Below are 115,343 nucleotides of genomic sequence, written 5' to 3'. Positions count from 1 at the left end.
ACCTTTCAGTTGAACACCATTTACTAAAAATATAGAAACATGTATTTTATCTTTTCTAGCATTGTTTAAGAAAATATCTTGTAAATTGTTTACTGCTTTATTCATGAAATATAACCTCCAACTAATAATGTGTTATAACTATTATAAACCTAAGATTTTTTTATGTCACCAATAATTTTAGTAATTATTTCTTTATCATCCATAAAATCATCCTTATTTATAAAAATAGCCCTTGGATCTTTTCTAAACCATGTTAATTGTCTTTTAGCATAATTTCTACTTCCTTGTTTAATCATTTCTACAGCTTCTTCAAATGATATTTTATCATCTAAATAATATAATAGTTCCTTATAACCAATGCCTTTCATAGATTGCATATCTGCTATAAGTCCCATATTTTTCAAAGATTTTACTTCTTCTAAAAGACCTTTTTCAAGCATCATATCAACTCTCTTGTTTATTCTACAATAAAGTTTTTCTCTATCCATATTAAGAACATAATAATATATATTATACGGACTTTCATAAATATTATTCTGGTCTTCTTTAAAAGAACTAAATGGCTTATTCGTTATTTTATAAACTTCTAAAGCTCTTATAACTCTTTTTAAATTATTAAAATGGATTGAGTTAAAACTTTCTATATCAATATCATAAAGCATGTTATGAACATACTGATTTCCCTTTTCTTTAGCTAAATTATAAAGATATTCTCGATATTTTTCATCTTTTGAACTTTCTGTGAAATTCATATTGCATATTAAAGAATTTATATAAAGACCTGTACCTCCAACTAATATTGGTAACTTGCCTCTTGATTGGATATCCTCTATTTTTGCTTTTGCTAAATCCTTAAACTCAGATACACTAAATTCCTCTTTAGGTTCTAAAAAATCTATTAGATAGTGAGGAATTCCTTGCATTTCTTCTTTTGTTATTTTAGCAGAACCAATGTCCATATATTTGTAAATTTGCATTGAATCTGTTGAAATTATCTCTCCATTTAATTCCTTTGCTAGAGAAACTGATATGTCACTTTTTCCAACAGATGTAGGACCTGCAATTATTAAAAGATTGTTATTTTTTATAGTCATTTTTAAGTTTCTCCTTACAGTATTCTTTTAAATTTTTTATCCAAATCGTAACTTGTAAATTTTATAATGGTGGGTCTTCCATGAGGACAGTTAAATGGATCATCTAAATATCGTAAATCATCTATAAGTTTTTCCATTTCTAATACATTTAAGACATCATTTGCTTTAACAGCCGCTTTGCATGCAAGTGATGCTATTTTGTTAAATTTAACTTCAGTTGTCTTCCCTGAACCTAAATTTCTTAAATTATTAATTATAGATAAAAATAATTCTTTTGCATTTAATTTTCCTAGAAAATATGGAACTTCACTAATTCTTACTGAATCATCACCAAATTCCTCTGCCTTAAAACCTGCTTCTTTGAAGACTTCTTTATTTTCAATAAAATATGCAAAATCATCTAATGTAAGTTCTAAAAGTATTGGAAGTACCAATGGCTGAATTTCCACCTTAGCTTCTTCAATACTTTTCTTATATTTTTCAAAATAAACTTTTTCATGAGCTGCATGTTGGTCTATTAAGTACATAACCGAATCATATTCTGCTATTATATAAGTTTTATTAAATTGTCCTATTACTTTAAGTTTTGGAAATTTTGCTTTTTTAGTGAATATTGTATTTTGTTTTGATTCTTTGAGTTCATAGCTATCTCTAGATTTTGTATCATAAATTATGTTTTCCTTATCCTTATTAGTATCATATAAACTAATAGGTGAACATTCTTCCAAAGCATTATCAGTTAAAATAACATTTTCTAAATTTTCTTTTATTATATTTGAATTTTCAATGTTCTTTTCTAAATTTTGCTCATCACTAAAATAATCATCTTTTTTTACTGAATTATAATAACTTAAATCATTTGGTTGTTTATTTGTTTTTTCATAATTCGATTTTGAGATAATTTCTTTTAATGAATTTAATTTATCTATTTCACTATCTAAAGATAATTGGTTTACTTCAAACTTATTTATTTTAAAAGGTGTTTCTTCCTCTTCAACATTAAATTCACCTTCTATACTTTTTCTTAAAGCTGTATGTATAGCATCAAACACAGTCTTAAAAACAAATCTTTCATCTTTAAAACGTATTTCCGATTTTGTAGGGTGAATATTTACATCAATAAGTTCTGGATAAATTTCTATAAACATTATATAAAAAGGAAACTTATTTGTTACATTAAAGGATTTAAAGGCATTTTCAACAGCCACATTTATTGCTTTATTTTTAATATATCTTTTATTTACAAACATTATTTCATTATTTCTAGAACCTCTAGCTAAAGTTTCATTTCCTATATATCCATAGACTGATATTGTATCTTTGTGTTCTTCAAAATATGTTATATTTTCTGATGTTTTTTTATCATAAACACTCCTTATAGTATCTAACAAGTTACCATTTCCGTAAGTATTTACTGACTTTTTGTTGTTATTGAATAATTTAAAAGAAACATCTGGATTTGCTAAGGCTAATTTATTTACTAAATCTACAATTAAACTTCCCTCTCTTGTAGTTGTTTTTAAAAATTTCAATCTAGCTGGAATATTAAAAAATAAATCTCGAACTTCCATTTGCGTTCCTTTTGAAATTGGGGAATCTAAAAAACTAACTTCCTCTCCTGTGTTTAAAATCAACTCTTTTCCAATACTACATTCTTTGTACTTACTCTTTATATTAACTTTAGAGACAGAAGCAATACTTGGTAATGCTTCACCTCTAAATCCTAATGTATTTATAGAAAATATATCATCAACACAACTTATCTTGCTTGTTCCATGAGGTGTAAAAGCTTTTTTTAAATCTTCTATATGAATACCATATCCATCATCAATAACTCTTATAAGTTTTTGTCCACCTTCTTGTATTTCAATTGTTATATTTTTAGCCTCTGCATCTAATGAATTTTCTACAAGCTCCTTAACAACAGATACAGGTCTTTCAACAACTTCTCCTGCAGCAATTTTATTTGAGGTTTGTGCATCTAAAATATTTATTCTTGCCAAAATTTAAAACCTCCTTTTTAAATAAGTTTTTTAGCTTCCTTTATAAAATTATACAGTTTATTCATAGCTTCCATAGGATTTAAACTTAAAACATCAGTATCTGCAATTTCATTTAAAAAGCTATCTTTTGCAATAGAATTAAAATCTAATTGAAGTCCACCATCTATAAAATTGTCTTTTCTTTTTTTATGTTTTATTTCATGTTCTTTAACATCTGATTGTTGTTTATCATATAAAATAGAATCCTTCTCGCAAGAAACCTCTTTACTAATCTTATCTTCTATAATATCTGTTTTTAAATTATTTTTAGGAGAATTTGCTTCTAATGTTTTTAAAATCTCTTTTGCTCTATCTATAACAACATTTGGTATTCCAGCAAGTTTTGCAACTTCTATACCATAAGATTCATCAGCTCCGCCTGCAACTATCTTTCTTAAAAATATTATGGAATTTTCAACTTCTTTTACTTGAACTGAGTAGTTTTTAACACCACTTATTTTTCCCTCAAGGCTTGTAAGTTCATGATAGTGAGTTGCAAAAAGTGTTTTACATTTTAAATCATTATTTGAACATATATACTCTATAACAGACCATGCTATACTAAGCCCGTCATAAGTACTAGTACCTCGCCCTACTTCATCTAATAAAACTAAGCTGTTTCTTGTAGCATTTTTTAAAATATTAGAAACCTCCCACATCTCAACCATAAATGTACTTTTTCCACCTGCTAAATCATCAGATGCACCTATTCTTGTAAATATCTTATCAACAATACTTATATTACAACTAGAAGCTGGTACAAAACTTCCTATTTGACACATTAAAGTTATTATGGCAACTTGACGCATATAAGTTGATTTTCCCGCCATATTAGGTCCTGTTATTATTAAAAGTTGTTCATCATCTCTATTTATGAATGTATCATTTGAAACAAATTCGCCTTTTTCGATTACATTTTCAACAACAGGATGTCTTCCATCTTTAATTTCGATAAAACCTTTATCATTAAGATTTGGTTTAATATATCCATTTTCTAAAGCGACATACGCCAAATTACTTATACAATCTAAATTTGCTATAGTTTTAGCAGTTAATTTCAATCTATCTATTTGCTCTTCAACTCGATTTCTTATATCAACAAAAACATCATATTCAATAGAAACCAATTTTTCACTAGCACCTAATATTTTTTCTTCCATTTCTTTTAATTCTTGTGTTATATATCTCTCAGCATTAGATAATGTTTGTTTTCTTATATATCTCCCCTCAGGAATTAGATTGAAATTCGCTTTTGATATTTCTATATAATATCCAAATACTTTATTATAACCAACTTTTAAAGACTTTATACCCGTAACTTCTCTTTCATTAGCCTCCAAAGTTGATATCCAATTTTTCCCATTAGTTTTAGCCTCTCTAAGTTCATCTATAATTTCATTAAATCCATCCTTTATGATATCTCCATCTTTAATAGTTAAAGGAGGTTCATTTGAAATTGATTCCTCTAAAAGAGAGTAAATATCTCGAAGCTCATCTAAACTATTGTAATATTCATTTAAAAGCTTAGAATTAGTATCTTTTAAAATTGACTTAATATTTGGTATTTTTTCAATGGATGATTTTAAAACAATCAAGTCTTTAGCATTCACATTTTTATTTGAAATTTTTCCTAATATTCTTTCTATATCATAAATATCATCTAAAGCTTCCCTTAAATTATCATTTAAATAAATATTGCTAAAAAGTTCATAAACTCCGTCTAATCTCTCTTGAATTTTTTCTTTGTTTATAAGTGGTTCTTCAATCCATCTTCTTAAATTTCTACTACCCATAGATGTCTTTGTTTTATCTAAAACCCATAAAAGAGAACCTTTTTTAGTATTTTCTCTTAAATTTTCTGTAAGTTCTAAATTACGCCTAGTATTTAAATCTATAGTCATATAATCTTTAATATTATAAACTGTTATTTTATTTATGTTACTTAAACTTATCTTTTGAGTATCTAAAATATACTTAACAAGTGCTAAAGATGCTTTATAGGTAAGAGGGGTTAACTTATCTTTGTCTTCTTTAAATTGCATATCCAAAATAGAATTTTCATCATCTTTAAAATATGTTATCCCCTTTTTAGTAACTAAAGCTGGAACAGTAAATTTTATATCACGAATTAATTCTTCTTTTAAAGTTTCACAAATTATTATTTCTTTAGGAGTAAATTTAGATATCTCATCTAAAATTAGAGAATCACTAGTTAAAAAAGTTTCTGTAGTTAAAAATTCCCCTGTTGAAATATCAGTGACTGCTATTGAAAAATTATTATTTTCTTCATCTAAATATATAGACATTATATAATTATTTTTACTATCATCAATAAAAGAATCATCTATATAAGTTCCTGGCGTTATAATCTTTATAACATCTCTTTTAACTATTCCCTTAACACTTTTAGGATCCTCTACTTGTTCACAAATTGCAACCTTATATCCCTTAGAAATTAATCTTCCTATATAAGAATTAGCTGCATGAAATGGAATCCCACACATAGGAGCCCTGTTTTCTAACCCACAATCTCTACCTGTTAAAACAAGTTCTAATTCTCTTGATGCAATTTCTGCATCTTCAAAAAACATTTCATAAAAATCTCCAAGTCTAAAAAATAAGATACAATCTTTATAGTTTTCCTTTATCTCAAAATATTGCTTCATCATTGGAGTTAAACCCAATTTAAACCACCATCCTTATATATAAACAGCCTACGCTAAGCTTTTAAAATTCTACTATTTAAAAATTATACTACATTTACAGTTTAATAAAAAGTCATAGCGTTTAATGTATTTTTTATCTTTTTATTTTTACTAAAAAAACAAACACACTTAAGACTATGTAAGTGTGTTCTTTATATAAAAAATAATCTATAAATTATCCTCTAGGTGCATACATTATAATAGCACTTCCAATCAAAGCAATTATTCCACCTAATATATCAAATTTGTCAGGAACTATTTTTTCAACCTTCCATCCCCATAAAATTGAAAGTACAATAAAAATTCCTCCATAGGCTGCATAAATCTTCCCAAAACTATCCGTTTTAGGTTGAAATGTTGGTATTATTCCGTACAATATTAAAATAATCCCTCCCAAGATTGCAAACCAAAATGTTTTACCTTCTCTAAGCCAAAGCCAAATAAGATATCCACCTCCTATCTCAAATATTCCAGCTATTATAAAATAAATAATAGACTTTATAATTCCCATATGTACTACTCCTTAAAATTTTATTAGATCAATATAAAGTGTAAAATATATGTACTTTAAAATCAAATATAAGATTTTAATTTTTAACTAGTGTTATTTTTTAACACTAGTATGTTTCCTAATCAATTGTTTTTTCAAAAATCAAATCAAATTTCGTTGGTGAGCCAAATGTCGGGTCAAATTTTGTGGGTATTGCACTTATAAATCTCCACTCTTCTTTACTATAAGATTCTATAATTTCTCTATGATTAGCTTGTTTTATCATATTTTTACTGTTAGCTTCAACACAAAGGTACTTATACATTTTAAAAACCCCCCTAATTTTAAAATATAAATTATACTACTTTAAACAATCTTATTTACAATTATTATAACAACAATATATATATTTATTGTAAATTTTCAATTAATTTACCATTAACATTTTTTTAAATAAAATTTTTTATCACCACATTATTTAATGATATAATATAAAATAATGTATATTAATGGAGGTAAATTTCATGAATAAAAAATTAACAGAAGAAAACTTAAAAAAATTAAGAGATGAATTAGATTACAGAATGACAGTAAAGAGAGCTGAAATAGCAAAAGAAAAATTAATTGCAGCAGCTCACGGTGACAGGTCAGAAAATGCTGAATATAAGGCGGCTTGTGAAAATTATAGAGAAAATGATAACAGAATTCAGTACCTATTAAACATGATTTCAACTGCAATTATAGTTGATGATAATAGTTTAGATAAATCCTTTTTAGGCATAAACGGAAAAGCTAGAATTAAATTTATAGAAGATGATTTTGAAGATACCATCACTCTTGTAACTACCTTAGATGTAGATCTTGAAAACATGTGTATAAGTGTTGAATCTGATTTAGGTAAAGCTTTAAGTGGTAAGAAAGTTGGAGATATAGTTGAAGTTGATGCTCCAGGTGAAAAATATACTGTTGAAATCTTAGAAATACTATAATTTTTCACAGTAGTGTACTAATAAAAAATTATAAATATTTACTTATATCCTCGTTAGTGATAAGATATATGTAAAGACATATATCTTATCACTAACGAGAGGAAACACAAATGAAATTTTTTAAAAACTTTTCACCATTTCAAAAAATATTTTTTTTATTTTTTTATATTTGCAGTATAATAACTTTTTTTCTTCCTGCCTTTATTCCAGGAGGTAATTTATCTAGCGTAATAACTATTATAGGACTAATAGGTTTAGTTTGTACTCTCTCTGGAGTTCTTGTATCCATATATACCGCTAAAGCTCACATTATAGGATATATTTGGTGGATGATAAATGCTGTAACAACAGGGATTATTGGTCTTTATAATGATTTATATGGACAATTTATATTAAATATATTTATAACATTACCTCTTCTTATCTATGGGTTCATAGCTTGGAAAAAAAATATGGCTTTAAACAAATCTAAAGATATTATCATTAGAAAATTCAATTTAAAACAACTAATAATTGCACTTATATGTTCTATTATTATATGGATTGTTTACGGATTGTTTTTAACTTTTCTTCCTCAAATAGCTTATAACATATTTAATATACATATTTCAAAAGACCCTCAAATAATACTAGATTCATTTACATGTGTAATGACAATAATGGCTACATATTTAACAGGAAAAAGATTTATTGAGCAATGGATTTTCTGGATTGTATTTAATTCAATTTCTATAATAATGTTTATAATACAAAGTATTGGAGTTAGTATAACTAATCCTTCAATGTTGGTAGCAGATTTTTCTGATATACTATCTCTTCTTCAATACATTATTGGAGTAACTTATGGATATATTTTATGGAGAAAAATGATGAAAAAAGAACATGAATTAGATCATTGTGTAAATAAAACTACTACATAACAAATAAAAAAATAGTTACTATACAAATTAATTATAGTAACTATTTTTTTATTTAATTTGACAAAATTGTTAAAATCATTTCTGGTCCATTAAGTATTCTAACTGGCATACTTGAATTTCCAAGTCCTCTATTAACTATCATTATAGAATTATTTTTTATATAAAATCCTTCTTTGTATTTAGGTAAAAAGGAAATTTCAGGAGACAATAATCCTCCTACAAATGGTAATCTGATAGCTCCACCATGAACATGTCCAGAAAATATCAAATCGCTTCCCCAATTCGCATAAGCTTCAAAATTAAGCGGATTATGTGCTAAAAGAACATTAAATTCTTTCAAATTAGGTTTTCCTATAAGATTTTCTATAAACTCACTTTTAAGTTCAATCTTTTCATCTCTATCACTATTAAATCTTCTTCTATAAAACATCATAGGAAGAGTTAAACCATAAATATTAATTTTTTCATTACCTCTGTCTATTGATACCATTTCATTATCTAACAAACAAACACCTAAATTTTTTATTTTTTTTAAATAATCTTCAATCCATATTCTATCTGATAATTTAGATACTCTAAGAATGGTTTCATGATTTCCCAAAGAATAATATATCGGATATTTATTAACTAATTCATTACATAATTTATAAAATGATTCATTTACATCTAAACTTGTACTAAACATATCTCCAGTTGCAATTATTATATCAGGATTAATTTTATTAATTTTTTTTATAAGTCTAATATTGTTGTTTCCAAATTCTTTACAATGCAAATCAGATAATTGAAGTATTTTAAAATTCACAAAATTTTTCGGAACTTTATTTGATTTTACAACTATTTCACTTACCGATATTTGATAATTATCATAAGCTATGTACGTAGCAAGACCTAATGTTAACATACTAGTAAGCATTGAATAATTTTTAAGCTTCATATAAACTACATCCTCTCTATAATTATTCTATGATTAATCTTACTATATTATATTTTAAGACAAATTTCTATATTTAATTAATGTTAATTTTATTAAATATATATTTATTTAACCATTAATATTCAAGAAAGAAAAGATACACTTTCATTTTATTTATTTTTTCTCTCTAGTTCTAAAAGTTTTATCTTTATATCTAATCCTCCAGCATAACCAATTAATTTCCCATTACTTCCTATAACTCTGTGACATGGAATAAATATTGGCAATGGATTTTTATTATTCGCATTTCCAATTGCCCTTGAGGCGTTCTCATTTCCTATATTTTGTGCAATATCTTTATAACTACAAGTTTTTGCATAAGGAATATTTAAAAGAGCCTTCCATACTTTATTTTGAAAGCTAGTTCCATTTAATCTTAAGGCTAAATCAAATTTTTTTCGCTTTCCCTCAAAATATTCTTCTAATTGTTTTTTAGCCTTTTTTAATAATGGCGTTTCAAATTCTTGAATATCCTTAATATTTGTAATTTCTTGTTCTTTAAAACACAATTTTATAATAGCATTTTCCTCTTCTACTATTATAAGATTTCCAATAGGTGATTTATAATAAATCATATTTTTCATAATTAATTGCTCCTATAATTAAAATTTATTCAATAATAAATAAAAGAACTATACCAAAAGGATTAAAGCAATTTTAATCAAAATGCATTTATATTGTATAGTTCTAAACTTATGTATATTATATTTTTTATATTTATGTTTTATTTAAGTAAGAAATTTCCCATGAAAAACTGTATTATATATAAATAGTCCAAAAAATACAATTGCTAAACATATATAAAATACTATTAATATTTTTCTAACTGTTTTTCTGGTATCTACTCTTCTATTTAGAATAAGTAAGATAATCATCATTATACAAAATAAACATATTGCTAAATACCAAAGTCCCATTTGTTTTTTCCTTTCTTTATTATCACTGCTACAATTAACGTAAATATTCCAAATACCTACTATAATATTATATAATTAATCTTTATAAATTCAATGTAATTATATAAATCTGTCTATTTTATATTAATAATGTAATTGAGCCAAAAGTTCTAATTTCTGTTTTTCAAATTCATCTTCACTTAAAGCCTTCATTTCATAAAGTTCATTTAATGCTCTTAGTTTTACAGCTACTACCTTTTCATTTTCTGTAAGTTCATTACTAACATTATTCTTATTTTTTATTTCTAATATAATTCTACTGATTTTACCATAAATATTATTGGCCTCTGGCTTTGAAATAGCGATTTTTAATTTTTCATTAAAAGCTTCTATTGTTATTACACCATATATAAGTCCTATTTTAAGTGTAATATTGCTTAAATCTTCATATTTAAGTTCCTCAATCACTTTACTAACTAAATTTTTATGAGCCATAATTATTCTTTCATTCGTTAAAGCATATGTAAATCCACTATCATAATTTTTTAAGGGTTTATAATCATGAATTCCCATAAATGTAATTAATACATTTTCATTTTTATGCAACTGTTTTTCAATTATAGAAAAATTTTTTATTGCATTTGTTTTACTAATTCCACTTGAGAATCTATTATCTACACAATATTTATACATTTCTTCGGCTGTTTTCATTTCGTCCTCCAAATAAATTTTTTAATTATAGTCAATACTTTTGAAACTTTTTATTATAATTATACTACCGATTTTATAAAAAACCATTACATATATATATTAATCACAATAAATTCTCTTTGTTTAATCATATAACCTAATATTATTGAAACCATCTGTATAATTTTATAAAATATCTATAATTAATAAATAATTTTATATTTAAGGAGAATAAATAATGGATAATGCTTTTATTGAAGATATAAAAAATTATAAACCTTATAATATACAAGAAAAAAATGATAAAGAACTTATATTATTAGCTGTTAATAATTTTAATAATTTATTCATTAGAGAAAACCCCATACTGCATTTTACTTCATCTGGATATATAATTAACAAGACTCGTGATAAGGTCTTAATGATATATCATAAAATTTATAATTCTTGGGCATGGACAGGAGGTCACAATGATGGCGATACTAATTTTTTAAGAGTAGCTATAAAAGAAGCTCAAGAAGAAACAGGATTAAAAAACATAAACGTAATTTCTGATGATATATTTTCCATAGATGTATTAACTGTAAATGGTCATATAAAGAAAAATAAATTTGTCTCAGCACATCTTCATTTAAATATAACTTATCTTTTAGAAGCCTGTGAAAATGATGAACTTATCATAAATAAAGAAGAAACAAAAGGAGTTAAATGGATTCCCATTGCAGAACTTGACAAGTATTGTAGCGAAAAGCATATGATTGATAATGTCTATAGCAAACTTAATGATAAAATAAATAAACTTTAACAATATAAATGATATGATATAGGTAGAAGAGGAAGCATAAATTAGCTTCCTTATTTAAATTAATCCATCATCTTGCAATAAATTAAATAATGTCGGACTTAAATTAAAATTCTCCATTAATGATTTTACTTCATCTAAAGCTTTTTCTCTTTTTTCTTTCGATATTTTCGCCTTTGATGCTCTTATTAAAATATTTTTAGGTGAATGAGAAATATCAATAAATTCTAAAAGTTGAGTTTTATATCCTAGAACTTCTAAAAGATTAGCTCTAACTGAATCTGTCATAAGAGCAGCTACTCTCTCTTGTACTATTCCATATTTAGTTAATATAGATAATTTATCACTCTTTATTTGTTTATTAAATTCATGTTGGCAACAAGGAACTGAGAATATCATTTTAGTATCCCATTTAATAGCATTATATAAAGCATAATCTGTCGCTGTATCACAAGCATGAAGTGTTATGACCATATCAACTTTGTTATTAAATTTAAAACCATTTATATCTCCAAGCTCAAAATGAAGATTATTATAGTTATATCTCTTAGCTATCTCATTACATTTTTTAATAACATCTTCCTTAAGATCTAGTCCAATTATTTTAACATCTATATTTTTTATCTTAGTAAAATAATAATAAACTATAAAGGTTAAATAAGATTTACCACAACCAAAATCTAAAATTGTAAGTTTTTTTAAATCTTTATTTTTAACCTCATCATCTATAATTTCTATAAATCTATTTATCTGTTTGTATTTATCATATTTACTATTAATAACCTTTCCATCTTTAGTGAAAATACCTAAATCTATAAGCGGTTCTATAATCATTCCTTCCTTAAGAATATAATTTTTCTCCTTATTATGAGACTTTTTAACCAAAGATTTATTATCTGATTTTTTCTTATTTAAAAGAATTTTTCCTTTTTTAGATATCTTAATATCAAAAGTAAAATCTTCAGTCCAAACCCCTGCTTGTTTATAGTTTTCTTCTAAATAGAATAAAACTTGTTCTTTTAATTCATTAAATGTTATATTTTCATGAAAAACTTGTTTATCAGTATATTTTTCTATCTGATAAAATTCACCTTTTAAATTTTCCTTAAGAGAAAATTTTATTTTATTGTATTTAAAATCTTTATTTTTTTTATTACTTAAAACTATTTTTATAACTTTTGAAGAAGTTATTTCATCTATTATATTTTTTAATTCTTTCATTTATCTTTATCACCTTATCATTTATATTTTAACTATATTTATAATACATTAAATTATAAAAATAAACAAAACATCTTTATAAAATACCTTAAATGTTTTATCTAAACAAATGTAATATTAATATTACGCATTGTTAAATTTTTTTAACATTTATCTATTATAACGTTTTCAAAACCCTAAATGTTAACACAATATTTAAAATTATTCCAAAAAATACTTATTAGGCTATAAATACATTTTATAGTTATTGATATGATTATTTTCTTAGGTTAAAATTAACTTGTCAGTTTTATTAAAAGATTTTTTAATTAAGGGAGAAAATAAATGGATTCGAAAAGTTTAGATAAACAGAAACTTAAGGAATTTTGTAAACATGAAATTGTATTAATAGTATCAGTAGTACTAGCTATAGCTTCTTCATTTATAAACGGACCAAATTTTGGTTCTATTAGCTATAAAGATTTAATGTTGTTATTTGATCTTATGATTGTTGTTACAGCGTTAAAAGAGTTTAAGGTATTAGATTACATAGGAACAAAACTTCTACATAAGGATAATAGTTCAAGAAGAATTTATATTATAATGGTAACTTTAACATTCTTCAGTTCAATGCTTATTACTGATGATGTTGCTTTAATTACCTTTGTTCCACTTGCTTTAGTATTAGCTAAAAAAGCTAATTTTAATCCAGTAAAATTAGTAGTATTTCAAACAATGGCTGCAATTTTAGGATGTGCACTAACACCTATGGGAAGTTCGCAAAACCTTTACATTTTTACACATTTTGATTTGACTTCTGGAGAATTTTTTGCGGTTACACTACCAATGGCAATAGTAGCATTTATATTTTTGTTAGTTTTAGTATTGGTTCAAAAGAATAAAAAGTTAGATGTGGCTATTGAAGAAATTCATATAAAACATAAAAAGCTTACTATTTTATATTTTGTTTTATTTTTAGTTGTATTAGCTTCAGTATTTAAATTACTTAATTACGAATATGCTTTTATAATAATATTAGTAGTTACATTTTTTGTTAATAAAAAATTATTTAAGAGAGTTGATTATTCTTTACTAATAACATTTACTGGATTCTTTATATTTATAGGAAATGTTTCAGCAATACCTGCTGTTAAAACTTTAGTATCTGGGCTTTTAACAGATCCAATACATACATATTTTATATCACTAATACTTAGCCAATTTATTAGTAATGTTCCAGTTACACTACTTCTTTCACCATTTACACATGATTTTAAATCTATAGTATTAGGTGTAAATGCAGGAGGATTATTCTCATTAATAGGTTCTATGGCTAGTATAATTTCTTATAAATTTGTTATATCAGAAACAAAGACAAGTCCTATAACTTATATAAAAAAGTTTGCTTTTTATAGCTTAATTGCATTTTGTGTAATAATTCCAACAGCTATGGTTCTGATTATCTTTTTTTAGAATTTAAATATATAAAGAATGTGAATAGGAAGAAAATAAAATCTTTTCTTCCTATTTTTATAGTTTTTATTTACGAGTATTTTAAATAAAATACTAAATACAAAAACAAACCCAATAATTAAATTACTTAATTATTGGGTTTAAATTTTTAATTTAATATATTTTCATTATAATACTTTCTATTTAAAACAATTTTATTAGTATCTTTATTTAAAAACATAAATATTATTATCCCTAAAGAAAAAAATATAGTTAAACAAATACATATTAAAAGAGCTTTTTCTGTTTTATTTTTCATAACTTCCCCTTATAATTATATAATAATCAACATTAAAATTATATTTAATATTAAATTTAAAAGTATCCCAAATAAAACATAGTTCTTTTCTTTTTTCTGTTCATTGCTTATTTTATTTAAATTTTCTTCTATTTTTGAAATTCTATCACTTATTTCATCTATGTTTTCTAAAACTTCTATATTATTTCTTCTCTTTGTTTCTTTAGTATTAATTTCTAATATTTTATAATAATCTGATCCCATTATTTCTTTTTCTAATTCTAATAAATAATCTTCTGATGTTAAAGCCATTATATCATCTCCCAGTTTATTAATTCCCTTTATTTACCATTATACATAATTATATAATCATCTACAATAAAATATTAAAATATTTCTAATTTGCAAATTTTTTCATCTTTTTATAATAAAAATATCCAGAATATACACTAGGTATAATAATTAATAAACATGTTGTTAATGTAATGACCTGATTCATATTAAAATAAATTGATCCTATAATAGCAATTATTCCACTTGGAAAAGATACATATCCTAAAATTTTATGGGCTACTCTCCAAGTTTCCTCATCTCTTATAGTCCAAGGAAGCCTAAATCCTAAATATCTGTTAAAAGGAATTTTAGGAGCTAAATTTCCAAAAACTAAAATATATAATCCAACAACTACTCCAACTATTATATCAAGTTTCTTTTGAGGTATGGATTTAATAGGATTTAAAGTTATAATTAAAGCTACTAATGTTATTATACCTATATTAAATCTAGTAATTAATTTAATTGTAGCTACTTTAGGATTACTTTTAGAAAGTTTAAAAATTTTTTCAGTATTAATATCAAAAATAAATAATATCAAAATGGCTATGAAACCTACTATACAAGAAATTTTATTGCTATCTTGTATAGTTAATCCAAGAATAAACATAAAAGCTGAAAGCACTCCGAATATAATCCTTATTACTAAATCGAATTTTCTCATACATCATCCCCCTTACCTTTTGAAAATATATCAAGAAATCCTCCTAAAACTTGTTGTATTACAGATGTGTTAATTGAATAAATTATAAATTGTCCCTTTTTTTCCGCCGTTATAAGTTTAGCATTCTTTAATATATCTAAATGTTTTGATATTGCAGGTTTTGACATATTAAAATTATTTGCTATATCTCCCATAGACATATCACCCTTACTTAAAATCTTAAGAATTTCTCGTCTAGTTTCATCACTTAATGCCTTAAAAACTTTATTCATATCCTGCTGTCCTCTCTTTATATAAATATTTAACTAATTAGTTAAATATTTATATTTATTATATTATATATTTGTAAAAAAATCAATTATTTTACATTATATATTAACAATTAAATTTTTTTATCTTATTAATTTTTAAATTAAAATATATAATTAAAAATAGTTAACATTATCAAAATTTTTCATTAATAAAACTGTATATATACGAATCATTATATTTTCCATGATGAAACCTATATTTTCTAAGAATACCCTCTTTCAAAAATCCTGCCTTTTCAAGTATTTTTTGAGCAGCTATATTCTTCACATCTGTATCAGCTTCTACCCTTACAATTGGATAATTGCTAAATAAATATTTAATTATCATTTTCAAAATAGTAGTTCCTTTTCCTCTATTACAACTATTAGGAGTCAATACCATTCCTATCTTAACAATCCCCTCTCTGTAAAAACTAAGATATACTAGTCCTATTTTATGCTCTTCTTCTTTAATCATTAACACTTGAAACTCATCTGAACAAAATCCACTTTTATTATAATCTTGCTCTAATTCATTTAATGATTGGAATTTAAATTCTTGAAAGTCCCCCCTTATTTCTTGTGAGTTCCATCTGTAAATAGTTTTTAAATCATCTCTTTCAATTGTTCTTATACTTATATTTCCTTCCATAATCATACACATAACCCTCTTTCTATTTATTATTCTAACATACATATTCAAAATTTATTTATATAGAAAATATATAAGTTTTTCAATATTTTCTCCTATCGAATATAAAACAAAAATTTAACATATATTATTATGAATTTTATATATCATAAGGAGTATAAATTGATTATCGATATTGTTTTAATATATGGAACTGGACATGGAGGAGTTGAAAATGCTATTACACAAGTAGTTAAAGGATTAAAAAATAGAGGACATAGGGTTAGGGTATTCCAAAGCTATAAACCATTTTATGAAGAATGGATTAAAACATTAGATGAAATTTATTATTACGGAAATTCTAATGAATTTTACAATATTAAAGATTTTTATAATTATGCAATTAATTATAAAAACTTATTATTTAAACTTGGAAAGCCAGACATTGTACTAGCTACGCATTCCACATTATCTAGTTACTTATGTCATCTTGCACTTAAAGACAATATAAATATAATTCCTATTATATCTTGGATACATGGACCTTCATGGGTTTATGGATGGGAATGTTTACTAAACTACTGTGATGGTCATTTAGCTATAAGTTCCCTTGTAAAAAGAAGTATAGAAGATAATGTTAAAAATAATAATAACATTTTTTTAATAGGTAATCCTATTGAAAATAAAAATATATCAACTATTTCTAGACCATTAAATATTACTAAAATATTATATCTATCAAGATTAGATAAAGAAAAAGGTACTGATATTTTGTTTAAGGCATTAGCTAATGTAGATGCTCCTTTTGAATTAACTATTATAGGTGATGGAAGTTTGACCTTTGAACTTAAAGAATTAGCTAATACTTTAGGTATTTCTAAAAAGATTAAATGGCTTGGTTGGCAAGAAAATCCTTGGTCAAAAGTTTCTGAAGCCTCTTTTACAATAGTAGCATCACCTTCTGAGGGGTTTTCGTTATCTACTGCTGAATCACTTATGAGAGGAATTCCTGTTATTTCAACGAGGTGTGGAGGGCCTGAAGACATGATTATAGATGGTGTCAATGGCTATCTTTATGATGTTGATGATTATATAAATCTTTCAAAAATATTAAATAATATTATTAATAAGAAATATTCTCTTCCAAGTAGAGAAACATGCATTGAGTCTATACAAAAATATACTGTTGATAATGTTATTAATAATATCGAAAATATACTAAAAAAATATGTTGAAAATTTTAGTAGGTGATTTAAATGATTATAGATATTGTAACATATTATCTTGGTGGGAAAGGTGGTGCTGAAACTACCTTAACACTACTTAGTAATTCATTAAAAAAGAAAGGACATACTGTTAGAATTTTAATGGCATACCCTCCATTATTTAAAAAATGGTTAAATGCTTTAGATAATGTATATTATTATGGTTTAGGTGCAACAATTAATAATGGAAGTTATTTAGAATTTTCTACAAATTATAAAAAAATACTATCTTTAATTGGTAAACCTGATATATGTATAGCTTTTTATGATTGTATTCAAAATTATATATGTTATTATGCTCTTGAAGAAAATAATATTCTTTCAGTTCCTTTAGTATCTTTTTTGCATGATTCCATAAAGAATTTTTATAGCAAAGAATCTTTAGGATTTTCATTAGCTCATTTTGCTCTAAATAAAGAAATAGAATTAGATATTAAAAATCTACTCGGTAATAAAAGAATTTACTCAATTCAAAACTTAATTAATACTGATAATATATCTAATATTAATCTTTCTGAAAAAAACTTAGAAATATTATATATAGGACGTTTAGAATCTGAAAAAAACATTCCCTATCTTTTAAATTCATTGTCTAAATTAGATAATAATTTTTTGTTAAAAATAATTGGAGATGGTTCTCTTTTAGCTTTTCTAAAACAACAAGCTCTAGACTTAAAAATTTCTGAAAAAATATCATGGACTAATTGGCAAGAAAATCCTTGGACTAAAGTTTCTAAAGCTTCTATTTTAATCCTTCCTTCAAATGAGGATAAATGCCCTTTAGTATTACTTGAATCTCTAGCACATGGAATTCCTGTAATATGTACAAATTCAAAAATAAAAAATAAATTTATTACCCACGGAAAAAATGGTTGGTTTATAGATAGTAATGATGAGAATTCCTTTGTAAATTTGCTAAAGGATATAATAAACAATAAAATATCCCTACCTAGCAAAGAATACTGTAAAAAAACCGTAGAATCTCTTAATTTACAAAAAACAATATCTACAATAGAATCAGCTCTTTTAAGAGAAATAGATATTTTTAAAAGTAATAAAAACTAAAATTCCTTTAACTAAATATTTTACATGCAAAAGAAAAGCTAAAATAATTTTAGCTTTTCTTTTTTTATTTCTTTATGACTTTACTTAATTTATTTTTTCTTAATAACAACGTATATGATAAGTAAAATTAAAGTAATAATTGATATTACTAATGATATGTGTTGAAGTATACTACCTCCATATTTTACGTATATAGTACCATTTGTATAATCACTTAAATCAACTTTAACTATATTGTTTGAACCCTTCTCTACTATAAGATTATGTTCCTTTCCATTAACATCTAATGTAGCTTTATATCCTAAGTAATATATTAAAGGAAGTTCAAAGTAACTATCTTTAATGTTATTTCCATAAAACTGTATTTTTATATTAGTTCCATTCTTAATAAAAGAAAACTTAATATTTTTATTATTAGACGTTATAATATTTCCTCTTTCAGCAAGTTCTTTAATATTTGTATTAGCTGGTAAATATTCTCCATTCCCAACAGAATAATCAACTTGGTAATTTTCAGATATCATTTTATGACTTGCAACTTTTGCTGTATAATCAGCATAAATATTTACTGTAGATGCAAATATCGATAAAATTAAAACTATAATTAATGCAATTTTTCTACTATTATTTTTTTTAAATAATGAAAAAGCTATAATCCCAGAACTTACTGATAAAAATGCAGTAGCTGGAAGTAAAAGCCTCCAAGCAAATTGAATAGCACCTATTTGCTTGCAAATATGAGTTATGGTATTCCATGGGAACCATCCTATAACAGCTAAAAGACATATAATCCCCATAACTAAACATATATCTGAATATACAAAATACGAATTTTTATTCTTTCTTACCTTGAATCTAAGAATCGGCATAACTAATATTGCAATTCCAACTCCTGAAATTGCAGGAATTAAAAATTTATTAAATCTAAATGAAAATATTGCTGGTAAAAATCCTTCCACAGTTTGAGAAAGAGTAAATTGGGTTATTGTTTTTGTTGTTAATATAAACTTTTGACTTAATATTTGTTGAACTAACGGAAAAGTAAAATATGAAGTCAAAAGACATGCTACAACCCCTGCTAAAATAAAGTATAAAATTCTTATTTTTTCTTTTCTCATGTGAAAAAGTCCTATTAAAAATATCAAAATCGTAAATCCAGAAACTACTATTGAACTTATTTCGTGAGATAAAAATATAGCCGCTATTCCAAGACTTAATATATACCATTGTTTATAATTATCATAGATTATTTTATACATTCCAAGTATTACTAGTGGTAAAAATACAAATGCTAAGGTTTCCCCAAGATCAGCCCTAGTATAAGCGTCAATAGCCCTATAACTTGCTAAGGTATAAACTATCATAGATATAGTTGCTGCATATCTAGATTTTGATATTCCTTTAACACATATGTACATAAACAAAGCCGCAAATATAGTGCATAAAAGCAATAATATTTTGTAAGCGGTAACAACCTTCATTCCAAAACACACTAAGATTGCTGGAATATATAAAAATAAATCGGGGTAAAAAAGACCATTAGCATACCCATATCCATGAAAATATCCTGGATAAATTTTAACTGGAAAACTTCCAAGCTCAAGTCCATTTTTAATGCCAACTATACGTGACAGATGAAAGTATAAATCATCCCCTTTTGGTATACCAGGTATTAAGAGCCAAAATGTAAAATAGCCACATAAAAAAATAAAGAGTATTGCTATTATTATAGATACTCTTCTTTTTTTTTCTTTTTTATTCATATAATTTTTCCTTTCTTACACACATATAGTAATATAATTTTTATAGCTATTATATTTAACTAAAATTTATTGATTTTTTAACATTTTACTCCTTTTTTTTTATAAATTCAACAATAATTTAACAACTTGTTCATTTATTTAGACATTGCTTTAGCATATAATTAAACTTAAGCTATATCTAATAGATATAGCTTAAGAATATTAAAGTTATATTATAAAACATCTCTTACAGCTACAACTTCATAAATTGGTGATATTGTAACTCCATTTTGTGGATCCATAGCATCTAATATTTTTCCGTTTCCTATGTAAATTCCAACGTGATTTGGTCCTTCAGGACTTGGCATTTCAAATACTAAATCCCCTGGCTTAACATCACTTAATGATACTGGTGTACCACAATTTACTTGTTCAAATGTAGTTCTTGGAAGATCTATTCCAAAGTGAGCATATACATATTGTACAAATCCAGAACAGTCAAATCCTGTTGATGGACTATCTCCTCCCCATACATATGGATATCCTTCAAATTGCATTGCATAATTTATTATATCTTGTGCTGTTACTGTTGAAGTTGAACTTGATGTTGATGTTGAATTAGTTACTGAACTACTAGATGTTGTAGAAGAAGTACTTGAAGAACCAGTTATACTTATAAATTCTCCATAAGCATATCCTACTACTCCATTATATTCTACATTATACCATCCATTAGATTCACCTAATATTTTAACTTGAGTTCCTTCCGCAAGTGAACCTATTATAGTTGATGATAAATTCGGAGCTGTTCTAAAATTTAAACTATATCCTAAATTCAAATTAGAAACTACTCCATATTCAGAACTAGAAGTTGTTGTAGATGTAGTTGAAGTAGATGTAGAGCTATTAGTATTATTTGATGAATATACAGTAGCTGCTTCAGTAATAAATTGTTTATATACATATCCTGTATATCCACCTGCTTCTACTTTATACCAGTCCCCTGAAACCCCTTCTATAGTTACATTAGCACCATAGTCTAACGCAGTTATAATATTTCCATTCATATTTGGCTCATTTAACATATATAAACCAATTGGACTATTTACTATTCCTGTTGAAGTTTCGACTTTTGTATATGTATCACTTGTTGTTTTCGTAGTTTTCGTTGTTGTAGCCGTATTATTTGGAAGTGTCGAGGCAAAAGCTTGTGTACATCCTCCAAATAACACGTATGATGCAATTACTCCGCTTATAAATATTTTTTTCACAATAATCATCTCCTAAAATCAATAAATCAGGTTTTTATGTATAACAAAAAGAAAATTCAATTAACATATTAACTAAAATTTTATTTATCAAATCATCTTTATCATAACTTAATTTTTATTTATATACAAATAGATAACCATATTTATATTCAAATCTCATGTTATTTTTCGCCTTTTTTCTTTAAAATTCTCCATTTTTCTTATATTTTTTATTATTTTTTTTTAAAATATTCGCCCATCATATATTAAAAGTAATTTTTTTCAAAAAAAATGTTATTTTTTTGATTTTATGTATTTGTTTTAAACTAAAATTTACATTAATTTAAGTTTATATTTTTTTCTATTTTCTCTTTAAAATGGTTTGTCCAAAAAAGAAAGAGTGTCTATAAATTGACACTCTAACTCTAGAATTATTAAATGATTTTATTATAAAACATTTCTTACAGCTACAACACTATATAATTTAGAAATTGTAACTCCTTGTCCAACACCAGCAGCATCTATCATTTGACCATTACCAATGTAAATTCCAACATGATTTGGACCTTCAGAACTACCAAATTCAAATACTAAATCTCCTGGTTTAATATTATTTAATGATACTGGTGTACCACAATTTACTTGTTCAAATGTAGTTCTTGGAAGATTTATTCCAAAATGAGCATACACATATTGTACAAATCCAGAACAGTCAAATCCTGTTGATGGGCTACTTCCACCCCATACATATGGATATCCTTCAAATTGATAAGCATATGCTAATACTTGTTGAGCAGTAACACCTGTTGAACTACTTGTATCTTTGTTTATTGTCTTATTAGTTGAATTATTTGTATCTTTATTTGTAATTTTATTGGTTGAATTGCTTGTATCCTTATTTATTGTTTTACTTGCTGAGTTGCTTGTATCTTTATTTACTGTCTTATTTATTGAATTATTTGTATCTTTATTTGTGATTTTATTAGTTGAATTACTTGTATCCTTATTTATTGTTTTACTTGCCGAATTGCTTGTATCTTTGTTTATTGTTTTACTTGTTGAATTACTTGCATCCTTGTTTACTGTCTTGCTTATTAAGCTACTCGCATAATTATTTATTGTTTTATTTGTTAAACTACTTGTATGTGTATCTTTATTTACTGTTTTATTTATAGATATGTATTCTTGGTATATATATCCTGTTATTCCATCAACCTGTACTTTATACCATTGTCCTTGTTTACCTATAACTTTAACATTTTTTCCATTATGAAGAGTTGTTAAAACATCAGTATTTAATCCAGCACCTTGTCTTACATTAACTGCATAAGAAACATTAACAATGCTTCCATCTTCATTTAAACTTGTTAAAGGACTATCAGGATAATTATGTATTTCTTGTACATCTGAAGATTTTAAATAACCTACATCACCTGTTTCATGAATTGTAACTTTATAATAACCATTATCAATATTTCCATTATTTATTGTTGCCATTTCACCAACTGAAACATTTGAAAATACACTTCCTAATTGAGGATTTAATAATTTTAAAGAGCCTTCTTTACTTATTACACCTTGATTAGTGGCAATTCCTTGAGCTTTTATATTATTAACTTGAGGAGTAGTTGTAGTTTGCGCTGTATCTGTACCACTAGCTAAAACTACATTACTTACTATGCCAGAAGAGTAGTTTGCTCCTAATACTCCATATCCTCCAATTGTCATAGATGCAGCTAATATTATCGCTGTCATTTTAACTTTTTTCATTGATGCCCTCCTTAATATTTAACCATTAAATATGTTAATAGCCGCAATTTAAAATACTTGCACTTCTATAATAAATGAAATTTTATTTATATACAAATTGTGAATATGGTTTAATCTATCAAATTTTTTCATAAACTAGCTATTAACTTAATATTTTACTTGTCTTTCGATAATTTACCCTTTTTTCTTTAATATGCTTTATAATTCTTTGATTTAATTTTTTTAAATTGTAAATATTTTAAGTATTGTTAGTTTTTTTATTAATATCATTTACGAGTATTTTATTTTAGAATAGTTCTTAATAAAAAAAAGAATTCAATTTTGAACTCTTTTTTTTATTAAGAACTATTCTTCTTCTATTATTTCTTCTTTATCTGCTATAACTTCATCTTCGTCATTAGCTTCAACCACTTTATTTTTATTCATTTTATCATATACAATAGCTGCAACTAAAGCTGCTCCTGCAAGACCTACAAGTAAATTTCTCTTTATATGTTTTTTCTTTTTCATAAAAATCACGCCTCTCATATTTCTTTACATACTTATTATAACTTTTATTTCTAAAAAAAACTATACATTATATGTCTCTTCTATCCATTTTATTTTATCTATTTCCTCTAATACCTTATTTAAACACATTTGAGGATGTATAGTTGCTTCATCTGCAATTGTTATAATAGACATAGCCATTGAAAATTTTACTATATCAACTTCATCTAATTTATTCATATAACCATGACCAATACCAGCTACAAAAGAATCTCCTGCACCTGTAACATTTTTAACTATAACGTCTAATGCTTTAACTTTTCCGCATTTTTCTCCATCATTGTAAAATATTCCTTCAGAATCTAAACTTATGTATACTTTTTTTATACCTAAACTTAAAAAATAATTACTAGCTCTTATTAAATCTTCTGTATCCTTTATAGGAAATCCAGCTAAAATTTCAGCCTCATGTCTATTTGGCTTTATCGTATGAAAATCCTTAATCATATCTTTTACCCAAGTAGCTTTTTCAGCTGATACTGGATCTAATATAAAATTTGTTTCCTTCGAAAAATTTTTTAATATATAAGAAAGTATTTTAGGATTATCAGAATCCACTACAACATACTTAGCATTTTTTATTAATTCTTTTTTGCTATCTATAAACTCTTCAGTCATGGCATTTAAACTTTTCATATCAGAAATAGCAGATACCATTTCTCCATTTTCATCTAATATGGCAAGATATGTTGGCGTTGATGCCCCTTTGATTATCATAGAATCTTCCATATTATATCCAATTTCTCTCGAATGTTCTAATATACTTTTTCCACATTCATCATCTCCTAAAACCGATAAAAATTTTGTATTTATTCCAATTCTAGCACTATTTTCAGCAATATTTCTACAAACTCCTCCAAAAGACATTTTTATCTTCCCTGGTGTAGAATTATATGCTCTATAATTAGATGTACTAAATCCAAATATATCCATTATAGATGCTCCAAGAACTAATAAATAATCATTTTTCATTATAATATTTCCCCCTAAATTTTAAATTCCTATAAATTGATTATTTTCTTTATCATAAACATAATTAATTGATTTTAATCTTTCACTCAAACAATCCTTACTTATATCTAAATCATAACAAAGACTATCTAAATTTTCATAATAATCTCTTAATTTTAAATTTATTATGCTAAGTAATATAAAAGCATCCATAGTTTCATAATTTTCTAAATCCATTTTTTTATCTCCTTAATATTTTATTAAAATAATTATACAAAAAAATTACCAAAGGCACAAACTACCTGTTAATAAAATTTTCTATTTATTCGTCTATTAAAAATACCCTATGTAAAAATTTATTACATAGGGTATAAAAATGTATTTATTTTTTAGTTTCAGGAACTTCTTTTACTATATTTTTTTAGATGTCTTAAATCTTTTTGAATTCCATGATGATTGTTGATCTTTTTTCGCCATAATTCTTCTCTCTTTCTTATAGTAGAACATATTAAATTTTATTTAGTTTAATGATATTATGCGAAAATAATTTAATTCTTATTCTATTTAATTATTTTCCTTTATTTTACTAATTATTTTTTTTTCGACAAGTACTGATTTTGAAAAACCTTTTCTAAAATATCTTATTTGCTTATAATCAACTCCATTCATAGAAAAATCCAAAATATCTATTCTGTCTCCACTATATATAACAGGTTCCTTTTTTCCTTTTAAGTAGACTAAAACTTGCATAAAACTCCTCCATAATCTAAAATTACGTAACATTTGTGCTTGTTTATATATTATGCAATATTATATCATTAAAACAGAAATAATAAAAAGCATCTATACGTGCTAAAATATAAATGATTAATAATTTTTAATAAAAATTTTATATTATAATGAATAAATAACACTAAAATCAAATTGAAATATTGAAAAAATATATATTTATGAGAAAGTGAGGTAGCTACTTTTAAATAAAAAGTAGTAAAAAATAATGGCTAATTTACAAAAAATAAAAAATGGAAAAAGAACTTTTGCTATAACTCCTGATATTCCAGGAGGTTTTGTAACTCCTGAACAATTAGTAAAAATAGGAGAAGTAACTAAAAAATATAACGGTGCATTAAAAATAACATCAGGACAAAGAATCTTAATAACCAACTTAAACATGGAAGATATACCTAAAATTTGGGAAGAACTTGGTATGAAACCTGCTGTAATAAATCAAAATTCTATTAAAAATGTTGAAATGTGTCCAGCTGGATTTTGTAAAAGATCAAAATTTAATACAATAGGAACTGGCATGAAACTATATAACAAATATCAAAGAATGGATATGCCATGCAGAACAAAGATAGGGGTAGCTGGTTGTAAGGACGCTTGTGGAAGTGTTTATTGCAAAGATATTGGAGTTGTTGCAGATAAGACTGGATTTATAGTTTCTGTTGGTGGTTCTGGTGGATATAATCAAAGACTTGCAGATATAATAGCTGAAAATCTAACAGAGGCTCAAGCATTAGCTCTTGTAGATAAAATTGTTGAATTTTATAAAGCAAGCGCTCAGCCAGGTGAAAAACTTGGATTTTTTATAGATAGAATAGGAATTGAGGAATTCAAAACAAATGTTTTATAAAAATATTAGCTGTATCAAATATTTGATACAGCTAATATTTTTATTCATTTTTTAAGTCTTTAACTTCTTTTAAAGTAAGTCCAGTTTTACTAGCTATCACTTCATCATCTAAAACGTCAAAAAGATTTCTTGCAATATTTTTCCTTTCAGCCATTATTTCATCTTTATTCAACCCATCTTGTTTTAACTTTCCTACAGATTGTAAAAGTGATTCTTCTTCATAAAAATCCAAATAAGAATAATGTTTTCCATCAATATCAAAACCAATTATTGAATCTATTGCTACATTTTCTGCTGCTCTAAATATTGATTTATCAACATCTTTGAAATTTTCTTTGAAATTTTCAATAAAATCCTTTATTTCAAAACGCTTATTTCCTATCTTTTTAGCAGCCACCATACAAGCACAGTTTAACGGCCATATTCCAGAATTTTGAATCCATCTTTTTATATATCTTTCTTCTACATAATAAAGAGGTCTTATAAGTTCCATATCTTTAAAATTATTTGATTTAAGTTTTGGAAGCATTGTTTTGAAATTTCCAGCATATAAAATGTTTAGCATTGTAGTTTCTATTACATCATTAAAGTGATGTCCTAATGCTAACTTATTGCAACCAAGTTCTCTAGCCTTTGCATATAAAGATCCTCTTCTCATTCTTGCACACATATAACATGGATAATCTTTAGCTATCTTATCTACAACTTCAAATATTCCTGATTCATAAAGATGTATTGGTATATCTAAATAATTGCAATTATCTATTAAAAGCTCCTTTATATGTGGATGATATCCAGGATCCATAGCTATAAATTCTAATTCAAAATTTACTTGACCATGTTTTTTAAGCTCTTGAAAAAGTTTTGCCATAACTAAAGAATCTTTTCCTCCAGATATTGCAACCCCTATTTTGTCACCCTCTTCAACTAAGTTGTAGTTCTTAACAGCCTTTACAAATTTAGACCATATCTTTTTTCTATAAGTCTTAACTAAACTTCTTTCTATATCTAATAATGGCTTTCTTTCATTAAATGGTACTAATATTTCGCACCCTTCTCCTGCTATGCCACTCATTTACTATCACCTACCTCGTAAAATTACTCGTTTATTATATCAAGTTTATTTAAATTTGTCTTCACTTTACTTTTAATCATCTCAAGCCTATAATAGACATGTGTATTTCATAAAAATACATATATTAGTTTGATATTATTTATTATTATTCGTAATATTTGTATAAATATATTAATTTTTTTAAAATTTTATGGTATAATCTTATTCATTCAGACAAACTAAAACTATTAAGTATAAATTTTTAAGGAGGCTATATTTTATGAAAGCAATAATAACTGTAATAGGGAAAGATAGAGTCGGTATAATACATGATGTTTCCAAAATATTACTTGAAAAAAATATAAATATATTAGATATTTCTCAAACAATATTAAATGGCTGCTTTACAATGATGATGGTAGTTGAATTTACTGATGAAAATTCAGATTTATCTATTGTTAAAGAAAGTCTTGATGAATTAGCTAAAAAAACAGCTTTAGATATTAGAATACAACATGAAGACATTTTTAACGCAATGCATAGATTATAATTTTTAAGGAGAAATAAAAAAATGATAACACAAAATGAAGCATTAGAAACTATCAGCATGATAAAAGATCAAAATTTAGATGTTAGAACTATAACTTTAGGTTTATCACTTTTAGATTGCGCAAATTCTGACATAAAAACCTTAAGCAGTAATATATATGACAAAATAACTAAAACTGCTGAAAACCTTGTTAAAACCGGTGAAGATATAGAAAAAACTTATGGTATTCCAATAATAAATAAAAGAATATCTGTAACTCCTATATCCCTTGTAGCAGCGTCAACTAATGCATCTTCTTATGTTGAAATTGCAAAAGCTTTAGATAAAGCCGCTAAAACAGTTGGTGTAGATTTTATTGGAGGTTTTTCAGCTCTTGTACATAAGGGATTTACAAATAGTGATTTAACATTAATAAAATCTCTTCCTGAAGCATTAGCTACTACTGATATAGTTTGCTCATCTGTGAATATCGGTTCCACTAGATATGGAATAAATATGGACGCTGTAAAGATGCTAGGAGAAACTATAAAGACTACCGCTTCTATAACTCCTGAAGGATTTGGATGCGCAAAGCTTGTTGTATTTTGCAATGCAGTTGAAGATAATCCATTTATGGCAGGTGCATTCCATGGTGTTGGAGAAGCTGAAAAAGTTATAAATGTGGGAGTTAGTGGACCTGGAGTTGTTAAAAGGGCTTTAGAATCTGTAAAGGGTCAAAGCTTTGAACAAGTTGCAGAAACCATAAAGAAAACTTCATTTAAAGTTACAAGAATGGGTCAATTAGTTGCTAAAGAAGCATCAAAAAGACTTGATATACCTTTTGGTATAGTTGATTTATCACTTGCACCAACTCCTGCTGTTGGCGACTCTGTTGGTAGAGTTTTAGAGGAAATTGGACTTTCTCACTGTGGAACTCATGGAACAACAGCTGCACTTGCTCTTTTAAACGATGCTGTAAAAAAAGGTGGTCTTATGGCTTCATCTTATGTTGGTGGATTAAGTGGTGCATTTATTCCTGTTTCTGAAGATGAATGTATGATACAACAAACAAAAAATGGGTTCTTGACTTTAGAAAAGCTAGAGGCTATGACTTGTGTATGTTCAGTTGGACTTGATATGATTGCAATCCCTGGAAAAACCCCTGCTTCAACAATCTCTGGAATAATAGCTGATGAAGCTGCAATTGGTATGATAAACAATAAAACAACTGCTGTTAGAATAATACCTGTTCCAGGAAAAGACGTTGGAGATATGGTTGAATTTGGAGGTCTTTTAGGAAGTGCTCCTATTATGAGAACATCTCCTGGAGATTGTATAGACTTTGTAAATAGAGGCGGAAGAATACCTGCTCCTCTTCACTCATTAAAGAACTAATTTATTGTGTATTAACAAATAATGAGAAAACACACTTTGAAATTTTTAAAGTGTGTTTATTTTAATTACTTATTAAACTTTTCTAAAATCAATACTCCTCTAAAACAGATTTCTATTTTTATTTTTAGATATATTGACTTTTAAAACTCTATCTTTATATTTTCTCTTTCGCCTTTATCAGCCTCAAAAAATTCCTTTTTTGTCTTTCCAAAGATATTTGCAATTAAAATATTAGGAAATGTTATTATCTTTGTATTAAATTCTCTAACACAACCATTATAATACCTTCTAGCATTAGATAGCTCCCCCTCTATATTAGCTAATTCTCCTTGAAGACTAATAAAGTTATCATTTGCTTTTAGATTTGGATAATTTTCAGCTAATGCAAATATTGATGGTAATGCTTTTGAAATTATACTGTTTGCATTTGCAATTTCTCCTATATCCTTGCTATTTATAGCTAAGTTTCTAGCTTCAATGACCTTTGTAAGTGTTTCACTTTCATGTTTTGCATATCCCTTTACAGTAGAAACTAAATTAGGAATTAAATCATATCTCTTTTTTAGATATACATCTATTGTTGAATACCCTTCATCTACCTTTATTTCAGATTTTGCTATAGAGTTATAAATTGAAATCCCATATCCTATTATAATAACAACTATTGCTATAACTATAATTATTGCAGCCATAAAAATCCCCCCTAATTTAATTGTTTGTATAAAATCATTATAAATTTTCTTATATATAATTTGTAAGTTTTAGATGTTTTAAGAAAATTGCTGTAACCCTACCAAGAGCCACCGCCACCGCCTCCAACACTTCCTCCACCTACGCTTCCTCCTCCACCACCTGAGAAGTTACGTGACCTTTCTTGTTGTTGCTTCCTTACATAATCTTTATATTCGTTTGATATCTTATTTATATAATGCTTCGAAAAATCATTATATATAAATATATCTTCTGGATAACTTCCATAGTACCAAGTTGGATTTTCATATTTTAATCCCTTAAATTTATCTTGAAAAACCTTTGTAATTTTTAAACATATGGCATAAGGCAATACGTCATAATAATAATTTGGATTTTCTTTAATTAGCATTTCAAGTTCTTGTATTTTAGCCGTTTTTATAAACTCTTTATATCCTTCTGTTTCTCCATAAACTTTTGCACCCTCTACTGTATGAATATAAATACATGGAATCTCCTCTGATACAACAAATGAGAATGCAACTGCTATATAAACAGTTATTAAAGGTATAGAGCCAATTAAATTTTCACTAACAACTCCTAAACTAAAAGATGTATATATTAGAAATCCTACTATTCCTAAGGTTAGTAGAATATTTACTATATAATTTATCTTTTTAAGAAGTAATGATACTGGAAATATAATAAGAAAACTTATGGCACTTATTACAACTGAATATATTATTGAAAACTCTATATTATAAGAGACACTATAGCCATAAAACACCAAAGATAGAATTCCTAAAGGAATAGAGAATATATATATAAATAAGTTAAAATTAGTAGATAAATTTTCAATATAACTTCCCTTAAACATATTTTCCGTTCTACTAAGCTTAATAAAAGACTGCATAAAACTCATATTTCCTTGTTTAAAATCACTAGCTTTAACAATGCCATCATCATTTTTACTAAGATTAAATAGGTTTATAAAAAAATCATACTCATATCTATTTTGAAAATCTTCTTTTTTAACTTCTTTCACTCTTTTTAGTTCAAACTCCCCATTAATATTATGAATTTCTATAAATCCCTTATTTGCATAATAGAATATAATACTTGTAAGTTCTTCTGTAGTTAAATTTTTATTTGGATAAGCTATATAAGCTAAATCAATAGGATTAAATGATTTTGGTGGATAAAAAGCTATTACTTTTACACTATTTTCTTTGGCAAATTTCTTTTTTCTTCTATAAAATATAGATGATTTAATAGCTAAAATCATAGCTAAAGTGCCTATTATAATTGCTATTAGAGTAAATTTATTAAAAATCTTAGGTGATGTGAAATATCCACTTTCTAAGGATAACAAAACTGTAATTCCCTCTTTAGGCATAAGTCTATTAGTTGTTTCCCCCTTTATTGTATTATTATCCACACTAAAAGAAACTAACTTATTAGACCTTCCCCCATTTTCTCCACTAAAAAGTTTTACATCATCTTTATTAAAAGCTTTTGGCATATTTATTGAAAAATTAACCTTATCTATAGTTGTGTCCCATTCAGGACCTACAATATTATAAGATAGCTCGTCCAAACTCCCCTTATAAGCTATAGTATAACTTATAACATAAGTAGTGCTTCCATTTACAACTTTATCTGCATCACCTATTTTTATTATTTTGTCCTCTCCCTCATTTTCAATAGTGTAATCATATTTCTTACCATTTTCATCTGTAACAGAATTAACAGACAATACTGCTTTATTTAAAGGAATATTTCTAAAAATACCATGCCTATCTTCTAAGAAATCAACATTAATCTTTTCAACTACAGTAAAAACTCTATCTTCACTAACATCTATATTTATATCCATTGTACTTATAGTCATTCCAGTATCTAAAGCAAAAACTGTTTCAAAAGAAATTCCAATAATACAAAAAATACCAAGTAAAAATAAAGTGAAAAAGCCTCCTAACTTTCTTCTCACAAAAGCCCCCCTTTTTATTATAATTTTTATATGAATAATTTTACATTTATTTTGAATTAATGTAAATACTGGGATATAACTAAAAATTTAATTTATAATATGTATTATTTGCTTTAATATAAGCTATCTGTTATAATTCATTAGTAAAAGTATATATAAAAAATACATATTTTTTATATTTTTTTATATTAAGTTTGCAATATAATCTCTGAAAGGAATTGATATATACATGATAACAGTAAATAACGTAAGTTTAAGATATGGTTCTAGAAAACTATTTGAAGATGTTAACTTAAAATTTACTCCTGGAAACTGCTATGGAGTTATTGGTGCAAATGGTGCTGGTAAATCTACATTTTTAAAAATATTATCAGGAGATGTTGAACCAAACACAGGTGATGTTTCTTTAGCTCCAGACACAAGAATGTCAGTACTTAAACAAGACCATTTTGCTTATGACGATTGTGAAGTTTTAAAAACAGTTATAATGGGTAACCCAAGATTATTTCAAATCATGGAAGAAAAAGATGCCCTTTATGCTAAAGCCGACTTTACTGAAGAAGATGGGGTAAAGGCTGCTGAACTTGAGGGTGAATTTGCAGACCTTAATGGTTGGGAAGCTGAAGCTGAAGCTGCATCACTTCTTCAAGGTCTTGGAATTGGAACTGATCTTCAATACAAAACAGTTGGAGAACTTAAAGGTGATGAAAAGGTTAAAGTTTTATTAGCTCAAGCTTTATTTGGAAAACCTGGAGTTCTAATCCTAGATGAGCCTACAAACCACTTAGATGTTAAAGCTATTACTTGGCTTGAAAACTTCTTATCTACCTTTGAAGGAACAGTTATAGTTGTATCACATGATAGACATTTCTTAAATATGGTATGTACCCATATTTGCGATGTTGACTTTGGTAAAATCAAACTTTATGTTGGTAACTATGATTTCTGGTATGAATCAAGTCAATTAGCTCTTCAAATGGCTAAAGACCAAAATAAGAAAAAGGAAGAAAAAATTAAAGAACTTCAAAACTTTATCGCTAGATTCTCAGCTAATGCTTCTAAATCTAAACAAGCTACTTCTCGTAAAAAGCTTTTAGATAAAATCACTTTAGATGATATTCAACCATCTAGCAGAAGATATCCATTCGTTGGATTTAAACCTGAAAGAGAGGTTGGAAATGATATATTAGAAGTTAATGACTTATCTAAAACTATAGATGGCGTTAAAGTTTTAGATAATATAACATTTAGAGTAAATAGAGATAATAAAATTGCTTTTGTTGGTGATGAAATATCAATAACTACTTTATTTAAAATATTAAATGGAGAATTGGAACCTGATTCTGGAAGTTACAAATGGGGAATAACTACATCACAAGCATACTTCCCTAAGGATAACACAGAGTTCTTTGAAGGATGCGAATATTCATTAGTAGATTGGCTAAGACAATTTGCTGACAAAAAACCTGAAACTCAGTCTGAAAGTTATTTAAGAGGATTTCTTGGAAGAATGTTATTCTCAGGAGATGAAGCCTTAAAGAAAGCATCTGTTTTATCTGGAGGAGAAAAGGTTAGATGTATGTTATCTAGAATGATGCTTAGCTCAGCTAATGTTCTTATGCTAGACCAACCTACAAACCATTTAGATTTAGAATCAATTACAGCTGTAAACAATGGTCTTATAGACTTTAAGAGCATTATATTATTTGCTTGCCACGACCATCAATTTGTTCAAACAATAGCAAACAGAGTTATTGAATTAACACCTGAAGGAGTTAAATTTGATAAAGAATGTAGCTATGATGAATACTTAGAAAGTAAATAAGTTTATATAATAAAATACGGGATGGAAAATTTCATCCCGTATTTTATTAATTTAAAAGATTTAATATATCTTTTTTAGTTAAATTATTTAAATTTTTCTTCATTATGCTTTCATCTAAAATACTATCTATAATACTATTTTTATTGTCTTGAAGATTTATTATCTTTTCTTCAATAGATTCTTTACAAATAAGCTTTAAAACCTCTACATCCTTTTCTTGTCCAATTCTATAAGCTCTATCTGTTGCTTGATTTTCAACTGATGGATTCCACCAAGGATCAAAATGAATTACTAAATTTGCAGATGTTAAATTTAACCCAGTCCCTCCTGCTTTTAAAGATATTAAAAAAACTTTAGTATTTTCTCCTTCATTAAACTCCTTAACCCTTTTTAGTCTTTCTTTTGATGATATTTTGCCATCTATATAATTATACTTTATATCTAAATTTTGCAAATGAATTTTTATTAAATCTAAAGCTTTTGTAAACTGTGAAAATATCAGAATCTTTTTGTGTGCCTTTATATTATTTTGAACAATTTGAATTAAAATATCTATTTTTGAACTTCCCCCATTATAATCATTTATAACAAGGCTTGGATCTAAACAAAGAAGCCTTAATTTAGTTAAATGACTAAATAAATTTCCCTTATTATTTTTTATAGCCTCTTTAATTGTTTTAACAAAAGAGTTATAATAAAATTTCTGTTCACTTCCCATATTTATCATAATTCTCTTTTCTAATTTATCTGGAAGATCATCTAAAACATTCTCTTTTTCACGTCTCAATATAAAAGGACTTATTAAATTTTTTAGTTCTCTTAAACTTTGTTCTTCTTTAAATTTTTTATCAAACTCTTCTTTTGCATTTAAATAACCAGGCATTAAAAAATCGAAAATTGACCATAAATCTATTAATGTATTTTCAATTGGAGTTCCAGTCAACGCAAATCTAACCTTACTATTTATTTTTTTTACACATTGAGTTATTTGAGCATTTGGATTTTTTATAGCTTGTGCCTCGTCTATAATGAAATAATCAAAATATTCTTTTTTATAAAACTCATAATCTATTTTTAATGTTCCATAAGTTGTTAATAATACATCATAATCTTCATGGCTACTTAGTACTTTTTCTCGCCCTTTTATATCTCCATAAGCTACTTTTACTTTTAAACTTGGAGCAAAGTTTTTTAATTCATCAATCCAATTATATATCAAAGAAGTTGGTACAACTATAAGCGATTTTCTTTTGCATTCTTTTTCTAATAATAAAAAAGTTATTATTTGAATAGTTTTTCCAAGCCCCATATCATCTGCTAAAATTCCTCCAAAACCTAACTTAGCTATATTTTTAAGCCATTTAACCCCAAAAAGTTGATAAGGTCTAAGATTAGCATTTAACCCTTTAGGACCCTCTATATTATCTCTTTTTATAGATTCAAACTCGTCATACAGCTTGTTTAATATATCTTTCCCATCTATATCTATATCAAGTCCTTTTAATTTATTAAATAAATACATACTTTTATCTTTACTTATATATATTTGTCCTGTATTGTCATTATTTATATCAAGTATTATAGACATATTTAAAAAATCTTTAATATTTTTATCTGTTAAGTCTATAAAAGTGTTATTTCTAGTCTTATAAAAAGATTCATTGTTTTTGTAAGACTTAAATAAGTTTTCAAATTCAACACTATCTAAAAATGGAAAATCATACTTGAATAAAATTCCATTATTTTTTAATGACAAACTTCCTTTAATATCCTTAGAATTATAAAGCTTTAATTTATCAAAATCATTCAAAAATTCTATTACTCCAAATTCACTCAATAAATGCGCTCCTTCTTTCAAAAAGTAATATAAATCATGCTCATTGCCTATAAATAAAAACTTATCATCTTTTCTTATAAACTTTAATTTCTCTAAAGCTATAACAATTTTTCGCTCCTTTTCTTTATTTCTTAAGCAATTATTACGTTCAAAAAAATCAAACGTTTCTTGCCCATAACAAAGGGTTACATAGCAATACAAATTATCCAAATCTTTTTTTATAGAAAATTTAGTTTTTAACATATCTCCTAACGCTTTATATAAACTCTCTCCTAAATTTATATCGTTTGATATTTCTTTTAACAACTTTATGAGAGATTGATATATTTTTAAATCTTTTTCAAAAAGTATTACACCATTATCTTTTAATATCGTATAAAATTCTTTATATATAGTCTGCTCTTTTATATTTAAAAGATAAATATTTCTATCGTACAAAAATACATTGAAATCCTCATTAAGAGGTAAGGGAAGAATTTTTTTACTAGTTACTAATAATAAATTATCTTTTTCCTTAATTGTAAAACTCAAAGGCAAACTTTTTTTCATAATTTTACTTTTATATGTAATAAGATTTTTTGTAAAAGTTATATTCTTTTCATTTAAAATTTCTAAAAATCTATAAAGCATTGAAGGCAATAAATTTATATATTTTCCATTAAATAATTTAAACTCTCTACTTAGTATTCCATTTACTTTTTCGTCTAAATCTATAAACTCTTTAAGAAAATAAATAATATTGTAATCATTATTTGAAAATTTATGAATCTCAAAATTATATATTAAATTGCTATTTATTTTTAATTTTTTAAACTTTAAAATATGTTCTACAAATTCTTTTATATTGTTTATTGGGTATACACTTCTACCTTTTATTTTAAACTCAACTTGATAATAATTTGATTTTAAATTTTCTATTTCATTTATATAAACTTCTAAAGATAGCTTCTCTTTTTTCAAAAGAGCTTTTTCAAGTAAATTATTAAGATTTGTGCTTTTATATAATAAACTTTTTTCTGCACTTTTAGTCGGAGAAGTTTTAATCTTTTTTTCTGCTAATTCACGAAATTTATAAGTTGTTGCGACTAAATGTTCGCATAAAAAATTTTTCTTATACTTATAATTTTCCTTAAATTCTTCACAACTACACCTATTTTCTAAAATTTTTCTTTCATTTATATTAAATTTTATATGTGTATTATATAATTTTTCATTATCTTTGATAGTTGCATATATATGATAAATATTTTCAATCTTCTTTCCTTTAACATCTTTTATGACATTTTTATTAAATATTCTTTTTCCTTTTTCTAAATTTAAAGAGGAACTTGAATTTAGTATGTATTCTATTAAATCTCTAATATTCAAAATTACTTCTCCTTTCATTAACAATATTTTAAAACAAAAAAAAAGCAATGAAAATTCATTGCTTTTGGTGTACCTTTAGGGATTCGAACCCCAGGCCCACGCCTTAGAAGGGCGTTGCTCTATCCAGCTGAGCTAAAGATACATAACAAAATGGTGACCCGTAGGAGAATCGAACTCCTGATTCCACCGTGAGAGGGTGGCGTCTTAACCGCTTGACCAACAGGCCTTGTTGACTACGTTTATTATATTACTCCTATAAACGCATTTTGTCAACATATTTTTTTATTTTTTTAAACAATATTTAATAAATATTTGCGGAGCATACTCTGCTAGCTTAATTTTATAATAAATCTTTTTGCTATAACGAGGTGTTGTAGATTTACAGCTCTTAAAATAACCTTTAATTTTACTATCTTTTAAGAACCTAATAAGTTCTTGTCTATTGGTATTTTTAGCACATCCATATAATTGATACATTATGTGTTCAGGAATAAATTCATTTTTTATTATACATTCTAAAAAATCACTTAATGAATTCTTTTCTATAAACTCACAAAGATTTTCCATTGCATCTACAACAGTCATATTTTTCTTCATATCTCCATTATTAGTTAAAGAATTTTCTCTTTGATGATAAACTGATAACTGATTTTCTATACATTTTACTTTTTGCGCTTTATATAAACACTTAAATATAAAATTTAAATCTTCTGCTCCATAACAACCTACTAAATACTCTAAATTATTATTTAAAAGATAATTTCTATTGTAAACTATAGAGCCTGTCCAAAGTCTTAAATTATTATTCCTATAACAATGAAAAACATCTATACCATCTCTAATATCTTTATTAAAATCAAAATTTTGTTTTCTCATAACAATAGGAGTGTTATCTTTCCTTATCCTTTTATGATCAAAAATTATCATATCATAATTATCTTCTTTAGAGATGCCTTCAATAATTTCTACTAAATTATTCTCTATGTAATCATCAGAATCTAAAAATAAAATATATTTTCCCTTAGCCTCACTAATTCCTATATTTCTACAAAAACTTTGTCCTTTATGTGACGACTTAATGACCTTTCCCTTTAGTGTTTCTTTATCTAAATACTCTTTAGATATTTTACATGAATTATCATTTGAATCGTCATCTATTATAATAACCTCAAAGTTTTTAACACTTTGTTTTTTTAAAGACTCTAAACAAGACTTTATATACTTTTCACTATTATACATAGGGATTACTATACTTAAAAATATTTCATCATTATTTTCCATAATTTAAACTCCATTTCAATCCATAAGTAATAAAATAATAATTTTTAAACATTGATATATATTTTGTCATTTTTATACTTCAAAATATATAATATATTATAATTCATATATTATAATACTATAAAATTATAATATAACAAACATTTATAAACAAAAAATTTTGTTTTAAGGAAGTGAAACCTTTGAAGGGTTTTAAAGATATAACAATAGAGGATAAAAATCTTTTATCTAGCTATTTTAATAAAAGAACTTCTTTATCGTATGAATATTTATTTTCTTCCCTTTTCATGTGGAGAAATTCATTTAATATAAAATATTCTATAATAGACGGTGCTTTAATAATTTTAAGGCAAGAAGATAAAGGTAAGTACTTTATGCAACCTTTAGGATACACTAAAAGTTCTATAAATTCTATTATAAAAAAATTAAAAAATTTATCATTAAAAGAAGATAACTTTAATTTTTTATTTGGCGATGTAGAAGAAAATTTTAAGAATTATCTACAATTTGAATTTAAAAATAAAATAGAAATTTTTGAGGATATAAATGATTTTGAATATATTTATAAAACAAATGATTTAATAGAATTAAAAGGTTCTAAATATCATAAAAAAAGAAATCATTATAACACTTTTAAAAAATTATATAATTGCAAAATCAAAGAAATTTATTCTGATAAAATCAAAGATGATTGCTTAAAACTTTTAGATATTTGGAATAAAAATAGAAATTATTCTTTCACAAACTTTGATTTAGAAAGAAAAGCTATTTTAGAATGTTTTCATAATATGAATCATCTTGATTTAAAATCAATTGCCATTTATGATAATAGTAGTATCGTTGGATTCTCTATAGGCGATATTTTAAATAATACTGGAATAATTCATATAGAAAAGGCTAATAATGATTATAATGGGGTTTATTCCTTTTTAAATAGAGAATTCTTATTAAAAGATTTTTCAAAAACTACATTTATAAATAGACAAGAAGATTGTGGCAATTTAGGTCTTAGACAATCTAAAGAATCTTATTATCCTATAAAAAAATTAAAGAAATACTGGATAAAATTTAAATTTTAAGGAGTACAAATTTTGGCATCTGGGAAAACTCACGATAAAATAACTCTTATATTTTCACCATTAGTTGCAATAATATTTTTACTTTTAGACATAAGTTTTTTTGGTAAAAATGGAGCTATATTTTTAACTTTAATTGGCGTTGCCTCATATATATTTGGTGGATATATGTTTTCAGGAGATTTAGATATAAAAAGCAATGAATTTAAAAGATGGGGAAAAGTTAAATTTATTTGGATTCCCTATCAAAGATTTTTTAAACATCGAAGTATATTTAGCCATGGATTTATTTTAGGTCCTTTAATTAGAATACTGTATCTATATTCAATGTTTATTATAATTTTTTCACTACTTTATTCATTTTCTATTATTAAAATTTCTCCTCCAAGCATAATAAAAGAAAATATTAAATTCATTTTAAGTAATGATAAAATATTTTTAAATATTTTTTTAGCTCTATTTATTGGATCTGGGCTTCATACAATAACAGATATAATTACAACATCTTTCAAAAAAAAGACATCATCTAAAAAGAAAAATTATAAAAAGAAAAAAACAATAAAAAAATAAGAGCATTAAATGCTCTTATTTTTGATTAAACATGTCCATAAGATTTGCAAAAGGATTATTTATATTCTCACTAGCCTCTTTCTTCATCTTTTGCATTATTTTATTGACTTCTCTTTTATTAACCTTATCATTATTTTCAAATCTCTTCTTAAACTGTGATTCCTTTTCTCTAAAATTACAATTAGTTCCGGTACATACATATATCTTCGAATTTCCATGACCTCTAAGTTCTAACTTCTTTTTACACTCTGGACATCTAGCATTTGTAATGCGACTTACTACCTCTTTAAAACCGCAACTTCTATCTTGACATACATTCATTACCGTTCCATTTTTGCCCTTTACCTCTAATAAATATTTTCCGCAATTTGGACATTTATTCCCTGTCTTATTATCATGGATAAAATTTTCACTACTTTTTTTAATTTCTAAAACTAAATCCTTTGAATAATCTCTCATTGAATTTATAAATTCTTTAGAGCTTAATTTTCCTTTACTTATATCTTCTAAATCTTTTTCCCATTTAGCTGTTAAAAGAGGTGACTTTAAATCTCTTGGAACAAGCTGTATAAGCTGTTTTCCTTTAGATGTTGGATATATTTCTCTGCCTTTCTTCTCTATAACATAAGAATTAAACAGCTTATCTATTATATCTGCCCTTGTGGCAACAGTTCCAAGTCCACCTGTTTCACCTAATGTTTTAGCATACTCTCTACTATTAATATTTATATATTTTTGAGGATTTTCCATAGCCTTTAATAAAGTTCCTTCATTAAATCTGCTTGGCGCTTTTGTTTTTAGACAATTTAATTGTATATCTAAAACAGATATTTTATCTCCTTTATTTAATTTAGGTAAAATTTGATTGTCATCCTCTAAAGAATCTTCTAAATCATTTTTATCATAAACGACTTTCCATCCTTTATTTTTGACAACTTTTCCACTAGCCTTAAATCTTTCTCCGTCTATATCAACTATTATATCTGTTTGTATATATTCAAAAGGTTTTAACATAACACTTAAAAACCTTTTAACAACTAAATCATAAATATGCCTTTCTTCAGTATTTAAGTTTAATACATTAGCTTTCTCCTCAGTAGGTATTATAGCGTGATGGTCAGACACTTTTGAATCATCTACAAAATTCTTATTGGTATTTACTTTATTTTTTAATATTTCAGATGCTATAATTCTATAACTTCCTGTGTTTATAGCTTGTAATCTATCCTTTAGAGTTTCTACTATATCTTTTGATATATATCTTGAATCAGTTCTTGGATATGTTAAAGCTTTATGATTCTCATATAATCTTTGCATTATTGATAATGTTTGCTTAGCAGAATATCCCCATATTCTATTAGCATCTTTTTGAAGCTCCGTTAAATCATAAAGAAGCGGTGAAAATGTTTTTTTATGAGTTTCCTTTATATCTACTATAATTCCATCTTTTTTGTAAATTTTATTTTTTATTTTATTAGCAAATTCTTCATTAAAGATACTTTTATTATTATCCTTATTAATCCAATCTAAATAAAATCCATTAGCTTTTACTTTAATAGTGTAATATGGCTTTGGTTTAAAAGAATTTATTTCCTCTTCTCGTGAAACTATCATTGCAAGTGTTGGTGATTGAACTCTTCCAGCTGACAATTGAGCATTATACTTACAAGTTAAAGCACGAGTTGCATTAAGACCAACTAACCAATCAGCCTCTGCTCTACATAATGCAGCTTTATATAAATTATTATATCTTGAAGCATCTTTTAAATTTTTAAATCCTTCAATTATAGCCTTATCTGTTTGAGATGAAATCCAAAGTCTTTTCATTGGCTTTTTTACATTTGATTTTTCTATAATTAATCTTGCAACAAGTTCTCCCTCACGCCCTGCATCTGTAGCTATTACTATATCTGAAACCTTATCACTATTTAAAAGTTTTTTTACCTCATAAAATTGTTTAGATGTTTTTTTAAGAACAATAAACTTTGTAGTTTTAGGTATCATAGGAAGGTTTTCAAAACTCCAAGTTTTATATTTTTTATCATATTCCTCAGGATCTGCAAGACTTACTAAATGCCCTAAAGCCCAAGTTACTATATATCTTTCACCCTCTATGTAAGACCCTTTATTATTTTTACACTTTAGTACCCTAGCTATCTCTCTAGCCACACTAGGTTTTTCAGCTAAAATTAACGTTTTATTCATATTATCTACTTTTGACAATTTTTTATTAAATGTCAAATCCCTTTCTAAAATTTAATGATATTATATTACCTTCTAATAGGTCTCCTATTACGCTTATTTGTTATTTTCAGTAAATTCCTTAGATTATCAGTTATTTTATAATGCCTATCCCTTATATTATTAATTCTATTAAAATTTTTAAGATATAATACAGAACCCAATGCATTTATAGCATCTAAATAACCAGCATTTATTCTCTTTCTTTTAGCTTCCAAATCTAAATTTAAAACTCCATCTATTACTCCTTCATTTAGTTTAGTTGGACTAATCTCTATTATTATCGCATTTGGAAACTTCTTTTTATCTATGTACACACTTTTAGACAATGGGACAACTATTATAATATCACACCCAGCATCATAAACTGGCTTTATTGGTACATTATCAACCATACCACCATCTAAGTATCTCTTTCCATCAATTACAGAACTCTTATAGATAAGTGGAAGAGATGCAGAACCTAATATTATATTTTTAGCTACACTATCTTCATAATTATTTATTTTAAAATATTTAACATTAAAATCTGGCATTTCTGTACACGAAGCGTAACATGTAACCCCTCTAGCTTTAATCTTGTTAATATCTATATACTTATCTAAAAACTTCATAAATCCATCTGTTGAAACATCTCCATTTTCTATAACTCTACCCATGTTATATTTTTTTATATATTTCAACCCTTTAGCTCCTATGGCAAGCTGTATACCTTTTTTTATAAGTTCCATTTTATTTAAAGGGATTAATGTTTCCATGTCTACTTCATTCCACATTGCTTCAGCTTTTCTCAAGTCGTTTTGAGCAAAAAGAACTGCATTTATAGCACCTACTGAAGTTCCAGAAAAAATTTTTATATATTTATCTATACCAAATTGCTTTAGCGCTTTCCAAACTCCTAGTTGATAAGCTCCCTTTCCTCCACCACCTGCTAATACTAACCCTACTTTCATCTATTTACAACCCCCAAATCTTATCTTAAGTATACTTATATTATACATTAAATTTACCCCTTAATCTTATAAATTTTTTAATGATTATAATAAAAATAATTAAATCTTCATTGGTATAAAACTAAACTTATTAATATACTTTATAAATATTAATTAAATTTTTCTAAAACAAAACTGTTTTTTAATAGATTGTAAATAGATGAATCTAAATTTTTAACTGACTTAATATCTTGTCTTTTTTGTGAATAATATTTAAATTTAATATTGCAAATATTTTTTCTTCTTTGGAATGGATTTGCAATAGACCATATCTCTTCTGTACTACTTTTTCTTATATATAATTTTGTTCTACCAAAACCTTTATAACTTATATAAAACAATGTATCACTTACGCCAACTTCATTATTTTTTAAAACCAAAAACCTATTTAATACAACTATTGGTATAATTATTGAAACTAATATAAGATCATTAGAATACAAAAATGCTATAACCGATATTAAACTTGCAATAAAAACTGGCATATTGAAAAACCTCATTATATTTTTTTTGTCTGTCCTATATATATTCCCTTGAAAATAAAATTCAGGAATTATATGAATTAATATGTCATTTAAAAGATCCTCCCCACACATAGGAAATATAACCTCATCCTCTTTAACCTCGTCTCCATATCCAACTACAGAACATTTTATAGTATATAAATTAAAAATTTGACATAATATATTTTGTTCCACTTTCAATGCATGGATATTTTCAGTTGGAATAGAGTAATTTTTTCTATTAAAAAGACCATATTCAACTCTTAAATAATTTTTTTTTCTAAATATTATAAATTTATAATATTTGATTAAAGTTGCTAAAATTGAAAATACTAAAACCACTAAAAGCAATATTGTTATAACAAATAAAATAGATAATAATATAGCAAGGTATGTTCCTTTTAAATCTATATTTTCAGTTAAAAAGTCTATTAATATTTGTTTTATTTCACCTTGTATTTGCTTATTTATTTTACCAATCAAGTTTATAAAAGATATTAAAACACCAATTCCAAGTATTATATTACTCCTAAGCATTGACAATAAAATTAAATGCATTGCTGAAATTTTATATCCTAAATATTTATTTATATTTAAGCTATCTTTACTTATAATATTTTTTATTCTAAAACTTAAGTTATTGTACAAATAATTTAATTCCTTAACCTTTAATATCATATATATTTGATTGCCTTTACTTGAAGATAAATTATCAACCTTAAATTTTCTAAGTTTTAATATTTTATAAAACCAATTTCTCTCAAGTTCTATTAAAGATATATTTTGAATTGGAATTATTATTTCATTTTTAAAAAAAGTCCCTTCTCTATAAATAAGATCACTATTTGTAATGACTATTTTCGTATTTATCCATCGTAAAAAACTAAAAAAAAGCAATATAAGCAATATAATTATTAACGTTATTATCATATATCCTTCAAATTGCAACGTAATAAATATAATATATGGCCATACTTTCTTTAATATAGAAAAATATGTTATAAAAATCATAAACCAGTGATTTTTTTGCAAACACATATGCTACCTCATAAAACTATTATTCCTCGCCAAATTCCATATTTTTGTACATTCTTTATAATTTATAGATGGAATCGTTAATTTTCCTCTTGCTGTATATATCCTTATAGTCTTTATTCTTAAAATTCTTGAAATTGGATCTTGAATAAGATCAATATATTTTATTCTATTTATCGGAACACATACTATTTTTCTATAAATAACCCCATATCTTAATTCTATAAAATTTTCATCTGCATAATATGACCAGCTCAAATATTTAACTACTGGTAAGATAAAAACATAAATAACATAAAAAATACTATATATAAAAAATATATTAATTTTTTTTAAAAATAAAGTTTTATGAATATTTAAAATATCAAAAAACATTATATATAAAGCTATAAACAATAACGTCCTTAAAAACATCCATCTTAAAATAGATGTTTTGCTAAGTTGATATTTTTTCATAAAATTCCTTTCTATAAATTATACTTAATAAATTGTTAAATAATATAATAATTAGTTTATAATGACATAATAAAATTGTCAATTAAATAAATGCATAAAAAAACACAATATATTTATATTTTAAGTTTTCTTATATTACAATATATTGTGATAAAAATTTATTTATAATTATTTAATATTTATTTTAAAACTATCTTATTTAAAATTATATTTCTAAATAAGTTTATATATTAACGCTTCATAAGGTCTTAATACTATTTCATTTGGAATATTATTAGAATCTTTATAATTGCTTAAAATCAATTGACATTTATCATAATGTATATTTTGTGGAAGAATAAATTTTTCAATTTTATCATAAAAGTTTGCCACAACTAAGAATTTAATGCCATTTAATTCCCTAACATATGAATATATAGCTTTATGATTTATATCTATACAGTTATAAGTTCCATAAATTATTACATCATTTTCTTTTCTTAAATTTATTAAAGCTTTATAATGATAAAAAACAGAATCTTTGTCCCTTAATGCCTCATCCACATTTATATCCTTATAATTTTCATTTACTCTAATCCATGGAATACCTTTAGTGAATCCTCCATTTTGTTCCTTAGACCATTGCATAGGTGTTCTCGCATTATCTCTACTCTTTACATAGATTGAATTCATTATGTCATTTCTGTCATACCCCTTATCTATTCTTTCCTTATACATATTTAAAGTTTCTATATCTTTATAGTCCTCTATAGAATCAAATTTTACATTAGTCATACCTATTTCTTCACCTTGATATATATATGGAGTTCCTTTTTGCATATGAAGAATTGTAGCCAACATTTTAGCAGACAACTTTCTATATTCTCCTTTATCATTCCCCCATCTTGAAACTATACGTGGAAGGTCATGATTATTCCAAAACAAACTATTCCATCCACACCCTTCAAGTTCTGCTTGCCATTTAGAAAAAACTTTTTTTAATTCTACAAAATCTAAGTTAGCTAAATCCCATTTACTTTTTCCTTTTATCTCATCTAATCCTATATGTTCAAATTGAAATACCATGCTAAGTTCATCTCCATTAGGATTACTATACAGTTTAGCAATATCAGGAGTTACTCCCCATGTTTCTCCTACTGTTAATAAATTTTTATCTCCAAATGTTTCTCTATTCATTTCTTTTATAAGAGTGTGAAGCTTTGGTCCATTTCCTGTTATTTCTTTATCTATATCTTTTCCAATAAGGTCAATAACATCCATCCTAAAACCAGCAATCCCTTTGTTTATCCAAAAATTCATCATGTTATAAATTTCTTTTCTCATATTTGGGTTTTCCCAATTTAAATCAGGCTGCTTTTTGCTAAACAGATGTAAATAATATTCATTGCTTGTCTCATCTATTTCCCAAGCACTGCCTCCAAAACATGACTCTAATCCATTTGGAACATCTCCATCTAAAGGTTTTCTAAATATATAATAATCTCTATATTTGCTATCTTTATTTTTTATAGCTTCTTTAAACCATTTGTGCTCTGATGAAGTATGATTTACAACTAAATCCATAAGTATTTTGATATTTCTATTATTAGCCTCTTTTAATAGTCTATCCATATCTTCCATTGTTCCAAACTCATCCATAATATCGTAATAATCACTTATATCATACCCGTTATCATCATTAGGTGATTTATAAACAGGAGACAACCATATAACATCTATACCTAAATTTTTTAAATAATCTAATTTAGATATTATTCCATTTAAATCTCCTATGCCATCATTATTACTATCACAAAAACTTTTAGGATATATTTGATATACAACTGAATTATGCCACCACTTTTTTTTCACTACTTTTATACCACCTTTTATCATTTTATGTATATTATAACATAATTTACTTTTAATTATCTATGTTTTAACCCACTATTAATTTAAATATAAAGAAAATAATAGTTTATTATATTAAATTAATAAATTAAAACAAAAAAATAAAAGGTAAATTAATTTTACCTTTTATTTCAAAGAAAATATTTAAATACATTACTTCGTCCAGCTTAATATTCCCGTAATTCCTAAATCTTGTTTCTGTGGTTTTTCTTCTTCTCTTGATTCAACATTTAATGGAGTTACAACAAAAACCCCTTTTTCTATTTCTTGAAAATCACCTTCTAATGCATAACATGTACCGCTTACAAAATCTATTAATCTTTGAGCAATCTTAGTTGACAAACTTTTTGTGTTTATTAAAACTATTTGTTTATTTTTAAGGGCATCACATATTTCTGCAGCATCTTCATATGATGAAGGCTTTGCTATTTTTATTTTCATTTTACTATCAGAGTTATGAATATTTATCAAATTTGCAGAATGCTCTTCTTTATTTTTTTCTTCTTCTAATTTCTTTAACTCTTGTTTTATATCATAAGAATAATCTTCATGTCTTGTATGCTCTAAATCCATTCTTGAATCTTCTCCTATAACCTCTACATCGTCTTCATATTCTTCTTCAAAATTATCAAATCCCAAAAGTTCTTTCATCTTTACAAGCATAGCCATAAAATTTCCTCCTAAAGTTTATTATCACTTTAACTAACTTAACTCTATTATATAAATCTTACATTAAAATTCTTAAATTTTCATTAAATTATTTTCCATTAATAATATTTTTATATTTGATTAAATTGTACAATAAATTTTATATAAAATCCATATTTTTTATATATTTATTTAAATATTATTCATAAAGCAGAAAGTTTCCGCTAACACAATAATTAATTTATATTTCTTTAATATTATACAATACTATGAATTTTCATTCAATAAAATTAACCAATTCTAAAATTCATTGAGTTTATCTATTAACTTACACTCTATATAATCTTCCATTTCACTCATATATTGTTTATTTTCTAAAGCATTTTTTATAACATCAAAGTCATCTAAAATAGTGGATAAAACTACATTAGCCCAATTTTTTATAATTTCTCCTTTTGTGTTATCTTTATTATAATTAATTTCAATTGTTTTATCATCATAATAGAAAATTACATTTTCTACATTCTTATTTAGCATTAAAGCCTTAATTATTAAAAATTCATAATCTTTATTTTGGTTCAATATTTCTAAAAGTTTAGAATTTTTTAAAACCAATTTTCCCTCTTCATCCTTAACAATTTTTAAATTTATAATTTGATTTATTATATAATTTTTTAAATTAAACATATTAATCCTTTAATTATTTTATATTATTGATTGTAATAAAAGTATATAATAATTTTGTTAAGATAATTACTATTTTTTATATACTTAAAATAATTTTCACAATAAATTAATTTAAATTTATGATAAAAAATAACGAATCTTTATAGTAATTATTAGATTAATTTTAAAATTTTATAAAAAATATAGAAAAAAATTTAAATTCTAATTTAATTTTTAATTTTTTTTATTCAGTTTAACCAGTTTATTAAATATATGTATTTTAATTCATTTTAATTTTTAGGAAATTATGTTACAATTTTTTTAATATTAAATAAAAAAATATTATTATGTTAAATTAAAGTTACTAAATTAAGGTGCATAAAAAAGTAATATTTATTAGGGGGATTATGTCAAAATGAGTAATATTTCAAAATGTTCTATAATAATATATGATGATTTTAATAACATTCTTATTTGTAAAAAAGGTAAATTAAAAAATGAACACAACATTCCTTGGATTTTATTTGGAAAAGAATTAAAAGGCAAAGAAACTGAAGAAAAATGTATAACTAAAGCTGTTGATAAAGATTTAAAATGTAACATATTTAATTTACAACCTTTTAACCAATACGAACTAGAAAATGGAACTGTCTTACAATCTTATACAGGACATATAAAAGAACAACTAACTTGTCATAAAGATGTTATAAGAACTGAATGGATTTCAAAATCAGATGTAGAAGATTTGCAAATAGATTCACTTGATAAAAAAATTATAATTGATTTCTTTAACAAAATCTAAAAATTAATGCTAGCTAAAATTTAGCTAGCATTAATTTTATTCAACCTGAGTTAAAAGTCTATTCATAATATCTTTAAGTTTTCTTTTTCCTAATTCTTCATGACAAACCGCCATTATTAAATTTATAGCATTTAGTGATTCATCTAACTTATATGCTCTAATATCAAAATACGAATCATCTGGCATAAATTTTTTCAAATCTGCTCCAACTTCATCTGCCAAACACCATAATTCGTCTATAACTTCTTCTGTATTTAAATCTTTAAAATCGTTTTTTAGCATTTCTTTTAAGATATCAACATCTATTTTTAAATTAAAAGCTATTATATCTTCTCTTTTTGACCCTTTACTCATATCTTTTATAACTTTAAATTGAGAATTCATTTCTATTATTTCTTTAAAATCTTTACTATCTAAAACCCTATTTCCAAAAGCAATATACATAAAAAACCTCCAAAATAATTTTAGGGAAATCTAAAAGCAGACTTCCCTAAAACTTTAACCTAAAATACTCTTAACTATTGGGTTAACCTTTGATCTATCAAACTGTCCTGCTATTTTAGGCATTATTTCTTTCATTATTTTGCCCATATCACTCTTTGTATAGTTACCATTTGCTATGATTTCTTTTATCATAGAAGTAACCTCTTCTTCACTAAGCTGTGCTGGAAGATATGGTGTTAAAACTTCAATACCAAATTTACATTCTGCAATTTTCTCTTCATCATTTAATTGTTCAGCATAAGATAAAGCTTCTTTTAATTGTTTTATGTTTTTTTCTATTATCTTTATAGCCTCTGAATCTGGTATATCTTGTCTTTCATTTACTTCAAATGCCTTAACATCAGCATTTACTAACCTTAATATTGATACTTTAGCTTTATCCCTAGCCTTCATAGCCGCTATTTCATCTTTTTTTAATATTTCCTTTAACATGTTAAAGCCCTCTTTCTTATAATTAAAATCATGATATTTTAATTATAACAATAATATTTAATATAGTGAACATTATATAAAAAATTTTTAATTATTTAAAAAGACTAAATATTTTTATGGAAATATAAATGAAGCTAATATACTAGATAGAAGAAGTATTAATATTACAAGAATTGATGTAACAACTGATATTTCTATTCCAAAATATAGTATACTCAACTTTATTCCAGTAAATATTAGTATTAAAATTACACCAAATTTCATATACTTAAATCTTTTGCTCAGTCTAGATAACATAAAATACATGCTTCTTAAACATATTATTGCACATATATTTGATACATATACAGTAAACGGGTCTGTTGTTATGGAAAATATAGCCGGAATTGAATCTATTGCAAAAAATATATCAGATACCTCTATTATTATTAATACAGCTAAAAGAGGTGTTGCCATAAGTTTTTTTCCTCTTCTTACAAAAAACTTATTACCTTGAAAGTTATCAGTAAATGGAATTATTTTTCCAAGCATTCTTATAAATAGATTACTTTTTAAATCTTTAGGTTTTTCTTTATTAAATAACATTTTTATCGCGCTAATTATTAATATAATTCCAAAAACATATAAAACACCATGAAATTTATTAACTATTGTAACACCTAAAAATATAAAAATCATTCTAAGAATCATAGCTACAAATATTCCATAGTCTAACACTTTCATTTCAGCTTCTTCGTCTACGTTAAAACTTGAAAAAATCATTAGAAAAAGAAATAAATTATCCACACTTAAACTTAGCTCTATTAAATATCCACCTAAAAACTTTAAAGCTAAATCCGTTCCCCTTAAATAATAAGTAAGTATATTAAAGATTATAGCTATAGATATCCAAAATATACAATTAATTGTTGCCTTTTTAGTTTTCATCTACTACTCCTAATATTATTTACATATTATTATATGTATATGACATTATATACTTTACTTATTAAACAAAATGAAAAAATAGAGATTAAAATTTTTAATCTCTATTTTTTTACTAAAACTTAAATGCTAATATAAATACACCTATTACTATAACAATAGAGCCAATTATAGACCTTATTGTTAAAGGCTCTTTCAATATCCAATATCCTAAAAACAAAGATATTATATAACACATACTCTGCATAGGGTAGACTTTATTGAAATCATTCGCTTCCAATATATAAAACCAAAATACTGTAGCTGCTACATATATAAGCATCCCAGCTATTATGTATTTATTTAAAATTACCTTTATAAAATCGCTAACATTAAAGCCATTTAAAGGTTGCTGAGTTAATCCTATTTTCCACCAAACCTCTCCTAAAACAAGCATTATACAATTTATAAATACTAAAATAAACGCTTTAATTTTAGCCACCTCCTATATTATTAAATATTTAACTTTTTATGTTATTTTATTAGTTTTGTATTTACACCTAAATAATTATACAACAGTATTATTATTTTATCACCATAATTAAAAAATTAATAAAATTTTTAAGGATAACTTTCTTTACCAAGTCCATATAATATAAAGTTTTATTCAAAGAAAATTACCCCATTTTTTCTAATAATTAAAATGCTGTAAAACCATCATTATATTTTACATAACCGCTTTTAGTTTTTTCCCCTTTATCAGTATCATATACAACATGCAAAACTCCATTTTCTCTATAAAGTGGTGTCGCTTTTTCATATGGGTCAATGCTTCCAATAGAATTACTACAACTTGATGTCTCATATACGATTTCTGTAGTTGATCCATTTTTCCATTGCTTAGAATAATCATATATTATACAATTAGTAGCATTTGTCACATAAGCGCTATTTATCTTATTATTAGATATATATTGAATTAAAGCTAATTATTTACTGTACGATACATCTAAAACCCTAATTTTAGTGCCTACTGCAATTTGACCACTTAATATATTTCCATTAGAATCTCTTATATACAACCAATCATTTTTAACTGTCGCATTAGTTACTAAAGATACACTATTACTTTCTGTATTAGAATTGTCTTCATTACTATTATCAGATGAACTATTTCCACTAACATCCACTCCAGTTACTGCTTTAACTATTGCATTTGCCATAGAATTACCATTGTATCTTTCCATATCTTCCTTAGAATCTATAAAAGCACATTCTATAAGCACACAGCTCATAGTAGTGTATTTAGGAACATATAAATTAGAAACTTTAACCCCTCTATTTGTATATCCTAAGTTAGATATTTCCTTACAAATATTCTTAGCATAAGTTTCAGCTTTGCCACCTCTACCTACTATATAGCACTCAACACCGTGACCACCTCCAGCATTAAAATGAATACAAAGGTGCAAATTAGAATTACTTGCATTAGCTCTATTAACCCTATATGATAGTGATTGAGTCACAGTTGAAAAAGTTTTATTATAAGGTGTACAATCCACAGTTTCAATTCCAATAGATTTTAATTTTGATTGAACCAATGTCCATACTTCTTTAGTTAAAACATCTTCTTTTTTGTACCCAACAGCCCCAGTATCAGGGGAACAATTATGACCAGCATCTCCACTTATTTTCATATAAAAACCTCCATATTTATCATCATAATATATTATATTTTCATAATAAATATTGTGTTAATTTTATATTAATTGTTATTATATCTGAAAATTAAGGGATTATTTTTGTTTTGGGAAAAGTTTGTTATAAAAATTATCAAATCCACCATCTTCTAAAATAACTTTATAATCATCATTTACATAAAACTTACTCATCGTTTGCACTATCAAATCAAACTTTTGCAAATTATTTTCTTCTAAAAGAATAGTATAAAGGTAAGCTAAATGATTTTCCATATATATTTGAATATTTTTAACATCCTCTTGTGATACCTTTTTATTATCTAAAAGTTCTTTTATAGGGCCATTTCTAAATATAAAATAGCTTGATGCCTTAGTAATTTTTTCTATATATTCTTTAGGTAATTTATTTTCCATCTTATTTCTCCTTAAAATAAATTTAAAAATAAAAGAAGTTACTCAAAACTTAGAGCAACTTCTTTAAACATTTTGGTCGGGGTGACAGGGATCGAACCTGCGACCTCATGGTCCCAAACCACGCGCGCTCCCATCTGCGCCACACCCCGAAAACAACAATATAATTATATTATAATACTAAATGCTTGTCAATATTTTATTTTTCTATCATTACTGCAATTTAATAAAAGCTAATTGAATTTTTTTTATTTAATATTTATAATTTACATAATTAAATATAAAAAGTAATGAGGTAAGCAAATGAGACCATTAGCAGATAAAATAAGACCTAAAACATTAGATAATGTAGTTGGGCAAAAACATTTAATCGGAAATAATAAGATTTTAAGACGTATCATAGAAAAAAAAGAAATACCTAATATGATTTTCTTTGGTCCATCAGGAGTTGGTAAAACAACAATCTCTAACATTATAGTAAATCAAACTGACAAAAAACTCTTTAAATTAAACGCAACCACAGCGTCATTAAAAGATATTGAAGATATAACTAAAAATTTAGACAATCTTTATGGTTATAATGGTGTTGTTTTATATTTAGATGAGATTCAAAATTTTAACAAGCGCCAACAACAAAGCCTTCTAAGTTATATAGAAAATGGACAAATAACTTTAATTGCAAGCACAACTGAAAATCCATATTTTTCTGTATATAGTGCACTAATTAGCAGATGTTTAATATTTGAGTTTAAACCTCTAAATTCTGATGACATTTTTTTGGGTTTAAAAAATACTATAAATTCTTTAAACGAACAAGAAAGTTTAAATATAAGTTATGATATAGATGCACTAAAAAAAATCTCTATCTTATCAAAAGGTGATTTAAGAAAAGCTATAAATATTTTAGATGTTTTAATTAAATCTAATCTTAAACACAACATTCATATAGATTTAACTTCTGTTTTAGAACTAAACACAGAAAGCTTTTTCATGGATGAATCAAAATATTATGATTATATAAGTATGCTTCAAAAATCCATAAGAGGTAGTGATACGGATGCATCTATTTTAGCTTTAAGCATTTTATTAAAAACTGGACATTTTGACGATATAATAAGGAGGCTTTTGGTTATAGCATCAGAAGATTGTGGTCTTGCCATGGGAAATATGTACTCTAGTTTTTTTTCTTTAATAAATGCAGCTAAAATGGTAGGTATGCCAGAAGCTAAAATTATCTTAGCCCATGCTGTAATCTTACTTAGCACAAGTCCAAAATCAAATAGTGCTTATGTTGCAATTTCTAAAGCATTTAACGATATTGAAAAAAAAGATATAGGGCCTGTATTAAATCACCTAAGAAATTGTCACTATGAAGGATCTAAAAAACTTGGAATTACAGGATATAAATATCCCCATGATTATCCAAATCATTATGTAAAACAAGATTATATGCCAGATAATTTAAAAGGAACTACTTATTATACCCCATGCGATAATAAATACGAAAATTCTTTAAAAGAATACTGGAGCAAAATCAAATAGATTTATATTTTATCTTACAAAAATAATCCAAAAGAGAGTATCTTCTCCTTTGGATTATTTTTTTATTCAGCCTTAAATATTTTATCATCTAAAAGCATTTCTTTACAAAGATCATGAGCTTCTTTTATTTCGTCTTCAAACATTCTACCTTTTTCAGTTAACAAAAGTTCTTTACATGATGCTTCTAAATTTTCTAAAACTCGTTCTCTATTTTGTAAAATAGTGTTTTTAAAGTAATCATACTTCTCCACTACCTTTATGTACAATTCATCTCTCATAATTGATGTTTCACGAAACTCTTTTATGATTTTTCCAACAGTTTCATCAATACTTGACCACTTTAAATCATTATCTGTAACTTTTATTTGTTTTCTTAAAGACTTATCAAACTTTTTAATAGCAAGTCTAATATCTATATCGTTATCAGAGAACCTAACATCTTCTTTAAAATGCATAAGTATAACTTTATAATGAGCCATTACTTCTATTCTTCTCTCATTAAATCTTCTTATATATGTATCTAGCATTATATCTAATATTTTTTCTGTAAGACTTTTATCATTCTCAATTTCTGTTCTATTTTTATGTCTTTCTTCCATCTCTAAAATACTATCCACAACAGTGTCAGTTGTAAAACTATTAACCCCAAATCTCTTCATATTTATGCCCTCCTATATGAAATTATTTTTATTATAACATTTTTTTAAGATATTGTACATGCTAATTAATAATATTTATTAATTAATAAGAGATTGTATATAAATATTAAAATAAACATAAAGATTAAAAATCTCTACCTATCTTAAATATTTTACAATCTCTTACAAATAAATTTATTTTCCTATATCTAATCTGCAATATTTACCACTAAAATTAACCTTATCTAAAATATCGTAAGCATTTTTTATAGCTTCATATCTATCTAATCCATATCCTAATAAAGACAGTACTCTTCCTCCTGATGTTACCAAAACATTGTCTTTTAAAGTAGCCCCTGCAATTATTACTTTATCTTTAACATTGGAGTTTATTGTTATTTCATATCCTTTTTCATAAACCCCTGGATATCCTTTAGATGCTAACACCACATTACACACATATCCATTCTTCCACGAAAGATTAAAGTCACTTAAACTTCCATCCAATGTACTCTCTAAAAGTTCTAAAAAGTCATTTTCCATAAGAGGTAAAACTGATTGCGTTTCAGGATCACCAAACCTTACATTGTATTCTAAAAGATATGTCCCCTTTTTAGTTATCATTATCCCAAAGAATATAACTCCTTTAAAATCAAAGCCTTCTTCTTGAATACCTAAAAGTGTTTTATTCATTATTGTTTCCTTAAACTCTTCTAAAACATCTTCTGTAACATAAGGATTTGGTGCTAAAACTCCCATACCTCCTGTATTTGGTCCTTTTCCACCATCAAATACTTGCTTATGATCCTTTGCCGATATAAATGGTTTTATTGTTTTTCCATCCGTTACAGACAAAATAGACGCCTCAACACCATCTAAAAACTCTTCAATCACAATGCTACTTCCTGCACCTTTAAATATATCATTAACCATTATATCTTTTAGTGCCTCTTCCCCTTGTTCTAAATTTTCACATATATAAACACCTTTACCTAATGCTAATCCATCTGCTTTTATAACTATCGGAAATTCCTGCTCTTTTAAATATTCTAAAGCTTTATCATATTCAGTAAAATTTTCGTATTTAGCAGTCTTAACACCATATTTTCTCATAAAATCTTTAGAAAAACACTTACTTCCTTCAAGCATGGCACCAAATCTTTTAGGACCAAATATTTTTAACCCTTCCTCTGTAAATCTATCTGATATTCCATTTATTAAAGGATCTTCTGGTCCTACTATTGTTAAATCAATATTATTTTCCTTCGCAAAATTTAATAATCCTTCTATATCACTAACCAAAAAATTTATATTTTCACATTTATCTTCTAGTGCTGTTCCACCATTTCCAGGAGCGCAAAATATTTTTTTCACTCTCTTGTTTTCTTTAAGTTTTTTAGCTATACAATGCTCTCTTCCACCTGAACCTATTAATAATATCTTCAAATTCATTTCCCCTTTTCTCATATACAATATATAAAGCGGCTAAAATAATCTAACCGCTTTTAAATTTTTAAATTAATATTTCTTGTTTTAGTGCTTAAAATGTCTAATTCCAGTCATAACCATTCCTATATCATGCTTGTCACACTCTTGTATTGACTCATCATCACGAATAGAACCACCTGGTTGAATTATTGCCTTTATATTATATTTAGCACATTCTTCTACAACATCTCTAAATGGGAAAAATGCATCTGATGCTAAAACTGTTGCTCCTTTTCCTCTCTCTAGCGCTTCACAAGCTGCCCATATTCTGTTAACTTGTCCACCGCCTATTCCAATTGCCATATTATCCTTTGCAACAACTATAGCATTTGATTTTACATATTTTACAACTTTCATAGCAAACAACATATCTTTTATTTCGTCATCTGTCGGTTTCTTCTTAGTTACAACATTTAATTCATCAATTAATTTTTTATCTTCTTCTTGAACTAATATTCCTCCATCTACTGACACCATATAATTTTTATTTGATGGCTTAACTTTGCATTCTAAAACCCTCAAATTCTTTTTAGATTTCAAAATTTCTAAAGCTTCTTCAGTATAATTTGGCGCAATTATAACTTCTAAGAATATTTTGCTCATTTCCTTAGCAGTATCTTCATCAATTGTTCTATTTACTGCAACTATTCCACCAAAAATTGATACACTATCACATTCATAAGCTTTCTTATATGCGTCTAAAACAGTATCACCTATGGCTACTCCACAAGGAGTATTATGTTTTAATGCACAACATGCTATTTCATCATCAAACTCACAAGCAACTTTCCAAGCTATATCAACATCTTTTATGTTATTATAAGATAATTCTTTGCCATTTAAAACTTTAAAGCTATTCATAGCACCTTTAGTTTCACAAGAACCATAATAAACAGCACTTTGATGTGGATTTTCACCATATCTTAAAGATTGTAATTTTTTATAAGATACTGATAAATATTCTGGATATTCTTCTTCCTCTTGTAATAAAAAGTTTGATATGGCTGCATCATAAGCACTCATAAGATTAAATACTTTTCCTGCTAAAACTTTTCTTGTTTTTAATGAAACATCGTAATTTTCCTCTATTTCATTTATAACCCTTTTATAATCTAAAACATTGCTTAAAACCACAACATCCTTAAAATTTTTAGCCGCAGCCCTTAACATTGTTGGCCCACCTATATCTATAAATTCAACTTTTTCTTCAAAAGATAAATCCTCTTTAACTTTTTCAAAAAATGGATAAAGATTAACAACCACCATATCAATAGTTTCTATGTTTCTCTCTCTTAAAGTCTCCATATGTTCTTTGTTATCTCTCATAGCTAAAATTCCACCATGAATAATTGGATGAAGCGTTTTAACTCTTCCATCTAACATCTCACATGAACCTGTAATTTCACTTATTTCTGTAACTTCAATATTGTTTTCTTTAAGATATTTAAATGTTCCACCAGTTGATATTATTTCAACATTATTCTTTCTTAAAAATTTAACAAGTTCTAATATTCCACTTTTATCATAAACACTTATTAAAGCTCTTTTTATCATAGCAAAATCTTCACCTTTCCATTTTCTAATTTTATCTTATTTAAACTAAATGCTTTTATAACTTCAGGAAGTATCTTATGTTCCTCTATCAAAATCCTCTCTTGTAAAGTTTTCGCAGTATCCTCAAAATACACAGGTACTAAAGCCTGATTTATAATGGCTCCACCATCAACCTCTTCATTTACAAAGTGTACTGTACACCCTGAAAATTTAACACCCTTCTTAATTGCAGCCTCATGAACCTTTATACCATACATACCATTCCCTGAAAAACTAGGTATTAATGATGGATGAATATTTATTATTTTATTTTTAAACTCCTTTAATATTTCTCCATCTAATATTGAAAGATATCCTGCAAGAACTATTAAATCCACCTTTTCCCTTAAAAGTTCTAATATTTTTTCAGATGTTTTACTTCCATACTTTTTTTTACTTATAACAAATGTATCAATACCTTTTTCCTTTGCTTTTAATAATCCTTTAGCCGACTCCCTATCACTTATAACACAATGTATTTTTGCATTTATATTTCCTTCTTCTATTTGATTTATTATAGATAATAAATTGCTTCCACCACCTGATATAAGAACTGCTATTTTAAACAAACTCCTTCACCTCCAGATATTACATGTCCTAATAATACTGGTTCTTCTCCTAAGGATTTTAATTTTTCCATAGTTTTTTGAGCGTCCTCTTTAGATACTGCAATAACAAATCCTATCCCCATATTAAAAGTATTATACATATGATCTTCTTCTACACCTTTTTCCATTATTCTCTTAAATATATTTGGAATTTCATAAGAAGATTTATCAATTACTGCTGTAAAACTTCTTCCACCAAACATTCTTGGTATATTCTCTATAAATCCACCACCTGTTATATGTGCCATAGCTTTTATATCAACATCCTTCATAAGAGATAAAATTGGCTTTACATATATTCTAGTTGGTGTTAAAAGTGTTTTCCAAACAACATCTCCATAAAAATCTTCCTCTAAATCAGTAAATATTTTTCTCACTAAAGAATATCCATTTGAATGTATTCCTGAAGACTTAAGTCCTATAAGTATATTTCCATCTTCAACTTTGCTTCCATCTATAATATTTTCCTTATCAACAATCCCAAGAGCAAATCCTGCTATATCATACTCTCCATCCTTATAAAACCCTGGCATTTCAGCAGTTTCTCCACCAACTAAGGCACAATTAGATTCTAAACACCCATCTGAAACACCCTTAACTAAATCCGAAGATACATTAGCTTCTAATTTCCCACAAGCTATATAATCTAAGAAAAATAATGGCTTTGCACCATGACATAATATATCATTAACACACATTGCCACGCAGTCAATGCCTACTGTGTCATACTTTTTTGTCTTAAACGCTATTTCAAGTTTTGTTCCAACTCCATCTGTTCCTGAAACTAAAACTGGTTTTTTATACCCTTCTGGTATTTCAATCATAGAACCAAAACTTCCTATACCTCCAAGCACATAACTATTTAAAGTCCTCTTTGCATATTCCTTAATAAGTTCAACTGATCTATATCCTTCCTCTATATTAACTCCTGCGTCTTTATAAGTTATAGCCATAATTTTTTCCTACCTTTCTAAGTGATTTTTGTCTGTTTCAATTGGTGTTGACACTGGATATACTCCATTGAAGCAACCTAGACAAAACCCTTTATCTTCCCCTAAAGCTTTAAGTAAATTCTCCATAGATAAATAATCTAAAGAATCTGCCCCAATCATTTCTCTTATATCTTCTTGCGAATTATTAGCTCCAATAAGTTCACTCCTATAAGATGTATCTATTCCAAAGTAACATGGATTTTTAACAGCTGGCGAAGCTACTCTAAAATGTACTTCTTTAGCTCCAGCTCGTCTTAATGATTCAACTAAATGCTTTGATGTAGTTCCACGAACTATTGAATCATCAATTAAAATAACTCTTTTTCCCTTAACATTTGCTTTTAAAGGATTTAACTTAACAGATACTGCTCTTTCTCTCATTTCTTGATTAGGCGTTATAAATGTTCTACCTACATATCTATTTTTAACAAATCCTGGATCAAAAGGTATTCCTGAAACATTTGAATAACCTATTGCACAAGCAAGACCTGAATCTGGAACTCCAACCACAATATCGGCTTCAACGGGACTTTGTTTATAAAGCATTTCTCCAGATTTCACTCTAAATTCATGAACATTTATTCCATCCATTACACTATCTGGTCTTGCAAAATAAATATACTCAAAGGAACAGGTTTCACATTGTGTTTTTTCAGAATATTTAATGCTATCTATTCCATTTTCATCTATTACAACTATTTCACCTGGCTCTATATCGCGTATAAATTCAGCCCCTATTGTGTCTAATGCACAACTTTCAGAAGCTAAAATATAATTTCCATCAATGTGTCCTAAACAAAGTGGTCTTATACCGTGTGGATCTCTAATTCCAATTAGTTTTCCTTCCGCCATTATAACCAAAGCAAAAGAACCTCTTATAGCCTGAGTTGCATTAAATACTGCAGTTTTAATGCCTTTTTTAGCATTTCTAGCTATTAAATTTATTATAACTTCTGAATCTATCGTAGTATGAAATACAGATCCTGAATCTTCTAAAAGTTCTCTTATAATATCAGCATTTACTAAATTTCCGTTATGGGCTATGGCTATTGAACCAAGCTTTGATCTACTAACTAACGGCTGACAATTTTCGATTTTAGTTGAACCTGTTGTGGAATATCTAACATGACCTATACTTATATTTCCTAATACTTCTGTATCTTGTTTTTCTAATTCTTCATGAGATACTCTAAGACTCTCTTTTAATTTATTTAAATCATCTTTGCAAAAAGCCTCTGTTAATAAACCAAGATTTTTGTGAGTTTCCATTATAAACCCATTAGAAACCGTAATACCTGCACTTTCTTGTCCTCTATGTTGAAGAGCATAAAGTCCATAATATGTGTAACTTGCAACATCTAATGTTTTATCCTTTGAATAAATACCAAACACTCCACATTCCTCTTTAAGCTTGTCATTTATAGCATCATACATAACCTTATCTACCTCTACAATCTAAATTTTTATCTAATTTTCTCTAAATTTCAATACCCATTTTGTTTTTAAAAATTTTATCTTGAGCTCATTCTACTTAATATCTCTTGATAAGCCCCTCTAACATTTCCTAAATCTCTTCTAAATCTATCTTTATCTAGTTTTTCATTAGTTGTTGCGTCCCAGAATCTACAAGTATCTGGTGATATTTCATCTGCTAAAACTATTTTTCCATCATCTGTTTTACCGAATTCTATTTTAAAATCTATAAGATTTATATTAACACTTGCAAAGAATTTCTTTAATAATTCATTTATTTTATCTGTCATTGCATAAATTTCTTGAAGTTCTTCAAAAGTTGTAGCTCCAATTGCTACTGCATGATAATCATTTATTAACGGATCTCCTAATTCATCATTTTTATAAGATATTTCAAATACTGTAGTCTTAAGAGGAGTTCCTTCTTCTATTCCTAATCTTTTTGCCATACTTCCAGCTGCTACATTTCTAACTATTACTTCAAGTGGAACTATAGAAACCTTTTTGCAAAGTTGCTCTCTATCGTTTAATTTTTCAATAAAGTGAGTTTTAATTCCATTTTCCTCTAACATTTTAAATATTATTGATGTTATATCGTTATTAAACTGTCCTTTATCTTCTATTGAACCTTTTTTTTCTCCATTAAATGCTGTTGCATCATCTTTATAATAAACTATAACCTCATTTTCTTTATCTGTTGCATATATTTTTTTTGCTTTTCCTTCATATAACATTTCTTTTTTCATATCTTATACACTCCTTATTATATACCTTTAATTCTCATTCTTCTTTATTAATTAAAAATAAATTCATCATTTTCTTGTATAAATTTTTTCTTCATATCTTCTCTGTATTTTATAAGCTTTTCTTTAATTTCTGGATACTTTATAGAAAGAATTTCCACAGCAAGCATACCAGCATTATAGCTATTATTTATTCCAACAGTTGCAACTGGAACTGATTTTGGCATTTGAACTATTGAATATAGTGCATCTATTCCTCCTATTGCTCCATTACACGGAATACCAATAACTGGTATTGTTACTTGCGATGCGATTACTCCTGGTAGGTGTGCTGCAAGACCTGCTCCCGCTATTATTACTTCACATCCATTTTCACAAACTTCTTTTAAAACTTCTGAAAGCCTTTCAGGAACCCTGTGTGCTGATAAAACGTAAGCTTTAAAATCTATATCAAATTCTTTTAAAGCACTAGCTGCTCCTTTCATTATTTCAGTATCTGATTTACTTCCAAAAAATATAGCAACTTTCATTTTTAACCCTCTTTCTTATAAACTAATATAAACGTTAAAATTTATTTAAAGTATTTAACACCAGACTCAAATATTTTTTGATCAAAATTTCCTGGAATGTTTTTATAAAGATTTTCACCAATTCTTTCTGAGTGACCCATTTTACCTAAAACTCTTCCATCTAAGCTTGTTATACCTTCTATTGCCATCATTGAACCATTTGGATTATATGGCATATTCATTGATGCATTTCCTTCAAAATCAACATACTGAGTAGCTATTTGTCCATTCTTAAACAGTGATTTTATAACTTCTTGAGAAGCTACAAATCTACCTTCTCCATGAGAAATTGCAACATTTTGTATATCCCCAACATTTACTTCACTAAACCATGGAGAAAGATTTGATGTTATTTTAGTTCTAACTATAGAACTCATGTGTCTTCCTATATTGTTATAAGTTAAAGTTGGCATATCCTCTGTTATATCTCTAATTTCACCAAAAGGAACAAGCCCCAGTTTTATAAGTGCTTGGAAGCCATTGCAAATTCCAAGTATTAATCCATCCCTATTATTTAAAAGATCCATTACAGCATCCTTAATTCTTTCATTTCTAAATACTGTAGCTATAAATTTACCAGATCCATCTGGTTCATCTCCAGCTGAGAATCCACCTGGAATCATTATTATTTGACTACTTCTTATTTCTTTCTCAAGATTTATTATAGATTCATTTAACATTGCATTATTTAAATTTCTAAAAACTTCTATTTTAGTTTTAGCACCAGCATCATTAAACGCCCTTGCACTATCATATTCACAATTAGTTCCAGGGAATGTTGGTATTATAACTTTAGGTTTTGTAATCTTTATTTTTGGCGAAATCTTAGACTCACAGTTAAATAATTTAGTTTCTACACTTTCATTTAAATCTTTAGTTTTTTCTTTAAACACTTTAGATAAGCCATCTTTAAATGAAAGTAAAAGACTTTCAAGTTCAAAGACTTCATTCATGATTTCTAAAGATTTTGTATCTTTTGTTATACCTATCTCTAAATAATTTGCTTTTTCAAATGCATCTTCTAAATCTATATTTTCCTTAACTTCTAAAACCAAAGATCCATAACTAGCATCAAATAACTCTTCTTTAGTTAGGTTATATATCTTAGCACCTATCATATTTCCAAAAGCCATTTTACTTATAGCTTCAAATACTCCACCAAATCTTACTGCAAAAGCACTTATAACTTGTCCTTCCTCTATAAGTTTTGATACAACTTTCATATTGTTTTTAAATTCTTTTATATCAATAATTTCCTCATTATTTCTTCTTGCTTTAACAAGAACTATTTTAGAATTTACATTTTTAAATTCTGGTGAAATTACATTAGAAGCCTTAGTTGTTGTCACTGCAAAAGATACTAAACTTGGTGGTACATCTAATTCTCCAAAACTTCCAGACATTGAATCTTTTCCACCAATTGCTGGAATATTTAAATCCTTTTGCGCTCTATATGCCCCAAGCAATGCACTAAACGGCTTACCCCATCTTTCTGGATTTTTATATAATTTTTCAAAATACTCTTGAAGAGTTAATCTAATATCATCTATCTTTCCACCCATAGCAACTATTTTAGTAACTGATTCTATTACGCTATAGTATGCACCATGATATGGACTCCAAGAAGCTAAATATGGATTAAAGCCATTTGTCATTAAACTTGCAGTTTTTGATACACCATTTAATACTGGTATTTTACAAGCCATACCTTCAGCTGGTGTTAACTGGTATTTACCACCAAAAGGCATAAGAACTGTATTACTTCCTATGGTTGAATCAAAGCTCTCAACTAACCCTTTTTGACTAGTTATATTTAAATTTCTTAAAGCACTTTCAAAACTTTCTTTCAATGATTTTTTAATCATGTTTTTTCTATGATTTTCAAAAAAATTCTCATTTTCTTTTGGTGCTTTTACTAAAACCTTTGAATATTGTTTAGCACCATTAGTATTTAAAAATGTTCTCTTTAAATCTACTATTTTATTTCCTTGCCAGTACATTCTCATATATCCTGTATCAGTTACTTTTGCAACTATTGTAGCTTCTAAATTTTCAGCATTTGCTAATTCAATAAAATGTTTAGCATCTTCTTCTTTAACAACAACTGCCATTCTTTCTTGGGATTCTGATATTGCAAGTTCTGTTCCATCTAAGCCTTCATATTTTTTAGGAACCAAATCTAAATTTATATCTAAGGAGTCGCAAAGTTCTCCAATTGCAACAGATACTCCACCTGCTCCAAAATCATTACACCTTTTTATAAGAGTTGAAACTTCTTTATTTCTAAACAACCTTTGAATTTTTCTTTCTGTTGGTGGATTTCCTTTTTGAACCTCTGCTCCGCAATTTTCTATTGATTCTTCTGTATGTTCTTTTGATGAACCTGTTGCACCACCACAACCATCTCTACCTGTTTTTCCACCAAGTAAGATTATTACATCTCCAACACACGGAACTTCTCTAACTACATTTTCCTTAGGTGCAGCACCTAAAACTGCTCCAATTTCCATTCTTTTTGCAACATATCCTGAATGATAGATTTCTCTAACCTCTCCAGTTGCAAGACCTATTTGATTTCCATAAGAACTATAACCATGAGCTGCCCCTAAAGTTATTTTTCTTTGTGGAAGTTTTCCCTTTAAAGTATCCTCAATTGAAATTGTAGGATCAGCACTTCCTGTAACTCTCATGGCTTGATATACATATGTCCTACCAGATAACGGATCTCTTATTGCTCCACCTAAGCAAGTTGCAGCTCCACCAAAAGGTTCTATTTCAGTTGGGTGATTATGAGTTTCATTTTTAAACATTAAAAGATAATCTTTAAATCCATCATCAGTATCTATTTTTACATTTATAGAACAGGCATTTATTTCATCAGATAAATCTAAATCGTCTAATGCTCCTCTTTTTCTCATCTCTTTCATAGAAATTACTGCAATATCCATTAAAGTGATTGCTCTATCTTGTCCTTCATAAACAAACTCTCTAGAACCTTCGTAAAGTTTAAATGTTTCTTTTAATGAATTGTTGAAAATTCCATCTTCTATATCAATTTTTGTAATATTTGTTTCAAACGTCGTATGTCTACAATGATCTGACCAATAAGTGTCAATTACCTTTATTTCAGTGACACTTGGATTTCTCTCTTCATTTTTAAAATAATCTTTAATTACTAAAAGATCTTCTACCGTCATTGCAAGTTTAAAAGATTTATGAAAATTCTTTAAATCTTCTTCTGACATATTTATAAAATTATTTATTATATCAACTTTATCTGGTGAACTAAAATTTAGGTTAACATCTAAACTTTTTGGATTAACTTCTCTAGAATCTACTGGATTTATGTAATACTTCTTAATAGCCATTACATTTTGAACAGAAAGTTTCCCCCTTAAGATTATTATTTTTGCACATCTAACATTTACATGATTATCATTTAAAATAGAATAACATTCTCTAGCCGATTCTGCCCTTTGATCATATTGACCTGGTAAAAACTCTACTCCAAAAGCTATTTCATCTTCTGCTAAGTTAAAATCATTATTTATATAATCTACTGTTTCTTCATGAAGTATATTAGACATACCTAAAACATCTAATTCTTTATCCGAAACAACTATATACTTATTTATTACTCTAACATTTTCTAAAGATGTTATTGATAAATTTTCTTTAAAATCTATCAATAAATTCTTAGCTTCTACGTTAAAGCCTTCTTTTTTTTCAACATAAAATACGTTAACCATAAACTTCCTCCAGAAAACATCTATAAAATTATTTACGAATTATTTTTGATAATTTTAAAAAATAATTCGTATTTTATATATATAATAACATTTTATATATAAAAAGTCAAATTAAATCATATATTTTTCATCGTATAGTTCGTGTTTTATTAAGCTATTTTTTATGTAATATATATTTTAAATACTTACAGATTGACATGTTATTTTTATAAGATAGTATTTTATGTTAAAATTAAATATACACTTTTTATAAAGGAGGAATATTACATTGTTTAAAAAGCCCATCTTTAAAGGTTTATTACTAATTGTAATAGGAATTATATTTTTAGCTTTAACTTTAACTGATAGTACATATGAAATAATCTTTATAATCATTGGATTTATTATAGTTTTAATAGGTTCATTTTTTCTTGGAAAAGATATCGGAAAAATTCGTCATAAAAGAAGAAGAGAAAAATACAACAAATAATTAAAAATCTCTACGATATAAACTTATCGTAGAGATTTTTAATTATTTGTTATTTCTTTTCATTTGGGTTTTGCTTAGATTGAGCATTTTTCTTAGTCAAATTATTATTATCTTGAATTTTTTTACCCTTTACTACTTTCATAATACTAATCACTTTCTCAAATATTATTATTTTTCATCATGATTTTTCTTACATTGTGAAGATGCACTTGCTTTACAACTTGACCATTGATTATTTGTTGACGTTTTTTTATTTTTTTTATCCTTCATTCCTATTACTCCTTTTAAAAATTTTACACATTAAGCTATTTACTTTTAGTAAAATACCTTTATATGCATAAAAATATTTTGTCCACATTTACTTTAATTATGAAATATTTTTATTCCTAAAAAGGAGTATCTTTTAAAATTAAACATATTTTATATCATTTTTTAAAGATTTTAGATGAGTTGTATCATTTAATTTCATTAAAACTGGTTTTAAATCATCTGTAAAAATTATTTCAGTAATAGATGTATTACCTAAAACAGTTTTATGGTACATTGTCATATCCCAATCAAATAGCCCAATTAAACTAGCTTTTATTATTCCTCCATGAGCAACAACAGCTATAGTTTGTCCTCTATGTTTGTTAACTATATCTAATATGCACTTAGTACCTCTAATTGAAGCATTCTTTAAACTAAATTCTCCCCCAACTATCTTTCCTTCTTGTGCATCTATCTTCCACTTATTAAATTCATCATTATATTTTTCACGTATCTCTTTTATGATAAGCCCTTCCCAACTTCCAAAATTAATCTCTTTCATATTTTCCACTATGTTTAAATCCTTATTAGAAGAGTCAGTTAAAATTTCTGCGGTTTCTCTTGCCCTTTTTAAAGGGCTTGTATATATGTAATCAAATTTATTTTTAAGTCTTTTACTTAAAAGAATAGCTTGGTTTTTCCCCTCTTCTGTTAACTCTATATCTATTGTTCCTTGAAATCTCCCCATTTTATTCCAATTAGTTTCTCCATGTCTTATTAATAATAATCTTGTTTTCATAAAAATCCCTTCCATTTTTCCGTAATTTTTAATTTATTATTCATAAAATAAATAGTTTCATTCTAAATAACACATTGTTTCATAATAATTAATTATAAACCTTATTTTTAATATAAGCTATCCTCATAAAAAATTTAATGTCCTTTTTTATCATTTTATCATAATATAAATTATACTTTATTTACGGATGTGAATATCCTTGAAAACACATTGTATACTTTTATTTTCATCATTTTTACTTGCATTTCTATTTTGGTCTATTTATTGCGTCAATACAAATAAAAAACATAAAGGAATAAAATAAAAGAGGATACATTATCCTCTTTTGTTTTTTTGTTTCTTTGCAAATGGCTTTACTTCCGAAATAATAATTGCTATAAAAATAATTATACATCCTATTATAACCTTAATTGTTAAAGCTTGATTTAGCAATATTATAGCAAATATAGTTCCAAAAACAGATTCTGTTGACATTATAATAGCAGCTCTCGTTTCAGTAGTACTCTTTTGTCCTAAAACCTGAAGAAAAAGTCCTATAGCAGTACTAAATACAGCTAAATAAATAACCCCACCCCCACTATTAAATGTTATATTAAAAGATAAATCTCCTCGTATAAGCATTGTTATTAGAGAAAATAAAAAACACATAGTAATCTGTACTATTGTAAAAACTGTAACATCTTCTTCCTTTGCAAACATATCTACTAAAAGTATTTGAATAGCATAAAACATAGCACCTAAAATAGTTAATACATCTCCAATATTTATCGAAGCTAAACTACCATTTACTGTTAAAAACGCAATACCAATAACAGTAAGAATTGTTCCAATTATTCCGTACCTATCAATTTTTCTTCCTAAAAATATCCCTATAATTGGTACAAATATAACTGCAATAGCCGATAAAAACGCATTATTTGAAACAGTTGTATACTTAAGTCCTACAGTTTGAAATACAAATCCTACAAACAAAAAAAATCCAGCTAAAGTTCCTTTTTTTAATGTAGATTTACTTATTTCTTTTAATTGATTAAAAAATACCGAACATAAAATAATAGTAGCTATTAAAAATCTAATCGTCATAACTTGAAGTGGTGTCATGGAACCTAAAGAAAATTCAGTCGCTATAAATCCTCCTCCCCACATTATAGAAGTTAATAATAAAATTATTTCACCTTTATATCTTTTCATAAATATTTGCTGTGAAACTTTATGTACAGCACTTCCTCCTAAATACTTAATTTATTTTTAAATAATATAATGATACCTAAAATGCTTCATTTTATATGCTTTTATTATATCCTTCATTTTATATTATATATTATATTTTATCATCTCTTATTAAAATTTTTAATATATAAAATGCCTTATATATATCTACAAATAAAAAAACTATCTTTAATAGCCTAAAGACAGTTTTCATCTAACATTTTAATTTATATATTAATTTTATCTATTTCTTTTAATTTATCTATAACTTTTAAATACTTTATTTTATTTATATTTAATTTTCTTTTTAATTCAATATCTTCTACGCTCTCAGAATCCAAAATTATATTTTGATAATATACCCCTAAATAAAACCAATCAAGCATTTCTTTTATTAATACTTTAGGTTCATATATTAATATAGCAGAAAAAATTTTTCTGAAAATATCATAATTTTTATTAAATTCATAAAAATATATAGAAAATCTATTTATCATGTATTCCTTTAAAATTTTATTACTATTTTTATCTTCATATTTCTCAACAGATTCTAAACAGGCTTCTATATCAACTTTAGATTCGTATTCTATAAAATAAGCAAGTTGACCAATAAAAAAATAATACTGAAAATCGTTATCTATAATAAAAGTAATATCCTTCTTTATTATATTTATTTTTTCTTTTATCCTCTGTATATCTTCCATATTTTATCTCATCCCCATTATCACTTTTTTTAAATTTATATATCTTTAAGCTTATTATGTATATTTTCACTTTTTATTTATAATACTATAATCTAATATAAATATTATAACATTTTAAAATTAATTTCTTTATAGTAATTTTTTAATATTTTATTAAATTTTATATTTAACAATAAAATATTCAGATAAATGTTATTTTTAATAAACATACAAAATATATACTTTAAATGAAAAAGAATATAAGAATAGGAGATAGTTTATGAATATTACAGATGTGTTAAGACAAGAAAAAAATTGGGTTATTATTGGTGATACATCTAATCCAGAAAAATATGCAAATAAAATATATAATGAGTTTAAAAGGTTAGGTTATAATATAATTTCTATAAATCCATATGATAAAGATTGTGAATTTAAAAACCTTTCAAATATTCCAAAGAAAATTACAGCCATAGATTTTTGTGTAAATGTAACAAAAGGATTGGATATTTTAAAACAATACAAAAATGAAAATATAAAATACCTTCTAGCTCAACCTGGAGCGAGAAGTTTAGAACTTGAACAATATTGTATTGAAAATAACATTTTGTATTTAGAGGATTGTGCACTAGTACAATTAAAAAATTTATAATTAAAAATAAGGATATTGTGTTTAATTATACAGTATCTTTATTTTTTAGCATTTTATAATTTATATTTTAATTTTTATATTATTCTTGAAATTAATGCTTATATTAGATAAAATTACTTTATAAGACTTAATAAATGGAGGAAACCGTTTTTTAATTTTATTTATAAAATATTTTTTAATGCTAATTTATGACGGTTAATTGACAAATGTTTGACTATAATAATTGCTTAGATTTCTTCTTAGATTTTAATGATATAAAAAAATTGAAAAAATATATATTAAAAAGTAGTTATTATAAAAGTTCGCTTAATAATAAACTAAATAAAGCTTTAATTATAAAAACTTCATTATATATATCACTACTTTTTTTCTTATTATTGCTTTTTAAAATTTACTTATTTTTTATAGAAATTCATCAGATTTTATACTTTAATAATACAGTTTTTAATTCAGCTCTTTTTATAGAATTATTTTTTAAAGCATTTATTATTTTTATTTTATGTTTTTTTATTTTTATATATTTAAATAAAATAAATAATTCTTATTTAATATCACATGAAATTGAAAGATTAAATTTATTTATCGGTGAAAATAAATTTTATTTATCAAATAAAGATATAAAAATAGTAAATAATAAATTAGAATTATTAATTAATTTTAGTAATATTGATACTATTTTCTTATATGACGAATATATAATTTTTACTAACAACAAAAAATTGCTTTGTGTTATAAAATGCAATGATACAGTTATTAAAAGAACTCTAGGGATAAAATTACAAGAAAATTTTAAAAAACAAATTTTAATAAAGGAGATTTAAAATGCTCTATAAATTCGATGTAAAAAAACAATCTATTTGCAATTATAATAATAAATTTCTACAAAAAATAAACAATCGAAAAAATAAAATTATTATCATTAATTTTTCCCTACTTATCTTTTTTTTATTTTTCATAGTTAATTCCATATCACTTACACCTACATTGATTTTTTTATGTAATAAAAGTAATTCTTTATTTAAGATTTCTCTAATAGTTTCTATAATTTTAATCTATATAATTATAAAAAATTTTTTCAAGCGCTTAAACTATATGCAAATATTATCACAAAATTTATTGGTTAACGATTTTTTTAAAGATGGATATAACATAATTTTAAATGATACGTCTAAATACCTTCAAATTCAAAATTCTTGTATTAAAATGACATTTAATCTATCAAAAGATTTTAAAAAAAATAATATTAATATATTTAAAGATTTCATATCTATAACATTCAATAACAATACAATATTTTTACCCAAAGAAGATTCTATTTTGTATATATTAAAAAGTTATAATCTCATATAGAAAAAACATCTCATCAAAAATTGATGAGATGTTTTTTTAATTTAAAGCAACAAGTATTCCACCTAGTGCTATCAAAATAACTCCTAAAATTCCTTTTATAGATAAAGTTTCTTTAAATAAAAGCATTGCTATAACAACTGACATAACAACCGACATTTTATCAATTGGAGCTACTTGCGTAACATTTCCATATTTTAATGCCATATTCATAAATACCCATGATAAGGCTCCACAAATCCCTGTAAGGACTAAGAATAATAAATCTTTTTTATAATCAAAAATACTGGCATTTCCAACAGTAAAATCTTGACGCATAAAAGATACTCCTATTAAAAATATAGCCATTATTATTCCTTTTATAGTAGCCGCTAAACTAGGACTTAAATTGCTAACACCTATCTTTGTAAATATGGTAGTCATGCTTGCTGTAAAAGCTCCTAAAAGCGCGTAAATTAACCAAAGTTGCATAATCTATTTCTCCTATCAATCCATATATTAATGTTTATTCTTCAACAATTTAATATATTATACTTAAACAAATAAAAAAGCAAATCTAATAATTGCTTAAAAGATCTGCTTTTACCATACTATAAGCTTATAATGTCTAAATCATCAGGAACATATATATTTCCATTAAAAACTTCTTGTCCCTCTTTAATATAGGTCTCTTTTCTTGTTTCTAAAGATTTATCTTCAGTATGATATAATATTACATTTTTAACATCTAGTTCTTTAGCATTTTTACAGGCATCTTTTGCAGTAGCATGATGTTTTTCATAAGGCTTAAATATTTCTCTATCCTCATAAAGACAAAACGCTTCATGAAATAAATAATCAACCTTATAACAATATTTTTTAATCTCTTCTTTGCAAGGTTCATCCCCTAAAAAAGTTAATGTCTTTTTATTTAAAAGATTCATTTTAAATCCATATTGAAGAAGCTTTGTGCTGTGTATATCAAAAAACACCATTTCTCTATCTAATACATTCGTTTTATATCCATCTGTAACTTGATGAAATAATATTCTCTCTTCAAACATTTTTGTAAATTTACTTTGAAGAGTTAAAAAACTAATTGTTTTTATAGCTTCTATTACATCTTTATGACCATAAATATTAAAATTTCCTTCATATTTATTATTTAATATTCCTTGAGCTACTGCCCTTATAATCCAAACACTACCTAAAATATGATCATTATGTGTATGGGATATAAACATATTATGTATTTTACTTATTGGTATATTAGATTTCTCCAAATTAGTTAGTATGGTATTTCCACCACCTGCATCAACTAAAAAATATTCTTGCTCATCTGATATTGTAAAACATGTATTATAGCATTTAGTTACCATTGCAAAGCCAGTGCCTAATATATTTAATTTTTCCATCAAAAAAACCTCCTTAAACTAATTTATATTAATATTATAAACTATATATAGTTGCTTTTAAATATATATAAATATCTTTATGTAGGTGTTTTCTAGGATATATTGTTAATTTTAAAGACTAAAAACTTGATTTTCGCATAGCTTATCATCCCAATTTTTTTCTAAAATTTTATTAGTTATTTTATTATTAAAGATTATTAATTTATTATAATCATTGAATTTTTCCCAGATAGGGAATCCATCCTTATTTGGATTACTAATTTTTATAAAGTTTTTCCAATATCCATTTATAGTATCCGAAAGTGGCATATCCTCTTCTTTTAAATTAAATAAAGCAATTGGTTCACCTTTAATTCCTTTAAAAACAAATGGCAATTCTTGTGCATGACAAGGTCCTATATTTCCACTCCAATCAAATCTATACAAATAAACATCTTTTCCTAAAGAAGCTAACTTACTAGCTAATCTATAACTATGTATCTTGTATAAATAATCTGTTAATACAGTTTGCCAAGCATCATCATGTTCATTCTTAATTTTATTATATGACGTTAAAATATTTTTATAATTTTCACCAAATAACTCTTTTATGCAATTTTCATCTCTATCTCTTAACTCTTTGCTAAATGTAAATTACTTTCTTTAAGATTAGTTCCTATAATGCAAGGAACTAATGAACCAACCTCCTTGTTAATTGATTCTAAACCACTATATAAAATACATTCTCCATCTATAACAGGCCCAAACACTTGTAACATCCCTATATCAGAATCAGATATTTTATTTTGAGCGTTTAGAATTTGATTATAATCTAAAGTCAATAAGTTATGTATGTTGCCTTTACTTATATTTAGGCTATTTAAAAATCTTTTAGTAATTTCTTTTGAAGTCGTCTTATCTCTAATAGCTTGCAAAGCACCACTTTCTAAAATAGCTTTATTAAATAAACCTTTTGCTAATGGACTAATTAAAAGAGCTCCTATACATTTAGCTCCTGCTGACTCTCCCATAACTGTTACATTATTTTTGTCTCCACCAAAAAATTCTATATTTTCTTTTATCCATTTTAAAGCTTCTATAATATCTAATATTCCATTATTTCCAGAACTTTTATACTCATCTCCTAATACCCCCTCTAAGTCTAAAAAACCAAATACTCCAAGCCTATAATTTAAAGAAACAAATACTATACCATCATCTGCAAAATTTACACCACTATATTGACTGCCAGATCCTCTAGTAAATCCTCCGCCATGAACCCATAAAACCACAGCTTTATTAGGTTCTTTTATAGATTTAGTCCATATATTTAACGTTAGAGAATCTTCTGATACTAAATTTTTCATATTATCCTCTACATTTTGTACACATATTGTTCCAAAACTTTTACACCTTAAAACTCCATTCCATGGTTTTTTAGGCTGTGGCTTTTTAAATCTTAAACTTCCAACTGGGCTTTCTGCATATGGAATTCCCTTAAACACATATTGTTTCTCCTCAAAAACACCCTCTATTTCTCCACACTTTGTTTTTATAATCATATCATTGTCTCCTTTCCAATTAAGTCATCAATTTATATAATTAATCATTCATATATACATTAATTATATATTAAAGTTAAATTTTCTAAATTAAATATTTCTTATAATTAAAAAGAGCTATATTTTAAAATAATTTTGTCTTATACAAAACTAATATTAAAATATAGCTCTTTAATTTAAAATTAAATTAATATTTAAGCATAAGATATGCTGTACTTAAAACTATAGATATAATCATTAGAGGAAATCCAATCTTTAAATATTGCAAAAACGATATCTTATAACCATTTTTCTCCGAAATTTTAGATAATATTACATTAGCCGAAGCTCCTATAATACTTCCATTTCCTCCAAGACATGCACCTAATGATACTGCCCACCAAAGTGGAATAGTATTAATTCCACTATCACCTAAAGTTATTATTAATGGAATTATAGTTGCTACAAAAGGTATATTATCTAAAAATGCTGATACAATTGCTGATATCCATAAAAGCATTAACATTATTAAAATAATATTTCCATGCCCATAAGTTAATACAAAATTAGCTAACATTTTTATTATTCCAGTTTCCTCTAATCCTCCAACTAAAATAAAAAGCCCAAAGAAAAATAGTATAGTTGTCCATTCCACATCATTTATAACCTTGCTCATTTTCTTTTTTGATACTATAAGCAAAATACAGGCTCCAATAATTGCTATAATTCCTGATTCTATTCCTAATTGTTTTTCGAATATAAAACCTAAAATAACTATAATTAGAATTATTAGTCCCTTTATTAAAAGTGGTTTATCTGTAATAAACTCTTTAGGGTTTAATTTCATAATTTCTTGTACATCTTCTTCTTTTACATTAAGCTTTTTTTTGTAATTTAAATATATAAGCAACATTGTCACTATAAGTATAATAATTACAATTGGTAGTTGATTTTGTATGAAACTTAAAAAATCTAGACCTGATGCACTTCCTATCATAATATTAGGTGGATCTCCAATCAATGTTGCTGTCCCTCCTATATTAGACGAGAATATTTCTATCATAATAAAAGGTATAGGATTTACCTTTAATTTTTTAGTTACATAAAAAGTTACCGGTCCCATAAGTAAAACTGTTGTTACATTATCTAAAATAGCTGAAAATACTGCAGTTATAATCCCTAAACAAATAAGTATTTTAAATGTATTACCTCTACACGCTTTAGCCGTAAAAGTAGCCATAAATTCAAATATCCCAGTTTCTTTAAGAACTGCAACTATAAGCATCATTCCAACTAAAACTTCTAAAGTATTAAAGCTCACATATCCCATAACATTATCAATAGGAATTACTTTAAAAAATATCATAGCAGCGGCACCTAACAAAGCTAAAACAGTTGTATCAAAAACATCTAATATTATAGCAATTATTGTTATGCCAAAAATTATTAAAGCTAAAATTTGTTGTTGATCCATATTTTCTCCTAACGTAAATTTAATTAAAATTAAGCTTATTTTTTATATTACTAAAATATTTACTATATGTCTAGCATTTGTAACAATAGTATTTTTATTTTAAAAAAATTTAAAATATAATTTTAATTTTGTTAAAAAAATAAAGCAAGTAAATTACTTGCTTTATTTTATCCTACTGTTTTTATTTTATTATAATATTTTTCATATAAATTATTTATAATAAGTCTTTGATTTTTGGTAAACTCTTTTAATTCCTTTAATTTTTCGCCAGTGTTTAAAGACACTAATTTTTCCTCAAAAAATGCAGGTAATACATATAATAATTTTATTCCATCCTCTACTTGACTAGTATTAATATCTTTCTTCAATTGAAATCTTAATTTATTGTAATTTTTTATTATATATTGATTTGTATTTTCTATGTTATAAGGAATTATATATTTACTTCCTATCAACGCTATAATTACGCCAATTGCAACAAAAAATAATCTTTCTCCTCCAAGTATTACAGTAATATTTTCTGTAATCGCTAGAGATGCTACTGCAGAAAATGTAATGCATATTACCATATTTCTGTATCTTTGTGCATATGGATTTAAATAGCCCATGAAAAGAATACTAAGCATTCTAACTTGTGTATTTTTAAATATCATAAATACTACTATAACTAATAAAACACCTATAATTGTTCCTTGTATCCTATCTTTAGACTTCCTTATTGTAACCTCTTTATATGGTTGAATCAATGCAAAAATAGTATATACCATCCATCTTCCTTCAGCAAGATTGAAGAATTTAGTTAAAAAGAGAGTAAATGCACCTAAAATAGCTAATCTTAAAGCATATGACACCCTTAATGAATCTATCTTAAAATCCTTTTTAGCTATTTCTAATTTACTAAAATGTTTAGGTGCTTTAATATGAAAATCATGTTTTTTCATATTTTCTATTTTCATTAGTTGGTTTATATTTATAACTAAATCATCAATAGTCTTTTTTACCTCTAGCATATCTTCATCTAAATTTCCATAAAATTCTTTATAATTTATACTATATTTTTTATTTTCTATACTAAATTTAATTTCTGATAAATAACTTTTAAGATATTTATTAAATTCCTGATTTTTATAAATACAGTCTTTATGCAAATTTAATGATATTCTCTCTAAAATCCAAACTATATCTACAACTTCTTTTGTTCCTCTGTTTAAATAAAACCCCTTTTTTCTTTTGTCATAAATTATTTTCTTTAAGTTATCTACATTTTTAAAAAGAACATTTCCTGTATCTTCATCATCTCTTAAAGTATCAATTAATCTACCCATTACATAAGGAGATGGTTCTAAAAGATATTCTGGTAAACTTATTGTTTCTATTAAAGAATCTATTATATTTATAATAGATGGATTAAAAGTTTTTTCTAGCTTTTTCTTATTCACTACAAATTGTATAGCCATAACAAAAAAAGCACCAAAGACTAAAGCTATCATTCTTTTTTCAAAATCTATCCCGTATACCGGTTCAGAAATCATAAAAAGATATTGAAGCCCAAAAGGTATAACTACTAAACCTTTTATATTGGAACTAAAAGTATATGCTATAACAAATAACGCTATTAAATTTAAAGGTATGCCTATCCAAAGATTATTAACTGCGATATACGAAAAGACCCCTGTCATTACATTTACAAGTAACAATGTAAGAAAATTTTTTATAGGTTCTGCGGTTAAATCTCTTTGAGTTAACATTAAAACTGCTGTTATTACTGTTATTCCAACTAAGCTATTAGCTCCACCAAATACACTTCTAAAAATACCAAGATAAATCATTATAATTATAAATATAAGTGTATTACCTATTATTTTGTTTTTGTTCATGCAATTCCCCATTTCAATTATTAATCGTAAATAAATTTAATATTTACCCCTTAAACTTGACTTTCGAATAACATGGTTTATTTTCATTAGTTACCATTTAATTAATAATACTACATATTTTATACTATTGCTTATTTGTATTTCTCATTCAATAATGATTATGTTCAATTCTTTTATATTATCTTTAATTATCTCTAATTATCTTTAAAAACTATTTTAAATTTGAACTTTTTTAAACTAATAACATTTCTCACATCTTAAATAGAATAATTAACCTTTATGGTTTTAAGTACAATACATTGTTCTATATTTTTTATTTAACTAAAGTTCTTTTTTTCATATTTATAGCTTTTACATTTAATTTTTCATTAATCAAAATTCACTTCTAATAAAAAAAGAAATCTATTAATAGATTTCTTTTTAACTTTCAATTATAATTGGTATAATCATAGGATTTCTTTTTGTTTTATTATATATTAAAGAATTAACCTCATTTCTTATTTCACTTTTTATTTGAGACCATTGATATATTTTATGATTTATACATTTTTCCATAGTCTTAGCTGATACTCTCTTTATATCATTTAAGATACATCCAGATTCTCTAATATAAACAAATCCTCTAGTAACAACATCTGGTCCTGATATAATTTGCTTGCTTTCTTTGTCCATGACAATAATTATATTAACAATTCCATCTTGCGACAAATGCTTTCTATCCTTTATTACTATATTACCAACATCACCAATACCAAGACCATCTATTAAAACATTTCCTGATGGAACCTTCTCTGTAACTCTTGAATATCTTCTTGTTAAAGTTAAAACATTTCCATTTTCTAAAATAAATATATTTTCCTTCTTAACTCCAATTTCTTCAGCGATTTTACTATGCATTATTAAATGCTTATCTTCTCCATGAACGGGAACAAAATACCTAGGTTTTAACAAAGAATGTATAAGCTTTAATTCTTCTTGACACGCATGACCAGAAACATGAATATCTTCTATGGATTTATATATAACATTAGCTCCTTTTTCTATAAGTTCATCTACAACTTTTGATACAGACCTTTCATTTCCTGGTATTGGGGTTGCTGAAATTATAATAGTGTCTCCTTTTTCAATTGTTATATGTCTATGATTTGAATTAGCTATCCTAGTTAATGCAGACATTGGTTCACCTTGGCTTCCTGTCGTAACTATAGTTATTTGATTGCTTTTATATAAACCTATATCCTCTAAACTTATTAAAAGTCCATCTGGAATATTTAAATAACCAAGTTCTTTAGCAACCTCTGATATCTTTTCCATACTTCTGCCACTAAAAGCTACTTTCCTTCCATATTTAACTGAAGAATTTATAATTTGTTGTAATCTATGAATATTAGACGCAAATGTTGCAACTATAATTCTACCACTTGCTTTTGAAAACAAATTATTTAATGTTTCACCAACGATACTCTCTGACATTGTATAGCCTTTATTTAATGCATTTGTACTATCTGCCATAAGAAGTAAAACTCCTCGTCTTCCAAGTTGTGCATATTTAGCTAAATTTATAACATCTTTATCAATAGGAGTTAAATCAACTTTAAAATCTCCTGTATGAACTATAATTCCAGCTGGCGAATAAATAGCAATAGACGCACTATCTGCAATACTATGATTTGTTTTAATAAATTCAACCTTTAATTTCTCTAATTCTATTACATCATCATACTTTACAACATTTAAATTGCATATATCTAAAATTTTATGTTCTTCAAGTTTACTCTTTATAAGAGCAATAGTAAGCTTTGTAGCATATACAGGTACGTTTATTTTTTGCAAAACATAAGGTAAACCACCTATATGGTCTTCATGTCCATGAGTTATAAAAAATCCTTTTACTTTTTCCTTGTTATTTATCAAATATGTTATATCCGGAATAACAACATCCACCCCATACATTTCTGAATCTGGAAATGTCATTCCACAGTCTATGATTATTATTTCATCTTCAAATTCTATTGCTGTAATATTTTTTCCAATTTCTCCAAGCCCACCTAATGGTATAACTTTTATACTACTTTTATTTTTCATTTATCCTCCATATGAACAGTTAATTTATTTTAACTATATAAAAATTTATTACTTCTAAAATCTAAAAAAAGTTAAATATATATATTAACAGTTTTACAATTTAATATACACATTTAACTTTTTTTATCATTAATAATGATTATACACAACATCAAAAAGATAATCAACTTACCTCTAATTCTCAAACGATTTAAAAATATAATTAATTATAAAAAAGTAGCTAATCTATATTAATTAATTTTTGGTGATTTTTTGAATTCAAGATTATAAAATTAAATATTTTTTAATTTTTTATCTATTTATTGATTACTAAATGGCAATTGTAAGTTATAATAATAATATATAAGATAATATATTTATTTTATAAAATAAATACATAGGAAAAAGGAGACTAAAAATGGATAATAAATTAATAGAAAATCAAAGAAAATTTAAAGAAGAATATTCTATTGGATACACAACTAAAATTTTAGAAAATATAATAACTAAATTTAATCTATATGATTTTGGTCATTCCACAACTAAAGACTCAGAAGAAGTTAAAAACTTAGTAATCAATTTAGATAAATATAACAACAATAAATTAAATGTAAAAATAGTAACAATAGTAAAAGCTCAAATGATGAGAATAATAAATAATGAGTTAGATGCTAAAGAAGTAGAAATAACTAAAGGATTTACTTTATGCTCTAAAGAATCTAAAGAATTAGAAGATTTAATAGTTGCTATAATAAAAGCTGAAATGGATGAAAACAATGATCCAACTATTTTAAATAGACTTGAAAGCAAACTTCCAACTATAAAGGACATTGTTGTATTCCAAATAACTATTTCATTAAAGAACCTAATCCATGCTTTTTCTGTTCACGAAGCAAAGGTTAGCAACAATAAAAATAAATTAGATTATATAATATCTAACTTAGAAGAAAATTTAATGAAAAACATGTAAACAATAACTTATAAAAATTATTATTTATCTTAACGTTAAACGTTATAAAAAATAATTTTTTTAAAGCAGAAAAGTTAATAACTTTTCTGTTTTTTTTACTATTTTTAAGATTATGTATTTTGCTTTTTAAATTATTTTTTAAGAATTAATGTTAATTTTATTTATCATTTAAGAGTATTTTATATAAGAATAAATTTAAATAAATTAAAGAGGTAATAAAAGCTTACCTCTTTTTAAATTTTTATTTTCTTTTTTTATGTAAAAGATAAATTGTAGCAGCACACATAGCAGTACAACCAATTAAATCTATTAAAAACATTTTTTTAAGCTTTCTATCTTCTTTTATAAGCTTATCAACTGAATTATTTAATTCTTTGCTAATCTCATTATTATTAGCCATAGTTAAAACTTCCTCATTTATTTGGGCTTTTTCATGATTTTTTATACTATCATAACTTATTTCTTCTCTAACTTTTCCTGCAACCTCTTGCGTAATATTCTTTAAATCATCATAAAGCTCCTTATTAATTTCACTTTTTAGCTCTTCTTTTAATTTTAAATTTTCTTCCATTTCACTCACTTCCTTATTTATATCTTAAAAATTATATGTCATACTTATATTATAAACTTTAAAATACTAAATTAAAACGATAAAAATTTAATTCTTAATTAAATCTACCTCTTTGATATAATTTTTATATACATAAAAAGAAGGAATATTACCAACCAATTAGCAATTTAAATACATCTAATGTTATTCTTCAATTTAATGGAGAGATTGCAAAAAACTATAGAGTTAATATTTAAATACATCTAATGTTATTCTTCAATTGAAAAAATAAAAAATAATATACAACCAAAATTCGGATTTAAATACATCTAATGTTATTCTTCAATAAAAATATATTATATATATAATGGTAGAAATTTTTATTTAAATACATCTAATGTTATTCTTCAATGATATAGAAAATGAAAGGTATATCTATAAAATAGAATTTAAATACATCTAATGTTATTCTTCAATCACTGTAAAAAAGCCATTTTTAAAATAGTTAATTCCCTGTTAAGCCTTTACTTATCACTTTCTAATAATATTTTACCAAGTAATCAAAAAAATTTCTATAAACTTTTAAAAATAATCTTAAAGCCTTTAATAATCATGCTTTTAAAAAATTAAAATTGTTTTTGCCTGGTAAATATATTATAAAAATAAATCTTCTCCTGTTTTATTAGCTACTCCTATTATTTCTTCTCCAAACATTCCATCATTTAATAATTTTATTATGCAAATAAAATCTTCTGTTTCATCAATTACATTTTTTATGTCTTTTCTTAATTTTATTAAATTTGAAGGAGTTATTTCTCCTCTAAAAACTGATTTTTGATAATGACTTAAATACTTTTTACATATTTTAAAAACCTTATTTACCCTATTTTCTTTAACATCATAAAATAAAAATGCATAATTATAATTTATCTTCTTTTTCATTTCTACATTTTCTCCTTAATGTTAAACATTTTAAGTTCTTTGTCCTCTAATATACATTTTATCAATTTATAGCAATCAAGCTTGATAGCAGTTTTATAAGTTACTTTTCTTTTAAGTTTACTATGCATAAACACACTTTTTAATCTTTCTTCAAATGCATCTACAAAAATTTTTCTTCCTTCCTCATTTAAAACACAATAATTTAATTTTTTCTCAAAGTGTTTGGATACTTGTAATTTTTTATTATTTACTAAATCAAATATTGTTTTAAAAACTAATATTGGCTTAAATGTTTCGCTTATATCTAAACTTAAAGAAAATCTTCCTTCTGATGGTTCATGAAGAAAACTTATTCTTTGATCAAGATGAGTTTTATATATTGTGGAAACAGTCTTAGCATATAATAAACTATTTCCAAAAGATATTAATGCATTTATTGGATTGTCAGGTGGTCTTTTAACCCTCTTGTTTAATACAAAATCCTCAGGTAATATATATTTAAAATCTCCATAAAATCTTTGCCAAAGCTCACCTTCAACTTGCATAAGTTGTTTTATATCATCAACCTCACTAACTTTTTTCTTAAAATCTTTTCTTATCCAATCAACTGTTTCTTTAACCTCTTTTTTATTATGTTTATAGTAATGATATAATGTTGTATCTATATTTTCAGCAATACCGCAAACAAAAGCTTTAGCTATCTCCATTCTTTTATTTTCATAAGCTTTTACTTGAGCTATTAAAAGCTTTCCACTTACAAGATTATCTTTTGGATAAAAACTTCCACTATATCCTTCATAATAATTAAAAAAATGCACTACTATATTATTCCTCGCCAAAAAATCTAGAAGTTTACTATTTAATGAAATCTCTGATAAACAATAAAGTTCACTAACATTTTCAACTGGAATATACGCATTTTTATTATTAACTCTAAAACATATAGAATTATCTTTTCTGCTTAATTCTCCCATTGATATTAAATACTTTGCACTTCCTATATATCTCTCCCCTTAAATATAACAATACTCATAATAAGCACACTTTTTGCATTTATTATCAAAATCAACTTTAGGAGGATATTTACTCTCAAGTAAAGCTTTAATTTCACTTTCAATTTCTCCTAATTTCTTTTCCTTTTCATCATCTAATTCTTCATAAAATATCTTATTCTTACTCTTTTTCTTTTCAACAAACTCTATCTTCCCTTTCCTATTTAATCCCTTAGATTTTAAAACCTTCAAATAAAATAAAATTTGCCATTTAACAGCTTCATAATCTGAATCAGATTTCTTAATTTCTACAAGATACTCTTTTGTTATTTTATCTATCTTTATATTTTCAATAGATATTTCTGTATTGCTTGCCTCTTCTTCCTTAACTTCATGAATAGCTTTTCCAATTTTAACATCTTCACTATTAGCTTCTAAATTAATTCTATTTCCATGAAGATAACATTGGCGTTTACAATGAAAATAATAATTTATAAGTGTACCATTAACCTTCAAAACACCATCTCCTATAAAAACTCAATACTATCGAAACCATCAACAGCACTCGGATTAAACTTACCATTAGTAAAGAATTTTTCTCCGTCTTCTACATAAGTTAAATCACCAATAGAATCATTGTATGAAAAATTTATTTTAGACACTGTATATATAAAATAATCCATTTTTTCTCTATGTTCTGATAACTTAACTTGTTTTTCTGCATACTTCATATCTTTATCTTTTATTAATTCTTTATATTCATTCCAAATTTCTTCTCCATTTAGACATTCTCCACTCAAGTCATAAATTTCTCTATTTAAAAACACACTGAATTGATTTCTTTCATCTATAAGCTTCATTCTATCATATACATTTATATAATTTAGTTTTTTTATTGAGTTTTCTCTAAAATCATTAATATTTTCAGCATCTAATCTTTGGTTTTGTTTAGTCAAATAATCCATTACCTTTTTATAAAACAAGCTAAAATCTTTATTTTTTAATATTTCCCTTATGTCTTTATTTTCAATAGTCAATTCTTTAATTTTTCTTAAATCATTTTTATAAATACTACTTGCATCATCAACATTAAAAAAATATACCTTTGCGTTTTTCTTTTTACAACTTCTATTAATACGTCCTAAAAACTGCTCTTCACTATCTAAAATCGATATATCCTTAAATCCATAATCCATATCAATATCTACACCAGCTTCAATAACTTGAGTTGCAACTAAAATTATGTTATTGTTAGGATATTCAATTTTATTACCTTCTCTATCCAATCCTTTAACTTTATTTATAATTCTCTTTCTCTCAGCTCTATTATCGTCACCTGTAATTAAAAGAACTTCTTTTCCAAGTTCATCTTCTACATTTTTTAATATTTCATAAAACTCTAGTGCACTTTTCTTTTTTATAAACTCTATTACTATCTTTTTATTATTTTCTTCTAAAACAGGTCTTATATTTTCTAAAAGACCTTGTAAATCCAAGTTTTTATCTAATAATGAATAATCAACTTCTACTCTATTTTTAAATAATGGATTTTGAAAATATTTCTCTCTATTATTAATTAACATCTTAAACCCATACTTTTCATTACTAAGTTCTCTTAAATCTGGAAGGGTGGCTGACATTATTATGAATTTTATATTTAATAACTTTGAATATTTTTTTAAAAATATTATAATTTCAGTCCATATAGAGTTCTTATAACTTTGTACTTCATCAATAATAACTACACTATTTGCAAGTTGGGTTAATGGAAATACAGAATCTCTATTAAGTCCGAACAAATAATTAAATAAATTTACATGAGTACTTAAAGTAATTGGATAATGTAAAAATTGCCTTGCAAGTAGTGTTTTTTCATAATCTACTTTTGTATCTTCATCTTTAAATTTTTCTTTCATAGCTGTTATTGAATTTACTACTGATATTTTCTCCTTTAAACCTTTACCTTCAAAAATTTCATCTAATGAATTTTTCGTTTGTTCTACTAAGGTATTAAAAGGAAATATATAAAATAATTTATTTAAATTTTTATTATTATTTAAAGTTTTAAGGGCTAAATTTATTGAACTATTAGTCTTACCTGATCCAGTTGGAGCTTCTAAAAAAAATATATCTGTACCTTCTGTACCTTCCTGTAATCCCTTTAATAAATTTTCTTCACTTTCTAAAAATATTTCACTTCTTAAAAGATTGATATCATTTTCTTTAAACGGACATTTATCTATTAATCCTGTTTTAAAATCTCTATATTTTTTTATACTTTCAGAAACTTTTGTTTTATTAAAACTTTCTTCAAACTCTTCTACGTTACCTAAGAGACCTAAATCATCTACCTTTTCTCCTGTTTCATACTCTGATGTAGCATAAAAATCTGAACTAACTATAAGTGAAAAAACAAATCTACTATAAATATATAAATCTACACTTTTCCAAGTTTCTTTTTTTTCTAAAATATTAAACAACTTATTTTTTCTATCAAGCTTTTGTAAATTATTAATTAACTTTAACCTCTTAAATTCACCTTTATAATTTACATAAAAATTATTTTCTTGAATTTTAGAAATTTCTTTAGCTTCTCTATAAGCTTTTGGGAATCCTTCTTCATAAAATTCAAAAAAATCTTTTAAGTAACCATGATGCCTAGCTATTGCATAACTATTAATCATTAAAATTAAAAGGAGAAGATTTCTCTCTTCCCCCTCTACATTATCAACGATCTTTCCACAATAACTATTAAAATACATAATAGAAGAAAATAGAGAATGCTCTGTTTTTTTATTATCTAAAGACTGAAAACTTTCATTATTTTTCATTTTATAATACTGAAAATTAGGATTACTTTTTCCAACATCATGCATATAAATAGCATTTACCAAGAGTTCTTTAAATAGATGTCTAACTATATTTGAATACCCTTTTAGAAGTTCATCTTCAAAATTTTTTATTATATTTTCTAATTTTTTATCTTCAACTATTTTGTAAAAATACTTTAAAGTTAACTCTAAATGCTCTTTTAGTGTTTCATTATCAATTTTTTCACCTTGTTTATTCTCTTTAAAATGAGCCTGCATCTTATCTAAACTGCTAAAGTTCTCCTCTAATTTATATATATTAATATCTTTTATTGTCACAAAATCATCTCCTAAAAGAAAAATATATTTAATCCATTGATTTTATATATTTCTTTATAATCATTGACACATTTAACATTAAGGCTAGTTGCTCTGAATTTTTCCTTTTGATATTGATTGATACTTTCTGTTAAAGATACAGGTAAAAATTCTTCAAAAACCCATTCTATCTTGTTATAATCATTATCCTCGTCATCGTCTTCACCATCATCACAATCAATATTATTATTTATTTCAAAATAATCGCTTTTAAACAATCCATAGATAGATTTTACATCACTTGAATTTATTAATTCTCCATCATTTATAATTGAAACTTCTTCAATATTTGCATAGTGATCATTTTTCCCTAAATAAGGCATATAGGTAAAATTATAATTCATAAATCTTTTAGCTAATTCCTCACTTATCTTACTATCCACTTTAAGATAAATCTCCCATACAGGATTTTCAAGCCATTGCTCTTTTACTATCAGATTCCCCCCTACTTCATATGATGCATAACCTACCGAATTATTAAAGGTTTGAATCTTTTTATTTACATAACCATCAAAAGTTATGTAACCCTTTCTCTGCTTTAAATCTTTATCATTAGTTGGAACTATAGCAACTTTTAACTCTTTTAATTTTTCATAAAACTCAGGATATTTGAAATCTTCCTTTATTTTTTTTATTTCTCGATTATTATTTCTTTCATTATATCCACCAAGACCTAAAATTGCTCCAAACATTCCAAGAAGTGCAACCTTATGAATTGAAGTATAGGTAAAATAATAATAAGTGTTTACGTCTGGCTTCTTAAAAAAAGCTGTCTTCCCACTAAGTTTAAATCTTAAAAATTTCATGCTATTTTACCTCTTCTCTAGTAAATATATTAAAGTATTTATACTTTTCTCCTTCTATTTTATTTTCAAACTCAGTATCATAAGGATTATAATATATTTCTACATTATTAATTCTTTGGTCTAAAGCTTCCAATAAATCTTTAAATTTAAATGTAAATATTCCTTTGTTATTTTCCTTCCTAAATTCTATAAACCCAGCTAAATTTGGAATATATAAATCCTCTTCTGTTTCAATAAAAATAGAAATTTCATTTTCACATCCTGTTTTAGAATTAGTATTAAAAGCAGTTGCAGAAATCAATGCAGCTTCTTTAAATTTTTTGTAATCTTCTTCTGTATACCCGTCAGTTACTTTCATCTCTACATAGTTATTATATGCTTTTGGATTTACAACAAAAGGATATATATAATGAGCTTCACTGCTTACTATTTTAGTTCCAAGAGTTGACGCATCTGCCTCATCTTTTGTTCCATCTCTAAATGGAGAAAGAATTTGTTGTTCTTCTACACTATGCCCTTCATATATATTAAATCCTTGATTAATTTGAACTGCTCCTGTTATAGAAATGTTATTTTTAGCCTCTGCAAATGTTGCCCCAAACTGTTTAACATCTGTTGCTAAAAATAAATTTTTCACAACATTTCTACTATCTTTCTCAGTTGCCAAATCAGAAACTTCAAATATTTTTTCATATCTCTCTTTTAATGACCTTGGTCTTAACTTTACTTCATCTTTCTTTTTACTATCATCATCAATCTTATATGACTTTATATAAAGTACCTTTTCACCATTATCATCCCACATCTTTTTCATAGGATATTTAAGTGCTTTATCACTTCCAAAAACCTCTCCATCTGATGTTGATTTTGGATATCCACTAAAATCTGCATTCCAATTTGACATTATTGATTTTATTCCTATTATTCCATAAACTCTTTTCTTCATAATAAAAATTCCCCCTATTTTTCTTCTTTCTTACTATTTTCTTTATTATCTTTACTGTCTTCATAAATTAAACTACTATAAAGATACCCAGCTATTAAAATATCGGTTTTTACTTTACTTTCATTAGGAATGTAGCCTATGATCATTCTATTTAAACTACTAGCCCTACCGTAATTTCCTTCAATAGCATGATTATATTTTTTATAAAGTCTTTCCAATAACTCTTTTAATCTCTTATCACTTTTACAGTTTAAAAAAGGATTTATTAGAGATTGTTTTTTAGTATTGGCTTTACTTAAAGAAAATAAATAACTTATAAATTGACCTACTGCAAAATAATACTCTTCATCACTTTCAATAACTCCTTGAGTCACTCTATTTTCTCTTATATCTTTCTCTTTAATATTTATCTTTTGCCTTAATTTATCATTAATAGGTTTTATAAAATCTCCCATTCTCCTACCTCCATCTATATTACTAACTTCTCTATCCTTATTTAATTCAAAATAATCAAGAATAGCTTCTCTTAATACAAATTGTTCAAAAGCTTTCACAACATAACCATTAGCTATTGAATTTTTTATAAGTTCCATAGAACTTTTTTTAAACATAGATTTTATTTGATTAATATTGCCTTTATATATAAAAGAAAACCAAGCATCTTTAGTTAGTGCCATTTGTTCTAGCACTTTGGAATCGTTAATTTTCAAATCTTTTATAGGTGTAAAATAGTTATTCACAAGAAATTTATTAAAATAAATTCTATCAACTAGTTTCTCTAAAGAATATATAGATGTAACCTTTTTGCCTCCATTTTCTAATAATTTAGATTTAACTCTTATATTTTCATTAACTATTTCTTCTTTTATCTCTAAACCAGTAATTTCAGTATTATAATTAGTTATAATATCAAAATCATGGATTTCCACTTCTTTTCCCTTTTGTATTCTTAAGTAATAAGCTCTCAATCCCTTTTCAACTTTTTCTTTATGTCTTTTCGTTTCCTCATCTTTATATAAAAGTTTAATTATTTTATTAGTTATATCAAAATATACATTGTTAACTCCATTATTAACTAAATTATATAAATAATCATAGAATTTTTTTTGAAGTAATACATCCTCTTTATTAATAAGATACGGCATATTATTTTTTCTAGTTTTATTAGCTAAATATGGTTTTTTAGAATTCATTCCCATATTATTGTTAGGAAGCCCTAATATTTCTCCATTAAATTCTGTATTATAATCATTAGAGTTATATATATTAGGAATAATATAACGATTACTTTCTTTTTCATATTCTTCTATAGGGAAATCAAAAAATATTTTTAAATACCCCTTATAATCTTTTAAATTTTCTCCTATTTGAAATATATTTTCCTTTATCCAATTTCTACAATAATTAACTTTTTCAACATTAGCTAAACCTAATTGTTCTTCTATTTCTTTATAAAGTTTTAAAGCTTCTTTCTTCTTGCTATGCTTATTTTTGGGATTTTCTAAAACATTAAAATAATCATCTATACATTCTAATATAAATTCTTTAATATTAGCTTTTTTCTTTTTTTAGCAAATTCCTCTAAATTTAAAGTTTCTTTTTTGATAAAAAAGCTCATGTAATTATTACTGTGAATAAGCTTAGATTTTTCTATTGACTTATTAGATTCTAAATATTTTGATAAATAATCACGAGTTATAAATTCTTCAAATTCTATTATTTGACTAACTTTTTTATCAAATTCTTTTTGATATTTTATATTGCCATCAGTATTTACCATTATATAAGTGCCATCGGCTAAAGTATAATTATCTGTTATTAGCTTTTCACCTTTAGCATTATATTGAACATTAAATATATCAATAAGGTCTTTATTCAAAAAAACACCTCCTTAAATCCATTTATAATTACAGTAACTCATTCCACGAGAGCCCATTTCTCCCACTGAACATCCAATAGCAATATATGCTAACTTCTGAGCGACTTCATTTTCGGCAAACTCTATTGTAACTTTATCTCCTAAAAGCAAAATATCCTTATATTTAACTGGTATAGGTTTTTGATTTTCTAATTTTATATACTTAAATATTTCTACATTTTCATCTATTTTTTCATTAAAAAAGCTATTATATTTTTTAATTAAATTTTCTTTTAGGCGTTTTTCAAAAACAATTGCACTATTATTAGTTTTCCAATACCCATCCTCAAATTTTAAAATAACTGGTGTTATGCTATACACTTTATCAATAAATTTTTGTGGAATTTCTCTACATTTAATAACTAATCCTTTCATAGAATCTGTATACTCATTTGCCAAATATCTTTTAAAATAATTAGACAGATTAATATCTATAGTTCTAATAATTAAATTATATATGTGCCCTTCTTTATAAACTTTATCTTTTTCTAATGGATATAAACTATTAAAACAATAAAATTTATAATTATTGCTTTCATGAAATTTCTTCATTTTTTCATCATGAATAAAACTTTTATCTATTAATTTATTAATTTCACCATTTAAATTACTAAAATCAATACTTTTTAGTAAATAAATAGATAAATTAAGTTCATATACCTTTATGTCAATCACCTCTTTTTAACCTTATTATAAATATTATAACATATTTAATCAAATTTTGTTATAATATTGAATATATTGTTTTTATTGTTTATAAATGTATTAAAAGCTTTATAATCACTCCAATACATATTAATATTTTTATCAATTATTTCTTCAAAATATTTTTTAACCGATTTTCTTTCTAAAAAGGCAGTTTTTATTATATTGTTTGCAACATAATTTTTATGATATTGTTTCAATGTGATTTTAAATTTAGCCTTAAATAATCTATCTATTGTTTTTATAGAATATTGTAAGTCACGCTCTAATCTTTCTTCATTTAATCTCTCATATTCGTTATTATGTAATTCTTTTTTTATTATATGTGCAATTTCCATATTTTTAACCTTCTTTTTATTAATTAATATTAACTTGATTATATGATACTATTATTTAAAGTTCAATCCTTATTTTAAGACATTAATCAAATAAAATAAACAAGAAATAAAATATACTCCTTGTTTATTCACATCACATGTTATTTTTCATCATAATTGAAATTAAATAATAATAACTATTTAAATACATCTAAGTTAATCTTCAATCAATTAATAATATCATTTCTTGCCCGATAAGTAAATGCTTTTACTAATAATACCTGTTACTCTTTTCTTACTTTTCTTGCTCTATGTTTTATTCTACATAATATCTTCTATTTTATCTCAATCCTAATTAAAATACTTTATTTTACATTTTTCTATTGTGTTATAATTATTATATAAAAACTATATTATTTAATAGAAAGGGATTTTATTATGACATATTATTTAGAAAACGATAATCTTAAATTAAAATTTAGAGAATTAGGCGGAGAACTTCAAAGTATCTTTAGCAAAAAATATAACACAGAATTTTTATGGAATGGTGATGAATCTTATTGGAAATACCACGCTCCCATTCTTTTTCCTATCGTAGGTAAAGTTTTAAATGGTGAATATAGAGTAAATGGCTCTTTCTATAATCTTCCACAACATGGTCTAGCTAGGGTTTCTAATTTTAATGTTTTAGAAAAGACAAGCAATACTATTTCATTTGAACTTAAATCATCATCAGAAACACTTAAAGTCTATCCTTATAAATTTTCATTAATCATAAAATATACTTTAAATGATAGCAGTGTAACTACTGAATATATTGTTAAAAATACTAATGAAGAAAATATGTATTTTTCTATTGGAGCACACCCTGCATTTATGTGTCCATTTTCTAAAGATGAATCATTAAATGATTATTATTTTGAATTTAATGAAAATGAAACAGCATCTATAATGCCATTAAACAAAGATGGTTATGCTAAAAGGGAGAAAAAAACTTTTTTAAATGATGAAAATAAAATAAATCTTTCAAAAGAACTTTTCAAAGATGATGCTTTAATTTTCAGCAATCTAAATTCTAATAAAATAACATTAAAATCTAAAAATAATAATAAAGCTTTAGAATTTAATTTTGCAGATTTTCCATACCTTGCATTATGGTCAAAGCCAACAGGTGCTCCTTTTGTATGCATAGAACCTTGGTTTGGTCATGCAGATTTTGAAGACTTTAAAGATGATTTTTCTAAAAAAGAAGGAATTCTATCTTTAGAACCTGAAAAAACATTTAACTGCTCTTATTGTGTAACAATTAAATAATATTTATAATTAATTATAATTTTAATAATATTTTTAAATTTAGCTATGTTTTAATACAATACTAATTCTACATAAAAGCTTTTTATTAGTATCTGCTGTTTAAACATAGCATTTAATATAATGTATTATATATTACTTTTCTGAGCAACTTTAAACTAAAATATTTTGTAACACTTCTTACAGCATGTTGACATTTTTTTTAATTGATATATAATAACAATTGTTCTAAGAAACTTATTTCTAAAGTTTCTTTAAAAGCAAGTCTAATTTTTGTTTCAAATCTATTTAATAATAAATTTCCAAAAATTAAAAAACTAAATATTTAGGAGTGATTTATCATGTCAATTAATACAAAAATTAATTTTAATCTTGTAGCAGGAGAATCAATTGGAATACAACCACTCTATCAGTGGAATGCTAAAGTTACAGGTAGCTTAATCCAACTTTATAATTCAAAAGGACAACCTCTTCCTAACAATTACACATCTTTAGGCGATTGTATTACAATTCTTAGTATTTCTTCTGAAACTAATTTAGCACTTATACAATTCCCTTATAATGATAAAAACTGTTATGTTCAAGGATACATAAAAGTCAGCGATTTTAATCTTTTAAAATTAAGATTTTACAATTCATGGATTAATTCTGTAAACAATCAAGAAGTCCTCTTAATCAATGGTGATTTGTCTAGTAACACTCTATCTTTAAATGAAACCTCAACTTATTTATATAGCACTGACACTTATGCTTGCATTATATATAAAGATTTTAATAATAAATTACAAGTTGGATATGTTCCTTTATGTTCTGGAAACCTTAATGTTATTCAAACAAATATTCCGTACTACTTAGCTTCTGGTACATCTGTTGGTAAAAATCCAACTTATCCAACTAACGCTATTAACTTTTTAGGTAACATAAATATTGTAGATATTAATAACATATCAATTCCTAACACTTACACATCTCTTGGTGATGAAATTACCATATTAGAAATTTATCCTGATGAAAAAGTAATTTTAATAGAATTTCCTGATTCATTCAATAATACATATATTATAGGATATATCCCCTTAGATAATTTAACTAATAATAGTATAATAATCAGAAATAATCATACAACTTTTAATACAAACTGTAATTATCGCGCTTTATTTAACATAAATAAAACTCAAATCTATTCTATTGAATCAACTGAAAGTTTTAATTATCTTTTTCAAACAGAAAATTACGCTTGCATTTTATTTAATAACACTAATTTACCTAACAATCCCATAGAAACAGCTTTTATTTCTCTAGACTACGGTACTTTTGATTTCAATTCATTTAATACCTCTAGCATACCATTAATTGAACAGACAGCCTTGTATATAGCCTGTAATGAAGGTTTTAGTTCATCTCCTTATTATTACGGTACTGGAATATATGGAAACTCTATAGGTTATGGAAGTTATTACACCAAAATAAACTTTCCAAATACACCAATCTCAAAAACTTATGCTTTTGAATATCTTATAAATTATTTAAAACAAAATATTCCTGTTTGGAATGATACTATCTCAAAATATTTAAAGTTAGATACTTTAACAGACTATCAAAAAGTTGCTCTATACGATTTTGCATATAATATTCCAGCCTATCTAGGAGATATATCTTGCAAACTAGCATCTAATCCTTCTTGGAGCAATACCTTTGCAAATTTTTTAATTCCTAAAGAAATATACACTAGAAGACTTCGTGAATGGTTAACCTTTACCAAAAATAACTATTTCATGGGAAGAGCAATATCCAACCTTCCATCAACATCTTATATATCCCTTGCTAATTCAATGAACTATTTAACTTAAAAATAAAAGCACCCTACAATTTTAGGTGCTTAAAAATTAATAATTATATTAGTATAAGTTAATTATCTTTAATATCTTTTATATAATTTATACACTTTTCTAAAAATACCATAAACTTTTTACTATCTTTATCTAAGGCAGTACAGTCTATCTTTTTATCATTTATATATATCCTTGGTGCCCAATGTCTTTCTTTAAATTCTATATTTTCTATATCATCTAAATTTATTCTCCAAGGATGTTCTCTTTTATTTTGACAATGTATTGCTTTATTTGTAAGTATCATTCCATCTTTTGCTGATTTAAAAACTGTATTATCAAAACAGTAAAATACCTCTTCATCTTCATCTAAATCAGCATAATTTCTTATAGCATTTCCAACTAAATTATATTCATCATCTTCTTCTGATAAATATATGAAATCTTGTATTTTGGAATCTAAACTATTATACTCTCTCTTTATCATCTCTTTAGCCCTTTTATAAAAATCTTTTTTAGGCAATACACGATATCTAACATCATCACCTAAAATTTCATCATCGAACTTTGTAAGAGCATTTTTATAATCCTTTTTTGTCTTCTTATTTGTCGTAGCTTTTTTAATCTTTAAAACCTTATATAAATCCATGTTATTCCACTCCCCCTTAACTATAAATTTTATACTAAATAACTAATTAAAGTAAAATTAAAATTTTATAAACATTTTAAACGCTATGATTTTGTAATCTTAATAATTTGCACACCACATACATAACCCCTTGGCTGGAGCTTTTTCTCCAGCTTCAGCTCTTTTTTTAGCATTTAATATAACTAAAACATCACTAGGTTCAATTTCCCCCATTCCAACCTTTACAAGAGTTCCTGTAAGTATTCTTACCATATTTAACAAAAACCCATTTCCATTAAATTCAATCTTAATCAAATTATCTTTCTCTTCTATATTTATATAATTTATTTTTCTTACAGTTGATTTTCCATTCTTAGCTTTAAGACTTGTAAAACTTTGAAAATCATGAGTACCTAAAAGAAACTTTGATGCTTCCCTCATTTTCTTAATATCAAGTTTTTTCTCAATATGCCATGCAAATTTTCTCACAAATACATCTTGATACTCATTATTATCTATTGTGTAAATATAAGTTTTAGATAAAATATTAAGCCTTGCATGAAATCTCTCGCTTGCATTTTTCATATCTCTTATAACAATATCCTCTGGCAAATACTTTTTACAATATTGCATCATCTCCTCTATTGATAAGGTAGTATTCGTTTTGAAATTAGCTATATAATTTTTAGCATGAACACCTGAATCTGTTCTGCCACAACCAATGAGTTGAATTTTTTCACCTGTCATTTTTTCTAGTAATATTTCTAATTTATCTTGTATCGTATTTATTGAAGTCCCTTTTATATTTTGTTTTTGCCATCCTTTATATCTTGTACCATCATACTCAATTGTCATTTTTATATTTCTCATATGTTTGTTTTCTCCTATAAATATTTAAATTATTTTTTATAACTATTATTAGATATTAGATTTTCATATAATAATCCTAATCACTAATTACTATATATTATAAAATATAAAAAAGCCATGTTTAAATAATAAGTAAAATTATTTATAAAAACAAGAAAAGTAAAATTTCAATTTTTAAAATAAAAATGTTAAAATAAATCCAGTAGAAATCGAAAATTGCATTAGTATTCCAGTAGTTATCACTATTTTATAATCAATAGAACTATAAAGTTTCATTAAGATTAATCCTATACCTATTACCATTAATTGCAATAAAATTGTTAAGTTCCAAAAAATAACCAATATAATACCCCTTACTTTCTTATAATTTATTTTTAATTTAAATAAATAATTGTTTTTCGCTATTGTTTTACAAAGTTTTTATTATTTTCACTAATCATCCATTTTATTATATTATACATTAATTCTATTTTTTTATAAATATGTAATAAATATTAAAATATTATTGCAAATTTTATTAATTATTGACTATATAAAAAATAAAAAACATTCTACAAAATTGTAGAATGTTTTTGCTTGTACGATTTACTATTTTTAAGGTTATTAACGACACATTTATTATTTCTTAAATTTAAAATATTATACTGAGTATTTTCTTCCTAAATTTGATAATTTTTCTATTTCTTCGTCAGTTGGCTCTCCGTTTGATATTATACTATCTTCAACTAAAACTCCACCACATTTTGTTATTCTCTCTTCCCAATCTCTCATCCATTGGCCATCACCCCAGCCATAAGAACCAAATAAAGCTATTTTCTTTCCTTTTATAGATCCTTCAATGCTTTCCATAAAAGGCTCCATTTCAGACTCTTCTAAAACTTCATCCCCCATAGCTGCACATCCTAAAAATAAAACATCAGCTTCTTCCGCATCTTTAACTGTTGCTTTATCAACACTTAATATTTTGGAATTCTCTTTATTACAAGCATTATATATATGATTTGCCATAGCTTCCGTATTTCCTGTACCACTCCAATATATTATATTTATCTTACTCATTATTAAAACTCTCCTCTCATTTATGTTTTATTTGTTATTTAATATATTCTTATAATATCATAATGATTCCTATTTGTAAATGAAAATGATAATTAATATCATTAAAATATTTTAATTTTTTGTAAATACTACTTATAATAAAAAAAGATCTGAAATTTCAGATCTTTTTTTTGCTTATTCTAAATTTAATTTTTTATTTAAAATCCAACTAGTTCCTACAAAAAGAATTAATATTATCACTATACTTACTATAATATTTACAACTTCATATAAATTAAATGCTGATAAAAGTGAATATATGTCCTGAATTTTATAAGCATTACTTATAAATGTTACTTGAATAACACTTTGAACAATTCCTATTATAATATTTATTGCAAAAAATGTTATAATTCCAAATAAAGTTCTATTTTTATTGAATTTAGGTAAATGACCTATTGATAAAGATATATAAACATTAAATATAAACATTGTATAAACTAAGAATCCACTTATTATCATAATAATAACAGGAAAAATGATATCTTTTTGTGATAATCCTTGATTTACAACACTCCAAAATTCATGATTTAAAAATGCACTTATATCTAAATTCCCTCCAAATAATAATATTAATATAAACGATAATATAGCTATTATTGTGCTTAAAATTATATAAATAAGAGATGTTAAATATTTAGATAATATAAGGTTTTTAATAGATACTGGAAGTGTAAACATTAGATAGCCTTCATCCTCTAACAAACTCTTTTTAAATCTTTGTATTATAAGAACAATTGTTACTACCATTAATCCTATAAAAAGTGCCATAAGTATAAAAATTAATATTGAAGCTACTTGAAAGCTTTGTGTATTTGAAAATATTCCACTTATTGCTGCTACAACCAAAATAGCTACATATAATGGAACAAATATTCTTCCGCATGCTTTTAGTTCATATTTCATCAACTTCCCTAACATTTAAATTCCTCCCTAAATAACGCATCTATAGATTTTCCTTTTTCTTCTCTAATTTCATCAACATTACCTTGAAGAACTATGTTTCCATTAGATATAAATATCACTTCATCACATATATTCTCAATTTCACTAATTAAATGTGTTGCAATCAAAAGCGTGCTATCTTCTAAATAATTAGTCATAATTGTTTTTAATATATAACTTCTAGCTGCTGGGTCTACTCCACCTATTGGTTCATCTAATATATAAAGTTCTGCTTTTCTTGACATAACTAAAATTAATTGTACTTTTTCTTTTGTACCTTTAGACATTGTTTTTAATTTTTCATTTTTATCTATATTTAAACTTTTTAACATTTCTTCTGCTTTTTCCATATCAAAATCGCTATAAAAATCTTTAAAAAATTCTAATATATCTTTAACCTTCATCCAATCATTAAGATACGTCCTCTCTGGAAGATATGATACTATTTTTTTAGTTTGCTTTGATGGCTTTAATCCATTTATTAAAATTATTCCACTATCTTTACTTAAAAGTCCATTCATAAGTTTTATCATAGTAGATTTTCCACTTCCATTTGGTCCTAAAAGCCCTACTATTTTTCCTTTTGGTATATTTAAATTTATACCATTTAACACTTGTTTTTTTCCATAACCTTTATAAACATCTTTAAACTCTACAATACTTTCCATCTATATTTCCCCTTTTATATTATTTATTATAAGATTTATAATTTCCTCTTCGCTATATCCTAACTCCTTTAATATAAGCTTTAAATTTTCTATTTCTCTATTAGCAACCTCTTCCCTCATTCTTTTTATTCTCTCCTCATTATCAGTTACAAATCTTCCGCTAGTCCTCTTACTATATACTAATTCTTCCCGCTCAAGTTCAACTAACGCTTTTTGCATAGTATTTGGATTAACCTCTGCATCTTCTGCTAAATTCCGTACAGATTCAAGTTTTGCCCCTGGAGGTATCTCTCCTGAAATAATTTTTGATTTTAACTTATCTACAAGCTGAATATAAATCGGCTTATTATTATCTATATTCCAATCCACTTTTACACCTCCTTATTTTATTTATATATAAATTATATTAATACAATAATACAATAATACAATAATTTTTTCAATATCTTTTTTTGTTTTATAAAAAAAGATCAAAATATTGTATTATATTTTGATCTAAACACTTTTTATTTATTATTTTTAGAATTATTATTTTCTAACATCTTATCCAAAATATTAGGAATAAAATTTATACTATATCCACATACTATCATAACCAAATCTAATGTATATTTATTTACTACAGTATCTAAATTAGGAAATATTATATCTGCTTTTATTGCTATAAATCCAATGCCACCAACAACAATAGTTATAACCACTCTCTTTAAAGCTTCTAATATTATCGCATAAGTTGCCACTATATAATCTATATTTACAGTATCCTGTTTATAAAGAATTGCTAAAATGCCTCCTAAACTACTACAAATAAAAATATAACTTACATCCTCTAATATATTTCTTAGAAAAAAACATCCTATAATTAACACAAGAAACACTAAAACTACAGTAAATACATATTGCAATCTTTTTTTTAATCTTAATCCTTGTTCTAGATTATTTTCTAAATTTTCTATATTTCTAACAGCCAAATTTTCATCTACATTAACTAAAGAACCTAAATCTTGAATACTTTGAACATATACATATCTCTCTTTTTTAGACATTTCCACATTATTTAACTTACTTACTATATCACTTAATTTTAACAACACCTTATCATTTGATCTACATAAATTTTTAACAACTATTTTCCCATTACAATCACATTTTAATATACATTTATCATTTTCTAAAAGAACCTTTTCCTGTATCTTCTTATTATAATTCTTCATAAATTCTCCTTGAAAACTCAAAAATTAATTATAATTTTCAATCAACAATCCATCTAATATTTATGTACTTGAAAATATCATTTATTGATTAAAAACCCTATTTATGGTATTATATACAAAAAGAAGGAGATATTCTACTTGATGATAAAAAGAAAACTTTTTTTGCCTTATATTTTTCATTTAATATTATATTTATACTTTATAATGTTTGCATTTATAGTAGATACACCTACTAATATTTTAAATGGAATGATAAATATAGTATTATCTCCAGATATTTTAATAACTGATTATATGGTCATCGGAGGTATAGGCGCAACTCTTATAAACGTTGCGATAACAAGTAGCGCTTGTGTTTTCTTGCTTATTCTAAATGGAATAAAACCAAATGGAGCAACTTTAATGTCTCTATGGCTTATTGGTGGTTTTTCTTTTTTTGGAAAAAATATAATAAATATTTGGCCTATAATGTTTGGAGTTTTTCTTTATTCTAAATACCAAAAAGAACCGTTTTTAAATTATACTTTAGTTACACTTCTTGCAACCACTTTATCACCAACTATAAATCAAATTAGATATATTTCAAACCTCAACCCCTTTATATCAACAACCCTTGGCTTTTTAATTTCAGTTTTTATGGGATTTATATTGCCACCAATCTCATCTCATTGTATAAAAGCTCATAAGGGTTACAATCTTTATAATATTGGTTTTGCAGGCGGTCTTATAGCTATGTTTCTAATGTCTTTTTTAAGAGCAAAAGGCTTAGAATTTGAAAACACTCTATATTGGTATACTGGAAATGATACTATTTTGGTTATTTTTATGTTCATAATATCTATATATTTTATAGCTCTTGCATTTATTTATGGAGATAATCCCGTACAAAAGCTAAAACTTATAAATAAACAAAGTGGTATTTTAGTTAGCGATTTTTTCATAATGTATAAAGAATCAACTTATTTAAATGTTGGAATTTTATCATTATTATCTACTATTTTACTTTTAATTCTTGGTGCTGATTTTAATGGTCCAACAATTGGAAGTATATTTACTATAATAGGATTTGGTTTTTTCGGAAAGCATTTTAAAAATGTGTGGCCAATTATTTTAGGTGCTATATTAGGTTCATTTGTATACTCAAAGCCAATTACAAGCCCTAATATAATAATTTCTGTTTTACTATCCACAGGTCTTGCACCTATTGCCGGAATGTTTGGTCCTTTATGGGGAATAATCTCTGGATTTCTTCATATAATGCTAGTTACAAACCTTGTTTATTTACATGGTGGTCTTAATTTATATAATAACGGCTTATCTTGTGGTTTTGTTGCTATGATAATAATTCCAATTATAACAATTTTTAAAAAGGAGTAACTAAAGTTATGAAATTCAAAACAGAAAAAAACTTAAGAATTATGAATGAACTAGTTGCATTTTTTTTAAATCTAGGTTGCACAGACATTCATATAGATTTATCCATTAATAATAATACTTCACACTTTTTACTTACTGGCAATATCTCTAATTTAAAAGATAAAAATTTCAATATTTTAAAAGATTCTTTATGCGTTCCAAGACAACATGAAATAGAAGAATACTATTGGAATTTAATAGGAGAAAATGAAACTGGCTCTCAAATTTCTCTAGTAGGAATGATGATTGATAAATGTAATATTTCTTTCGAAAAAAATATTTTAAGGTTAGAAATCTATAGAAATGATAATGATTAAAGTAATTTTAAATTCATCTAAAATTCTACTCCCATTATATATGGGAGTTCTTATATTATTTATAATTTATTCAAACAGCATTAACATTGAATGAGATTTAATTTTAGGAATATTATTTTCATCCACAATATCTATTATATTTTCTCCTGCATATTCATTATTTACTACTATATTCCATTTCCCACTATGACTTTTAGGTATCTTATAATTGACATCATAATCATCTATTGAAGTTGCATTATATATAACTAATATATTTTTCCATTTATCATCTGAATTATTGTATAAATGAGATATTATAACTCCGCTATTTTCATCATTATTAATAAAAAATATATTTTGATTATTTCTAATATCCAAATCTGAACTTTTTCTAAAAGCCTTATGTCCCTTTCTAATTTTTATAAGACCTTTTATAAAACTAAATACTTCATAATATTTAATTTTATCTGCCCAATTTATTTTATTTATATTATCTAAACTCCTATAACTATTATGATCTCCTTGTTTGCTCCTTAAAAACTCTACCCCACTATGCAAAAATGGAATGCCTTGAGCTGTTAAAATAATTCCAACTCCTAACACCAACTGACGAACTTTGTAATTTTCAAAAATATTTTCATCTTTTATATTCTGATACTGTCCATTTTCTATATTACAATCCATTGATTTTTCTATTTGATCCCATAATGTATAATTATCGTGGGCTGACACATAATTAATGGATTCCCTTGGTAATTTTGTAATTGTATATATAGAACCTTTTAAACCATCTATAACGCTCCAAGCCTTATCTCTATTATGTGCATCACAATTTATATATCCCCATGATGGAGAATTATCCCCTCTTATAGCATCTCTAAAAGTATCATTAAATATTGAGAAATCTTTTCCCTTTTGACTTCCTTTATAAGTTCCATTTTTAAGAGGGGAATAATCAGCCTTCCACGGTTCTCCATATATTATAATATTCTTGTCTATTTCTTTAACCTTTAAAACTATTTCATCAATTGTTTCTTTATCTATAAGTTCCATTAAATCCAATCTAAAACCATCTATATTATAATTTTTTACCCAATGAATTATAGAATCTACAATAAGTTTTCTAACCATAGGTCTTTCTGTCGCAAGCTCATTTCCACATCCAGATCCATTTGTTAAGTCGCAAAAGTCACCAGTTCTAAAGTAATAATAAGGGACTATATTTTCTAAATTTTCTATGCTTGCCATATGATTATAAACAACATCCATAACTACTCTTATACCATTTGCATGAAATTTTTTAACCATTTCCCTAAATTCTATAATTCTCACATTAGGTTTATATGGATTTGTAGCATAGCTTCCCTCTGGAACGTTATAATTTTTAGGATCATATCCCCAATTTCTGTTGCTTTTATCATTTATCTTTTTTTCATCTACTGAATCAAAATCAAAACATGGCATTATATGTACATGAGTTATTCCAAGTTCTTTTAAATGATCTATTCCTGTTTTACATTTTTTTTTACTCTCTTTATCTATATAAAAAGTTCCTTCTTGAACTGCTCCTAAAAATTTACCTCTTATTCTTTGAGAAACTCCACTATTCTCATCTATAGTAAAATCTCTTATATGCATCTCATATAAAATTGTATCTTCCATATTTTCAATAAAAGGTCTTTTATCATTTTCCCAATATTTAGGTTTTAACTCTTTATCATTAATATCTAATAAAACACCCTTTTCACCATTAACACTAACTGCCTTAGCATATGGATCAATAGCATATTTTACCTTTAAATCTATTTCTTTATCATTTCTATATTTAAAATAGAGTTTAAATAAATAATATTTATTTTTATTTATTTTATTCAACTCCACATCATAAACTCCGCTATCACTATTAAAAGACATTTCATATACTTCACAAGGCCTATCTATATGTTCATTATAATAATTATAAAGACAGATTTGAATCCTGTATGCTGTAGGTGCCCATATTTTTATTCTTATTCTGTTTTTATCAAATGTAACGCCTAAGTCATCTTTATCATAATAAAATTTATTTAAAAAATTCCTAAGTATAACCTTGTAATATTTATCATTAATCTTAATCTCTAATATATCACTAGCAATTATATTTGGAATGTCCTTTATTATAATGGTTTTTCTATCTTCCAGTACATCTATACCAAAATTTTCTATTTCTTTATTATTTATAAAAAAACTATATGTATCACTATTTAAATAATTGTCATTTAAAAAGATTTTTATTTCATTATCTAAATCCATAACAGCACATCTTATTTTACAATTTACTTTATTCATATCTACCTCCATTTCATATTATTTTCATTTTTTATATTTTTATACAAATAAAATTTTTCACAGTTAAAGAATACTAAAGCATAGTGTAGTATAATTTATATAAGTATCTGTAAATCTAATAAATCCAATATATACATATTTGATTCGAGTAGCATTTGAGATAAAATATTTATTAAAGAAGAAATAAATATAATTATGATATATTTTTTGATAACTAAACTAGCACTTAATCTATAAAGGAGCAAATAAAATGAATAAAAAAATTAAATTAATAATTTGTGCATTAATATCTGCAGTAATTTTATTTTTCGTTGGATTAATAATTGGATTTGCTGCCTACAACATATTCTCAGTTAATAATACTCAAAATACCACTGATAGCGCATCAACTAATAGTATTTCAAGCACACAGCAAACAACTAATGTAAGCAATGTAGACAATGTCAATACTGATAATACTCCATCAAAAAATATAGTCTCTAATAAAACATATAACCCTAATGCAACTATAAATTCTAATAACGCAAATTTATATTATAAACCAGATTCTAATAGCGAAATAATACCTGGTGGACAATATTTAGGTCATGGAAGACAAATAGAAGTACTTAAACAAAATGTTGATGGTACAAATTATGATGAAGTTATTGTTACTATAAGTAGTGTGCCTTATAAAGGATATGTTAATAGTCAATGGATAACTATGGGGATAAACAATTAAACTATATAATTTAAATTAAATGGAGATTTGATGTGTTAGATAAAATAGACAAAAATATTTTAAATGAATTAAGCAAAAATAGTAGAATAACAATGAAAGAATTGGGCGAAAAAATACATATGACTGGACAAGCAACATCTATCAGAGTTGCTAAATTAGAAGATAGAGGGTTAATAGAGGGCTATACTATTAAATTAAATAACGAAAAATTAGGTTACCCTATACATGCACTAATTACAGTCACCCATACAAATTTACAAAATCATAATACCTACATGAAATTTATATCAACTCAAAAAAACTTTATAATACATCACTATAAAATTAGTGGAGATGGATGCTATATTCTTGAATGTAAATTTTCATCAAATAAAGAATTAGACGAATTTGTAGTAAAATTAAATCAATTTGTAAATTATAAAGTTACATTAATTATTAATGAAATACTGTAATGATTTTTATCATTGCAGTATTTCATTGTTTAAGTACATACCATTACTTAGTAAATTTAAAATTAAAGTTCATAATTCTCACCATCTTTTGGAATTAAAACTTTATTTGAAAATCCTTTTTCTTTAGTAAATTCTCTTAATTCTTTTCTTGATAATGTCCAGTGGTTCATAGCTTCCATATGTGTAATTAAAAGCTTTGAATTAGGTAAACACTTATGAACTTCATGTATGTCATTTTTCCCCATAATTAATGAGCCCTTATCGAAAATTTGATTATCCCCACCATTTATAATAATTACTTCGGGTTTATGTATACTAAGAGTTTTTTCAACTTCTTCATACCAAACAGTATCACCTGCTAAATATAAAGTTTTTTCATTATCACTTTTAAAAACCACCCCGCAAACATTTCCAATAGACTCTAATATCTTTCCTCTTCCATGTTGACCTAATGTTTTTATTAATTTTATATTATGAAATTGTGTATTTTCACTTAATATCTCAATATTATTAAATTCACATTCTCTCATTTCATTATAATCGTGTTTATCTTGAACAAATATTTTTATATCTTTTGGCAAACTTTCTTTCGCAACATCATCAATATGATCTAAATGAGTATGTGTAACAATTACAGCATCTACATCTATTAGTTCCTTTATAGTAACTGGTAAATCAACTAATGGATTATTTTCATCTTGTCTAAGTGAATTTGGAAAAGGTGGATAAGTTCCTTTATCAGCAAATACTGGATCTACTAAAAATTTTTTACCTGCATATTCAATTATTAATGTAGCGTTTCTAATTTGTTTTATGTTCATAAATTATCTCCTTTGTTGAACTTTTATAAATATTATGATATTATTCTATTCTTTTTGTTTTTGAAAATACATAGGATAAATCACTTATTTTGCTCATTTAAGTTGATTAATGAAAATTTTTTAATTAACATATTTATAATTTAAAATTAATAAATACACATATAATCATAAATAACTTTAAAAAATAGCCTAACTATACCAATAAAATATATAATAAATTGTGATAAGCTAAACTCAATAGATAATTTCATATATTATTTATTTTAAAAAATATATAATATATGCACAATAATATTAATGGAGGTAAAAATGCTAAAAGTAAAAGTTGTTAATTCACGCTTAAAAGAATACAAAAACATTTTAAATCTATATAAAGAATCATTTCCTAAAAATGAAAGATTACCAATTTGGTTATTAAATATAATGTCTAAAAGAACTTGTGTTGATTTTTTGGCATTTTATGATAATAATATATTTTGTGGATTTAGCTATTTAATTCATAATAATAACATAACTTTTATATTGTATTTAGCAATCGATACAAGCATTCGCTCAAAAGGTTATGGAACAAAAATTTTGAATTTAATTTCTAATAATAAACAAAACAATAATATTATTTTAAATATCGAAACTGTTTCTAATAAATATGCTGACTATAAACAAAGGCTTAATCGGCAAAAATTTTATTTTAAAAATGGATTTGTTGATACAAAATACAAATTAGTGGATTCTGGAAATATTTATGATGTTTTGTATAAAGGAAATAATTTTTCAAAATCTGAATATGAAAAATTACTCAAAACTTTTTCATTTGGTTTTATAAAAAAACATTGCCTTTATTCACCTAATAACTTATCTTAACAAAAACACCTAAGTTAATAAAATTAAATGTTAATTAACTTAGGTGTTATTATACATACTTTATTCATTTATTAGTTTAAAGTTAAATTGTTTTTACATTATTATATTTCTTTATAAATTATTTATTACTTTCTAATAAATAAGGTGATAATTCTTTTTTAATTGTTGAATAAACAATATCAGCTAATTTTTCAGGAGTTTCCTTCATCCCGCGAGAAAACCACAACTTATAATTACTGTAAATTCCTCCAATATGATAATATAATTCATATCGCATTTCCAAATTCGTTTCAGCCAAATTATATATTTTATTAAAATAGTTGTTCAATACATTTAAAAATATGTAAGTTAAATTATTTTTATCTATTAATAAAAGTTCACTTTTATAATTATAAAAATGTTTAAATAAAGTATATAAATAAGTTTTAATAGAGTTATTTTTCATACATTTATATTCTTCTAAATAATCATCCATAATTTTATTGAAAAAAGTTTCTATAATATTCTCCTTACAACTAAAATTACGGTAATACGTAGAACGATTGACTCCTGCTTTATTGGTTATATCTTGAATTGTAATATCAGTATAATCCTTAGTTTTCATAAGAATAAATAAGCTTTGAACAATATATTCTTTTGTTAATTGTTTTTTTGACATAATGCAACACACTCCCTATTTATGTTGCAATTGATGATTTTTCATTGAAAAATAGATGAAAAAGTATTATTCTATATTTGCAACAAATGTTGTATAAATTTTAACACAAAAATTATTTTAGCTAAAGGAGAAAAATAATGAAAATATATAATGATTTATATCAATTCACACAAAATCTTTCTTTTATGAATTTTACTATTCATCAATATTTACTTTTAACTGAAGAGCCTGTTTTAATATGTACTGGCACATATCAACAAGCAGAGCTAATATTACCTGAAATAAAAAAAATATTAGGTGATAAAAGATTAAAATATATTTTAATACCACACATTGAATCAGATGAATGTGGTGGTTTATCAGTGTTTGTAAAAGAATTCCCAGATGCAATTATAGTATGTTCTCAAATCGGCGCACGAGAATTACCTGGATTTAGATATAAATGTAGAGTAATTTCTAAAGAACATGGTGATATAATTAAGGGCAACAATTTCTCTATTAAATGCATTGATTATCCTTCAGAAGTACACTTACAAAATGGTCTTGTATTTTATGAAGAAAAACGTAATATATTTTTTAGTAGCGATTTAATGTTAAGCTTTGGAGATGCTGCTGGAAAAGTTATTGATAGTTTATGGAAAACAGAGATTAATAATATTAGGTTACAAAATATTCCTAATAAAGAGAAACTTGATGCTTTTAAAAAACGTTTAAATGATATCAATCCAAAATTTATCGCAACAATGCATGGTTTTTGTATAAATTGTGAATAGTTCTAATACTAGATTTCTTTTAATAATTATATGCCAATAAAAACACCTTCATTAATCAATATTAATTAAATATCAATTAACAAAGGTGTTATTATTACATAACTTTTTATCCTATACTTCCACGAACTTTCCCCATTCTAACAATCCATTCATTAAGAATTTTAAGCTCTTCTGTCTTGCTAGATATTACATCTTGTTCAAGTCCCATAAGATGCATTATTATAGGACGAGTTGTTTTTAATAGTGTGTGATAAAAATCATTTTCTTCAAGATATTTATAATCTATGCCTAGGTTTAATATCTCATTTACAAGAATCATATCTTCTTTATATTCTTCCCTTGCAATTTCATCTATTATTTTTTTAGACACTCCAACATTTGCAAATTTAGCCGCAAACTTTAAATCCTCCGTAAGCATAGGGTACACATCTAAAAGCTTGTCAATTCCCTCTTGCCCATATTTTTCTTTTATTTCTTTTAAAGCCCTTCCCATTCCTAATATTTCAGGCGGCATACCTAAAGTGTACATCGCACCAGTAAAAGAAATTGCTCTTGGAACTGCATAATCTTTTGAATTATCTATTGATAATATTTCTTTTTTAAGCTTTTCATCTTTAACAAGATTAGCTATATTATCTAAATTTGCAACTTCTCTATTATATTCTAAACCTGTTTTTGCTTTTGTAAGTCTATCTCTATTTTTAGGAATAAAATCTGAAACAAAAGATACAGTATTTATAATCTTTAAGAATGTTGTTAAATAATGTTTTGAACATATTCCAATAAATTCTTTTAATAAATTAATGTCTTCTTCTGATAGATTTTTATGAATTGATAAATGAATTTTTTCATCTAATTCTTTAGCAGCTAATCTGGTTTTTTCTGCTCCGTAATCATATCTTAATGCTGATTGAAAAGTAAAAGTTTTTATTCCACTATAAGTATCTATCATTTTATCTATGTTTTCCCCATTAAAATGACCTCTAAATGGAAGCGATCCACAACCCAATATAGGATTTATTGATACACCTACTTTTTCTCCCCATTTATATGCTTTATCAACAGCCATAATAACTGATAAAACACCAGATATTAATCCATAAGACATAGCGGTATCAGATCTTGCTATCATAATTCTTAAATCAGTTATATTGTCTCCTTTTTCCTTTTGAATACAATAAAAATCATTTAATATTTTATCAACATTAACCAAAGATGGTACATCTTCAACTAAAGGAATTATTCTAACACTATTTTTTTCGAATTGAACTGGATAATTTTTATTACCCATCTCTATCACAGAATTTACTCTCTCTTGAAATTCAGCTATTTCCTCGCCACTTTCAATCATTGGAACGACAACTTCTGAAATGGCTTGAGTTTTTGTAAGTCCATATGCCTGACTATTAGTCTCTACAATTGACATAATACTCATAAGTTGTCTAAATATAGATTCTTTATTAGAATTAGGTATTCTAGGAGTTATTCTTACATCTTTTCCTGGAATAACACCATTACTTACAAGACCTAAAGCTACTTGAGAAGTTTGATGATATGGTGTTAATTTACCTTCAAAATCTATCATTATTTCTTGTATACCAAGCCCACCTTTTTCAACTGAAGATAATCCTTCAATAGCTTCTGCTGGTTCTTGTTGTATTGATACATATGTTTCAACATTGTCCGGATGTTGTGTCATCATAGAACTAGGAATTTTCAATATAATCACGACTCCTTTTTATTTTGCTTATTTATTTTTTATTATATTGCATTTTTAATTAATTTTCAATATTTTTTATATTTTTTTGCAAGTTTTTATATGATTAACTTGCATTAAAATTTATTATTTTATTATGTTGAATTATTCGTTTGATATTTTACCGAATTATTTGAGTGTTTTTTCAAATTATTATATGTGTTAAAATTTATTTTTCATTTATAACAATCACAAATAAAGAGATATGAATTTTACTCATATCTCTTATATATTTACATATTAAAAATTAAGCTAATTTTATAATCAAAATACTTGATGAAAATTTTGTATACCCTTTATTTCTAGTTGCCTCTTGTGTTATAGCGTATGGTGTATCATTAATCAATGAATATATACCAGGCTTTTTAGCTACAAACAATGCTTGACCAGATATTACACCTCTGCTTGTATCACTATTTGCAGGTAAACCAGAGTTTGCTATCCTACGTTCTATTTTGTTAGTATCATTATCATCATTCTCAACAAAGGTTAAGACCATATCACGAGACCTCTTATTAGAAATTAACACACTCCAATACACAGCATAAGTTCCAGGATTCAATATCTTAATAATATTTTTTCTTTCACTTTCTATATACTCACTTTCTATGTCATCTCCAACTGGTGTTGTAACATCATTAAATAATATTGTTTTTAACGGCTCTATACATTCTGAGCAATGTAATTTTTGACAATGTAATCCTGACTTTGAACACTTACAAGCACCAGTTGCTCCGGTTGGACCTGTAACTCCTATTCCTGTTGGACCAGTAGCCCCTCTTAATCCAGTAGGTCCAGTTGCTCCCATTGGACCTGTAACTCCGGTTATTCCACTTGCTGGTCCTGTTGGTCCTGTCGGTCCTATCGGCCCTATTATACCTAATCCTGTTGGTCCAGTTGGACCTACTGCTCCTGTTGCTCCCGTTGGTCCTGCTATTCCTGTTTCTCCCCTAGGTCCTGTTGCTCCTGTTGCACCTTGTATTCCAGTTGCACCTGTTGGACCTATCTCTCCTGTTACTCCGGTTGGACCTGTTATTCCCGCTTCTCCTCTAGGTCCTGTTGCTCCTGTTGCACCTTGTATTCCTGTTGCACCTGTTGGTCCTGTCACTCCAGTCACACCTTGTATTCCTGTTGCGCCTATTGGACCTACTGCCCCTGTTACTCCAGTTGGTCCTGTTATTCCTGTTTCTCCCCTAGGTCCTGTTGCTCCAGTTATTCCACTTGCTGGTCCTGTTGGTCCTATCGCTCCTGTTGGACCTGTAACTCCTATTCCTGTTGGACCAGTAGCCCCTCTTAGTCCAGTAGCACCAGTTGCTCCAGTTGGACCTATTACTCCAGTTGCTCCCCTAGGTCCTGTTGCTCCAGTTATTCCACTTGCTGGTCCTGTTGGTCCTATCGCTCCTGTTGGTCCCGTTACTCCTATTCCCGTTGGTCCTGTTGGTCCTATTGCCCCTGTCGCTCCAGTTGGACCAACTACCCCTGTTGCTCCTCTTTGTCCAGTTACTCCAGTTACCCCTTTAGGTCCTGTTGCACCTCTACAACCAGTTGGACCTTTAAGTCCTCTTGGCCCTTGGATTCCTTGAACCCCCCTTTCTCCTCTATCTCCCTTTTCTCCTCTAATTCCTCTACACCCAGTTGGCCCTGTTGGTCCCCTTAATCCTTGAGAGCCTTTTTCTCCTCTGTCTCCTTTTAAACCTCTTAAACCTCTCGCCCCAGTAGGTCCTTTAGGTCCTGTTGGTCCTCTTTCGCCTGTTGGTCCCTTACACTCATCTGGACAATCACAACAAATATTTCTTGAATCATCATCAATGTTTTTTTTACTAGATTTTCCTTTATCCATTAACTAACTCCCCATATTGATTAATACATTCATGGAAATACCATTATTTGTATACATTAAATTATATTCAGTAATTTAAAAATAATTAAAAAATAATTAAAACTACTTTAAATTTAAAATTTAAAGTAATTTTAATTTATATATAATACATTATTTCATTTTTCTTTTCTTTATAATCCTTAACTAAATTCTCTAATTTTATAGAATTAAAATACTTATAAAATATAGAATTGACATTTTCCCACAAATTATCACATAGAAAACTTTCCATATCATTGGTTTTTTCTTCTATATTTACAACGTCCAAATTTCCTTCTAATATTTTTAATATATCATATATTGTAAATTCATATGACTCTTCATCTAAATAATATCCTCCTTGAGGACCTTTTTTAGCTTTTACAATTCTACCTTTTTTTAAAGCCGAAAATATTTGCTCTAAATATCTTTCTGATATATTTTGTCTTTCTGATATACTTTTTAGGGTTACTATATCTGATTTAGAAAATATAGCCATATCCATTATAGCTATTAACCCATACCTTCCTTTTGTTGAAATTTTCATATATAATCTCTCCTAATTCCTATTCTGTATTATTTTTTCACTTAACATTATTACAATAATCTTTTTAAATATATTATGCCATGAGTTTTTATGAAAATTCAACTATAACTAAAGTTAATATCTATTATAAATTTTAATTCGCATAATCTTCAGTAGATACTGGTAACCCTTTTTGCCTTAACTTCTCCTCGACTATTTCTTTAATTATAGAATAAATAACAGCAAATAATGGCACTCCTATTACCATGCCTATTATTCCCATGAATTTACCCATAACTAATATAGAAAATAAAATCCAAAATGGAGATATTCCTATAGAATCACCTAATATTTTAGGTCCTATTATATTTCCATCTATTTGTTGTATTATAAAAATTATTATTAAAAACCATAAAGCTTTTATAGGTGATACAAAAAGTATTATTATAGTAGATGGAACTGCACCTATAAACGGTCCAAAAAAAGGTATTATATTAGTTATTCCTATTATTACTGATATTAAAGGTGCATAAGGCATTTTAAAGATTATTAAAATCATAAAAGTTAATATACCTATTATAAAAGAATCTGTTATCTTACCAACTATAAATTTTCCAAAAGTATCATTTACTTTTTCTGCAATTTTAATTATCATATTAGCTCTTCTTTTAGAGAAAATCCCATAGCTTACCTTTTTAGAAAGAGCATAAAATTTTTCTTTATCGATAAGTATATATATAGAAATAATTATACCTAAAACTATATTCCATATGCTTGAAGTAATACTCATTAATAAATTTCCTAAAATAGGAATCATATCTGTGGCAATCTTTATAACATAATCTATTACCATATTTACCTTATCAGTTACTGTACTTAAAATCTCAGATTGTAACGTAGCATTTTCTACATTACTTTGAAAAAAAGATGACAAATTATTTACATAAGTTGGAATGCTATTTGCAAGACCTAATAAGCTTTCAAACAATTGTGGAATAACAAATTTAATAAAAAGAAATATGAATAAGAAAAATGTTATATATGTTAATAAAAGGGCTAAACTTCTTTTACCCTTTTTATTTATGTTAATTTCAAAAACTCTACCTAATAAATTAATCTCATAAAACTTTAAAATAAAATTTAAAAGATAAGCTATTACACCTCCTATAATAAAAGGCTGAAAAATAGCCATTATCTCTTGAAATTTATTTATAAATATTCCACTTTTAGACACTATTAAATAAAACACTATGCTACAACAAATAACTAATAATGAATAAATAGCTATTGTATTGTATTTTCTTCCCCAGTTTATTTTCATTTAATCCCTCCTATTTTATATTTTTCTTTATTTTGTAAAATCAGTATATCATCTGTAATATTCATTTTCAACAAATTTGTTTTATTATATTCCAATTTATAATTTTTAATTTGCTTACTTTTCATGAATAAAATAGTTTTTTTAACAAATAATAAAAATGACTTTTTAAAGGAGGTATTTTTAGATGAAAAAATTTGTATGTACAATTTGTGGGTATATTCATGAAGGAGATGCTCCACCAAAAGAATGTCCAATTTGTAAAGCTAGTGCTGATAAATTTCAAGAATTAACTGAAAAACTTATATGGGCTGATGAACATAGAATAGGTATCGCAAAAGATTCTATTCCAGAAATCATAGATGATTTAAGAGCTAATTTTATGGGTGAATGTACTGAAGTTGGTATGTATATTGCAATGAGCCGTCAAGCTGATAGAGAAGGATATCCTGAGATTGGAGAGGCTTATAAAAGAATTGCCTTTGAAGAAGCTGAGCATGCTGCAAAATTTGCTGAAATTTTAGGTGAGGTTGTAAAAGCAGATACTAAAGCTAATCTTCAAGCTAGAGTAGAAGCTGAATATGGCGCTTGCGATGGTAAAAAGAAACTTGCAACTTTAGCTAAGAAAAATAATCTTGATGCTGTTCATGATACAGTTCACGAAATGTGCAAAGATGAAGCTAGACATGGTAGAGCTTTTAAAGGATTACTAGATAGATATTTTAACTAAAGGAGAGATTAAAATGATTAAATGTACTGTAAGCAACTGTTCTCATAATAAATCTGAAGTTTGCTATGCTGATAGAATAAATATTGGTGGAACTTGTTCAAAAAAATGTAATGACACATGCTGTGGCTCATTCTTAGATAAGCATCTTTATAGTGATTTAACAAATTCAGCATGCTCAAATTCTTCATCAGAAGGTTCTTCACCTTGTGATTGTATTGTATGTTCCGTGGAAACATGTAAATTTAATTCTCAATCACTTTGCTCATTAGGTTCTATTGACGTTAGTTCAGATACTGAAG

Annotated in this window: 113 protein-coding genes, 3 tRNA genes and 1 pseudogene (1 of these 117 running past the window's edge); 28 read left to right on the top strand and 89 right to left on the bottom strand. The window is 25.6% G+C overall.

The annotated features are described in order from the left end of the window. From hfq to DR020_RS10840, 6 genes are all read right to left on the bottom strand, one after another. A protein-coding gene (gene hfq / locus DR020_RS10865; protein ID WP_055257504.1) for an RNA chaperone Hfq crosses the window boundary here: on the bottom strand, nt 1–105 show its 5' end (the start). It extends 126 nt beyond the left edge of the window; 105 of the gene's 231 nt are visible here — the first part of the coding sequence; the start codon lies at nt 103–105; the stop codon falls past the left edge of the window. 44 nt (nt 106–149) lie between these two features. Then, nucleotides 150–1,094 carry a tRNA (adenosine(37)-N6)-dimethylallyltransferase MiaA gene (miaA, locus tag DR020_RS10860; protein WP_055257506.1) on the bottom strand — a complete coding sequence of 315 codons (945 nt, stop codon included), beginning with the start codon at nt 1,092–1,094 and terminating at the stop codon, nt 150–152. A 14-nt stretch (nt 1,095–1,108) separates the two neighbouring features. Then, nucleotides 1,109–3,097, bottom strand: a complete 1,989-nt coding sequence (gene mutL / locus DR020_RS10855) for a DNA mismatch repair endonuclease MutL (protein WP_112365950.1) — start codon at nt 3,095–3,097, stop codon at nt 1,109–1,111. Between the two features lie 17 nt (nt 3,098–3,114). Further along, complete coding sequence (gene mutS / locus DR020_RS10850; protein WP_112365949.1) at nt 3,115–5,820, bottom strand: DNA mismatch repair protein MutS; 2,706 nt, start codon at nt 5,818–5,820, stop codon at nt 3,115–3,117. A 196-nt stretch (nt 5,821–6,016) separates the two neighbouring features. Continuing rightward, a complete protein-coding gene (locus DR020_RS10845) occupies nt 6,017–6,352 on the bottom strand; it encodes a YnfA family protein (RefSeq protein ID WP_055257511.1) in 336 nt (111 codons plus the stop codon). A gap of 118 nt (nt 6,353–6,470) precedes the next feature. Continuing rightward, entirely contained in the window at nt 6,471–6,656 is a 186-nt protein-coding gene (locus tag DR020_RS10840) for a DUF4177 domain-containing protein (RefSeq protein WP_112365948.1), read from the bottom strand. A gap of 199 nt (nt 6,657–6,855) precedes the next feature. On the opposite strand from DR020_RS10840, the gene DR020_RS10835 reads away from it, so the two are divergent. Beyond that, a complete protein-coding gene (locus tag DR020_RS10835; RefSeq protein ID WP_055257515.1) occupies nt 6,856–7,320 on the top strand; it encodes a GreA/GreB family elongation factor in 465 nt (154 codons plus the stop codon). Nucleotides 7,321–7,430: 110 nt separating this feature from the next. Next, on the top strand, nt 7,431–8,240 hold the full coding sequence (pnuC, locus tag DR020_RS10830; RefSeq protein ID WP_055257517.1) for a nicotinamide riboside transporter PnuC: 810 nt from the start codon (nt 7,431–7,433) through the stop codon (nt 8,238–8,240). A gap of 52 nt (nt 8,241–8,292) precedes the next feature. Here the strand turns inward: pnuC and DR020_RS10825 are convergent, their stop codons facing one another. From DR020_RS10825 to DR020_RS10810, 3 genes are all read right to left on the bottom strand, one after another. Continuing rightward, on the bottom strand, nt 8,293–9,177 hold the full coding sequence (locus tag DR020_RS10825) for a metallophosphoesterase (protein ID WP_055257519.1): 885 nt from the start codon (nt 9,175–9,177) through the stop codon (nt 8,293–8,295). 149 nt (nt 9,178–9,326) lie between these two features. Continuing rightward, nucleotides 9,327–9,800 (bottom strand): methylated-DNA--[protein]-cysteine S-methyltransferase, encoded by a 474-nt coding sequence (locus DR020_RS10820; RefSeq protein WP_055257521.1) that lies wholly within the window; start codon nt 9,798–9,800, stop codon nt 9,327–9,329. 456 nt (nt 9,801–10,256) lie between these two features. Beyond that, a complete protein-coding gene (locus DR020_RS10810; protein ID WP_055257525.1) occupies nt 10,257–10,823 on the bottom strand; it encodes a PH domain-containing protein in 567 nt (188 codons plus the stop codon). A gap of 217 nt (nt 10,824–11,040) precedes the next feature. Here DR020_RS10810 and DR020_RS10805 point away from each other — a divergent pair, with 217 nt between their 5' ends. Continuing rightward, nucleotides 11,041–11,607: an NUDIX hydrolase gene (locus tag DR020_RS10805; RefSeq protein WP_112365947.1), complete on the top strand. Its 567-nt coding sequence runs from the start codon at nt 11,041–11,043 to the stop codon at nt 11,605–11,607. Between the two features lie 54 nt (nt 11,608–11,661). On the opposite strand, the gene DR020_RS10800 is transcribed toward DR020_RS10805, so the two are convergent. After that, a complete protein-coding gene (locus tag DR020_RS10800; RefSeq protein WP_055257529.1) occupies nt 11,662–12,825 on the bottom strand; it encodes a class I SAM-dependent methyltransferase in 1,164 nt (387 codons plus the stop codon). A gap of 324 nt (nt 12,826–13,149) precedes the next feature. Between DR020_RS10800 and DR020_RS10795 the strand changes: the two genes are divergently transcribed. Further along, nucleotides 13,150–14,277: an SLC13 family permease gene (locus tag DR020_RS10795; protein WP_055257531.1), complete on the top strand. Its 1,128-nt coding sequence runs from the start codon at nt 13,150–13,152 to the stop codon at nt 14,275–14,277. 148 nt (nt 14,278–14,425) lie between these two features. Here the strand turns inward: DR020_RS10795 and DR020_RS12280 are convergent, their stop codons facing one another. The 5 genes from DR020_RS12280 to DR020_RS10775 all read right to left on the bottom strand — a co-directional run bounded on the left by DR020_RS12280 (nt 14,426) and on the right by DR020_RS10775 (nt 16,499). Beyond that, a complete protein-coding gene (locus DR020_RS12280) occupies nt 14,426–14,575 on the bottom strand; it encodes a hypothetical protein (RefSeq protein ID WP_156304285.1) in 150 nt (49 codons plus the stop codon). Between the two features lie 15 nt (nt 14,576–14,590). Continuing rightward, nucleotides 14,591–14,866 carry a hypothetical protein gene (locus DR020_RS10790; protein WP_112365946.1) on the bottom strand — a complete coding sequence of 92 codons (276 nt, stop codon included), beginning with the start codon at nt 14,864–14,866 and terminating at the stop codon, nt 14,591–14,593. An 85-nt stretch (nt 14,867–14,951) separates the two neighbouring features. Beyond that, a complete protein-coding gene (locus tag DR020_RS10785) occupies nt 14,952–15,551 on the bottom strand; it encodes an SdpI family protein (protein ID WP_112365945.1) in 600 nt (199 codons plus the stop codon). Beyond that, on the bottom strand, nt 15,548–15,823 hold the full coding sequence (locus DR020_RS10780; RefSeq protein WP_055257536.1) for an autorepressor SdpR family transcription factor: 276 nt from the start codon (nt 15,821–15,823) through the stop codon (nt 15,548–15,550). The genes DR020_RS10785 and DR020_RS10780 overlap by 4 nt, the downstream gene beginning before the upstream one ends. Nucleotides 15,824–15,995: 172 nt before the next feature. Continuing rightward, entirely contained in the window at nt 15,996–16,499 is a 504-nt protein-coding gene (locus DR020_RS10775; protein WP_112365944.1) for a GNAT family N-acetyltransferase, read from the bottom strand. Nucleotides 16,500–16,655: 156 nt separating this feature from the next. On the opposite strand from DR020_RS10775, the gene DR020_RS10770 reads away from it, so the two are divergent. Beyond that, nucleotides 16,656–17,723 (top strand): glycosyltransferase, encoded by a 1,068-nt coding sequence (locus tag DR020_RS10770; protein WP_055257540.1) that lies wholly within the window; start codon nt 16,656–16,658, stop codon nt 17,721–17,723. A 5-nt stretch (nt 17,724–17,728) separates the two neighbouring features. Continuing rightward, complete coding sequence (locus tag DR020_RS10765; protein WP_112365943.1) at nt 17,729–18,802, top strand: glycosyltransferase; 1,074 nt, start codon at nt 17,729–17,731, stop codon at nt 18,800–18,802. A gap of 89 nt (nt 18,803–18,891) precedes the next feature. On the opposite strand, the gene DR020_RS10760 is transcribed toward DR020_RS10765, so the two are convergent. The 7 genes from DR020_RS10760 to DR020_RS10735 all read right to left on the bottom strand — a co-directional run bounded on the left by DR020_RS10760 (nt 18,892) and on the right by DR020_RS10735 (nt 25,814). After that, a complete protein-coding gene (locus tag DR020_RS10760) occupies nt 18,892–20,565 on the bottom strand; it encodes a glycosyltransferase family protein (protein ID WP_058991658.1) in 1,674 nt (557 codons plus the stop codon). Between the two features lie 212 nt (nt 20,566–20,777). After that, nucleotides 20,778–21,815 carry a C40 family peptidase gene (locus DR020_RS10755; RefSeq protein ID WP_160110473.1) on the bottom strand — a complete coding sequence of 346 codons (1,038 nt, stop codon included), beginning with the start codon at nt 21,813–21,815 and terminating at the stop codon, nt 20,778–20,780. A gap of 426 nt (nt 21,816–22,241) precedes the next feature. Next, nucleotides 22,242–23,564 (bottom strand): NlpC/P60 family protein, encoded by a 1,323-nt coding sequence (locus tag DR020_RS12640; RefSeq protein ID WP_112365941.1) that lies wholly within the window; start codon nt 23,562–23,564, stop codon nt 22,242–22,244. Between the two features lie 345 nt (nt 23,565–23,909). Then, nucleotides 23,910–24,074 carry a hypothetical protein gene (locus DR020_RS12270; RefSeq protein ID WP_156304286.1) on the bottom strand — a complete coding sequence of 55 codons (165 nt, stop codon included), beginning with the start codon at nt 24,072–24,074 and terminating at the stop codon, nt 23,910–23,912. A gap of 60 nt (nt 24,075–24,134) precedes the next feature. Next, entirely contained in the window at nt 24,135–25,085 is a 951-nt protein-coding gene (locus tag DR020_RS10745; RefSeq protein ID WP_112365940.1) for a carbohydrate kinase family protein, read from the bottom strand. 21 nt (nt 25,086–25,106) lie between these two features. Next, on the bottom strand, nt 25,107–25,301 hold the full coding sequence (locus DR020_RS10740) for a DUF4250 domain-containing protein (RefSeq protein WP_112365939.1): 195 nt from the start codon (nt 25,299–25,301) through the stop codon (nt 25,107–25,109). Between the two features lie 327 nt (nt 25,302–25,628). Then, the gene (locus DR020_RS10735) at nt 25,629–25,814 is read right to left on the bottom strand and encodes a hypothetical protein (protein WP_112365938.1); all 186 of its coding nucleotides are present in this window, start codon (nt 25,812–25,814) and stop codon (nt 25,629–25,631) included. Nucleotides 25,815–26,061: 247 nt separating this feature from the next. Between DR020_RS10735 and DR020_RS10730 the strand changes: the two genes are divergently transcribed. Further along, complete coding sequence (locus tag DR020_RS10730) at nt 26,062–26,700, top strand: nitrite/sulfite reductase domain-containing protein (RefSeq protein WP_058991650.1); 639 nt, start codon at nt 26,062–26,064, stop codon at nt 26,698–26,700. Between the two features lie 211 nt (nt 26,701–26,911). On the opposite strand, the pseudogene DR020_RS10725 reads toward DR020_RS10730, so the two are convergent. Further along, nucleotides 26,912–27,775: pseudogene (locus DR020_RS10725) on the bottom strand (tRNA 2-thiocytidine biosynthesis TtcA family protein); the annotation flags it as partial. 259 nt (nt 27,776–28,034) lie between these two features. On the opposite strand from DR020_RS10725, the gene DR020_RS10720 reads away from it, so the two are divergent. Next, complete coding sequence (locus DR020_RS10720) at nt 28,035–28,304, top strand: ACT domain-containing protein (protein WP_055257560.1); 270 nt, start codon at nt 28,035–28,037, stop codon at nt 28,302–28,304. A 21-nt stretch (nt 28,305–28,325) separates the two neighbouring features. Next, complete coding sequence (locus DR020_RS10715; protein ID WP_055257562.1) at nt 28,326–29,678, top strand: PFL family protein; 1,353 nt, start codon at nt 28,326–28,328, stop codon at nt 29,676–29,678. A 140-nt stretch (nt 29,679–29,818) separates the two neighbouring features. On the opposite strand, the gene DR020_RS10710 is transcribed toward DR020_RS10715, so the two are convergent. After that, nucleotides 29,819–30,370: a LemA family protein gene (locus DR020_RS10710; protein ID WP_112365937.1), complete on the bottom strand. Its 552-nt coding sequence runs from the start codon at nt 30,368–30,370 to the stop codon at nt 29,819–29,821. Between the two features lie 98 nt (nt 30,371–30,468). Next, on the bottom strand, nt 30,469–32,358 hold the full coding sequence (locus DR020_RS10705; RefSeq protein ID WP_112365936.1) for a DUF2207 domain-containing protein: 1,890 nt from the start codon (nt 32,356–32,358) through the stop codon (nt 30,469–30,471). A 229-nt stretch (nt 32,359–32,587) separates the two neighbouring features. Here DR020_RS10705 and DR020_RS10700 point away from each other — a divergent pair, with 229 nt between their 5' ends. Beyond that, entirely contained in the window at nt 32,588–34,183 is a 1,596-nt protein-coding gene (locus tag DR020_RS10700) for an ABC-F family ATP-binding cassette domain-containing protein (protein WP_055257568.1), read from the top strand. 46 nt (nt 34,184–34,229) lie between these two features. Here DR020_RS10700 and DR020_RS10695 read toward each other — a convergent pair whose 3' ends face one another. From DR020_RS10695 to DR020_RS10680, 4 genes are all read right to left on the bottom strand, one after another. Then, nucleotides 34,230–37,388: an SNF2-related protein gene (locus tag DR020_RS10695; protein WP_160110472.1), complete on the bottom strand. Its 3,159-nt coding sequence runs from the start codon at nt 37,386–37,388 to the stop codon at nt 34,230–34,232. 65 nt (nt 37,389–37,453) lie between these two features. After that, nucleotides 37,454–37,530: transfer RNA gene (locus DR020_RS10690), tRNA-Arg, on the bottom strand. 9 nt (nt 37,531–37,539) lie between these two features. After that, nucleotides 37,540–37,614, bottom strand: a tRNA-Glu gene (locus DR020_RS10685). Nucleotides 37,615–37,670: 56 nt separating this feature from the next. Continuing rightward, nucleotides 37,671–38,669 carry a glycosyltransferase family 2 protein gene (locus tag DR020_RS10680; protein ID WP_055257570.1) on the bottom strand — a complete coding sequence of 333 codons (999 nt, stop codon included), beginning with the start codon at nt 38,667–38,669 and terminating at the stop codon, nt 37,671–37,673. Nucleotides 38,670–38,851: 182 nt separating this feature from the next. Between DR020_RS10680 and DR020_RS10675 the strand changes: the two genes are divergently transcribed. Together DR020_RS10675 and DR020_RS10670 are read left to right on the top strand one after the other, a co-directional pair. Then, a complete protein-coding gene (locus DR020_RS10675; RefSeq protein WP_112365934.1) occupies nt 38,852–39,748 on the top strand; it encodes a DUF2156 domain-containing protein in 897 nt (298 codons plus the stop codon). A gap of 12 nt (nt 39,749–39,760) precedes the next feature. After that, a complete protein-coding gene (locus tag DR020_RS10670) occupies nt 39,761–40,315 on the top strand; it encodes a metal-binding protein (RefSeq protein WP_112365933.1) in 555 nt (184 codons plus the stop codon). Nucleotides 40,316–40,330: 15 nt separating this feature from the next. Here DR020_RS10670 and DR020_RS10665 read toward each other — a convergent pair whose 3' ends face one another. The 7 genes from DR020_RS10665 to DR020_RS10635 form a co-directional block, all read right to left on the bottom strand. Beyond that, nucleotides 40,331–42,520 (bottom strand): DNA topoisomerase III, encoded by a 2,190-nt coding sequence (locus DR020_RS10665; RefSeq protein WP_112365994.1) that lies wholly within the window; start codon nt 42,518–42,520, stop codon nt 40,331–40,333. A 65-nt stretch (nt 42,521–42,585) separates the two neighbouring features. Beyond that, complete coding sequence (locus DR020_RS10660) at nt 42,586–43,509, bottom strand: patatin-like phospholipase family protein (RefSeq protein ID WP_055257577.1); 924 nt, start codon at nt 43,507–43,509, stop codon at nt 42,586–42,588. A gap of 149 nt (nt 43,510–43,658) precedes the next feature. Then, complete coding sequence (locus DR020_RS10655) at nt 43,659–45,062, bottom strand: PH domain-containing protein (protein ID WP_235865694.1); 1,404 nt, start codon at nt 45,060–45,062, stop codon at nt 43,659–43,661. Between the two features lie 30 nt (nt 45,063–45,092). Further along, nucleotides 45,093–45,542 carry a PH domain-containing protein gene (locus DR020_RS10650; protein WP_112365931.1) on the bottom strand — a complete coding sequence of 150 codons (450 nt, stop codon included), beginning with the start codon at nt 45,540–45,542 and terminating at the stop codon, nt 45,093–45,095. Nucleotides 45,543–45,755: 213 nt separating this feature from the next. Further along, nucleotides 45,756–47,393 carry a glycoside hydrolase family 13 protein gene (locus DR020_RS10645; RefSeq protein WP_112365930.1) on the bottom strand — a complete coding sequence of 546 codons (1,638 nt, stop codon included), beginning with the start codon at nt 47,391–47,393 and terminating at the stop codon, nt 45,756–45,758. Between the two features lie 192 nt (nt 47,394–47,585). Further along, complete coding sequence (locus DR020_RS10640; protein WP_055257586.1) at nt 47,586–48,101, bottom strand: cell division protein SepF; 516 nt, start codon at nt 48,099–48,101, stop codon at nt 47,586–47,588. A gap of 279 nt (nt 48,102–48,380) precedes the next feature. Continuing rightward, a complete protein-coding gene (locus tag DR020_RS10635; RefSeq protein ID WP_055257588.1) occupies nt 48,381–48,767 on the bottom strand; it encodes a hypothetical protein in 387 nt (128 codons plus the stop codon). Nucleotides 48,768–49,161: 394 nt separating this feature from the next. Here DR020_RS10635 and DR020_RS10630 point away from each other — a divergent pair, with 394 nt between their 5' ends. Further along, nucleotides 49,162–49,548: a hypothetical protein gene (locus tag DR020_RS10630; protein WP_055257590.1), complete on the top strand. Its 387-nt coding sequence runs from the start codon at nt 49,162–49,164 to the stop codon at nt 49,546–49,548. Between the two features lie 36 nt (nt 49,549–49,584). On the opposite strand, the gene DR020_RS10625 is transcribed toward DR020_RS10630, so the two are convergent. The 8 genes from DR020_RS10625 to DR020_RS10590 form a co-directional block, all read right to left on the bottom strand. Then, nucleotides 49,585–49,992 carry a hypothetical protein gene (locus tag DR020_RS10625; protein ID WP_112365929.1) on the bottom strand — a complete coding sequence of 136 codons (408 nt, stop codon included), beginning with the start codon at nt 49,990–49,992 and terminating at the stop codon, nt 49,585–49,587. A 54-nt stretch (nt 49,993–50,046) separates the two neighbouring features. Continuing rightward, nucleotides 50,047–50,484 carry a GatB/YqeY domain-containing protein gene (locus tag DR020_RS10620; protein WP_112365928.1) on the bottom strand — a complete coding sequence of 146 codons (438 nt, stop codon included), beginning with the start codon at nt 50,482–50,484 and terminating at the stop codon, nt 50,047–50,049. Between the two features lie 114 nt (nt 50,485–50,598). Beyond that, nucleotides 50,599–51,411, bottom strand: coding sequence for a TerC/Alx family metal homeostasis membrane protein (locus DR020_RS10615; RefSeq protein WP_055257595.1), 813 nt, complete (start codon nt 51,409–51,411; stop codon nt 50,599–50,601). 112 nt (nt 51,412–51,523) lie between these two features. Then, complete coding sequence (locus DR020_RS10610; RefSeq protein WP_055257597.1) at nt 51,524–51,889, bottom strand: EamA family transporter; 366 nt, start codon at nt 51,887–51,889, stop codon at nt 51,524–51,526. Nucleotides 51,890–52,085: 196 nt separating this feature from the next. Continuing rightward, the gene (locus DR020_RS10605) at nt 52,086–52,328 is read right to left on the bottom strand and encodes a hypothetical protein (protein WP_112365927.1); all 243 of its coding nucleotides are present in this window, start codon (nt 52,326–52,328) and stop codon (nt 52,086–52,088) included. 48 nt (nt 52,329–52,376) lie between these two features. After that, on the bottom strand, nt 52,377–53,084 hold the full coding sequence (locus tag DR020_RS10600) for an N-acetylmuramoyl-L-alanine amidase (RefSeq protein WP_112365926.1): 708 nt from the start codon (nt 53,082–53,084) through the stop codon (nt 52,377–52,379). Nucleotides 53,085–53,183: 99 nt separating this feature from the next. Continuing rightward, the gene (locus DR020_RS10595; protein WP_055257601.1) at nt 53,184–53,501 is read right to left on the bottom strand and encodes a hypothetical protein; all 318 of its coding nucleotides are present in this window, start codon (nt 53,499–53,501) and stop codon (nt 53,184–53,186) included. A 73-nt stretch (nt 53,502–53,574) separates the two neighbouring features. Further along, nucleotides 53,575–53,650: transfer RNA gene (locus DR020_RS10590), tRNA-Pro, on the bottom strand. A 151-nt stretch (nt 53,651–53,801) separates the two neighbouring features. On the opposite strand from DR020_RS10590, the gene DR020_RS10585 reads away from it, so the two are divergent. After that, on the top strand, nt 53,802–55,040 hold the full coding sequence (locus tag DR020_RS10585) for a replication-associated recombination protein A (protein WP_112365925.1): 1,239 nt from the start codon (nt 53,802–53,804) through the stop codon (nt 55,038–55,040). Between the two features lie 62 nt (nt 55,041–55,102). Here the strand turns inward: DR020_RS10585 and DR020_RS10580 are convergent, their stop codons facing one another. The 9 genes from DR020_RS10580 to DR020_RS10540 form a co-directional block, all read right to left on the bottom strand. Then, a complete protein-coding gene (locus tag DR020_RS10580; RefSeq protein ID WP_055257605.1) occupies nt 55,103–55,699 on the bottom strand; it encodes a hypothetical protein in 597 nt (198 codons plus the stop codon). Between the two features lie 174 nt (nt 55,700–55,873). Further along, a complete protein-coding gene (gene purD / locus DR020_RS10575; RefSeq protein ID WP_055257607.1) occupies nt 55,874–57,124 on the bottom strand; it encodes a phosphoribosylamine--glycine ligase in 1,251 nt (416 codons plus the stop codon). Nucleotides 57,125–57,211: 87 nt separating this feature from the next. Next, nucleotides 57,212–58,720: a bifunctional phosphoribosylaminoimidazolecarboxamide formyltransferase/IMP cyclohydrolase gene (purH, locus tag DR020_RS10570; RefSeq protein WP_055257609.1), complete on the bottom strand. Its 1,509-nt coding sequence runs from the start codon at nt 58,718–58,720 to the stop codon at nt 57,212–57,214. Continuing rightward, the gene (gene purN / locus DR020_RS10565) at nt 58,717–59,328 is read right to left on the bottom strand and encodes a phosphoribosylglycinamide formyltransferase (protein ID WP_058991618.1); all 612 of its coding nucleotides are present in this window, start codon (nt 59,326–59,328) and stop codon (nt 58,717–58,719) included. The genes purH and purN overlap by 4 nt, the downstream gene beginning before the upstream one ends. Beyond that, on the bottom strand, nt 59,316–60,320 hold the full coding sequence (gene purM, locus DR020_RS10560) for a phosphoribosylformylglycinamidine cyclo-ligase (RefSeq protein WP_112365924.1): 1,005 nt from the start codon (nt 60,318–60,320) through the stop codon (nt 59,316–59,318). The genes purN and purM overlap by 13 nt, the downstream gene beginning before the upstream one ends. A gap of 9 nt (nt 60,321–60,329) precedes the next feature. Continuing rightward, nucleotides 60,330–61,793: an amidophosphoribosyltransferase gene (purF, locus tag DR020_RS10555; RefSeq protein ID WP_082663295.1), complete on the bottom strand. Its 1,464-nt coding sequence runs from the start codon at nt 61,791–61,793 to the stop codon at nt 60,330–60,332. Nucleotides 61,794–61,870: 77 nt separating this feature from the next. After that, on the bottom strand, nt 61,871–62,578 hold the full coding sequence (gene purC, locus DR020_RS10550; protein ID WP_055257617.1) for a phosphoribosylaminoimidazolesuccinocarboxamide synthase: 708 nt from the start codon (nt 62,576–62,578) through the stop codon (nt 61,871–61,873). 47 nt (nt 62,579–62,625) lie between these two features. Further along, nucleotides 62,626–63,105: a 5-(carboxyamino)imidazole ribonucleotide mutase gene (purE, locus tag DR020_RS10545; RefSeq protein WP_112365923.1), complete on the bottom strand. Its 480-nt coding sequence runs from the start codon at nt 63,103–63,105 to the stop codon at nt 62,626–62,628. A 41-nt stretch (nt 63,106–63,146) separates the two neighbouring features. Then, nucleotides 63,147–66,893, bottom strand: a complete 3,747-nt coding sequence (locus DR020_RS10540) for a phosphoribosylformylglycinamidine synthase (RefSeq protein ID WP_112365922.1) — start codon at nt 66,891–66,893, stop codon at nt 63,147–63,149. 268 nt (nt 66,894–67,161) lie between these two features. Between DR020_RS10540 and DR020_RS10535 the strand changes: the two genes are divergently transcribed. Then, nucleotides 67,162–67,362 carry a hypothetical protein gene (locus DR020_RS10535; protein WP_112365921.1) on the top strand — a complete coding sequence of 67 codons (201 nt, stop codon included), beginning with the start codon at nt 67,162–67,164 and terminating at the stop codon, nt 67,360–67,362. 409 nt (nt 67,363–67,771) lie between these two features. On the opposite strand, the gene DR020_RS10530 is transcribed toward DR020_RS10535, so the two are convergent. From DR020_RS10530 to DR020_RS10520, 3 genes are all read right to left on the bottom strand, one after another. After that, nucleotides 67,772–68,410 carry a histidine phosphatase family protein gene (locus DR020_RS10530; RefSeq protein WP_112365920.1) on the bottom strand — a complete coding sequence of 213 codons (639 nt, stop codon included), beginning with the start codon at nt 68,408–68,410 and terminating at the stop codon, nt 67,772–67,774. Between the two features lie 315 nt (nt 68,411–68,725). Continuing rightward, nucleotides 68,726–69,601, bottom strand: coding sequence for a DMT family transporter (locus tag DR020_RS10525; RefSeq protein ID WP_112365919.1), 876 nt, complete (start codon nt 69,599–69,601; stop codon nt 68,726–68,728). Nucleotides 69,602–69,846: 245 nt separating this feature from the next. Then, a complete protein-coding gene (locus DR020_RS10520) occupies nt 69,847–70,323 on the bottom strand; it encodes a hypothetical protein (RefSeq protein ID WP_058991607.1) in 477 nt (158 codons plus the stop codon). A gap of 259 nt (nt 70,324–70,582) precedes the next feature. On the opposite strand from DR020_RS10520, the gene DR020_RS10515 reads away from it, so the two are divergent. Both DR020_RS10515 and DR020_RS12265 read left to right on the top strand, forming a co-directional pair. Further along, a complete protein-coding gene (locus DR020_RS10515) occupies nt 70,583–70,954 on the top strand; it encodes a CoA-binding protein (RefSeq protein ID WP_112365918.1) in 372 nt (123 codons plus the stop codon). Nucleotides 70,955–72,046: 1,092 nt separating this feature from the next. Next, on the top strand, nt 72,047–72,304 hold the full coding sequence (locus DR020_RS12265; RefSeq protein WP_160110471.1) for a hypothetical protein: 258 nt from the start codon (nt 72,047–72,049) through the stop codon (nt 72,302–72,304). A gap of 36 nt (nt 72,305–72,340) precedes the next feature. On the opposite strand, the gene DR020_RS10500 is transcribed toward DR020_RS12265, so the two are convergent. The 7 genes from DR020_RS10500 to DR020_RS10470 form a co-directional block, all read right to left on the bottom strand. Next, a complete protein-coding gene (locus tag DR020_RS10500; RefSeq protein WP_055257638.1) occupies nt 72,341–72,772 on the bottom strand; it encodes an EamA family transporter in 432 nt (143 codons plus the stop codon). 119 nt (nt 72,773–72,891) lie between these two features. After that, nucleotides 72,892–73,695 (bottom strand): MBL fold metallo-hydrolase, encoded by an 804-nt coding sequence (locus DR020_RS10495; RefSeq protein ID WP_112365916.1) that lies wholly within the window; start codon nt 73,693–73,695, stop codon nt 72,892–72,894. Nucleotides 73,696–73,806: 111 nt separating this feature from the next. Then, a complete protein-coding gene (locus DR020_RS12635; protein WP_112365915.1) occupies nt 73,807–74,286 on the bottom strand; it encodes a carboxylesterase family protein in 480 nt (159 codons plus the stop codon). A 20-nt stretch (nt 74,287–74,306) separates the two neighbouring features. Continuing rightward, nucleotides 74,307–75,236 carry a carboxylesterase/lipase family protein gene (locus tag DR020_RS10485; RefSeq protein ID WP_112365914.1) on the bottom strand — a complete coding sequence of 310 codons (930 nt, stop codon included), beginning with the start codon at nt 75,234–75,236 and terminating at the stop codon, nt 74,307–74,309. A gap of 187 nt (nt 75,237–75,423) precedes the next feature. Then, nucleotides 75,424–76,689, bottom strand: a complete 1,266-nt coding sequence (locus DR020_RS10480; protein ID WP_112365913.1) for an ArsB/NhaD family transporter — start codon at nt 76,687–76,689, stop codon at nt 75,424–75,426. Between the two features lie 167 nt (nt 76,690–76,856). After that, nucleotides 76,857–78,566 carry an FUSC family protein gene (locus tag DR020_RS10475; RefSeq protein ID WP_160110470.1) on the bottom strand — a complete coding sequence of 570 codons (1,710 nt, stop codon included), beginning with the start codon at nt 78,564–78,566 and terminating at the stop codon, nt 76,857–76,859. A gap of 420 nt (nt 78,567–78,986) precedes the next feature. Then, nucleotides 78,987–80,651 carry a ribonuclease J gene (locus DR020_RS10470; RefSeq protein ID WP_055257654.1) on the bottom strand — a complete coding sequence of 555 codons (1,665 nt, stop codon included), beginning with the start codon at nt 80,649–80,651 and terminating at the stop codon, nt 78,987–78,989. Between the two features lie 397 nt (nt 80,652–81,048). Between DR020_RS10470 and DR020_RS10465 the strand changes: the two genes are divergently transcribed. Further along, nucleotides 81,049–81,600 carry a hypothetical protein gene (locus tag DR020_RS10465; protein ID WP_055257655.1) on the top strand — a complete coding sequence of 184 codons (552 nt, stop codon included), beginning with the start codon at nt 81,049–81,051 and terminating at the stop codon, nt 81,598–81,600. Nucleotides 81,601–81,841: 241 nt separating this feature from the next. Here the strand turns inward: DR020_RS10465 and DR020_RS10460 are convergent, their stop codons facing one another. From DR020_RS10460 to DR020_RS10410, 11 genes are all read right to left on the bottom strand, one after another. Then, on the bottom strand, nt 81,842–82,171 hold the full coding sequence (locus DR020_RS10460; protein WP_055257657.1) for a hypothetical protein: 330 nt from the start codon (nt 82,169–82,171) through the stop codon (nt 81,842–81,844). Nucleotides 82,172–82,804: 633 nt separating this feature from the next. Continuing rightward, complete coding sequence (gene cas2 / locus DR020_RS10455; protein ID WP_058991589.1) at nt 82,805–83,092, bottom strand: CRISPR-associated endonuclease Cas2; 288 nt, start codon at nt 83,090–83,092, stop codon at nt 82,805–82,807. Nucleotides 83,093–83,094: 2 nt separating this feature from the next. Continuing rightward, nucleotides 83,095–84,093: a type I-B CRISPR-associated endonuclease Cas1b gene (gene cas1b, locus DR020_RS10450; RefSeq protein ID WP_055257662.1), complete on the bottom strand. Its 999-nt coding sequence runs from the start codon at nt 84,091–84,093 to the stop codon at nt 83,095–83,097. Between the two features lie 12 nt (nt 84,094–84,105). After that, the gene (locus tag DR020_RS10445; protein WP_055257664.1) at nt 84,106–84,600 is read right to left on the bottom strand and encodes a CRISPR-associated protein Cas4; all 495 of its coding nucleotides are present in this window, start codon (nt 84,598–84,600) and stop codon (nt 84,106–84,108) included. A gap of 11 nt (nt 84,601–84,611) precedes the next feature. Beyond that, nucleotides 84,612–87,233 carry a CRISPR-associated helicase Cas3' gene (gene cas3, locus DR020_RS10440; RefSeq protein WP_112365911.1) on the bottom strand — a complete coding sequence of 874 codons (2,622 nt, stop codon included), beginning with the start codon at nt 87,231–87,233 and terminating at the stop codon, nt 84,612–84,614. Between the two features lie 11 nt (nt 87,234–87,244). Beyond that, nucleotides 87,245–88,078 carry a type I-B CRISPR-associated protein Cas5b gene (cas5b, locus tag DR020_RS10435; RefSeq protein WP_112365910.1) on the bottom strand — a complete coding sequence of 278 codons (834 nt, stop codon included), beginning with the start codon at nt 88,076–88,078 and terminating at the stop codon, nt 87,245–87,247. 1 nt (nt 88,079) lies between these two features. Beyond that, nucleotides 88,080–89,024, bottom strand: a complete 945-nt coding sequence (locus DR020_RS10430; protein ID WP_058991581.1) for a type I CRISPR-associated protein Cas7 — start codon at nt 89,022–89,024, stop codon at nt 88,080–88,082. 14 nt (nt 89,025–89,038) lie between these two features. Continuing rightward, complete coding sequence (locus DR020_RS10425) at nt 89,039–90,217, bottom strand: type I-B CRISPR-associated protein Cas8b/Csh1 (protein WP_146739593.1); 1,179 nt, start codon at nt 90,215–90,217, stop codon at nt 89,039–89,041. A 338-nt stretch (nt 90,218–90,555) separates the two neighbouring features. Next, nucleotides 90,556–90,903, bottom strand: a complete 348-nt coding sequence (locus DR020_RS10420; protein ID WP_112365908.1) for a hypothetical protein — start codon at nt 90,901–90,903, stop codon at nt 90,556–90,558. 12 nt (nt 90,904–90,915) lie between these two features. Then, nucleotides 90,916–91,617 carry a CRISPR-associated endoribonuclease Cas6 gene (gene cas6 / locus DR020_RS10415; protein WP_235809672.1) on the bottom strand — a complete coding sequence of 234 codons (702 nt, stop codon included), beginning with the start codon at nt 91,615–91,617 and terminating at the stop codon, nt 90,916–90,918. 35 nt (nt 91,618–91,652) lie between these two features. Next, nucleotides 91,653–91,985: a hypothetical protein gene (locus tag DR020_RS10410; RefSeq protein ID WP_112365907.1), complete on the bottom strand. Its 333-nt coding sequence runs from the start codon at nt 91,983–91,985 to the stop codon at nt 91,653–91,655. 417 nt (nt 91,986–92,402) lie between these two features. Between DR020_RS10410 and DR020_RS10405 the strand changes: the two genes are divergently transcribed. Together DR020_RS10405 and DR020_RS10400 are read left to right on the top strand one after the other, a co-directional pair. Beyond that, a complete protein-coding gene (locus DR020_RS10405) occupies nt 92,403–93,278 on the top strand; it encodes an aldose 1-epimerase family protein (RefSeq protein WP_112365906.1) in 876 nt (291 codons plus the stop codon). Between the two features lie 338 nt (nt 93,279–93,616). Continuing rightward, nucleotides 93,617–95,125: a glycoside hydrolase family protein gene (locus DR020_RS10400; RefSeq protein WP_112365905.1), complete on the top strand. Its 1,509-nt coding sequence runs from the start codon at nt 93,617–93,619 to the stop codon at nt 95,123–95,125. Between the two features lie 58 nt (nt 95,126–95,183). Here DR020_RS10400 and DR020_RS10395 read toward each other — a convergent pair whose 3' ends face one another. The 8 genes from DR020_RS10395 to DR020_RS10365 form a co-directional block, all read right to left on the bottom strand. Next, complete coding sequence (locus DR020_RS10395) at nt 95,184–95,753, bottom strand: hypothetical protein (RefSeq protein ID WP_055257680.1); 570 nt, start codon at nt 95,751–95,753, stop codon at nt 95,184–95,186. A gap of 99 nt (nt 95,754–95,852) precedes the next feature. Continuing rightward, nucleotides 95,853–96,602 (bottom strand): tRNA pseudouridine(38-40) synthase TruA, encoded by a 750-nt coding sequence (gene truA, locus DR020_RS10390; RefSeq protein WP_112365904.1) that lies wholly within the window; start codon nt 96,600–96,602, stop codon nt 95,853–95,855. Nucleotides 96,603–96,776: 174 nt separating this feature from the next. Beyond that, nucleotides 96,777–96,944, bottom strand: a complete 168-nt coding sequence (locus DR020_RS12260; protein ID WP_160110469.1) for a hypothetical protein — start codon at nt 96,942–96,944, stop codon at nt 96,777–96,779. A 297-nt stretch (nt 96,945–97,241) separates the two neighbouring features. After that, nucleotides 97,242–97,661: a flavodoxin gene (locus DR020_RS10385; protein ID WP_058991566.1), complete on the bottom strand. Its 420-nt coding sequence runs from the start codon at nt 97,659–97,661 to the stop codon at nt 97,242–97,244. 174 nt (nt 97,662–97,835) lie between these two features. Then, complete coding sequence (locus DR020_RS10380) at nt 97,836–98,621, bottom strand: ABC transporter permease (RefSeq protein WP_112365903.1); 786 nt, start codon at nt 98,619–98,621, stop codon at nt 97,836–97,838. Continuing rightward, a complete protein-coding gene (locus DR020_RS10375; protein ID WP_112365902.1) occupies nt 98,615–99,313 on the bottom strand; it encodes an ABC transporter ATP-binding protein in 699 nt (232 codons plus the stop codon). The genes DR020_RS10380 and DR020_RS10375 overlap by 7 nt, the downstream gene beginning before the upstream one ends. Continuing rightward, nucleotides 99,314–99,682, bottom strand: coding sequence for a GntR family transcriptional regulator (locus tag DR020_RS10370; protein WP_055257688.1), 369 nt, complete (start codon nt 99,680–99,682; stop codon nt 99,314–99,316). Nucleotides 99,683–99,819: 137 nt separating this feature from the next. Further along, complete coding sequence (locus DR020_RS10365) at nt 99,820–100,527, bottom strand: hypothetical protein (protein ID WP_112365901.1); 708 nt, start codon at nt 100,525–100,527, stop codon at nt 99,820–99,822. A gap of 141 nt (nt 100,528–100,668) precedes the next feature. On the opposite strand from DR020_RS10365, the gene DR020_RS10360 reads away from it, so the two are divergent. Continuing rightward, entirely contained in the window at nt 100,669–101,904 is a 1,236-nt protein-coding gene (locus DR020_RS10360; RefSeq protein ID WP_112365900.1) for a DUF1576 domain-containing protein, read from the top strand. Between the two features lie 8 nt (nt 101,905–101,912). Then, the gene (locus DR020_RS10355) at nt 101,913–102,260 is read left to right on the top strand and encodes a hypothetical protein (protein ID WP_055257697.1); all 348 of its coding nucleotides are present in this window, start codon (nt 101,913–101,915) and stop codon (nt 102,258–102,260) included. 66 nt (nt 102,261–102,326) lie between these two features. Here DR020_RS10355 and pulA read toward each other — a convergent pair whose 3' ends face one another. Further along, nucleotides 102,327–104,570 (bottom strand): type I pullulanase, encoded by a 2,244-nt coding sequence (gene pulA, locus DR020_RS10350; protein WP_160110468.1) that lies wholly within the window; start codon nt 104,568–104,570, stop codon nt 102,327–102,329. A gap of 250 nt (nt 104,571–104,820) precedes the next feature. Here pulA and DR020_RS10345 point away from each other — a divergent pair, with 250 nt between their 5' ends. Continuing rightward, on the top strand, nt 104,821–105,291 hold the full coding sequence (locus DR020_RS10345; RefSeq protein ID WP_055257701.1) for a hypothetical protein: 471 nt from the start codon (nt 104,821–104,823) through the stop codon (nt 105,289–105,291). A gap of 32 nt (nt 105,292–105,323) precedes the next feature. Beyond that, nucleotides 105,324–105,743, top strand: coding sequence for an Lrp/AsnC family transcriptional regulator (locus DR020_RS10340; RefSeq protein WP_058991554.1), 420 nt, complete (start codon nt 105,324–105,326; stop codon nt 105,741–105,743). Between the two features lie 62 nt (nt 105,744–105,805). On the opposite strand, the gene DR020_RS10335 is transcribed toward DR020_RS10340, so the two are convergent. Beyond that, the gene (locus DR020_RS10335) at nt 105,806–106,564 is read right to left on the bottom strand and encodes an MBL fold metallo-hydrolase (protein WP_112365898.1); all 759 of its coding nucleotides are present in this window, start codon (nt 106,562–106,564) and stop codon (nt 105,806–105,808) included. 309 nt (nt 106,565–106,873) lie between these two features. Here DR020_RS10335 and DR020_RS10330 point away from each other — a divergent pair, with 309 nt between their 5' ends. Continuing rightward, a complete protein-coding gene (locus tag DR020_RS10330) occupies nt 106,874–107,425 on the top strand; it encodes a GNAT family N-acetyltransferase (protein ID WP_160110467.1) in 552 nt (183 codons plus the stop codon). Nucleotides 107,426–107,543: 118 nt separating this feature from the next. Here the strand turns inward: DR020_RS10330 and DR020_RS10325 are convergent, their stop codons facing one another. Continuing rightward, on the bottom strand, nt 107,544–108,083 hold the full coding sequence (locus DR020_RS10325; protein ID WP_112365896.1) for a TetR/AcrR family transcriptional regulator: 540 nt from the start codon (nt 108,081–108,083) through the stop codon (nt 107,544–107,546). Nucleotides 108,084–108,220: 137 nt separating this feature from the next. Here DR020_RS10325 and DR020_RS10320 point away from each other — a divergent pair, with 137 nt between their 5' ends. Further along, nucleotides 108,221–108,856 carry an oxygen-binding di-iron domain-containing protein gene (locus DR020_RS10320; protein WP_235865693.1) on the top strand — a complete coding sequence of 212 codons (636 nt, stop codon included), beginning with the start codon at nt 108,221–108,223 and terminating at the stop codon, nt 108,854–108,856. Between the two features lie 106 nt (nt 108,857–108,962). Here DR020_RS10320 and ppcA read toward each other — a convergent pair whose 3' ends face one another. The 4 genes from ppcA to DR020_RS10300 all read right to left on the bottom strand — a co-directional run bounded on the left by ppcA (nt 108,963) and on the right by DR020_RS10300 (nt 114,317). Then, nucleotides 108,963–110,576, bottom strand: a complete 1,614-nt coding sequence (gene ppcA / locus DR020_RS10315) for a phosphoenolpyruvate carboxylase (protein WP_112365894.1) — start codon at nt 110,574–110,576, stop codon at nt 108,963–108,965. A 283-nt stretch (nt 110,577–110,859) separates the two neighbouring features. Continuing rightward, complete coding sequence (locus DR020_RS10310; protein ID WP_112365893.1) at nt 110,860–112,452, bottom strand: collagen-like domain-containing protein; 1,593 nt, start codon at nt 112,450–112,452, stop codon at nt 110,860–110,862. 136 nt (nt 112,453–112,588) lie between these two features. Further along, a complete protein-coding gene (locus tag DR020_RS10305; RefSeq protein WP_112365892.1) occupies nt 112,589–113,017 on the bottom strand; it encodes an RrF2 family transcriptional regulator in 429 nt (142 codons plus the stop codon). Between the two features lie 133 nt (nt 113,018–113,150). Beyond that, nucleotides 113,151–114,317: an AI-2E family transporter gene (locus tag DR020_RS10300; RefSeq protein ID WP_055257716.1), complete on the bottom strand. Its 1,167-nt coding sequence runs from the start codon at nt 114,315–114,317 to the stop codon at nt 113,151–113,153. Nucleotides 114,318–114,501: 184 nt separating this feature from the next. Here DR020_RS10300 and DR020_RS10295 point away from each other — a divergent pair, with 184 nt between their 5' ends. Continuing rightward, the gene (locus DR020_RS10295; RefSeq protein ID WP_055257718.1) at nt 114,502–115,044 is read left to right on the top strand and encodes an NADH peroxidase; all 543 of its coding nucleotides are present in this window, start codon (nt 114,502–114,504) and stop codon (nt 115,042–115,044) included. Nucleotides 115,045–115,057: 13 nt separating this feature from the next. Then, the coding region (locus tag DR020_RS10290; RefSeq protein WP_408069137.1) for a DUF1540 domain-containing protein at nt 115,058–115,343 on the top strand (286 nt) is incomplete at its 3' end.

Origin of the sequence: Sarcina ventriculi (genome assembly GCF_900456775.1) — a bacterium.
GTDB lineage: Bacteria > Bacillota > Clostridia > Clostridiales > Clostridiaceae > Sarcina > Sarcina ventriculi.
Note: the sequence above shows the minus strand (reverse complement) of the source record. Positions and strands in the feature narration are given on the sequence as shown.

Bases quoted from the DNA above. Each gene is read 5' to 3' on its own strand.
- miaA (WP_055257506.1), bottom strand. From the start codon at position 1,094: ATGACTATAAAAAATAACAATCTTTTAATAATTGCAGGTCCTACATCT.
- DR020_RS10845 (WP_055257511.1), bottom strand. From the start codon at position 6,352: ATGGGAATTATAAAGTCTATTATTTATTTTATAATAGCTGGAATATTT.
- DR020_RS10840 (WP_112365948.1), bottom strand. From the start codon at position 6,656: ATGTATAAGTACCTTTGTGTTGAAGCTAACAGTAAAAATATGATAAAA.
- DR020_RS10835 (WP_055257515.1), top strand. From the start codon at position 6,856: ATGAATAAAAAATTAACAGAAGAAAACTTAAAAAAATTAAGAGATGAA.
- pnuC (WP_055257517.1), top strand. From the start codon at position 7,431: ATGAAATTTTTTAAAAACTTTTCACCATTTCAAAAAATATTTTTTTTA.
- DR020_RS10825 (WP_055257519.1), bottom strand. From the start codon at position 9,177: ATGAAGCTTAAAAATTATTCAATGCTTACTAGTATGTTAACATTAGGT.
- DR020_RS10820 (WP_055257521.1), bottom strand. From the start codon at position 9,800: ATGAAAAATATGATTTATTATAAATCACCTATTGGAAATCTTATAATA.
- DR020_RS10810 (WP_055257525.1), bottom strand. From the start codon at position 10,823: ATGAAAACAGCCGAAGAAATGTATAAATATTGTGTAGATAATAGATTC.
- DR020_RS10805 (WP_112365947.1), top strand. From the start codon at position 11,041: ATGGATAATGCTTTTATTGAAGATATAAAAAATTATAAACCTTATAAT.
- DR020_RS10800 (WP_055257529.1), bottom strand. From the start codon at position 12,825: ATGAAAGAATTAAAAAATATAATAGATGAAATAACTTCTTCAAAAGTT.
- DR020_RS10795 (WP_055257531.1), top strand. From the start codon at position 13,150: ATGGATTCGAAAAGTTTAGATAAACAGAAACTTAAGGAATTTTGTAAA.
- DR020_RS12280 (WP_156304285.1), bottom strand. From the start codon at position 14,575: ATGAAAAATAAAACAGAAAAAGCTCTTTTAATATGTATTTGTTTAACT.
- DR020_RS10790 (WP_112365946.1), bottom strand. From the start codon at position 14,866: ATGGCTTTAACATCAGAAGATTATTTATTAGAATTAGAAAAAGAAATA.
- DR020_RS10785 (WP_112365945.1), bottom strand. From the start codon at position 15,551: ATGAGAAAATTCGATTTAGTAATAAGGATTATATTCGGAGTGCTTTCA.
- DR020_RS10780 (WP_055257536.1), bottom strand. From the start codon at position 15,823: ATGAATAAAGTTTTTAAGGCATTAAGTGATGAAACTAGACGAGAAATT.
- DR020_RS10775 (WP_112365944.1), bottom strand. From the start codon at position 16,499: ATGATTATGGAAGGAAATATAAGTATAAGAACAATTGAAAGAGATGAT.
- DR020_RS10765 (WP_112365943.1), top strand. From the start codon at position 17,729: ATGATTATAGATATTGTAACATATTATCTTGGTGGGAAAGGTGGTGCT.
- DR020_RS10760 (WP_058991658.1), bottom strand. From the start codon at position 20,565: ATGAATAAAAAAGAAAAAAAAAGAAGAGTATCTATAATAATAGCAATA.
- DR020_RS12640 (WP_112365941.1), bottom strand. From the start codon at position 23,564: ATGAAAAAAGTTAAAATGACAGCGATAATATTAGCTGCATCTATGACA.
- DR020_RS12270 (WP_156304286.1), bottom strand. From the start codon at position 24,074: ATGAAAAAGAAAAAACATATAAAGAGAAATTTACTTGTAGGTCTTGCA.
- DR020_RS10745 (WP_112365940.1), bottom strand. From the start codon at position 25,085: ATGAAAAATGATTATTTATTAGTTCTTGGAGCATCTATAATGGATATA.
- DR020_RS10740 (WP_112365939.1), bottom strand. From the start codon at position 25,301: ATGGATTTAGAAAATTATGAAACTATGGATGCTTTTATATTACTTAGC.
- DR020_RS10735 (WP_112365938.1), bottom strand. From the start codon at position 25,814: ATGCAAGTTTTAGTCTACTTAAAAGGAAAAAAGGAACCTGTTATATAT.
- DR020_RS10730 (WP_058991650.1), top strand. From the start codon at position 26,062: ATGGCTAATTTACAAAAAATAAAAAATGGAAAAAGAACTTTTGCTATA.
- DR020_RS10720 (WP_055257560.1), top strand. From the start codon at position 28,035: ATGAAAGCAATAATAACTGTAATAGGGAAAGATAGAGTCGGTATAATA.
- DR020_RS10715 (WP_055257562.1), top strand. From the start codon at position 28,326: ATGATAACACAAAATGAAGCATTAGAAACTATCAGCATGATAAAAGAT.
- DR020_RS10710 (WP_112365937.1), bottom strand. From the start codon at position 30,370: ATGGCTGCAATAATTATAGTTATAGCAATAGTTGTTATTATAATAGGA.
- DR020_RS10700 (WP_055257568.1), top strand. From the start codon at position 32,588: ATGATAACAGTAAATAACGTAAGTTTAAGATATGGTTCTAGAAAACTA.
- DR020_RS10680 (WP_055257570.1), bottom strand. From the start codon at position 38,669: ATGGAAAATAATGATGAAATATTTTTAAGTATAGTAATCCCTATGTAT.
- DR020_RS10665 (WP_112365994.1), bottom strand. From the start codon at position 42,520: ATGAATAAAACGTTAATTTTAGCTGAAAAACCTAGTGTGGCTAGAGAG.
- DR020_RS10660 (WP_055257577.1), bottom strand. From the start codon at position 43,509: ATGAAAGTAGGGTTAGTATTAGCAGGTGGTGGAGGAAAGGGAGCTTAT.
- DR020_RS10655 (WP_235865694.1), bottom strand. From the start codon at position 45,062: ATGATTTTTATAACATATTTTTCTATATTAAAGAAAGTATGGCCATAT.
- DR020_RS10650 (WP_112365931.1), bottom strand. From the start codon at position 45,542: ATGAAAAAATATCAACTTAGCAAAACATCTATTTTAAGATGGATGTTT.
- DR020_RS10640 (WP_055257586.1), bottom strand. From the start codon at position 48,101: ATGGCTATGCTTGTAAAGATGAAAGAACTTTTGGGATTTGATAATTTT.
- DR020_RS10635 (WP_055257588.1), bottom strand. From the start codon at position 48,767: ATGTTTAATTTAAAAAATTATATAATAAATCAAATTATAAATTTAAAA.
- DR020_RS10630 (WP_055257590.1), top strand. From the start codon at position 49,162: ATGAGTAATATTTCAAAATGTTCTATAATAATATATGATGATTTTAAT.
- DR020_RS10625 (WP_112365929.1), bottom strand. From the start codon at position 49,992: ATGTATATTGCTTTTGGAAATAGGGTTTTAGATAGTAAAGATTTTAAA.
- DR020_RS10620 (WP_112365928.1), bottom strand. From the start codon at position 50,484: ATGTTAAAGGAAATATTAAAAAAAGATGAAATAGCGGCTATGAAGGCT.
- DR020_RS10615 (WP_055257595.1), bottom strand. From the start codon at position 51,411: ATGAAAACTAAAAAGGCAACAATTAATTGTATATTTTGGATATCTATA.
- DR020_RS10600 (WP_112365926.1), bottom strand. From the start codon at position 53,084: ATGAAAATAAGTGGAGATGCTGGTCATAATTGTTCCCCTGATACTGGG.
- DR020_RS10595 (WP_055257601.1), bottom strand. From the start codon at position 53,501: ATGGAAAATAAATTACCTAAAGAATATATAGAAAAAATTACTAAGGCA.
- DR020_RS10585 (WP_112365925.1), top strand. From the start codon at position 53,802: ATGAGACCATTAGCAGATAAAATAAGACCTAAAACATTAGATAATGTA.
- DR020_RS10580 (WP_055257605.1), bottom strand. From the start codon at position 55,699: ATGAAGAGATTTGGGGTTAATAGTTTTACAACTGACACTGTTGTGGAT.
- purH (WP_055257609.1), bottom strand. From the start codon at position 58,720: ATGATAAAAAGAGCTTTAATAAGTGTTTATGATAAAAGTGGAATATTA.
- purM (WP_112365924.1), bottom strand. From the start codon at position 60,320: ATGGCTATAACTTATAAAGACGCAGGAGTTAATATAGAGGAAGGATAT.
- purF (WP_082663295.1), bottom strand. From the start codon at position 61,793: ATGTATGATGCTATAAATGACAAGCTTAAAGAGGAATGTGGAGTGTTT.
- purC (WP_055257617.1), bottom strand. From the start codon at position 62,578: ATGAAAAAAGAAATGTTATATGAAGGAAAAGCAAAAAAAATATATGCA.
- purE (WP_112365923.1), bottom strand. From the start codon at position 63,105: ATGAAAGTTGCTATATTTTTTGGAAGTAAATCAGATACTGAAATAATG.
- DR020_RS10540 (WP_112365922.1), bottom strand. From the start codon at position 66,893: ATGGTTAACGTATTTTATGTTGAAAAAAAAGAAGGCTTTAACGTAGAA.
- DR020_RS10530 (WP_112365920.1), bottom strand. From the start codon at position 68,410: ATGAAAACAAGATTATTATTAATAAGACATGGAGAAACTAATTGGAAT.
- DR020_RS10525 (WP_112365919.1), bottom strand. From the start codon at position 69,601: ATGAAAAGATATAAAGGTGAAATAATTTTATTATTAACTTCTATAATG.
- DR020_RS10520 (WP_058991607.1), bottom strand. From the start codon at position 70,323: ATGGAAGATATACAGAGGATAAAAGAAAAAATAAATATAATAAAGAAG.
- DR020_RS10515 (WP_112365918.1), top strand. From the start codon at position 70,583: ATGAATATTACAGATGTGTTAAGACAAGAAAAAAATTGGGTTATTATT.
- DR020_RS12265 (WP_160110471.1), top strand. From the start codon at position 72,047: ATGCAAATATTATCACAAAATTTATTGGTTAACGATTTTTTTAAAGAT.
- DR020_RS10500 (WP_055257638.1), bottom strand. From the start codon at position 72,772: ATGCAACTTTGGTTAATTTACGCGCTTTTAGGAGCTTTTACAGCAAGC.
- DR020_RS10495 (WP_112365916.1), bottom strand. From the start codon at position 73,695: ATGGAAAAATTAAATATATTAGGCACTGGCTTTGCAATGGTAACTAAA.
- DR020_RS10485 (WP_112365914.1), bottom strand. From the start codon at position 75,236: ATGATTATAAAAACAAAGTGTGGAGAAATAGAGGGTGTTTTTGAGGAG.
- DR020_RS10480 (WP_112365913.1), bottom strand. From the start codon at position 76,689: ATGGATCAACAACAAATTTTAGCTTTAATAATTTTTGGCATAACAATA.
- DR020_RS10475 (WP_160110470.1), bottom strand. From the start codon at position 78,566: ATGAACAAAAACAAAATAATAGGTAATACACTTATATTTATAATTATA.
- DR020_RS10470 (WP_055257654.1), bottom strand. From the start codon at position 80,651: ATGAAAAATAAAAGTAGTATAAAAGTTATACCATTAGGTGGGCTTGGA.
- DR020_RS10465 (WP_055257655.1), top strand. From the start codon at position 81,049: ATGGATAATAAATTAATAGAAAATCAAAGAAAATTTAAAGAAGAATAT.
- DR020_RS10460 (WP_055257657.1), bottom strand. From the start codon at position 82,171: ATGGAAGAAAATTTAAAATTAAAAGAAGAGCTAAAAAGTGAAATTAAT.
- cas2 (WP_058991589.1), bottom strand. From the start codon at position 83,092: ATGAAAAAGAAGATAAATTATAATTATGCATTTTTATTTTATGATGTT.
- cas5b (WP_112365910.1), bottom strand. From the start codon at position 88,078: ATGAAATTTTTAAGATTTAAACTTAGTGGGAAGACAGCTTTTTTTAAG.
- DR020_RS10430 (WP_058991581.1), bottom strand. From the start codon at position 89,024: ATGAAGAAAAGAGTTTATGGAATAATAGGAATAAAATCAATAATGTCA.
- DR020_RS10425 (WP_146739593.1), bottom strand. From the start codon at position 90,217: ATGAATTCTAAAAAACCATATTTAGCTAATAAAACTAGAAAAAATAAT.
- DR020_RS10410 (WP_112365907.1), bottom strand. From the start codon at position 91,985: ATGGAAATTGCACATATAATAAAAAAAGAATTACATAATAACGAATAT.
- DR020_RS10405 (WP_112365906.1), top strand. From the start codon at position 92,403: ATGACATATTATTTAGAAAACGATAATCTTAAATTAAAATTTAGAGAA.
- DR020_RS10400 (WP_112365905.1), top strand. From the start codon at position 93,617: ATGTCAATTAATACAAAAATTAATTTTAATCTTGTAGCAGGAGAATCA.
- DR020_RS10395 (WP_055257680.1), bottom strand. From the start codon at position 95,753: ATGGATTTATATAAGGTTTTAAAGATTAAAAAAGCTACGACAAATAAG.
- truA (WP_112365904.1), bottom strand. From the start codon at position 96,602: ATGAGAAATATAAAAATGACAATTGAGTATGATGGTACAAGATATAAA.
- DR020_RS10385 (WP_058991566.1), bottom strand. From the start codon at position 97,661: ATGAGTAAGATAAATATAATATATTGGAGTGGTACAGGAAATACGGAA.
- DR020_RS10380 (WP_112365903.1), bottom strand. From the start codon at position 98,621: ATGTTAGGGAAGTTGATGAAATATGAACTAAAAGCATGCGGAAGAATA.
- DR020_RS10375 (WP_112365902.1), bottom strand. From the start codon at position 99,313: ATGGAAAGTATTGTAGAGTTTAAAGATGTTTATAAAGGTTATGGAAAA.
- DR020_RS10365 (WP_112365901.1), bottom strand. From the start codon at position 100,527: ATGAAGAATTATAATAAGAAGATACAGGAAAAGGTTCTTTTAGAAAAT.
- DR020_RS10360 (WP_112365900.1), top strand. From the start codon at position 100,669: ATGATAAAAAGAAAACTTTTTTTGCCTTATATTTTTCATTTAATATTA.
- DR020_RS10355 (WP_055257697.1), top strand. From the start codon at position 101,913: ATGAAATTCAAAACAGAAAAAAACTTAAGAATTATGAATGAACTAGTT.
- pulA (WP_160110468.1), bottom strand. From the start codon at position 104,570: ATGAATAAAGTAAATTGTAAAATAAGATGTGCTGTTATGGATTTAGAT.
- DR020_RS10345 (WP_055257701.1), top strand. From the start codon at position 104,821: ATGAATAAAAAAATTAAATTAATAATTTGTGCATTAATATCTGCAGTA.
- DR020_RS10335 (WP_112365898.1), bottom strand. From the start codon at position 106,564: ATGAACATAAAACAAATTAGAAACGCTACATTAATAATTGAATATGCA.
- DR020_RS10330 (WP_160110467.1), top strand. From the start codon at position 106,874: ATGCTAAAAGTAAAAGTTGTTAATTCACGCTTAAAAGAATACAAAAAC.
- DR020_RS10325 (WP_112365896.1), bottom strand. From the start codon at position 108,083: ATGTCAAAAAAACAATTAACAAAAGAATATATTGTTCAAAGCTTATTT.
- DR020_RS10320 (WP_235865693.1), top strand. From the start codon at position 108,221: ATGAAAATATATAATGATTTATATCAATTCACACAAAATCTTTCTTTT.
- DR020_RS10310 (WP_112365893.1), bottom strand. From the start codon at position 112,452: ATGGATAAAGGAAAATCTAGTAAAAAAAACATTGATGATGATTCAAGA.
- DR020_RS10305 (WP_112365892.1), bottom strand. From the start codon at position 113,017: ATGAAAATTTCAACAAAAGGAAGGTATGGGTTAATAGCTATAATGGAT.
- DR020_RS10300 (WP_055257716.1), bottom strand. From the start codon at position 114,317: ATGAAAATAAACTGGGGAAGAAAATACAATACAATAGCTATTTATTCA.
- DR020_RS10295 (WP_055257718.1), top strand. From the start codon at position 114,502: ATGAAAAAATTTGTATGTACAATTTGTGGGTATATTCATGAAGGAGAT.